Source organism: Arthrobacter sp. B2060, assembly GCF_059090445.1.
The window spans coordinates 1-115,343 of sequence record NZ_JBNHFR010000015.1 but is presented as its reverse complement, the minus strand read 5'-3'; the positions used below and the strand labels follow the sequence as shown (position 1 = coordinate 115,343).

Annotated in this window: 90 protein-coding genes and 6 pseudogenes (1 of these 96 running past the window's edge); 35 read left to right on the top strand and 61 right to left on the bottom strand. The window is 66.3% G+C overall.

Features of this window, described 5'->3' with window-relative positions; translation table 11 throughout:
* The 3 genes in view from zwf to pgl are tightly spaced (each overlapping or abutting the next) and all read left to right on the top strand, a layout consistent with a single transcriptional unit that may run on beyond the window.
* A protein-coding gene (gene zwf / locus AC5RUM_RS20605; protein WP_494036683.1) for a glucose-6-phosphate dehydrogenase crosses the window boundary here: on the top strand, window positions 1-558 show its final stretch. The gene continues 1,002 nt to the left of window position 1, outside the view; only the last 558 of its 1,560 coding nucleotides appear in the window; its start codon lies beyond the left edge, outside the window; the stop codon is at window positions 556-558.
* On the top strand, window positions 555-1,496 hold the full coding sequence (locus AC5RUM_RS20600) for a glucose-6-phosphate dehydrogenase assembly protein OpcA (RefSeq protein WP_494036682.1): 942 nt from the start codon (window positions 555-557) through the stop codon (window positions 1,494-1,496). The genes zwf and AC5RUM_RS20600 overlap by 4 nt, the downstream gene beginning before the upstream one ends.
* On the top strand, window positions 1,486-2,304 hold the full coding sequence (gene pgl / locus AC5RUM_RS20595; protein WP_494036681.1) for a 6-phosphogluconolactonase: 819 nt from the start codon (window positions 1,486-1,488) through the stop codon (window positions 2,302-2,304). The genes AC5RUM_RS20600 and pgl overlap by 11 nt, the downstream gene beginning before the upstream one ends.
* Here pgl and AC5RUM_RS20590 read toward each other — a convergent pair.
* The 17 genes from AC5RUM_RS20590 to AC5RUM_RS20510 all read right to left on the bottom strand — a co-directional run bounded on the left by AC5RUM_RS20590 (window position 2,275) and on the right by AC5RUM_RS20510 (window position 21,768).
* Window positions 2,275-2,685 (bottom strand): RNA polymerase-binding protein RbpA, encoded by a 411-nt coding sequence (locus tag AC5RUM_RS20590; RefSeq protein WP_494036689.1) that lies wholly within the window; start codon window positions 2,683-2,685, stop codon window positions 2,275-2,277. The two genes, pgl and AC5RUM_RS20590, sit on opposite strands and share 30 nt — an antisense overlap.
* Window positions 2,686-2,782: 97 nt before the next feature.
* Window positions 2,783-3,040 carry a preprotein translocase subunit SecG gene (gene secG, locus AC5RUM_RS20585; RefSeq protein ID WP_400481606.1) on the bottom strand — a complete coding sequence of 86 codons (258 nt, stop codon included), beginning with the start codon at window positions 3,038-3,040 and terminating at the stop codon, window positions 2,783-2,785.
* A gap of 48 nt (window positions 3,041-3,088) precedes the next feature.
* Complete coding sequence (gene tpiA / locus AC5RUM_RS20580; RefSeq protein ID WP_494036680.1) at window positions 3,089-3,904, bottom strand: triose-phosphate isomerase; 816 nt, start codon at window positions 3,902-3,904, stop codon at window positions 3,089-3,091.
* A 98-nt stretch (window positions 3,905-4,002) separates the two neighbouring features.
* Window positions 4,003-5,229, bottom strand: coding sequence for a phosphoglycerate kinase (locus tag AC5RUM_RS20575; RefSeq protein ID WP_494036679.1), 1,227 nt, complete (start codon window positions 5,227-5,229; stop codon window positions 4,003-4,005).
* Between the two features lie 10 nt (window positions 5,230-5,239).
* Window positions 5,240-6,250, bottom strand: a complete 1,011-nt coding sequence (gap, locus tag AC5RUM_RS20570) for a type I glyceraldehyde-3-phosphate dehydrogenase (RefSeq protein ID WP_494036678.1) — start codon at window positions 6,248-6,250, stop codon at window positions 5,240-5,242.
* Window positions 6,251-6,516: 266 nt separating this feature from the next.
* Window positions 6,517-7,140 carry a superoxide dismutase gene (locus tag AC5RUM_RS20565; RefSeq protein WP_400576524.1) on the bottom strand — a complete coding sequence of 208 codons (624 nt, stop codon included), beginning with the start codon at window positions 7,138-7,140 and terminating at the stop codon, window positions 6,517-6,519.
* A 168-nt stretch (window positions 7,141-7,308) separates the two neighbouring features.
* Complete coding sequence (whiA, locus tag AC5RUM_RS20560) at window positions 7,309-8,289, bottom strand: DNA-binding protein WhiA (RefSeq protein WP_230117204.1); 981 nt, start codon at window positions 8,287-8,289, stop codon at window positions 7,309-7,311.
* A 9-nt stretch (window positions 8,290-8,298) separates the two neighbouring features.
* Complete coding sequence (locus AC5RUM_RS20555; protein WP_400576528.1) at window positions 8,299-9,312, bottom strand: gluconeogenesis factor YvcK family protein; 1,014 nt, start codon at window positions 9,310-9,312, stop codon at window positions 8,299-8,301.
* Complete coding sequence (gene rapZ, locus AC5RUM_RS20550; RefSeq protein ID WP_400576779.1) at window positions 9,312-10,235, bottom strand: RNase adapter RapZ; 924 nt, start codon at window positions 10,233-10,235, stop codon at window positions 9,312-9,314. Before rapZ ends, AC5RUM_RS20555 begins: the two co-directional genes overlap by 1 nt.
* Before the next feature lie 103 nt (window positions 10,236-10,338).
* A complete protein-coding gene (uvrC, locus tag AC5RUM_RS20545; protein ID WP_494036677.1) occupies window positions 10,339-12,354 on the bottom strand; it encodes an excinuclease ABC subunit UvrC in 2,016 nt (671 codons plus the stop codon).
* Window positions 12,355-12,395: 41 nt separating this feature from the next.
* Window positions 12,396-13,064: a lysophospholipid acyltransferase family protein gene (locus AC5RUM_RS20540; RefSeq protein ID WP_494036676.1), complete on the bottom strand. Its 669-nt coding sequence runs from the start codon at window positions 13,062-13,064 to the stop codon at window positions 12,396-12,398.
* Window positions 13,051-13,767, bottom strand: coding sequence for an HAD hydrolase-like protein (locus AC5RUM_RS20535; protein WP_494036675.1), 717 nt, complete (start codon window positions 13,765-13,767; stop codon window positions 13,051-13,053). The genes AC5RUM_RS20540 and AC5RUM_RS20535 overlap by 14 nt, the downstream gene beginning before the upstream one ends.
* A 143-nt stretch (window positions 13,768-13,910) precedes the next feature.
* Window positions 13,911-16,838, bottom strand: coding sequence for an excinuclease ABC subunit UvrA (uvrA, locus tag AC5RUM_RS20530; RefSeq protein ID WP_494036674.1), 2,928 nt, complete (start codon window positions 16,836-16,838; stop codon window positions 13,911-13,913).
* A gap of 47 nt (window positions 16,839-16,885) precedes the next feature.
* A complete protein-coding gene (locus AC5RUM_RS20525; protein ID WP_400576539.1) occupies window positions 16,886-17,266 on the bottom strand; it encodes a GntR family transcriptional regulator in 381 nt (126 codons plus the stop codon).
* Window positions 17,263-19,068: an ABC transporter ATP-binding protein gene (locus AC5RUM_RS20520; protein WP_494036673.1), complete on the bottom strand. Its 1,806-nt coding sequence runs from the start codon at window positions 19,066-19,068 to the stop codon at window positions 17,263-17,265. Before AC5RUM_RS20520 ends, AC5RUM_RS20525 begins: the two co-directional genes overlap by 4 nt.
* A gap of 13 nt (window positions 19,069-19,081) precedes the next feature.
* A complete protein-coding gene (locus AC5RUM_RS20515) occupies window positions 19,082-20,860 on the bottom strand; it encodes an ABC transporter ATP-binding protein (protein ID WP_494036672.1) in 1,779 nt (592 codons plus the stop codon).
* 131 nt (window positions 20,861-20,991) lie between these two features.
* Window positions 20,992-21,768 carry a trans-aconitate 2-methyltransferase gene (locus tag AC5RUM_RS20510; protein ID WP_494036671.1) on the bottom strand — a complete coding sequence of 259 codons (777 nt, stop codon included), beginning with the start codon at window positions 21,766-21,768 and terminating at the stop codon, window positions 20,992-20,994.
* A 137-nt stretch (window positions 21,769-21,905) separates the two neighbouring features.
* On the opposite strand from AC5RUM_RS20510, the gene AC5RUM_RS20505 reads away from it, so the two are divergent.
* Together AC5RUM_RS20505 and AC5RUM_RS20500 are read left to right on the top strand one after the other, a co-directional pair.
* The gene (locus AC5RUM_RS20505) at window positions 21,906-24,449 is read left to right on the top strand and encodes a DEAD/DEAH box helicase (protein ID WP_494036670.1); all 2,544 of its coding nucleotides are present in this window, start codon (window positions 21,906-21,908) and stop codon (window positions 24,447-24,449) included.
* 72 nt (window positions 24,450-24,521) lie between these two features.
* Window positions 24,522-25,394 carry an IclR family transcriptional regulator gene (locus AC5RUM_RS20500; RefSeq protein ID WP_494036669.1) on the top strand — a complete coding sequence of 291 codons (873 nt, stop codon included), beginning with the start codon at window positions 24,522-24,524 and terminating at the stop codon, window positions 25,392-25,394.
* Window positions 25,395-25,465: 71 nt separating this feature from the next.
* On the opposite strand, the gene AC5RUM_RS20495 is transcribed toward AC5RUM_RS20500, so the two are convergent.
* The 11 genes and pseudogenes from AC5RUM_RS20495 to sbnA form a co-directional block, all read right to left on the bottom strand.
* Window positions 25,466-26,944 (bottom strand): purine-cytosine permease family protein, encoded by a 1,479-nt coding sequence (locus AC5RUM_RS20495; RefSeq protein ID WP_494036668.1) that lies wholly within the window; start codon window positions 26,942-26,944, stop codon window positions 25,466-25,468.
* A gap of 162 nt (window positions 26,945-27,106) precedes the next feature.
* Window positions 27,107-27,787: pseudogene (locus AC5RUM_RS20490) on the bottom strand (amylo-alpha-1,6-glucosidase); the annotation flags it as partial.
* Window positions 27,771-27,932 (bottom strand): fumarylacetoacetate hydrolase family protein, encoded by a 162-nt coding sequence (locus AC5RUM_RS20485; protein WP_494036688.1) that lies wholly within the window; start codon window positions 27,930-27,932, stop codon window positions 27,771-27,773. The pseudogene AC5RUM_RS20490 and the gene AC5RUM_RS20485, both read right to left, overlap by 17 nt.
* A 359-nt stretch (window positions 27,933-28,291) precedes the next feature.
* A pseudogene (locus AC5RUM_RS20480) lies at window positions 28,292-28,402 on the bottom strand (DUF3516 domain-containing protein); the annotation flags it as partial.
* A gap of 1,132 nt (window positions 28,403-29,534) precedes the next feature.
* Window positions 29,535-30,257, bottom strand: a pseudogene (locus tag AC5RUM_RS20475) (aminotransferase class III-fold pyridoxal phosphate-dependent enzyme); the annotation flags it as partial.
* Window positions 30,258-30,332: 75 nt separating this feature from the next.
* The gene (locus AC5RUM_RS20470) at window positions 30,333-31,472 is read right to left on the bottom strand and encodes a LuxE/PaaK family acyltransferase (RefSeq protein ID WP_494036667.1); all 1,140 of its coding nucleotides are present in this window, start codon (window positions 31,470-31,472) and stop codon (window positions 30,333-30,335) included.
* Window positions 31,473-31,523: 51 nt separating this feature from the next.
* Window positions 31,524-32,591, bottom strand: coding sequence for a 2,3-diaminopropionate biosynthesis protein SbnB (gene sbnB, locus AC5RUM_RS20465; protein WP_494036666.1), 1,068 nt, complete (start codon window positions 32,589-32,591; stop codon window positions 31,524-31,526).
* Entirely contained in the window at window positions 32,588-33,595 is a 1,008-nt protein-coding gene (locus AC5RUM_RS20460) for a TauD/TfdA family dioxygenase (RefSeq protein WP_494036665.1), read from the bottom strand. The genes sbnB and AC5RUM_RS20460 overlap by 4 nt, the downstream gene beginning before the upstream one ends.
* Window positions 33,595-36,210: a non-ribosomal peptide synthetase gene (locus AC5RUM_RS20455; protein ID WP_494036664.1), complete on the bottom strand. Its 2,616-nt coding sequence runs from the start codon at window positions 36,208-36,210 to the stop codon at window positions 33,595-33,597. The genes AC5RUM_RS20460 and AC5RUM_RS20455 overlap by 1 nt, the downstream gene beginning before the upstream one ends.
* Window positions 36,207-39,323 carry a Pls/PosA family non-ribosomal peptide synthetase gene (locus AC5RUM_RS20450; protein ID WP_494036663.1) on the bottom strand — a complete coding sequence of 1,039 codons (3,117 nt, stop codon included), beginning with the start codon at window positions 39,321-39,323 and terminating at the stop codon, window positions 36,207-36,209. The genes AC5RUM_RS20455 and AC5RUM_RS20450 overlap by 4 nt, the downstream gene beginning before the upstream one ends.
* Window positions 39,324-39,328: 5 nt before the next feature.
* The gene (sbnA, locus tag AC5RUM_RS20445; protein WP_494036662.1) at window positions 39,329-40,399 is read right to left on the bottom strand and encodes a 2,3-diaminopropionate biosynthesis protein SbnA; all 1,071 of its coding nucleotides are present in this window, start codon (window positions 40,397-40,399) and stop codon (window positions 39,329-39,331) included.
* A gap of 390 nt (window positions 40,400-40,789) precedes the next feature.
* Between sbnA and AC5RUM_RS20440 the strand changes: the two genes are divergently transcribed.
* Complete coding sequence (locus tag AC5RUM_RS20440) at window positions 40,790-41,932, top strand: M20/M25/M40 family metallo-hydrolase (RefSeq protein ID WP_494036661.1); 1,143 nt, start codon at window positions 40,790-40,792, stop codon at window positions 41,930-41,932.
* A 23-nt stretch (window positions 41,933-41,955) separates the two neighbouring features.
* Here AC5RUM_RS20440 and AC5RUM_RS20435 read toward each other — a convergent pair whose 3' ends face one another.
* Window positions 41,956-42,768, bottom strand: a complete 813-nt coding sequence (locus AC5RUM_RS20435; protein ID WP_494036660.1) for a 4'-phosphopantetheinyl transferase family protein — start codon at window positions 42,766-42,768, stop codon at window positions 41,956-41,958.
* A 74-nt stretch (window positions 42,769-42,842) separates the two neighbouring features.
* Between AC5RUM_RS20435 and AC5RUM_RS20430 the strand changes: the two genes are divergently transcribed.
* Both AC5RUM_RS20430 and AC5RUM_RS20425 read left to right on the top strand, forming a co-directional pair.
* Complete coding sequence (locus AC5RUM_RS20430; RefSeq protein WP_494036659.1) at window positions 42,843-43,343, top strand: GNAT family N-acetyltransferase; 501 nt, start codon at window positions 42,843-42,845, stop codon at window positions 43,341-43,343.
* Window positions 43,336-44,682, top strand: a complete 1,347-nt coding sequence (locus tag AC5RUM_RS20425) for an alpha/beta fold hydrolase (protein ID WP_494036658.1) — start codon at window positions 43,336-43,338, stop codon at window positions 44,680-44,682. Before AC5RUM_RS20430 ends, AC5RUM_RS20425 begins: the two co-directional genes overlap by 8 nt.
* On the opposite strand, the gene AC5RUM_RS20420 is transcribed toward AC5RUM_RS20425, so the two are convergent.
* The 4 genes from AC5RUM_RS20420 to coaE all read right to left on the bottom strand — a co-directional run bounded on the left by AC5RUM_RS20420 (window position 44,668) and on the right by coaE (window position 50,810).
* A complete protein-coding gene (locus AC5RUM_RS20420; protein ID WP_494036657.1) occupies window positions 44,668-46,017 on the bottom strand; it encodes an MFS transporter in 1,350 nt (449 codons plus the stop codon). The genes AC5RUM_RS20425 and AC5RUM_RS20420 overlap by 15 nt on opposite strands.
* Before the next feature lie 139 nt (window positions 46,018-46,156).
* The gene (locus AC5RUM_RS20415; RefSeq protein ID WP_494036656.1) at window positions 46,157-47,194 is read right to left on the bottom strand and encodes a TerC family protein; all 1,038 of its coding nucleotides are present in this window, start codon (window positions 47,192-47,194) and stop codon (window positions 46,157-46,159) included.
* A 281-nt stretch (window positions 47,195-47,475) separates the two neighbouring features.
* Window positions 47,476-49,575 carry an excinuclease ABC subunit UvrB gene (gene uvrB / locus AC5RUM_RS20410; protein WP_400576580.1) on the bottom strand — a complete coding sequence of 700 codons (2,100 nt, stop codon included), beginning with the start codon at window positions 49,573-49,575 and terminating at the stop codon, window positions 47,476-47,478.
* Window positions 49,572-50,810: a dephospho-CoA kinase gene (gene coaE / locus AC5RUM_RS20405; RefSeq protein WP_494036655.1), complete on the bottom strand. Its 1,239-nt coding sequence runs from the start codon at window positions 50,808-50,810 to the stop codon at window positions 49,572-49,574. The genes uvrB and coaE overlap by 4 nt, the downstream gene beginning before the upstream one ends.
* A 94-nt stretch (window positions 50,811-50,904) precedes the next feature.
* On the opposite strand from coaE, the pseudogene AC5RUM_RS20400 reads away from it, so the two are divergent.
* Together AC5RUM_RS20400 and AC5RUM_RS20395 are read left to right on the top strand one after the other, a co-directional pair.
* Window positions 50,905-51,596: pseudogene (locus AC5RUM_RS20400) on the top strand (IMPACT family protein).
* Window positions 51,597-51,815: 219 nt separating this feature from the next.
* A complete protein-coding gene (locus AC5RUM_RS20395) occupies window positions 51,816-52,382 on the top strand; it encodes a type 1 glutamine amidotransferase domain-containing protein (protein ID WP_400576585.1) in 567 nt (188 codons plus the stop codon).
* An 83-nt stretch (window positions 52,383-52,465) separates the two neighbouring features.
* Here the strand turns inward: AC5RUM_RS20395 and rpsA are convergent, their stop codons facing one another.
* The 3 genes from rpsA to polA form a co-directional block, all read right to left on the bottom strand.
* On the bottom strand, window positions 52,466-53,941 hold the full coding sequence (gene rpsA / locus AC5RUM_RS20390) for a 30S ribosomal protein S1 (protein ID WP_018773018.1): 1,476 nt from the start codon (window positions 53,939-53,941) through the stop codon (window positions 52,466-52,468).
* Between the two features lie 229 nt (window positions 53,942-54,170).
* Entirely contained in the window at window positions 54,171-55,490 is a 1,320-nt protein-coding gene (locus AC5RUM_RS20385) for a GNAT family N-acetyltransferase (RefSeq protein ID WP_494036654.1), read from the bottom strand.
* Window positions 55,491-55,551: 61 nt separating this feature from the next.
* Window positions 55,552-58,371, bottom strand: a complete 2,820-nt coding sequence (polA, locus tag AC5RUM_RS20380) for a DNA polymerase I (protein ID WP_494036653.1) — start codon at window positions 58,369-58,371, stop codon at window positions 55,552-55,554.
* A 1-nt stretch (window position 58,372) separates the two neighbouring features.
* Between polA and AC5RUM_RS20375 the strand changes: the two genes are divergently transcribed.
* Window positions 58,373-58,915: a hotdog fold thioesterase gene (locus AC5RUM_RS20375; RefSeq protein WP_494036687.1), complete on the top strand. Its 543-nt coding sequence runs from the start codon at window positions 58,373-58,375 to the stop codon at window positions 58,913-58,915.
* Window positions 58,916-58,927: 12 nt separating this feature from the next.
* Here AC5RUM_RS20375 and AC5RUM_RS20370 read toward each other — a convergent pair whose 3' ends face one another.
* The 4 genes from AC5RUM_RS20370 to AC5RUM_RS20355 all read right to left on the bottom strand — a co-directional run bounded on the left by AC5RUM_RS20370 (window position 58,928) and on the right by AC5RUM_RS20355 (window position 61,676).
* On the bottom strand, window positions 58,928-59,503 hold the full coding sequence (locus AC5RUM_RS20370; RefSeq protein WP_494036652.1) for a dihydrofolate reductase family protein: 576 nt from the start codon (window positions 59,501-59,503) through the stop codon (window positions 58,928-58,930).
* A 61-nt stretch (window positions 59,504-59,564) separates the two neighbouring features.
* Entirely contained in the window at window positions 59,565-59,786 is a 222-nt protein-coding gene (locus tag AC5RUM_RS20365; RefSeq protein ID WP_400576596.1) for a hypothetical protein, read from the bottom strand.
* A complete protein-coding gene (locus tag AC5RUM_RS20360; protein WP_494036651.1) occupies window positions 59,783-61,015 on the bottom strand; it encodes an inorganic phosphate transporter in 1,233 nt (410 codons plus the stop codon). The genes AC5RUM_RS20365 and AC5RUM_RS20360 overlap by 4 nt, the downstream gene beginning before the upstream one ends.
* A 154-nt stretch (window positions 61,016-61,169) precedes the next feature.
* Window positions 61,170-61,676 carry an HAD domain-containing protein gene (locus tag AC5RUM_RS20355; RefSeq protein WP_494036650.1) on the bottom strand — a complete coding sequence of 169 codons (507 nt, stop codon included), beginning with the start codon at window positions 61,674-61,676 and terminating at the stop codon, window positions 61,170-61,172.
* Window positions 61,677-61,777: 101 nt separating this feature from the next.
* Between AC5RUM_RS20355 and AC5RUM_RS20350 the strand changes: the two genes are divergently transcribed.
* The 3 genes from AC5RUM_RS20350 (at window position 61,778) to AC5RUM_RS20340 (ending at window position 65,123) form a co-directional block, all read left to right on the top strand.
* The gene (locus AC5RUM_RS20350) at window positions 61,778-61,984 is read left to right on the top strand and encodes a hypothetical protein (protein WP_494036649.1); all 207 of its coding nucleotides are present in this window, start codon (window positions 61,778-61,780) and stop codon (window positions 61,982-61,984) included.
* Between the two features lie 318 nt (window positions 61,985-62,302).
* A complete protein-coding gene (locus AC5RUM_RS20345) occupies window positions 62,303-62,578 on the top strand; it encodes a hypothetical protein (RefSeq protein ID WP_494036648.1) in 276 nt (91 codons plus the stop codon).
* Between the two features lie 133 nt (window positions 62,579-62,711).
* The gene (locus tag AC5RUM_RS20340) at window positions 62,712-65,123 is read left to right on the top strand and encodes a phosphoketolase family protein (protein WP_494036647.1); all 2,412 of its coding nucleotides are present in this window, start codon (window positions 62,712-62,714) and stop codon (window positions 65,121-65,123) included.
* Here AC5RUM_RS20340 and AC5RUM_RS20335 read toward each other — a convergent pair.
* Window positions 65,103-65,624, bottom strand: coding sequence for an MFS transporter (locus tag AC5RUM_RS20335; RefSeq protein WP_494036646.1), 522 nt, complete (start codon window positions 65,622-65,624; stop codon window positions 65,103-65,105). The two genes, AC5RUM_RS20340 and AC5RUM_RS20335, sit on opposite strands and share 21 nt — an antisense overlap.
* A gap of 214 nt (window positions 65,625-65,838) precedes the next feature.
* Here AC5RUM_RS20335 and AC5RUM_RS20330 point away from each other — a divergent pair, with 214 nt between their 5' ends.
* A complete protein-coding gene (locus tag AC5RUM_RS20330) occupies window positions 65,839-67,074 on the top strand; it encodes an NAD(P)-binding domain-containing protein (protein ID WP_494036645.1) in 1,236 nt (411 codons plus the stop codon).
* Between the two features lie 26 nt (window positions 67,075-67,100).
* Window positions 67,101-68,624, top strand: a complete 1,524-nt coding sequence (locus AC5RUM_RS20325; RefSeq protein ID WP_494036644.1) for an AAA family ATPase — start codon at window positions 67,101-67,103, stop codon at window positions 68,622-68,624.
* On the opposite strand, the gene AC5RUM_RS20320 is transcribed toward AC5RUM_RS20325, so the two are convergent.
* Window positions 68,596-69,066 carry a GNAT family N-acetyltransferase gene (locus AC5RUM_RS20320; protein WP_494036643.1) on the bottom strand — a complete coding sequence of 157 codons (471 nt, stop codon included), beginning with the start codon at window positions 69,064-69,066 and terminating at the stop codon, window positions 68,596-68,598. The two genes, AC5RUM_RS20325 and AC5RUM_RS20320, sit on opposite strands and share 29 nt — an antisense overlap.
* Before the next feature lie 158 nt (window positions 69,067-69,224).
* On the opposite strand from AC5RUM_RS20320, the gene AC5RUM_RS20315 reads away from it, so the two are divergent.
* Together AC5RUM_RS20315 and AC5RUM_RS20310 are read left to right on the top strand one after the other, a co-directional pair.
* Window positions 69,225-70,868: a LuxR C-terminal-related transcriptional regulator gene (locus AC5RUM_RS20315; RefSeq protein ID WP_494036642.1), complete on the top strand. Its 1,644-nt coding sequence runs from the start codon at window positions 69,225-69,227 to the stop codon at window positions 70,866-70,868.
* Window positions 70,869-71,069: 201 nt separating this feature from the next.
* Entirely contained in the window at window positions 71,070-72,146 is a 1,077-nt protein-coding gene (locus tag AC5RUM_RS20310) for a class I SAM-dependent methyltransferase (RefSeq protein ID WP_494036641.1), read from the top strand.
* Between the two features lie 33 nt (window positions 72,147-72,179).
* Here AC5RUM_RS20310 and AC5RUM_RS20305 read toward each other — a convergent pair whose 3' ends face one another.
* The 3 genes from AC5RUM_RS20305 to AC5RUM_RS20295 form a co-directional block, all read right to left on the bottom strand.
* Entirely contained in the window at window positions 72,180-72,611 is a 432-nt protein-coding gene (locus tag AC5RUM_RS20305; protein WP_494036640.1) for a VOC family protein, read from the bottom strand.
* Between the two features lie 173 nt (window positions 72,612-72,784).
* Window positions 72,785-73,459, bottom strand: a complete 675-nt coding sequence (locus tag AC5RUM_RS20300) for a response regulator (RefSeq protein ID WP_494036639.1) — start codon at window positions 73,457-73,459, stop codon at window positions 72,785-72,787.
* On the bottom strand, window positions 73,456-75,372 hold the full coding sequence (locus tag AC5RUM_RS20295; RefSeq protein ID WP_494036638.1) for a DUF4118 domain-containing protein: 1,917 nt from the start codon (window positions 75,370-75,372) through the stop codon (window positions 73,456-73,458). Before AC5RUM_RS20295 ends, AC5RUM_RS20300 begins: the two co-directional genes overlap by 4 nt.
* Before the next feature lie 196 nt (window positions 75,373-75,568).
* Between AC5RUM_RS20295 and AC5RUM_RS20290 the strand changes: the two genes are divergently transcribed.
* Window positions 75,569-76,189, top strand: a complete 621-nt coding sequence (locus AC5RUM_RS20290; protein ID WP_400576613.1) for an L-threonylcarbamoyladenylate synthase — start codon at window positions 75,569-75,571, stop codon at window positions 76,187-76,189.
* A gap of 6 nt (window positions 76,190-76,195) precedes the next feature.
* Here AC5RUM_RS20290 and ligD read toward each other — a convergent pair whose 3' ends face one another.
* Window positions 76,196-77,218, bottom strand: a complete 1,023-nt coding sequence (gene ligD / locus AC5RUM_RS20285; protein WP_494036637.1) for a non-homologous end-joining DNA ligase — start codon at window positions 77,216-77,218, stop codon at window positions 76,196-76,198.
* 221 nt (window positions 77,219-77,439) lie between these two features.
* Here ligD and AC5RUM_RS20280 point away from each other — a divergent pair, with 221 nt between their 5' ends.
* The gene (locus AC5RUM_RS20280; RefSeq protein ID WP_494036636.1) at window positions 77,440-79,380 is read left to right on the top strand and encodes an alpha-amylase family protein; all 1,941 of its coding nucleotides are present in this window, start codon (window positions 77,440-77,442) and stop codon (window positions 79,378-79,380) included.
* A gap of 37 nt (window positions 79,381-79,417) precedes the next feature.
* On the top strand, window positions 79,418-80,083 hold the full coding sequence (locus tag AC5RUM_RS20275) for an alpha/beta hydrolase family protein (RefSeq protein WP_494036635.1): 666 nt from the start codon (window positions 79,418-79,420) through the stop codon (window positions 80,081-80,083).
* Window position 80,084: 1 nt separating this feature from the next.
* Here the strand turns inward: AC5RUM_RS20275 and AC5RUM_RS20270 are convergent, their stop codons facing one another.
* The 4 genes from AC5RUM_RS20270 to AC5RUM_RS20255 form a co-directional block, all read right to left on the bottom strand.
* Window positions 80,085-82,265, bottom strand: a complete 2,181-nt coding sequence (locus AC5RUM_RS20270) for an elongation factor G-like protein EF-G2 (protein ID WP_494036634.1) — start codon at window positions 82,263-82,265, stop codon at window positions 80,085-80,087.
* A 142-nt stretch (window positions 82,266-82,407) separates the two neighbouring features.
* Window positions 82,408-82,557 (bottom strand): hypothetical protein, encoded by a 150-nt coding sequence (locus AC5RUM_RS20265; RefSeq protein ID WP_494036633.1) that lies wholly within the window; start codon window positions 82,555-82,557, stop codon window positions 82,408-82,410.
* A 173-nt stretch (window positions 82,558-82,730) separates the two neighbouring features.
* The gene (locus tag AC5RUM_RS20260) at window positions 82,731-85,466 is read right to left on the bottom strand and encodes an ATP-dependent RNA helicase (protein WP_494036632.1); all 2,736 of its coding nucleotides are present in this window, start codon (window positions 85,464-85,466) and stop codon (window positions 82,731-82,733) included.
* Between the two features lie 62 nt (window positions 85,467-85,528).
* Window positions 85,529-85,909, bottom strand: coding sequence for a VOC family protein (locus AC5RUM_RS20255; protein WP_400576630.1), 381 nt, complete (start codon window positions 85,907-85,909; stop codon window positions 85,529-85,531).
* A 303-nt stretch (window positions 85,910-86,212) separates the two neighbouring features.
* Between AC5RUM_RS20255 and AC5RUM_RS20250 the strand changes: the two are divergent.
* The 3 genes and pseudogenes from AC5RUM_RS20250 to AC5RUM_RS20240 form a co-directional block, all read left to right on the top strand.
* Window positions 86,213-86,524, top strand: a pseudogene (locus AC5RUM_RS20250) (HNH endonuclease); the annotation flags it as partial.
* A gap of 144 nt (window positions 86,525-86,668) precedes the next feature.
* On the top strand, window positions 86,669-87,253 hold the full coding sequence (locus AC5RUM_RS20245; RefSeq protein WP_494036631.1) for a hypothetical protein: 585 nt from the start codon (window positions 86,669-86,671) through the stop codon (window positions 87,251-87,253).
* Window positions 87,254-87,295: 42 nt separating this feature from the next.
* Entirely contained in the window at window positions 87,296-88,114 is an 819-nt protein-coding gene (locus tag AC5RUM_RS20240; protein WP_494036630.1) for an alpha/beta fold hydrolase, read from the top strand.
* A 12-nt stretch (window positions 88,115-88,126) separates the two neighbouring features.
* On the opposite strand, the gene AC5RUM_RS20235 is transcribed toward AC5RUM_RS20240, so the two are convergent.
* Window positions 88,127-90,616 (bottom strand): PEP/pyruvate-binding domain-containing protein, encoded by a 2,490-nt coding sequence (locus tag AC5RUM_RS20235; protein ID WP_494036629.1) that lies wholly within the window; start codon window positions 90,614-90,616, stop codon window positions 88,127-88,129.
* 213 nt (window positions 90,617-90,829) lie between these two features.
* Here AC5RUM_RS20235 and AC5RUM_RS20230 point away from each other — a divergent pair, with 213 nt between their 5' ends.
* Entirely contained in the window at window positions 90,830-91,693 is an 864-nt protein-coding gene (locus tag AC5RUM_RS20230) for an alpha/beta hydrolase (protein ID WP_494036628.1), read from the top strand.
* A 57-nt stretch (window positions 91,694-91,750) separates the two neighbouring features.
* On the opposite strand, the gene AC5RUM_RS20225 is transcribed toward AC5RUM_RS20230, so the two are convergent.
* Window positions 91,751-92,950: an amidohydrolase gene (locus tag AC5RUM_RS20225; RefSeq protein ID WP_494036627.1), complete on the bottom strand. Its 1,200-nt coding sequence runs from the start codon at window positions 92,948-92,950 to the stop codon at window positions 91,751-91,753.
* On the bottom strand, window positions 92,947-94,368 hold the full coding sequence (locus tag AC5RUM_RS20220) for an MFS transporter (RefSeq protein WP_494036626.1): 1,422 nt from the start codon (window positions 94,366-94,368) through the stop codon (window positions 92,947-92,949). Before AC5RUM_RS20220 ends, AC5RUM_RS20225 begins: the two co-directional genes overlap by 4 nt.
* Window positions 94,369-94,496: 128 nt before the next feature.
* Here AC5RUM_RS20220 and AC5RUM_RS20215 point away from each other — a divergent pair, with 128 nt between their 5' ends.
* Window positions 94,497-95,498 carry an Lrp/AsnC family transcriptional regulator gene (locus AC5RUM_RS20215; protein ID WP_494036625.1) on the top strand — a complete coding sequence of 334 codons (1,002 nt, stop codon included), beginning with the start codon at window positions 94,497-94,499 and terminating at the stop codon, window positions 95,496-95,498.
* An 18-nt stretch (window positions 95,499-95,516) separates the two neighbouring features.
* Here AC5RUM_RS20215 and AC5RUM_RS20210 read toward each other — a convergent pair whose 3' ends face one another.
* Both AC5RUM_RS20210 and AC5RUM_RS20205 read right to left on the bottom strand, forming a co-directional pair.
* Window positions 95,517-95,831, bottom strand: a complete 315-nt coding sequence (locus AC5RUM_RS20210; protein WP_494036624.1) for a hypothetical protein — start codon at window positions 95,829-95,831, stop codon at window positions 95,517-95,519.
* Between the two features lie 99 nt (window positions 95,832-95,930).
* Window positions 95,931-97,265 carry a phosphoribosyltransferase family protein gene (locus AC5RUM_RS20205; protein WP_494036623.1) on the bottom strand — a complete coding sequence of 445 codons (1,335 nt, stop codon included), beginning with the start codon at window positions 97,263-97,265 and terminating at the stop codon, window positions 95,931-95,933.
* 136 nt (window positions 97,266-97,401) lie between these two features.
* Here AC5RUM_RS20205 and AC5RUM_RS20200 point away from each other — a divergent pair, with 136 nt between their 5' ends.
* Window positions 97,402-98,421 (top strand): CapA family protein, encoded by a 1,020-nt coding sequence (locus tag AC5RUM_RS20200; RefSeq protein ID WP_494036622.1) that lies wholly within the window; start codon window positions 97,402-97,404, stop codon window positions 98,419-98,421.
* A gap of 13 nt (window positions 98,422-98,434) precedes the next feature.
* On the opposite strand, the gene ggt is transcribed toward AC5RUM_RS20200, so the two are convergent.
* The 3 genes from ggt to AC5RUM_RS20185 form a co-directional block, all read right to left on the bottom strand.
* Window positions 98,435-100,261 carry a gamma-glutamyltransferase gene (gene ggt / locus AC5RUM_RS20195; RefSeq protein ID WP_494036621.1) on the bottom strand — a complete coding sequence of 609 codons (1,827 nt, stop codon included), beginning with the start codon at window positions 100,259-100,261 and terminating at the stop codon, window positions 98,435-98,437.
* 110 nt (window positions 100,262-100,371) lie between these two features.
* Window positions 100,372-101,646 (bottom strand): MFS transporter, encoded by a 1,275-nt coding sequence (locus tag AC5RUM_RS20190; protein ID WP_494036686.1) that lies wholly within the window; start codon window positions 101,644-101,646, stop codon window positions 100,372-100,374.
* A gap of 120 nt (window positions 101,647-101,766) precedes the next feature.
* The gene (locus AC5RUM_RS20185; RefSeq protein ID WP_494036620.1) at window positions 101,767-102,051 is read right to left on the bottom strand and encodes a hypothetical protein; all 285 of its coding nucleotides are present in this window, start codon (window positions 102,049-102,051) and stop codon (window positions 101,767-101,769) included.
* Between the two features lie 253 nt (window positions 102,052-102,304).
* Here AC5RUM_RS20185 and AC5RUM_RS20180 point away from each other — a divergent pair, with 253 nt between their 5' ends.
* On the top strand, window positions 102,305-104,464 hold the full coding sequence (locus AC5RUM_RS20180; protein WP_494036619.1) for an amylo-alpha-1,6-glucosidase: 2,160 nt from the start codon (window positions 102,305-102,307) through the stop codon (window positions 104,462-104,464).
* Here AC5RUM_RS20180 and AC5RUM_RS20175 read toward each other — a convergent pair.
* On the bottom strand, window positions 104,461-105,594 hold the full coding sequence (locus AC5RUM_RS20175) for an acyltransferase family protein (protein ID WP_494036618.1): 1,134 nt from the start codon (window positions 105,592-105,594) through the stop codon (window positions 104,461-104,463). The genes AC5RUM_RS20180 and AC5RUM_RS20175 overlap by 4 nt on opposite strands.
* A 265-nt stretch (window positions 105,595-105,859) precedes the next feature.
* Here AC5RUM_RS20175 and AC5RUM_RS20170 point away from each other — a divergent pair, with 265 nt between their 5' ends.
* From AC5RUM_RS20170 to AC5RUM_RS20140, 7 genes are all read left to right on the top strand, one after another.
* Window positions 105,860-106,126, top strand: a complete 267-nt coding sequence (locus AC5RUM_RS20170; protein ID WP_400576657.1) for a DUF1876 domain-containing protein — start codon at window positions 105,860-105,862, stop codon at window positions 106,124-106,126.
* A 105-nt stretch (window positions 106,127-106,231) separates the two neighbouring features.
* Window positions 106,232-106,771: a dihydrofolate reductase family protein gene (locus tag AC5RUM_RS20165; protein ID WP_494036617.1), complete on the top strand. Its 540-nt coding sequence runs from the start codon at window positions 106,232-106,234 to the stop codon at window positions 106,769-106,771.
* A 61-nt stretch (window positions 106,772-106,832) separates the two neighbouring features.
* Window positions 106,833-108,140, top strand: a complete 1,308-nt coding sequence (locus AC5RUM_RS20160) for an SWIM zinc finger family protein (RefSeq protein ID WP_494036616.1) — start codon at window positions 106,833-106,835, stop codon at window positions 108,138-108,140.
* Window positions 108,137-109,591 carry a DUF5691 domain-containing protein gene (locus AC5RUM_RS20155; protein ID WP_494036615.1) on the top strand — a complete coding sequence of 485 codons (1,455 nt, stop codon included), beginning with the start codon at window positions 108,137-108,139 and terminating at the stop codon, window positions 109,589-109,591. Before AC5RUM_RS20160 ends, AC5RUM_RS20155 begins: the two co-directional genes overlap by 4 nt.
* A complete protein-coding gene (locus AC5RUM_RS20150) occupies window positions 109,588-110,694 on the top strand; it encodes an ATP-binding protein (RefSeq protein ID WP_494036614.1) in 1,107 nt (368 codons plus the stop codon). The genes AC5RUM_RS20155 and AC5RUM_RS20150 overlap by 4 nt, the downstream gene beginning before the upstream one ends.
* Before the next feature lie 4 nt (window positions 110,695-110,698).
* Entirely contained in the window at window positions 110,699-113,014 is a 2,316-nt protein-coding gene (locus AC5RUM_RS20145) for a DUF5682 family protein (protein ID WP_494036613.1), read from the top strand.
* Entirely contained in the window at window positions 113,011-114,198 is a 1,188-nt protein-coding gene (locus AC5RUM_RS20140) for a VWA domain-containing protein (protein ID WP_494036612.1), read from the top strand. The genes AC5RUM_RS20145 and AC5RUM_RS20140 overlap by 4 nt, the downstream gene beginning before the upstream one ends.
* A gap of 38 nt (window positions 114,199-114,236) precedes the next feature.
* Here AC5RUM_RS20140 and AC5RUM_RS20135 read toward each other — a convergent pair whose 3' ends face one another.
* Window positions 114,237-114,698 carry a hypothetical protein gene (locus tag AC5RUM_RS20135; protein ID WP_494036690.1) on the bottom strand — a complete coding sequence of 154 codons (462 nt, stop codon included), beginning with the start codon at window positions 114,696-114,698 and terminating at the stop codon, window positions 114,237-114,239.
* 255 nt (window positions 114,699-114,953) lie between these two features.
* A pseudogene (locus AC5RUM_RS20130) lies at window positions 114,954-115,325 on the bottom strand (PKD domain-containing protein); the annotation flags it as partial.
* Window positions 115,326-115,343 lie beyond the last annotated feature (18 nt).

The window sequence follows — 115,343 nt, the reverse complement described above, 5'->3', positions numbered from 1 at the left end:
GAGGAGGGCATCCCGGCCGATTCCACCACCGAGACGTTCGCCGCGATCCGGGTGGATATCAACACCCGGCGCTGGTCCGGGGTGCCGTTCTACCTGCGGGCGGGCAAGCGGCTGGGCCGGCGGGTCACGGAGATCGCGGTGGTCTTCAAGCGGGCACCGAACCTGTTGTTCCGTGACCATAGTGATGATGACTTCGGGCAGAACGCTGTGGTGATCCGGGTCCAGCCCGATGAGGGCGCGACGATCCGGTTCGGGTCCAAGGTCCCGGGCACGCAGATGGAGGTCCGGGACGTGACGATGGACTTCGGGTACGGGCACTCGTTTACCGAGTCCTCGCCCGAGGCGTATGAGCGGCTGATCCTGGACGTGCTGCTGGGCGAGCCGCCGCTGTTCCCGCGGCACGAGGAAGTGGAGTTGTCCTGGAAGATCCTGGACCCCTTCGAAGAGTACTGGGCGGGCCTGGGGGAACAGCCCGAGCCCTACGCGCCCGGCAGCTGGGGCCCGGCCTCGGCTGATGAGCTGCTAGCCCGTGACGGACGCACCTGGAGAAGGCCATGATTGTAGATCTTCCGAACACCACCACTTCTCAGATCTCTAAGAAGATCATGTCCCTGCGCGAGCAGGGCGGGGTGATCGCGCTGGGCCGGGTGCTCACCCTCGTGGTCCTCACGAAGTCCGGGCTGGAAGAGGAAGCGATCGAGGCCGCGAACGAGGCAAGCCGGGAACACCCCTGCCGGATCATCGTGCTCGCCGACGCCGGCTCGGCCGCCCCGAACCGGCTCGACGCCCAGATCCGGGTCGGCGGGGACGCCGGGGCCTCGGAAGTGATCGTGCTGCGCGGCTTCGGGGAACTCGCCGAGGAAAGCGAGTCCCTGGTCGCGGCGCTGCTGCTGCCCGACGCCCCGATCGTGGCCTGGTGGCCGCACGGCGCGCCGAAGAACGCCTCCGAAACCTCCATCGGACGGATCGCGCACCGGCGCATCACGGACTCCGCGAACGAGGCCGAACCCCAGGTCGCGCTGGAAAACATCCGCAACACCTACAAGGCCGGCGACACCGACCTGGCCTGGACCCGCCTGACGAACTGGCGCATCCAGCTCGCCGCCGTGCTGGACCAGGTCGACTCCTCCCCGGTCACCGCCGTCGCGGTCGAAGGCGCCTCGGACTCCCCGTCCACGATCCTCCTCGCGGCCTGGCTCACCCTGTCCCTGGACGCACCCGTCACCATCGTCGCGGACCCCGCAGGCACCGGCATCCGCCGCGTCCGCCTCACCCGCGCCACCGGCGACATCCAGCTCTTCCGCCCCGGACTCTCCGTCGCCGAACTCACCCAACCCGGCCAACCCGCCCAACGCATCTCCCTGCCCCGGCGCAGCCTCCGCGACTGCCTCGCCGAAGAACTCCGCCGCCTCGACCCCGACGAAGTCTTCGGTGAAGTGATTACTATTGGACTGCCACGTACCAATCTAAGGAGTGTCCGTCCCAGTGAGCGCTGACCCTAGAGTAAGCATCCATCCAGACTCTTCCGTCCTCATGGCCGCCATCGCGGCTCGCCTGATCACCAAGCTCGTTGATGTCCAGGACAAATTTGGTGAAGCAACGGTGGTGCTTACCGGAGGCACGGTGGGTATCGGAACGCTCAAGGCGGTGGCGGATTCACCGGCAGCGCCTGCGGTCGACTGGACCAAAGTGAACTTCTGGTGGGGCGACGAGCGCTTCGTCGCCGCGCAGGATCCGGACCGCAACACACTCCAGGCACACCAGGCGCTGCTGCAGCACATCGACGTTGACCCGTCGCGTGTCCACGAGCCGGGCTCCACGGACGACTTCGACACGCCGGAACTGGCCGCGGAAGACTACGCCCGCCGCCTCGGCGAGGCGGCTGCCGCCGAACACGCCGCTGACATGTCGGATAACAGGCCCGATAGCGCCGGAGAGCTTCCCCGCTTCGACGTTGTCCTGCTGGGTGTGGGGCCCGATGCCCACATCGCGTCCCTCTTTCCCGAGCAGGCGGGCATCCGCGAGAAGCAGCTCACGGTTGTGGGAGTGCGCAACTCCCCCAAGCCGCCTCCGGAACGGATCTCCCTGACCCTTCCTGCAATCAATACAGCATCAGAAGTGTGGATGGTGGTGGCAGGCGAGGACAAGGCAGGCGCGGTGGGCCTGGCCCTTGCGGGCGCCAACCCTGTCCAGGTCCCGGCGTCTGGCCCTGCCGGCCGTTCCCGCACGCTGTGGCTGATTGACGAGAACGCGGCCTCCCGGGTGCCGTCGCAGCTAGTCCGCAAGGCCCCTGCCGGCTCGTAGCCTTCGCAGCGCTCCAGCCAGGACGTCTTCCGCGTCCTGGCTGGAGCGTCTTTCTTTAACGTAGTCCAGATGGCTCTTGTAGCCGTCCGCGTCATCAGCAGGCACCGGACCCAGGGCCGCGCCGGGATGCCGGGAGGCGGGCTTCCCGCACCGGCGGCAGTCCCAAGCATCGGGGATCTGGTCGTCGGGCAGCTTAACGAAAACGGGCCGCGTCTCGTGTCCCTGGATGCACCAGTAAGAAACACAAATACGCGGCAGTTGCTCACCGGGCGGACCATCGCCCTGATTCTTCAGGCCCGTTCCCTGGGTGACACCCACACGGGTGCCCCGGAAATTGGAAGACGGATGCGCCACCGGGAACTCCTCACTACTAAGGACCATGGCTGTTAAGGTCAACAGCCACAGTTTAGTGCGGAGTCCCCGGTGGCGTCAGTGGTGCCAGGGGGGTGACCGGAAATACCGGCCAGGCAAGGGCGGGCTAGGAGTCGGCGACGCCCGTGAAACGCATCAGCAGGCCCAGCGCGATGATCACGGCGCCCCAGGTGATGCCCAGGATGACAGTGAACCTGTTCAGGTTCTTTTCCGCGACACCCGATGAGCTCAGCCCCGAACTCATTCCGCCGCCGAACATGTCCGACAGACCTCCGCCACGTCCCTTATGGAGCAGGATCAGCAAAGTCAGCAGGAGGCTCGTGACGCCCAGAAGGATCTGCAGAATGACATGAAGAACGTCCACGACGGCCTTTCAGAAGATTGGAAATGCGGGAGTTGACCGGTGTCCGGACTAGTCCGTCACCAAGTGACTCTCGAACCTGACAATATTAGCAAACTCGGCCGGGTCGAGGCTGGCGCCGCCGACCAACACGCCATCAACGTCGCGCTCGTTGAGGATGGCCGCGGCGTTGTTGGCCTTCACAGAGCCGCCGTACAGCAGCCGCACCTTGGCCGCGACGTCGGCGCCGAAGAGTTGGGTGAGCTCGGCCCGGATGGCTGCGCACATTTCCTGGGCGTCTTCGGGGCCGGCAACTTCTCCCGTGCCGATGGCCCAGACAGGCTCGTAAGCGACCACGAGTTCGGCGGCCTGCTCTGCCGCGAGCCCCGCGACGTCAGCACGGAGCTGGTCCAGCGTGTGCTGGACGTGGGTGCCGGCCTGGCGGATTTCCAGGCCTTCGCCGACGCACAGCACCGGAGTGACGCCGTGGCGGTAGGCGGCCTTGACCTTGGCGTTCAGCACGTCATCCGATTCATTGTGGATGGTGCGGCGTTCGCTGTGCCCCACCAGTACGTACTTGCAGCCGAGCTTGTTCAGGAACTGACCCGAGATGTCGCCGGTGTAGGCACCGGAGTCGAACTGGGACAGGTCCTGCGCGCCGTAGGCGACGTCGAGTTCGTCACCCTGGACGAGCGTCTGGACGCCGCGAAGGTCAGTGAAAGGCGGGAAGACGGCTACTTCCACCCGGCTGTAGTCATGCTTGGCGTCGGACAGGGTCCAGGCCAGCTTCTGCAGGAGTGTGATGCCCTGGACGTGGTCCATGTTCATCTTCCAGTTGCCCGCAATCAGGGGGGTGCGGTCAAAGCTGCCGTTAGTTGACGTTGTCACGTGTTCTCCAAAAGTGCGGCTCAAATGTGCTGATCATGGGAAGCAGCCGGCAGGGCACCCGAAACCTGCGGCTCGGGCGCCCTGCCGGCTGGGAGTGCTTAGCGGTCCAGAACGCTCAGGCCCGGGAGTTCCTTGCCTTCAAGGTATTCCAGGCTGGCGCCGCCTCCAGTGGAAATATGACCGAACTGGTCGTCGGCGAAGCCGAGGGTTCGGACTGCAGCGGCGGAGTCGCCGCCGCCCACCACGGTGAAGGCGTCCGTTTCCGTCAGGGCCTGCGCAATGGCGCGCGTGCCGCCGGAGAACGTTTCGAATTCGAAGACGCCCATGGGGCCGTTCCAGAACACGGTCTTGGCACCCTGGATCCGCTCGGCGAAGGCCTTCGCGGAATTCGGCCCGATGTCGAGGCCGATGCCCTGCGCGCCGAAGCTGCTGCTTTCGATGGCGTCGGCGCTGACGGTCTCATGGTCTGCGTCCGCGGCGAATTTCGCGGCAACCACGACGTCGGTGGGCACCACAAACTCCGTGCCGGCATCGGCAGCGCGCTTGAGGTAGTCCTGCACCACGGGGATCTGGTCCTCTTCCAGGAGGCTTCCGGCCACCTTGTGGCCCTCTGCCGCGAGGAACGTGAACAGCATGCCGCCGCCGACGAGGATCGTGTCAGCCTTGCCGATCAGGTTGTCGATGACAGCGAGTTTGTCCGAAACCTTCGAGCCGCCGAGTACCACGACGTAGGGGCGCTGGGTGTCTGCCGTGAGCTTGCGCAGCACCTCCACTTCCGTGTGGACCAGGTCGCCCTGGTAAGACGGAAGCCGCGTGGCGACGTCGTACACGCTGGCGTGCTTGCGGTGTACCGCACCGAAAGCGTCGTCCACGAAGGCGCCGTTCTCGCCGGTCAGTGCTACCAGCTCATCCGCAAAGGCGCCCCGCTCGGAGTCGTCCTTGCTGGTTTCGCGGGCGTCGAAGCGGACGTTCTCGAGGACCAGGGCCTGGCCGTCCTCCAGCGAGGAGGCGAGCTCCTTCGCCGAACGTCCAACCGTATCCTCGGCAAGCGAGACGGGGAACGACGCAAGCTCGGCCAGCCGCGCCGCGGCGGGCCTGAGCGAGTACTTGTCCTCCGGGGCGCCCTTGGGGCGGCCCAGGTGAGCTGTTACCAGCACGCGGGCACCGGCGTCCGTCAGCTTTCCCAGCACTGGCAGTGAGGCCTTGATGCGGCCGTCGTCAGTCACTGTAGAGCCGTCGAGCGGCACATTCAGGTCACTTCTGACGAGAATGTACCGCCCGCGGACACCTTCAGCGATCAGTTCGTTGAGGGTGTGAAATGTCATGTAGCTAACCCTAGCCCAGCTTTGCGGCAACAAGCTCCGTGAGGTCCACCAGGCGGTTCGAGTAGCCCCATTCGTTGTCATACCACGAAACAACCTTGACCTGGTTGCCGATGACCTTGGTCAGTCCGGAGTCGAAGATCGACGACGCGGGGTCGCCCACGATGTCCGAGGAGACGATGGGGGCGTCGGTGTAGGTCAGGATTCCCTGGAGCTCGTCCGACTCCGCTGCCTTCCGCAGGGCGGCGTTGACTTCCTCGACGGTGGTTTCGCGGGCGACGGTGACGGTGAGGTCCGTGGCGGAGCCGGTGGGGACCGGAACGCGGATGGCGTAGCCGTCCAGCTTGCCCTTGAGTTCCGGCAGGACCAGGCCGATGGCCTTGGCTGCACCCGTGGAGGTCGGAACCATGTTGATGGCGGCCGCGCGGGCGCGGCGGAGATCGTTGTGCGGGCCGTCCTGCAGGTTCTGGTCAGCCGTGTAGGCGTGGACCGTGGTCATCAGGCCGCGCTCGATGCCGAAGGCGTCGTTGATGACCTTGGCCAGCGGGCCGAGGCAGTTGGTGGTGCAGGAGGCGTTGGAAATGATGTGGTGTGCTGCGGGGTCGTACAGTTCGTGGTTGACGCCCATGACGATGGTGATGTCTTCGTCGGAAGCCGGTGCGGAGATCAGGACCTTCTTGGCACCTGCGTCAATGTGCTTCTTGGCGGCTGCTGCCTTGGTGAAGAAGCCCGTGGATTCGATGACGATGTCGACACCGAGCTCGCCCCAGGGCAGGTTGGCCGGGTCACGCTCGGCCAGGACCTTGATGGCGTTGCCGTTCACGACCAGGTTGCCCTCTTTGACCTCAACGGTTTCGGTCAGGCGGCCGCCGACGGAGTCGTACTTCAGCAGGTGGGCCAGCGCCTCGGGGCTGGTGAGGTCGTTGACGGCAACGATCTCGAGATCAGCGCCCTGTGCAAGTGCTGCGCGGAAGTAGTTGCGGCCGATGCGGCCAAAGCCGTTGATACCAATACGGGTGGTCACTTTTTCAGTCTCCTTGGTGCTTGTGAAGCACAACTAGTTGAGCGGGCGTTCAAGCCAACTAACAGATCCCGCACGCCATTGGGCAGAGATGATTACCAGATCGGAGGGCGACCAGCCACATTGCTGAAGGCTAACCGCCTTCCGTGATCCATCTTACGTTTAAGAAGGTCCGCCCCCGCAAGTGCGGGGGCGGACCGTCCACATTTCGGCCCTAAACGGACTGAATGTGAAGTTTGTTACCAGTGCCTGTTGCGCTGGTCACATGGCTAGAGGGTGATCAGGCCCGTGGCGTTGGCACGGGCGGCGGCGAAGCGCTGCGCGACGTCGGCCCAGTTCACGATGTTCCAGAATGCCTTGACGTAGTCAGCCTTGACGTTGACGTAGTCGAGGTAGAAGGCGTGCTCCCACATGTCCAGCATGAGCAGCGGCGTGGTGCCGAGTGCCACGTTGCCCTGCTGGTCATAAAGCTGCTCAATGACCAGGTTGCCGCCGATGGGTTCGTAGGCAAGGAAGCCCCAGCCGGAGCCCTGCAGGCCGAGTGCCGCAGCGGAGAACTGTGCGCGGAAAGCGTCGAACGAGCCGAAGGCGTCATCGATGGCTGCAGCCAGCTCGCCTTCCGGCTTGTCGCCGCCGTCCGGGGACAGGTTGTTCCAGAACACGGAGTGGTTGACGTGGCCGCCGGTGTGGAAGGCCAGGTCCTTCGAGAGCCGGTTGATGTTGGCGAAGTCGCCCTTGTCGCGGGCCTCGGCGAGCTGGGCCAGCGCGTTGTTGGCGCCCGTGACGTAGGCTGCGTGGTGCTTGCTGTGGTGCAGCTCCATGATCTTCGCGGAGATGTGGGGCTCCAGCGCTGCGTAATCGTACTTGAGTTCGGGCAGAACGTACTCGGTCACAAAATCCTCCAATGTCGTGGACAGGTTGTCCGGTTTGGTAACTCTCGGATTGTGCATCCGGACGACAGGTCATCCGGAAATCTCAATGGCGGGAACCGGCTGACTGGGGCCCGGAAGTCGCGGCCCGTCAGGTTAGTCCACCATCTGGTCTTGATTCTAGGGGCGCCGTTACTCGTCCAGCATTTCCGGCGTCACATTGGCATCCGTCCCCGGAATGCCGAGGTCGGAGGCGCGTTTGTCCGCCATCGCGAGCAGGCGCCGGATCCGGCCGGCGATTGCGTCCTTGGTCATGGGCGGGTCCGCAAGCCGGCCAAGCTCGTCGAGGCTGGCCTGCTTGTGCGCCACGCGGAGCTCCCCCGCGTATTTCAGGTGTTCAGGGACGTCGTCGCCCAGGATCTCCAGGGCGCGGTCAACCCGTGCGCCTGCAGCCACGGCGGCCTGCGCCGAGCGGCGGAGGTTGGCGTCGTCGAAGTTGGCCAGACGGTTGGCGGTAGCGCGCACTTCCTTTCGCATCCGCCGTTCTTCCCAGACCATGAGCGCGTCGTGCGCGCCCATCCTGGTGAGCAGGGCGGCGATGGTATCGCCGTCTCGGATCACCACGCGGTCCACTCCCCTGACTTCGCGCGCCTTGGCCTGGATTCCCAGCCGGCGGGCTGCTCCGACGAGGGCGAGGGCGGATTCAGGGCCGGGGCAGGTGACCTCCATGGAGGACGACCGGCCCGGCTCGGTGAGGGAGCCGTGGGCCAGGAAGGCGCCGCGCCACACGGCCTCGGCATCGGCGGCGGACCCGTTGACCACCACCGACGGAAGACCCCGCACCGGGCGTCCCCGGGTGTCCAGGAGGCCCGTCTGGCGTGCCAGTGCCTCGCCGTCACGGACTACGCGCACCACGTAGCGGCTGCCTCGCCGCAGGCCGCTGCCGGAGACCACAATGATTTCACTCTGGTGCCCGTACACTTCCGCGATGGCCGCCCGCAGGCGCCGGGCGGTCGAAGCCAGGTCCACCTCGGCTTCAATGACGATCCGGCCGGAGATGATGTGGAGCCCCCCGGCGAAGCGGAGCATGGCCGATACTTCGGCCTTGCGAACCGATGACTTCTTAATGTCCAGGCGGGACAGTTCTTCCTTGACTGATGCTGTCAGTGCCATGACACCTTCCTAACTGTTCCCGAAAATATCCTGGTAGGCCGTTGCCAGCCGCAGGGGGTCGTGGACGGGACGCTGACCCGAAGCCCCTACTTTACCCAAGACAACCTCGGCTCCGATCATCCCCGCTGCCCGCTCAAATTCCTTCACGTCTGATACTGATGCGGGGTCGGCCAGTACGACGTCGGCCGTGAAGTCCGGTGCATAACTGCGCAGGACGCGCAGGTGGTCGGCGGCGGACATCCCTGAGGTTTCCTTCGTGTCCATGGCCAGGTTCATGGTGAGGCAGCGCTTGGCCGGCGTGTCGCACAGGGCCTGCCGCATCTCAGGCAAGAGCAGGTGCGGAAGGACCGAGGTGTACCAGGACCCCGGGCCCAGGATCACCCAGTCGGCAAGTTCAATCGCGGAAAGGGCTTCAACGCATGCCGGCGCCTCCTCCGGCATGAGCCGTACGCTTTCCAGGGAACCGGCGACGGCGCACCGCGCCTGGCCCCGAATGGTGGTCAGCGTGCTGCTGCCGTCCGGTGCGGTAACCCGCACGTCGCCCTCGATGGTGAGCGGCACCGTGGACATCGGCAGGACCTGGCCACGGGCCCCAAGCAGCGCTCCGGCCCATTTCAGCCCGGCCACGGCGTCGCCGAGCAGCTCCCACAGGGTGACGATCAGCAGATTGCCCATCGCGTGGTCGTCCAGGGAACCGCCGCCGGGCCCGGACCGGAAGCGGTGCTGCATGACGTCGCGCCACGTGCGGCCCCAGTCGGTGTCATCGCACAGCGCCGACAGGGCCATGCGCAAGTCGCCGGGTGGCAGGACGCCGTACTCTTCGCGGAGGCGGCCGGAGGATCCGCCGTCGTCCGCCACGGTGACGATCGCCGTCAGTTCGGAGGTCAGCAGCCGCAGCGCGGAGAGGGATGCCGCGAGGCCGTGGCCTCCGCCCAGGGCAACCACAGATGGGCCCTTGGCCTGCTGCGAGCCCGCCAGCCCTGACGGCGGAACGAGGGGCAGCGGGCCGGTCAGCACGCCCATTATTCGCGGCCCAGGTCCCGGTGCGTGGTGGTCACCGTGACGCGTGGATACTGCGCCAGTTTCTTGGAAAGCTCGACGGCGACCGCCACCGACCGGTGTTTCCCGCCGGTGCAGCCCACGGCGATGGTGGCGTAGTGCTTGTTTTCCCGGCGGTATCCGTCGAGGACCGGTTCGAGCGCCATGACGTAGCGTTCCACGAAAGTCGGGACGCCCTCGGCTTCGAGGACGTAGTCGCTGACGTCCTGGTCAAGGCCGGTGTGCGGCCTCAGCTTGGGTACCCAGTGGGGATTGGGTATGAACCGGACGTCGGCAACGTAGTTCGCGTCAACAGGCAGTCCGTATTTGAAGCCAAAGCTCATGATGTTCAGGCGCAGGGCCACGGGGCCGGTCTCGGAGAAGAGTTCGGTGATCGCGGTGGCCAGGCCGTGGACGTTGAACGTGGAGGTGTCCAGGACGAGGTCGGAGGAATCCCGCAGCTCTTTCAGGAGCTCGCGTTCCGCGGCGATGCCGTCCAGGATCCTGCCGCCGCCCTGCAGCGGGTGCGGGCGCCTGCCCTGCTCGAACCGGCGGACCAGGACGTCGTCGCTTGCGTCCAAAAACAGCACCCGGAAGGTTACCCCGCTGGCCGCCAGGGCATGGAGGGCGGCGCGGATGTCGGCGAACAGCGCCTTGCTCCGGACATCCACCACGACCGCGAGCCTGGGGATCGTCTGCGGGGCGTGCGACACGAGCTCAGCCAGGGTGCCCAGCATCTGCGGCGGCAGGTTTTCGACGACGTACCAGCCGTGGTCCTCCAGCGCGTCGGATGCCGTGCTGCGGCCGGCTCCGGACATGCCCGTCACCACGAGCAGTTCGGCCTCGACCGGCTTCACGGGCGTGAGGCCGTCCTCATCCACGCCGGTTCCTGCCGTCGGCTCTGCCATCAATTCCAGCCCCATTTCTGCTCTTGCCTGCCGTGTGCGTGCGCACACTACTTGCGCGCCGCAAGATGTCCGTACTTACCCTAGCTAAGAATCAGGACGCGGACTAAGTTTCCAGCACTTCGCCTGTAGTCATGTTGACCGCCGGAACGGTGTCCAAGGACTCGGCGCCCGCGCCGTCGGCACTGAAGTGGGTGACAATGGCAGCCGCGAGGGCAGGTCCAATGCCTTTGGCGCCCGTAAGCTCCTCTGCGGTTGCCGCCTTGATTTTCTTGACCGACCCGAAGTGGGCCAGCAGAGCCTTGCGCTTGGAATCGCCGAGACCCGGGACACCGTCGAGGGCAGAAACCGTCATCGCCTTGCCGCGCTTCTGCCGGTGGAAGGAGATGGCGAAGCGGTGCGCCTCGTCGCGGATGCGCTGCAGCATGTACAGCCCCTGGGACGAGCGGGGCAGGATCACCGGGAAGTCACTGTCCGGCAGCCATACCTCCTCCAGCCGCTTGGCCAGCCCCACCACGTAGACGTCGTCCACGCCGAGACCCGCCAAAGCGCGGGCGGCCGCGTTAACCTGAGGTTTTCCACCGTCGACAACGACGAGATTAGGTGGGTAGGCAAACTTGGCCTTGGGCGCCGGGGTGGTGGTGTCCGCCACAGCAACCCCCGAGCCGCCGGCGGTCTCCGAAGGTGCCATCCCGGCGTCGGACGCCTCCACCTGCGCCGTCTTGTCCACGAGGTAGTGCCGGAAGCGCCGGGTCAGGACGTCGTGCATGGCGGCTGTGTCATCGGTTGCCGCCGCCCCGGTGACGGAGAATTTGCGGTAATCGGACTTCTTGGGCAGCCCGTCCTCCACCACCACCATGGATGCCACCACGTTGGTTCCCTGGACATGCGAGACGTCGTAGCACTCGATCCGCAGCAGCGGTACGGGCAGTTCGAGGGCCTCCTGGAGTTCCTGCAGCGCCTGCGACCGCACAGTGAGGTCACCCGCCCGCCGGGTCTTGTGCAGCCGGAGGGCGTGTTCCGCATTGTCCCTGACGGTGGACATCAGGGCGGCCTTGTCGCCGCGCTGCGGCACCCGGATGTCCACCTTTGCGCCGCGAAGGCCGCCCAGCCATACCGCCAGCTCGGCGGCATTGCTCGGCTCCACGGGAACCAGCACTTCGCGCGGCAGCCTGCCCTGGACTTCCGCGTCCTCGCCGTACACCTGCTGCAGCAGGTGTTCGACGAGGTCCGGCGTGGTGAAGTCCTCCACCTTCTCCACCACCCAGCCGCGCTGGCCCCGGACCCTGCCGCCGCGGACGTGGAACACCTGGACTGCGGCTTCGAGTTCGTCCTCATGCAGTGCGAAAATGTCGGCGTCCGTGTCCTCCGCCAGCACCACGGCGTTCCGCTCAAAGACTTTGCGGAGCGCCGCGATATCGTCGCGGATCCGAGCGGCCCGCTCGTAGTCCAGCTCAGCGACGGCGGCAGCCATGTCCTTTTCCAGCCGCGCGATAAAGCGCTTGGCCTCGCCGCCCATGAAGGCGCAGAAGTCCTCGGCCAGGGCCCGGTGTTCCTCGGGAGTGACGCGGCCTACGCAGGGCGCCGAGCACTTGTCGATGTAGCCGAGCAGGCACGGCCGGCCACTGGCCTGGGCCCGCTTGAGGACACCGGCGCTGCAGCTGCGCACCGGGAACACACGCAGCAGGGTGTCCATGGTTTCCCTGATTGCGCCGGCAGTGTACGGTCCGAAATAGCGGGTGCCCTTGCGCCGCTCGCCGCGCATCACCTGCACGCGTGGCAGTTTCTCCCCCATCGTGACGGCGAGGTACGGGTAGGTCTTGTCGTCCCGGAAAACCACGTTGAACCGTGGCTTGAATTCCTTGATCCACGTGTATTCGAGCTGCAGGGATTCCAGTTCGCTTCCGACGACGGTCCATTCGACACTGCTGGCGGCGTGGACCATCGCGTGCGTCTTCGGCAGGAGGCCCGCGGGGTTGGCGAAGTACGAGTTCAGGCGAGAGCGGAGGTTCTTGGCCTTGCCGACGTAGATGACCCTGCCGTGGGGATCCCGGAACCTGTATACGCCCGGATTGGTAGGAATTTCACCCGTCTGGGGTCGGTAACTTGCTGGATCTGCCACGCTTCCAGTCTACTGAGCCGGCGGAGGCCCGCCGTCCGTCCCTACTCGATGACCTTGCTCTGGTTATAGCCTGTGGAGCGCTCCTGCCCGCTGAGCTCCGCGATGGCGTCCATGATCCGGTCGGTGACCTGCCGGCGCGCGGGCAGGGAATGGTCCGGCCCGGTCTTCTCGAAATACAGCGGCTCGCCGACCTTCATGGTGAAGTGCTGGGGCTTCACGGCATTGCGCCCCGCGGGCTGCAGCTTCTCCGTGCCTATGAGGCCAACGGGGATGACGGGGGCCCCTGTGGTGAGGGCAAGCCAGCCCACCCCGGTCCGGCCGCGATAGAGGATCCCGTCGCGTGAACGGGTGCCCTCGGGATAGATGCCGATCCCCCTGCCGTCTTCCAGGATGTCCAGGAGCGTCTTGAGCGCCTGCACGCTCGCGGCCTGTTCACCGCGCTCCACGGGAATGGAACCGACAGCCTGGAAAAAGGACTTCATGAGGCGCCCCTTGACGCCCTTCGTCGTGAAGTACTCGGCCTTGGCGAAAAAGGCCACGGGACGCGGCATCAGCGCCTGCACGATCACGCTGTCCAGGAAGGAGAGATGGTTGGGAGCCACAATGAACGGGCCGTCCGTCGGAACGTTCTCCAGGCCAATCACCGTTGGCCGGCACGTGCCCGAAATCAGCCCGCGGGTGGTCCACCTGATGCCGTCAAAGAGCTCCATCGTTGCGCACCTCACTCAAAGCCACGGCCCGGACCGATTCCAGCTCTTCGATCGCATTGCACAAGCCCGGCGCGTCGTGGACCACAGCCACGGCGCCCGCGTCCTCAAGTTCACCGTCGGGGGCGAAGCCCCAGCTGACACCGATGCAGTCGATGCCGTTGGCAATTGCACCTGCCACGTCCTGTGCACGGTCACCCACCATGATGGCGTGCTGGGTGCGGAGGTCTGCCATGGCGGCGGCGATGATGCCGGTCTTGCCGACGGGTCCTGCGGCTGCGGCGGATTCATCCACAGAGGATCCCCTGATCGCCGCGAAGCGGCGCGCTATCTTGTGATGTTCCAGGACGATATGTGCGAGGTTCTCCGGCTTTTGTGTCGCCACTGCCACAGGCCGTCCTGCTGCGGCGTAGCTGTCCAAAAGCTCTGCAATCCCCGGGTAAAGACGGCTTTGCGAGATGCCTGTGTCCAGGTAGCGCATCCGGTAGCTGCGGATGACGTTCTTAAGCATGGCCTGCGGAACGCCTGCGACGGTCAGCAGTGAGTCGCTCAGCTTTGGCCCGACCATCGCGTCCAGGAGATCCTGGCTTGGGACGGGAATACCGAATTCCGCGAGAGCCGCGGCAATTCCGTCTGTTATTCCGCCGGCCGGATCGACAAGAGTGCCGTCCAGGTCAAAGATCACGGGCACTATTGTTGAAGTCACCGGCTTAGTTTCTCACGAGAGCACCTCTGCACAAATTCACATGCCGTACGGGGAATATTTCCCCGCACGGCATGGACATGTTCGGTGGTACGGATCGCCGACGTGCGCGGCGGCGCCGGCCTCCCGCCCCCTAGGGTGCTTTCCTAGCCGAGAATCTCGGCCAGGAACGTCGCGGTGTGGCTGTCCTTCGATTTGGCCAGCTGCTCCGGCGTCCCCGATGCCACGATCCGGCCGCCGCCCGAGCCGCCGTCGGGTCCGAGGTCAACTACCCAGTCCGCACTCTTGATGACGTCGAGGTTGTGCTCGATGGTGATGACGGTGTTGCCCTTGTCCACCAAACTCTGGAGCACGAGCAACAGCTTGCGGATGTCCTCGAAGTGCAGGCCCGTGGTGGGCTCGTCCAGAACATAAATGCTGCGGCCGTTTGAACGCTTCTGGAGTTCGGCGGCCAGCTTGACGCGCTGGGCCTCGCCGCCGGAGAGCGTGGTGGCGGGCTGGCCCAGGCGCACATAGCCCAAGCCGACGTCCACCAGGGTGTTGAGGTGGCGGGCGATCGGTGAGAAGGCCGCGAAGAACTCGGCGCCCTCCTCGATGGGCATGTTCAGCACGTCAGCGATGGTCTTGCCCTTGTAGTGCACTTCGAGCGTCTCCCGGTTGTACCGGGCTCCGTGGCAGACCTCGCACGGGACGTATACGTCCGGCAGGAAGTTCATCTCGATCTTCAGGGTGCCGTCACCGGAACATGCCTCGCACCGGCCCCCCTTGACGTTGAAGGAGAACCGTCCGGGCATGTAGCCCCGGACCTTGGCTTCGGTGGTCTCGGCGAACAGCTTGCGGATGTTGTCGAAGACGCCCGTGTAGGTGGCCGGGTTCGAGCGGGGGGTGCGGCCGATCGGGCTCTGGTCCACGTGGACCACCTTGTCGAGGTGCTCCAGCCCCTGCACCGTGCGGTGCCGTCCGGCAACCTGCTTGGCACCGTTGAGCTTGTTGGCCAGCACCTTGTAGAGGATCTCGTTCACGAGGGTCGACTTGCCGGAGCCGCTGACTCCGGTTACCGCAGTAAAGAGGCCCAGCGGGAAGGCGGCGTCGACGTTGACGAGGTTGTTTTCCCTGGCGCCTACGACCTTGATTTCGCGCTTTTTGTCGTACTTCCGGCGCTTCTTGGGGATGTCGATCTTCTTGCGGCCCGAGAGGTATTCACCCGTGAGGGATGCACTGTTCGTCAGCAGGGATTCGTAAGAGCCCGAATGGACCACCTGGCCGCCGTGCTCCCCCGCCCCCGGGCCGATGTCCACAATCCAGTCGGCTTCATGGATCGTGTCCTCATCGTGCTCCACAACGATGAGCGTGTTGCCCATGTCCCGGAGCCTGGTGAGCGTTTCGATCAGCCGGCGGTTGTCCCGCTGGTGCAGGCCGATGGACGGCTCGTCCAGCACATACAGCACGCCGACGAGGCCTGAGCCGATCTGCGTGGCAAGCCGGATCCGCTGGGCCTCGCCGCCGGACAGTGTTGCGGACGGGCGCTCGAGGTTCAGGTATTCCAGGCCGACGTCCAGCAGGAAGGTCAGCCGGGCCTGGATTTCCTTCAGGACCTGGTGGGCGATCTGCGCTTCACGTCCTGTCAGCACCAGGTTGTTGAGGAATGCGGCGCACTCGCGCATGGGCAGGGCAGCGACCTCGGCAATCGATTTGCCGTTGATCAGGACTGACAGCGACGCCGGGTTGAGCCTGGCGCCGTTGCAGGCAGGGCAGGGAACCTGCCGCATGTATTCCTCGTAGCGGTCCCGAGCCCAGTCCGAGTCCGTCTCGCCGTGCTTGCGGTGCACATACTGGATCGCGCCTTCGAACCCGGTGCTGTATTTGCGCTCCCGGCCGAACCTGTTGCGGTACTGGACCACAACCTTGTGGTCCTTGCCGTGGAGGACGGTCTGGCGGACGTCGTTGGGCAGCTTCTCCCACGAGGTGTCCATGGAGAAGCCCACCTCCTTGGCGAGCCCGTCCAGGAGCCGGTTCCAGTATTCCGTGGTGGCGGTGCCGAGCGACCAGGGCGCGATGGCGCCTTCTGCCAGGGAGAGCTCGGGGTTGGGGACGATCAGCTCCTCGTCGACTTCGAGCCGCGTTCCGATGCCGCTGCACGCCGAGCAAGCGCCGAAGGGATTGTTAAACGAGAAGGACCGCGGCTCGATCTCATCGATCGCCAGCGGGTGCTCATTGGGGCAGGCAAGGTTCTCGGAGAACGCCCGCAGCCGGTCGGGCGCATCGGCGTCCAGGTCCACGAACTCGGCCAGCACGCGGCCTTCGGCCAGCCCGAGGGCCGTTTCGATGGAATCGGTCAGCCGCTGGCTGATGCCCTCCTTGACCACGAGGCGGTCCACCACCACTTCGATGGTGTGCTTGAACTGCTTGCCGAGCTTCGGCGGATCGCTGAGCTGGATGAGTTCGCCGTCCACCCGGGCACGCGAATAGCCCTTGGCAGTCAGCTCCTTGAAGAGGTCGACGAATTCGCCCTTGCGGCCGCGGACCACGGGTGCGAGCACCTGGAACCGTGTGCCCGATTCGAGCTCCAGCAGCTGGTCCACGATCTGCTGCGGCGTCTGCTTGATGACGGGCTCCCCGCAGACCGGACAGTACGGCCGGCCGACGCGCGCCCACAGGAGGCGCATGTAGTCGTAGATCTCGGTAATGGTGCCGACGGTGGAGCGGGGGTTCTTGCTCGTCGACTTCTGGTCGATGGATACGGCCGGAGACAGGCCCTCAATGAAGTCGACGTCCGGCTTGTCCACCTGACCCAGGAACTGCCGGGCGTAGGCGGACAGTGATTCGACGTAGCGGCGCTGGCCCTCGGCAAAGATTGTGTCGAAGGCGAGGGACGACTTTCCTGATCCGGAGAGTCCGGTGAAGACGATCATGGCATCGCGCGGAAGGTCGAGGTCCACGTTGCGCAGGTTATGCTCCCGGGCGCCTTTGACGATCAGGCGGGACAGGTCCGGACGCACGGGCTTCGCAGAGGTCAGGGGCACGACGGCGGAGGGGGCATCTACGGCTGTTTCTTCAGCTACGGCTTTAGGCACCATCCAATGCTAATCGAAAACTTCTTCGAATATCCACGCGGCCACCGCTATTCGGCGTCGTACGCCGCCGCCAGCAGGTGAACAGCCTCCGCGAAGGTGGCGCCCTGCGACTTCGCCGCCGCGGCGAATTCGGCAGCTGCTGCCGAAAGCGCTCCCCAGCGTTCATCCCTTGCGCACACGACTGTCCCGTTCCGGCCCTTCGTGGCCACGACACCGGCGGCTTCTAGTTCCTTGTAGGCCCGCGCGACGGTATGGGGCGCCACACCGAGAGCCTCGGCAAGGCTTCTGACGGCGGGCAGCCGGGTCCCCGGGGCAATCTTTCCCTGGTCGGCCTGCTCGATAACGTGAAGCCGGAGCTGCTCGTAGAGGGCCACGGAACTGCTGTGGTTGGGTTTCCACTGTCCGGGGAAGGGCTGACCGGTACTCACAGGGCCCGCTCTCCGGCGGCCCGGTCGAGTCCGCGGAACTGGGCGTTGTACAGCCGTGTGTAGTATCCGTCCCCAGACAGCAGGCTGCGGTGGGTTCCCTGTTCAACGATGCGTCCGTGGTCCATGACCAAGATTAGATCAGCGTCGCGGATGGTGGACAACCTGTGGGCAATGACGAAGCTGGTCCTGCCGCTCCGCAGCCTCTTCATCGCAAGCCGGATCTGCACCTCCGTGCGCGTGTCCACGGAGCTTGTGGCCTCGTCCAGAATCAGGACGCTGCGTCCTGCCAGTTCCGCCCTGGCGATGGTGATCAGCTGCCGCTGGCCCTGGCTCAGCGAATCGCCGTCGTTGCCGAGCTCGGTGGAGTAGCCGGCAGGCAGCGCCCGGAGGAAGGGTGCCACGTGGGTAGCCTCGGCCGCGGCCGCGATGTCCGTGTCGCTGGCCCCCGGCCGTCCGTACTCGATGTTGTCCCGGATGGTGCCACTGAACAGCCAGACATCCTGCGGGACCACGCCGAAATGTGAGCGCAGCGAGTCGAGCGGCACGTCAGCGATGTCGGTGCCGCCGAACGTGATGCGGCCGGAGTCAAGCTCATAGAAGCGCATCAGCAGGTTGACCACGGTGGTTTTCCCGGCGCCCGTATGGCCCACGATTGCCACCGTCTGCCCCGGCTGGACGGAGAAGGTCAATCCGCTGACGGCGGGAGCCCCCGGGACGTAGCCGAACGTCACGTCCTCGAACTCGATTGGCCCGCTGAGGCTTCGCTTCCCGGCCGCAGCGGGACGTTCCTTGATCTCCTCCGAGTCCAGGAGGGAGAAGACCCGTTCAGCGGACGCCGCGCACGACTGCATCAGCGTGAGCATCCCGCCGATCTGACCCATGGGCTGGGTAAAGAGCCTGCTGAACTGGATGAACGCCTGGACGCCGCCGATGGTCATGGCCCCGGCAGCGACCTGCAGGGCGCCAACGACGGCAACGGCCACGTAATTGAGGTTCGCGATGAACACCATCAGGGGCTGCACGGCGCCCGAGATGTACTGCGCGCTGGCGGAGGTGCGGGCGAGGCGGTCGTTTCCGCTCGCGAAAATCTGCGAGACAGCTTCCTGCTGTCCAAACGCCTTGATGACCTCGTGGCCCGTTACGAACTCCTCGATGTGCGCATTCAGCGCTCCCGTGGAAGCCCACTGCTCAGCGAAGTGGGCCTGGGACTTCCGGGCAATCAGGACGGTCATGAGGGTGGAAATTGGAACGGACACAAGCGCGATGGCTGCCAGCAGCGGCGAGATCCACAGCATCATGGCCAGCGAACCGCAGAGCATCAGGACAGCCATGATCACCTGCGTGAGCAGCTGGTTGAGGGACTGGGAAATGTTGTCGACGTCGTTGGTTGCCCGGCTGAGCACGTCACCGCGCGTCTGCTCCTGGAAGTGCGACGACGGCAGCCGGTGCAGCTTGGCTTCGACCGCGGCCCGCAGCTCGAAGACGAGGCGTTGTACTGCCGTGGCAGTGAGCACGCCCTGCAGCCAGTTGAACAGCGAAGTCCCGACGTACATGAGGGCCACCACCACGAGCAGTTCCGCCAGCCTGCCCTCGTCAAAATCTCCACCGACGAACGCCTCCACCACCACATCCGTGGCATCCCCCAGGAGTTTCGGTGCTGTGATGTTGAGTGCAGCAAACCCGCACGTCGCCGCTATGGCGATGACCATCCGGCCCCTGACCGGGGCCAGGAGTCCGATGAGCCGCGCCGCGACCGCCAGGAAACCGCCGCCCGGCCGTGCTGCGGCGTGCGCGCCCCTCATCGCAGCCCGCCCGTCACGGCAGCTCGTTCAGGGCGAGCTGGGACTCGGCCATCTCGCGGTATGTCCGGGAGGTCCGGAGGAGTTCGGCGTGGGTCCCCTGCCCCTCGAGGCGGCCGTTGTTGAGCACGAGAATCTGTTCGGCATCCATGATGCTGGCAATTCGCTCGGCGACGATGATCACGGTGGCGGCCTCCAGGACCGGGACGAGGGCCTGCCGGACACGCGCCTCCGTGGCGTAATCCAGGGCTGAAAAACTGTCGTCGAACAGGAAGACCTGCGCCTCACGGAGAATGGCGCGCGCAATGCAGAGCCGCTGCCTCTGGCCCCCCGAAAGTCCCGCCCCACCCTGCCCCACCGCGGCGTTCAGGCCGTTCGGGAGGTTGCGGACGAAGTCCTCAGCCTCCGCGCGGCGGAGGGCCTGCCACAAATCCGCGTCCGTGGCCGCGGGCGCAGCCATGCGCAGGTTTCCTGCCACCGTGCCGGCAAAAAGGTACGCCTGCTGCGGGACCACCGCCATCCTGCCCCGGAGGTCATCCAGCCCGAAGGTGCGGATGTTCCGCCCGTCCAGGCCGATCTCGCCGTCGACGGCGTCCAGGAAGCGCGGCAGCAGGTTCAGCAGCGTGGATTTTCCGCTGCCGGTGGAGCCGACAATGGCCGTGGTGGATCCCGCGTGGGCGGTGAAGGAGATGCCGGCAAGAACCGGGGTTTCCGCCCCCGGATAGGCGAAAACGACGTCCCGGAACTCCACCGTTGCTCCGGCGGCAGGGGCACCGGCGACAGGCGTGCCCGCCGCTGACCCGGCGAAGGCTGCGTCGCCGTCGGGAGTTTCGACGCCGGCAATGGCCGGCACAACATCCAAGACTTCCTGAATGCGCTCCGCGCAGACCGCGGCCCGGGGAGCCGTCATGAACACGTACATGGCCATCATGATGGCCAGCAGGATCTGCAGGATGTAGGCGATGAAGGCGGTCAGCGCCCCCACCTGCATGGTGCCGGCCTGGATGAGGTGCCCGCCGAACCAGACCACGGCCACAGAGGACAGGTTCACCACGATCATGATCAGAGGCAGCATGGCGGCAACGAGCAGGGCTGACTGCAGGTTGTTGCCCGTCAGCTTCCGGTTCGCCTCGGCAAAGCGCGACGCCTCGTGGTCCTGCCGCACGAAGGCACGGATCACGCTGGCGCCGATGATCTGTTCCCGCAGGATCCGTGTCACGCCGTCTATGAGCGTCTGCCCCTGCCGGTACAGCGGAATCAGGCGCCGCACGATGAGGGCCATGATGAGGACCAGCAGCGGAACGATGGCAATCACGACAACCGACAGGACCGCGTCCTGCTGGACCGCCAGGATGACGCCTCCGATGCCCATGACGGGTGCGGCGGCCAGCATCGTAAAGACCAGAACGGCGAAGGTCTGGATCTGCTGGACATCGTTCGTGGCCCGGGTCACGAGGCTGGGCGCGCCGAAGGCACCGACTTCCTGGGAGGACATGGCCTGGACCTTGGCGAACAGGTCTCGCCTCAGCCGGTGGCCGATCTTCATGGCCACCCCTGCCCCGAGGTATCCCGCCCCCAGGGCGGCACCGACCTGGACGACGGAGATCGCTGCCATCCAGCCGCCAAGCTGCAGGATCACCTCGTGTTGACCGCGCAGGATGCCGTCGTCGATGATGCTTGCGTTCAGGGTTGGCAGCAGCAGATTGCCGGCGGTTTGGAGCATCTGCAGCATGATGAGAATCCACACCGCGGCGCGGTGTTCCGTCAGAAGGCGGCGCATGAGGCCAAAAAGCACCGGGCCTCCTCCACAACTAGGACAAACAGGAGCCTCGCTGGCCGGCCCCATAATGGCTTCGTCTTTGTAAGCTACATCACGGATCCCCTTGCCTGCTGCATGGGACGCGCCTGAAACGTGTAGCGTCCGGCCTACAGTTTCCGGGCCACCACGAATATCCGGCGGAACGGAAAGACGGTGCCGTACTCGGTGGCCGGGTAGGCGTCCGCCAGCAGCTGCCCGTAGCCCCGTTCGAATTCGGCCGCGTCCTCGGGTGACAAGGCGGTGAGAACAGGGCGCAGGCCCGTTCCCCGCACCCATTCCAGGACCGCGTTCTCCCCGGGTAGCACCTGAAGATAGGTGGTTTCCCAGGCGTCGGCCGCGCAGCCGGCGCGCAGCATGATGTCAAGGTAGCCTGCCGGTTCGGCGACGGCGTCATCATGGCGGAGCACGCCGTCGAGCCTTGCCCGCCACGCCGGGGACTCGGCGAGTTCCCGCAAAAGGGTGTGGGAAGGGGAACTGAAGTTGCCGGGCACCTGGAAGGCGAACCATGCCCCCGGGCGAAGTGCCGCCAGCCAGGCCGGGAGCAGCTCACGGTGTTCCGGGACCCACTGCAGCGCCGCGTTGCTCACCACCACATCGGTTTCCTGGGACGGTGTCCACCCGGCGATGTCCCCGAGCCGGAACTCCAGGTTGGGCGCCTGTTCTGCATGGGCCTCAGCTTTGGAGAGCATCTCCGGCGAGGAATCGACCCCCACCACCCGGGCCTCCGGCCAGCGCTCCGCGAGCGTGGCGGTGAGGTTGCCCGGGCCGCACCCGAGGTCGACCACCTCACGCGGCGCGGCCGCGTCGATCCGGCCGGTCAGGTCAAAGAACGGCCGCTGCCGGTGGTCGCCGAACTGCGCGTACTTTGCCGGTTCCCAGTGCACATCGCCTCCAGTGGTTTGGAACAGCGCGGGCAGGTCGTGCTGACCTGCGGCCGCCCCAAAGGTGCAGCCAACGCGAGCCTAGTGCCGGTCCCGGGAGAAAGCACGCGCGGCGGGGACACGCACTAAGCTGGAAAGCAATGAAACTCGTTGAACAGCTCCCCGCCCCTGCCGCACGGACAACGACGGCGGAGGCAGACCCGGATTCGCTCTACATGCGTTTCCTGGAATGGACCGAAAGCCGGGGACTGGAACTGTATGCCGACCAGGACGAGGCCATCATGGAGCTCGCCTCCGGGGCCAACGTGATCCTGGCGACTCCCACCGGGTCAGGCAAATCCCTCGTTGCCATCGCAGCGCACTTCCAGGCGATGGCCCGCGGGGAACGCAGCTACTACACGGCCCCCATCAAGGCCCTGGTCTCGGAAAAGTTCTTCGCCCTGTGCGATATTTTCGGCGCAGAGAACGTGGGCATGATCACCGGTGACTCCGGCGTCAACCAGGATGCACCGATCATCTGCTGCACGGCGGAGATCCTGGCCAACATCGCCCTGCGCGAGGGGGCCGCCGCCGACCTGGGCGCCGTGATCATGGATGAGTTCCACTTCTACTCCGATCCGCAACGCGGCTGGGCCTGGCAGGTGCCCCTGCTGGAACTGCCGCAGGCCCAGTTCCTCCTGATGTCCGCGACCTTGGGCGACGTCAGCCGCTTCGAGGACGGCCTGACCGCCCTTACCGGGCGGCCCACCACCACGGTCAGTTCCGCGGAGCGTCCGATTCCGCTGCATTACTACTATCACCAGACGCCCGTGCACGAGACGCTCGAGGAGCTGCTGTCCACGCGGCAGGTTCCGGTCTACGTCGTCCACTTCAGCCAGGCCGAAGCGATTGAACGCGCCCAGACGCTGATGAGCATCAATGTCTGCAGCCGCGAAGAAAAGGACCGGATCGCGGAGCTGATCGCCAACTTCCGCTTCGCAGCAGGGTTCGGCAAGACGCTCAACCGCCTGGTCCGGCACGGCATCGGCGTCCACCACGCAGGCATGTTGCCCAAGTACCGTCGCCTCGTGGAGCAGCTCGCCCAGGCGGGTCTGCTGAAGGTCATCTGCGGGACAGATACGTTGGGGGTCGGCATCAATGTTCCGATCCGGACCGTGCTGCTCACCGCACTCAGTAAGTACGACGGCGTCCGCACCCGCCTGCTCAACTCCCGGGAATTCCACCAGATCGCCGGCCGCGCCGGGCGGGCGGGCTACGACACCGCCGGCACCGTGGTGGTCCAGGCGCCGGAACATGTGGTGGAGAACGTCAAGGCCATGGCCAAGGCCACCGCCAAGTTCGGCGACGACCAAAAGAAGCTCCGCCAGGTTGTGAAGAAGAAGCCGCCGGAGGGCTTCGTCTCGTGGGGCGAGCCCACCTACAACCGGCTGGTGGAGTCCGTTCCGGAGCCCCTGAGTTCAAGCTTCACCGTGACCCACGCGATGCTGATGAACCTGATGGAGCGTCCCGGCGATCCGTTCGCCGCGGCACGCCGGCTGCTCACCGAGAACCACGAACCCCGGTCAGCCCAGCTCCGGCTGATGAAAAAGGCCTTGGCCATTTACCGTGAACTGCTCGCGGCGGAGGTGGTGGAACGCATCCCGCCGGCTGACCAGGGCCCCGACGGCCGCACCGTCCGCCTGACGGTCCATCTGCAGGCGAACTTCGCGCTGAACCAGCCGCTCTCCCCGTTTGCCCTGGCCGCGCTGGAGCTGCTGGATCCGGAGTCGCCGTCGTATGCCCTGGACGTTGTCTCGGTCATCGAGGCCACGCTGGAGAAGCCGCGGCAGATCCTCTCGGCGCAGCAGAAGAAGGCCCGGGGCGAGGCGATCGCCGCGATGAAGGCCGACGGCATTGAATACGAGCAGCGCATGGCGATGCTCGACGACGTTACCTACCCGCAACCGCTCGCTGAGATCCTCGGCGAGGCCTTCGAGGTCTACCGCAAGGCAGCGCCATGGGTGGGCGACTTCGAACTGGCGCCCAAGTCCGTCATCAGGGACATGTACGAACGCGCCATGAACTTCGGCGAGTTCGTCCAGTTCTACGGGCTGGCGCGGTCCGAGGGCATTGTGCTGCGCTACCTGGCCGACGGCTTCAAGGCCCTGCGCCAGACCGTCCCCCAGGACGCCCTCCGGGAGGATCTGGAGGATCTCATCGCGTGGCTCGGCGAACTGGTCCGCCAGGTTGACTCCAGCCTGCTGGACGAGTGGGAGGAGCTGACGTCCGGCGCGGCACCGACTCCACACGACGCGCCGCCCCCGCCCCCGCCGTCGCTGACGTCGAACACACGCGCCTTCCGTGTCATGGTCAGGAACGAGATGTTCCGGCGCGTGGAGCTGTTCGCGGACGAGGATGCGGCCGCCCTGGGTGAGCTCGACGGCGATGCCGGCTGGGATGCGAACCGCTGGGAGGACATCCTGGACGACTACTTCGACGAGCACGACGACATCGGCACGGGACCCGACGCCCGGGGCCCGGGACTCCTAATGATCACGGAGGGGCCGGCGGTCTGGAAGGTCCGCCAGATCTTCGACGATCCCGCGGGCAACCACGACTGGGGCATCTCGGCAGAGGTGGACCTCGCCGCTTCCGACGAGACCGGCACCGCCGTGGTCCGGGTGACAGAGGTCAACAGGCTCTGACGGTTTCGACGACGTAGGCTGATGTGTCTTCATGTCCGATATACCGGACAACACGGGGCGTAGTCTTGGAACATGACCAGCTCGTTGCAGCGTCCCAAGGCCCCCGCCGCTGTACAGGTCCTCGCCGTTCTCAGGTATGTCGCCGAACAGGCCGGTCCCGTGGCCGCTTCGATCATCTCCCGTGACGTTGGATTGCCTCGATCAACTACGTATCAGCTAATCGCGGCGTTGGTTGATGACGGCTTTCTGATTCATCTCCCCGAGGAGCAAAAGTACGCGCTGGGAGTCACTGCCCATGAACTGGGGACCGGATATTCACGGCAGGCCCCTCTTCAGCGAATTGCCCGCCACCCTCTGGCGCGGTTGGTGAGCCGAACCCGACGCACTGCGCACTTGGCGGTGATGCATGGCCGGGACGTCGTTTACGTCATCGAAGAACGCGCTCCACGTCAGCGTCCTCTGGTGACAGACACCGGTGTCCGGCTTCCGGCCCATCTGACGGCCAGCGGCAGGGCGATGATGGCACAGATGGATCCCGCGCAGGTCGCCGCGCTGTTTCCCGGTACGGAGGCGTTCACGGTTCGCAATGACAACGGACCGCAGTCCTTGCCGGCCCTGCAGGACTTGCTGTCACGGGCGCGGTCCCTCGGCTACGCGTGGGAACAGGATGAGGTCACAGCCGGTTTCTCGTCCGTGGCCGTCGCCGTCCTGGACCGGCAGCGTTTTCCCGTGGCCAGCGTGGCATTGACAGTTTCCAACCGCGCGTTCCCTCCTGGTGGTTCGCGCCGGGCTAAGGCTGCCGAGACGCCGGAGGAACGGGCAATGCGGATTGAAGACGTGGCCCGTGAATGGATTCCCGAGGTGAGCCGTTGTGCCCGTGAGATATCCCGGAGACTGGGTATTCGCGGTGAACACCGCTCGACGGCGAGTGTCCCGGCCACATAGTGGCCGGGACACTCATCATGTATCCGCACTGTTTTCCGAGAGCAGACGCCTCAGGACCGTCGTGGGGCCGGTTAGACGGCCGGGTTGGTGGACGCGGAGTTCGCAACGGGCTGCAGTACTTCAGGACCGGTTTCGGCGGGGTAAATCATGTGGGATGGGGCGTTTGAATTCCTCTTGGCCAGCGGGTAAAACACCAGGGCCGTGACGACCAGCCCCACGAGCCAGGAGATGTCAGCGCCGCCCAGGAGCTTCGTCATGGGACCGGTGTAAAGGGCTTGGGCCAGGAAGGGAATCTGCACGACAATGCCCACTGCGTAGGTGATCAGGGCGGTCTTGTTCCAACGCCCGTACCGTCCGTTCAGGTCATACAGGGCAGGGATATCCACTTTTTCCTTGGAGATCAGGTAGTAGTCGACCAGGTTAATGGAGCTCCAGGGGATGAAAACCATGAGTAGCAGCAGCACGAAGTTCTTGAAGTTGGCGATAAAGTCCGGCGACGCAAGGACGGCGATAAGCACGGACAGCCCGATGAAGCCGACAACATAGGCGAACCGGGTCCAGGTCGCTACTCCCGTTTTGCGGGTGAAAGCCGTAACCGAGGTCAGCATGGTCATGTACCCGCCGTAGGCATTCAGCGTGTTGACCGTCAGCTTTCCGATCACGATGACCAGGTAGATCACCACAGCAATCAACCCGCCACCGCTCATTTCCCCGAGGAAGGCGACCTGACCATCCAGGAACCTCTCCCCCTTGGGCAGGGCAAGGGCGGCGAAGAGTGCACCGAGGGTCATGGACCACTGGGAGCCGAGCACCGTGCCGAAGTACGACGCTTGGAACGTCTTGCGGGCCGGGGTGTTGGACGGAAGGTAGCGGGAGTAGTCGGCCACATAGGGCCCGTAGGTCAGCTGCCACCCCGCGCTGAGGGAGATGGCGAGCAAGAAAGTGGGAAATTCGAAACTGCCGGATCCCACGAGGGCTCCCACATCCTGGCTGGTGACTAGCCGGATACCGAGGTAAGTGAAGCCAAGCACGCCAACGACCGTGGCGATGCGCCCCATCATGTGAATGTATTTGTAGCCCAGCGTTGCGACGAGGATGGTCAACGCGCCAAATATCACCATGCCCACGGCCGGCGTGCCGGTGTGCAGGATCTCATCCACAGCCTGGCCAGCCAGCACAGTGCCTGTGGCAGCGAACCCGAGGTACATGATGATGACCAGCACCAGAGGGATGACCGCACCCAGAATTCCGAACTGTGCCCGGCTGGAAATCATCTGCGGAAGCCCGAGTTTAGGACCTTGGGCAGCGTGCAGGGCCATGACTGCCCCGCCAAGAAGATTGCCGACCAGCAGTCCGATGATCGCCCACAGGGCGTCCGCCCCGAACAGCACCGCGAGGGCTCCATCGACGATGGCCGTGATCTGCATGTTCGCTCCGAACCACAGCGTGAACTGCTGTGCCGGGGAACCGTGACGCTCGTTTTCCGGGACGAAGTCGATGGAGCGGCGCTCAACGCGCGGCCCCACTGATCCCGTTGTTGTGGCCTGCATGCTTTTCCTCACTTTGACGACCGGATTGAGGTCCCCCAACCTTTGAATCCATCTGAGCACGTGCTGTGAGCGGCATCACCCGTAAGCTCGGACGATTCGTCCGGGATTTCGGACGATAGGAGCAAAACTGTGGTTCGGCTCATTTTTCATCCGCCGGGACCATCACCGTTTTCGCGCGTGGTTTCCCTGTGCCTTGCGGTGAAGGCCCGCCTGCTCAATCAGTTCGGTCAGGTACATCCGGAGCCCCTGGCGTAGTTCCATCCCCTCAGGCAGTCCTTGAATGGACGGGACGGAATCGGCAATATCGATAGTGATCCGGCCGCCTGCCATCGGCGCATTCGTGATGTGCAGGTCGCCGTAGGACTTCGGGAGTACGGGATCCACCCAAAGGCCCCCGAGCGAGACGTGGGTGTCGTACCGCATCAAGTTCGTCACCAGCCGGATCGGCGTGGTGGCAGCCTAGGGCCTCGGCGATAAACCCATACCTGAGCAGGCCGCTCGCGATGAGTGCATGTCGTGCGGCCAGACCGAACCGTTGTGGTAGCTCGCGGGATTGTAGGCCCCCATGTCGCTGGCCAGTGTCCGCACGCCCCAGCCGCTGAACATTTCCGGTGACATCAGGCGCTCCACCACCTGCGGCGCTTTGTCCTCGTCGATGAGACCGTACGCCAGGCAGTGGCCCATGTTGGAGGCGCACGCGTCGGCCTGCCGCTTCCTGCCATCCAAAGCGACGGCGTAGTAGCCACGGTCGGGCATCCAGAACTGCTCATTGAACCGTTTCTTCAACTGTGCACCGCGGTCGGCGAGATCTTCCGCCAAGGCCGTGTCACCGGCGTCGTATGCGGGCCTCTTTTACCTCGAAAAGATCCGCAAAGCCGAGAACGTGCTCCAAGGCATTCGCGGCGGTCAGTTCCGTCGCGCTTTTGCCAATGACGACGGCGAGCTCGCCTTCGACGTTGACCGTGCCGCGACCGCGTGCCGCCGCTATCAGATCACCGGGGTTTGGCTACCGTGTGAACAGTGTGCCACGCCTGGATGGGCAGGGATGGTGGTTGATAGTCCGGTTGTGCGCAATCCCGAGCACGACCGCGGGCTGTTCGGCGAGCACCCCGGGTGTTCGCCCCCCACATGGCAAACTGCTGATTTCCACCACGACGGCATCGCCGACGACGGCGAAGCGATCTTCGGCCGCCTGCTGGGCATGTGCGGTCAGTCCGGCACTGACCCGACCGGTTTCGACCGCCCCGCCAGGAGGGCAACGACGGCGGCCGCCAAGACCGCGGCGCCGAGCACGCCGCCGGCCAGGTTGAGGCCCAGGTATCCGACCCGGCTCAGGACGAGGCCCGAGACAGCACCGCCGGTCTCGTCCGAGGCGGCAATGTCCACCTCTGCCGAGTTGCCCCAGTCGTGGTTGCGCGCAGGGTCGTCGAAGATCTGGCCGACCTTCCAGACCGCCGGCGCGGTCAACCTCCTTTGAGCCTGGAAGCCGGCGCTGTCAGCCGGTCTGGGCCGGTACTTGCGTCATCGGCCATTGCGTTCGCCCAGGATGGGGCTGACTGACCCAATCAGGCTATTTTGCAAACTGAAACCTCCGTGTGAACGAGCAGCGTATTACCACAGCGGGAGTCGTAAACGGCTAGCGCGGGGCGTACCTCAGCAGCTTCAGGACCATGCTGGCTCCGTCGGAGGAGAACCGGTCCCCCGACTCGGGATCGAGCCATGGTTCCGGGTCTGCCAGGTGCCCGGCAAGCTCCAGGACCGGCAAGGGCAGCGCGGGCGCCTCACCGTTTGCAGTGAACAACCGATCCGGCCTGGTGGCGGGATCGTAGTAGACCCGGCGCTTGCGGTCCCTCGTTAGTTCGTCGGGACTATGGCAGGTGTAACCGGCCCAGTGGACAGGACCAGGCCATGCATCAGGGTCCGGGCGGGCATTTTGGCTTGTATCCGTGTGGGGAATTGGCTGGGCCAGGGGCGCTTGAGCTACCCGCTTCTGATCCTCAGGCGGCGGGGCGGACCTGACGTATTCCACCCACTGCCCGTTGACCTCAACGTAGAGCAGGTTCTGCTCGCCGCCCAGAAAATAGACTGTAACGTCGGCCCGCACCTTCGCCGCCGGATCCGTCTGCACTGCGGGCGGCATGCTGCTGCCCGTCGTCACTTCATGCATCTGACTGACCACCGTCGGTACCGGTTCCTGCTGGGCGCTGGCCGTACTCAGGAACGGGCGGGTTCCGGCGATGGATGACCGCGCTTCCATGGGCCTGTCCCTTCCATCATCGTGACACGGCCCTGCGGTGCCTGTGGGTGCGCGCATGTGACCACCGGTGCGCATCTTCTCGCGAGGATGCGAGACTCGCGAGAATGCCAGATTGTCGCTCCGCTCGTCTGCCGCTGCGCGGTGGCGGGGATGGAAGGATGCCACAGCGTCGAGTAGCACGCGGGTCCCGTCCGTTCCTGCGCTGAGCGCTTTAGTGCTGTCCGCTTGGACCACATCAGATCGTGCCCCAACCGCTTGTGCCTTGGCCGCTAGGGCTTTGGCCGGAGGCGCCAGGCCCCGGCCCCGGACAGTGGCGCCTTCGGTAGCGCCCGCGAAGCCTGAAATGGATTTGGAGATGAAGACAATGTCCGGGACGATCCCGGACTCCTCGAAACTGAAGAACGTCCATGTCCGCCCGTATCCGGCCTGTACGTCATCCACCATGAGCTGGATGCCGTGTTGATGGCATAGATCTAAAAGCTCCCTGAGCCAGGCGGCCCGGGCCATTCGAAGCCATTGAAAGTCGGGGGCGCCGCCATCGAGGAATCCGTTGTAAGGGACGCTGGATGCGTTTGCCAAGGGGACGCCCGCACCGTGCCGCTTCATGGAGTTGCCTGTCACAGCCAGCGAACCGAGGGTCATACCGTGGAATGCATTGGTGAAACCGAGAACATGGGGGCGTCCAGTCACCTTTCTGGCCAGCTTCAGCGCGGCCTCCACGCAGTTCGTCCCGGCTGGCCCTGGAAACATCACCCCGTAGTCAAGGTTCCGGGGTCTCAGGATCAGTTGCTTGAACGTCTCCAGGAACCGATGCTTCGCGGCAGTCTTCATGTCAAGGGAGTGGACCACTGCGCCGGACAGCACATATTCCACCAGCGGACGATGTAGTGCAGGGTGGTTGTATCCATAGCTCAGGGCGCTAGCACCGGAAGTGAAATCGACGTACTCGCGCCCCTCCTCGCTGTAAATCATGCTGCTGGCCGTGCGCTCGAAAACAGTGTCCAAATTTCGGCGATAGCAACGGACTTCGGACTCCAGTGATTCAAAAATATCCATCATGGGGGATGTTCCTGCCAGCTTGTGTGTGAAGGGTCGCGGACATCTGCGTCCGGACCAGTTCACGCCGCGAAATCAGGCCTTCACGAGAGCCGGCGCCTCAGCGTCGGCGGTGCCCGTACCGAGGTAGCGCTCGATGCTGACGGGGCAGTGGCCAAGCCCGCCGCCTTGGCCCCGGCGGCGGAAGTTGATGACCTGGCCGGTTCTGCCGCACCCGCAGGTGCCGGTCTCGACGTCGCCCATGTCGTCGGTGAGGAGGAAACCGGGGTAGCTGGTGCTGAGGGCGTCTAGTACGGCGATGGTGCCGGTCTCCCCCGGGGCGAGCTCCTTGCCGTTCTGGCCAGGGTCCCGGATGGAGATGTAGCACCACGGCGGAACGTGCTTGCGATGCAGCTGGCATTCGACAGCGAGCATGTTCGACTCGATCATCCCGTACATGTCGCGCACGTTCTCCGTGCGCACGCCGAGCAAGTCGTGGCACAGCTCCCGAAAGCCTTCGTCAGGGATGGCCTCGGCCGTGTGCCGCTTCCAGCCGCCGAGAGTGATGATCATGCTGTACGCGTCCAAGCGCACATCTATCTCCTCCCGCTCGAGGAACCGGAGGAGCCGGCCGATGAGGAACGGCGGACCGACGATGTGGCGTGTCATATGGCCCTTCCACTGGCGCAGGTGCTCCAGGGCCTCCCTGGCGTTGAACGCCTGGTCGGCAACGAGATATGCGTGGTGGTCGAAGACGCTGTTCAGGATGTTCAAGTCCTTGAGCAGTCCCAACTCCGAAGCTTTGGGGTCCGACGGGTTCAAGAAAAGCCCCGCGCCCCCGGACAGGCTGAAGAAGTCCCGGTAGGTCCCCATCATGCCGACCAGTGCCAGGGTCAAGGTCTCGCTGTTGCGGGGGGCGACGGACGGGAGACCGCGGGTTCCGCTGGAGCGGGTTTCGGTCTCGACGTCGGCCAGGGAGCAGGTGAGCAGCACCTGGGCGTCGGGACGCTTGAACATGCCGACCGGCAATAGTGGCAGGTCTTGCAGGTCGTTGATGTCGTTGATCGCGGCGGGATCGACTCCCAACGCTTCACACTGGGCATGGTAGAAGTCGTTACCGGCTTGGTGGTAGACCGCGGCGTCCCGCAGGACGTGGGTGACCGACCGTGCCCAATCGTCAGGGGACTGCAGGTTTGCCTCGGACACATTTCCCAGCATCTGCGCTAACGAGAGCATGGTGTCACTCCTCGGTGGGTGCGAATCGATAAACGTGGTTGGGCCGCCGGGTCAGCCGTACCGTCGCAGTTCGGAAAAGAAGCCCTCGACCACCCGGAGCTGGCCGCTGCTCGCAAGTTCGTCGTAGACGTACTTGCCCACGGCCAAGTCGAGCACGCCAAGGCCGAAGGGCGAAAACACCACGGGGCGATCGTCCGCCGGCGAGACCCTGCCTTCCATGACGTCGGCCAAGGTGCCGTCCACGAAGTCCCGGTGGCCGACCATCTGCTCCACGAGGTGGGCCGACGTCCCGGCTCTCAAGCAGTGGTCGACGTCGTCAAGGATGTTGGTCGACGCCAACAGGATCTCCGGGGCCAGGTCGCGCAGGGACACGTGCAGCACCAGCGGGTTGTGCTCGAACCACGTCGTGTCGTGCACGTGCGGATGGTCCGCCACCGTGGCGAACACGACGAGGTCGCTGCTTCTGATCAGCTGCTCGGGGCCGTCGTGCACGGTCACCCGGGCTCGGGCGCCGCTGCGTTCAAGATAGCCCTTGAAGCCCTCCGCGCTCTCGTCCGAGAGGTCGAACACTCCGATCTCGTCGAAGGACCAGTCAGCGGCGTTCAGGAAGGTGTGGATGTAACGGGCAATGAGGCCAACGCCGAAGAACCCGACACGTCGCGGACGCCCGCCTCCCCGGCTGAGCCAGTCGGCAGCCGCGGCGGCCGATGCAGCCGTCCTGGAGGCACTGATGATGGAGCCCTCCATGCAAGCCAGGGGGTACCCCGTTGCCCGGTCGTTGAGGATCAACACCGCTGACGCGCGCGGAATCCCCGATGCGACATTGTCCGGGAAGCTGGAGACCCATTTGATGCCGTCAACCTCTACCTGTCCGCCGACCGAGGCCGGCAGGGCTATGATGCGCGAGGTGGGCCGGTCCGGGAATCGCAGGAAATAGGACGGTGGGTTCACTGAGTCTCCGGCTGCATGCACGCGGTAGGTCTGCTCGACCAGCTCGATGACCTGCTTTTCCCGTCCCTGGAGCACCTGCTGCACCTGAGTCCCTGAAATGACCGCGAAAGGCGGAACTGTCTTCGGCTCTACGGCCGCTGTGCCTGGGGAAGTGGCGAATTCTGTCATCTTGAACCGTCCTGGGTGTGCGTATCGAGATCGAAAATGTTGCGCGGCTCGGCCATGCCGACGAGAATCTCCCGAGGCCCCTCATAGGCCTCGCGGCTGTGCGCCATGCGGACGTTGTCGACCAGCATGAGGTCTCCCGTCTCCCAAGGGGTTCGAAGAGTGTGGGCCTCATAGACCTCGTTCAGGAGGGCAATGATTTCCTCGCCGATCGGCTCGCCGTTGCCGAAGCGGGTGTTGAAGGGCAGCCCGTCGGGACCGTAGACGTCCACCAGGTACTCCCGCACCTCGGGCGCAATCGTCCATTCGCTCAGGAACGCCACCTGGTTGAACCAGCAGCGTTGACCGGTCACCGGGTGCCGGACCACGGCGGGGCGCCGTTGCCGGGTGCGCAGCTCCCCGTCGCTCTGCCACTCGAACTCGATTTCGTGCGCGCGGCAGTAGCTCTCGACGTCGGCGCGGTTCGAAACCCCGAACGCCTCCTCATAGGTGGCACCGATGTCTTCGTTGTAGCTGCGGGCGAGCAGCCACCCCTCGTTTTCGAACCGCCGGACGATGTCCGGGGGTATGGCATCGAGCACGGTGTGGGCGTCCGCCACACCGGTCACCCCACCGACGCTGGGTGCCTGGAGACAGGCGAAGAGCATCAATCCGGGGAACTCGAGCGCGTAGCTGAGCTCATGGTGCATGCACATGGGCTGATTCGCCGGCCAAGTGAGGGATGAGTACACGCCGTCCAAGTAGGGCTGCCTGGTTGCGAACGCCTCCCGGTCCGGCATGAGGCCACCAGAAACCAGCAGTTGGAAGGCATCGGCCACTTGGGCTGGATCTCGGAGGCCCAGACCGCGGACCAGGACGGCGCCGTGCTCAACCACGGCCGCACGCAGCGCCTCACGGTTCTGTTCGGCCCACCGTACGGAGTCGCGGCCATCCTCGACGGTGAGCATCGGTGCCTGCCCGGCTTGGCGTTCCACGTCGAACTGAATCCTGGGTGTAGGAGACGACATCAGAGGTCCTTTCGTTTCATGGATAGCTGGTGGGAGTGGCCGGCCGGTCCTCCCACCGGGGCCATGGAGACGGGCTCCGCGACGGCTCCCGCCGGCCGCGGGGCGGGCGGAACGGCAGCGTCCGCCAGGGACGAGGCTTCGAGCAGGGCCGCCAGGTCCGCCAGGATGGGCGTCTTCATGATGTCCTTGATCGACACTGCGCGCTTGAGCAGGACGGCGAGCTTCACCGCGGACAGCGAAGTCCCGCCCAGTGCAAAGAACGAGTCCTGCCCACCGATCCGGCCCACCGGCAGGCCGAGCACGGTCGCCCATGCCTCGGCGAGTCGCTGCTCGGTCGCCGAGAGGGCTTCCCCGGCGATGCCGGCCTCGGGGACGACTTCCAGCGCCATGCGGGTCAAAGCCTTCCGGTCGATCTTTCCGTTGCCGGTCAGGGGCAGGCTCTCCTGCCACCTGTACGCCGACGGAACCATGTAGCCCGGTACCCGCGCGGCCATATCGCTGCGGATTTCGTCAACGTCGAGCGGCAGATTGCCGGAGTAGAACGCCACGAGGAACTTGGACTGCCCGGCGCCCTCGCCTACGACGACGGCGCCGTCGCGGACGCCGGGAACTCGCAGCAGCGCGTTCTCGATGTCGCCGATCTCGATGCGGAACCCGGAGATTTTGACTTGGTTGTCCCGCCGGCCCAGGTACTCCAGCTTGCCGTCCGGGGACCAGCGGCCGTAGTCGCCAGCCCGGTAGAGCCGCGCGCCGTCCACATAGGGATCGGTGGAGTAGGCCTGTGCAGTGCGCTCCGGGTCGTTGATGTAGCCGCGGCCCACACACACCCCGGAGAAGGCGATCTCACCCGGCGCTCCCAGCGGCACAAGCCGCTGCCGCTCGTCGAGGATGTGGATCCGGACGTTCGGGATTGGCCGGCCCAGTGGCACGGAGCCGCCCGCGGGCGCTGCACTCATCACTTCATGGTTCGTGTCGTCGGAGGTTTCCGTCAGCCCGTAGGCGTTGACCAGCTTGACGTTCGGCATCACGTCGAACCAGCGGCGGACCAGCTCACGCTTTAGAGCCTCCCCTGTCGCCGAGACGCAGCGGAGGTGCGGTAAGGCGCGAGGCTTGGCGCCCAGGTACGCCACCACGGCGTCCAGATACGACGGGACGACTTGGAGGACCGCCACCGCGCCCCGTTCCACTGTGTCGATGAACCGCTCGACGTCGAGGATGCGGTCCTGCCCGACGATGAGTGTGCGGCCGCCGACGAGCAGAGCCGAGACCAGTTGCCACAGCGAGATGTCGAAGCATTGGGGGGCGGTCTGGGCGACGACGTCCCCAGGGCGGATCCCCAGGTCCTCGATCTTGGCGTACAGGTGGTTCACCATGCCGTCGTGCTCGCACATCGCGCCTTTCGGCTCGCCAGTGGACCCGGAGGTGAAATAGACGTAAGCGAGCTGATCGGGACGGATCTCCATGCCGAGGTCGTCGGCGGGGTGCCCCTCTGCCTCGATGTCCTCGAACAGAAGCTTCATCACTGCAGGCATTCCTTCCAGTGCCTCGTCGAGGGCGGTGGTGCTGCCGCCTTCCGTGAGCACTACCCGGGCCCCGGCCCGCGTGAGCGTTCTGGCGATTCGGTCGGCCGGGAAGTGCGGCTCGATCGGCAGGTACGCGCCCCCGGCTTTGAGGATGCCGATCACAGCGGCCATCCACTCCAGATCCCGTTCGGCGACGACCGCCACGATGTCCTCCGCGCGCAGCCCGCGCGCGAGCAGGGCACGGGCAATCCGGTTGGCGCGGGCGTTCAGCTCTGAGTACGTCCACTCCCGCGCGTCCTGGACCGCCGCGATGCGCTCGGGAAGCTGCTGGACGCGCTCCTCGAACAGCTCGTGGAAGCGCCGCTGGGGTCGGGGCCGCTCGGGTCCGGCCAGCTGTTCCAGTTGCAGGCGCCGCTCCTCGGGACCGACGAGATCGACGTCGTCGGGGTCCGATTCGGGGTCGGCGACCAGATGGCGGACCGCGCTCAGGTGATAGCCGGCGATCCGGAGGGCTGCGTCCTCGTCGAGGACGTCGCGGCGGTAGCGCAGGCTCAACGCTTCGCCACCTGCGGCGCCGTGGAGGGACACTCCCAGGACGAGGCCTTCCGCGAGCTCGGAATCCTCGTCATGGTCGGTGCTGAGTACCACCTCGTATGTGCCGGAAGCCGGCGGCTGCCCCGCCTCCGGCCCCCCGGCCCGTTCGGCGTGGGCCTGGACCTGCCGGGTGCGTACCGAAGAGACCAGCGCATGCCATGAACCTAGTCGCAGATCGAGTTCGCAGGGCCAGGTCCCCGACGCGTCCTTGCAGCCGGTCGTGACCTCTTTTTCGCCGGACAGCGACTGGAGCACCCTTGCATGAGCTGCCATCCAGATCGATGCAGGGGTCACGTCCAACATGCGGGACAGTGTCCGCACGGCCTGGCGCAGGTCCTCGGGCACAGCCACTTCGATCCGCCCCTGACCGGGCTGGCGCTCCTGCGTCCACCTGGGAATCGCCGTCGGCGCGGCACCCGCGGGGGCGGTCCGGTCTTTGCCCGGGCCCGACGAGCGGTCGCCGGCGGTGCGGCAGGTCAATGCAGAGGTGGTGGTCATGATACGGGCCTTTCCAGCGCGAGGGTGGACGTGGCGGCGGCGCGGGCCTCTTCGGCCGGGTTGCCACCCCACACGGTTCCCCGGGGGAGGGTTGTCCCCTTCATCACGAAGGAGTCGGTGGCGACGACGGCACCGTCTTCTGCGGTCACGCCGTAGTGGACAAGGCAGCCGACGCCGAGCGTGACGCCGTCCCCAAGGATGCTGTGGTCGGTCTTGAACATTCCGTCCTCCTGGGAATGGCATTGCACCGCAGAGCCGGCGTTCAGTGTGCAGCGGGAGCCGATCGTCACCAGGCTCCGCTCGGGGAACGCGCAGCCGTCGTCGAAGACCCGGGACCCAATCCGCACGCCGAGCAGACGCCAGACCAGCGGCTTGAACGGCGTCCCGTCGAGGATGGTCATGTACCGGCTCTGGATCTGCAGCTTCCAGTACCGCTCGTGCCACCAGAAGTATGGGTTGTAGATGGAGCAGAGCTGGGGCTGAAGTCCCCGGGACCGCGTCACGATGTGCTCGATGGCGCTGGGGACGAGCAAGCCAATCAGGAGCATCACGGCAAACGACGCGCTCACGGCAAGGAAACCGAATTGGTCGGACAGCTCGAGGGCGGCGAACATGGTGATCATGGCCAGCGAGATGTTGAGCCACCGCACCAGCATCAAGAGGGCCATCGTGCGCAGGTTGTGCCTGTTCTTGGCTGCCAGGTCCCGACGGAAGTGCGCACGGTTCTTATGTTCCTCGGGGAGGGCGTCCCGGAGGACCGAACGAGGGATCTCGAACGGCGGTGACCCGAGCAGGCCCACGTCATGGCGCACCGGTCCGTCGATGGGGACCGCCACCATGGTCGCGAGCAGGCAGTTGTCCCCGGTCCTTGCCCCGGCCGGGTAGAAAACGCCGTTGCCAAGAAAGTTGTGCGCGCCGATCGCCGCCCGACTGACCTTGAACGACGTCGGCGAGTAGTCGGCGTTCATAAACGACACCGCGTCAGCGATCATCGTGCCGGTGCCGATCGACGAAAGGAAAGGGTTGTCGTGCTTGAACACCGTGCCCATGTTGGAGCCGGTCTGCTGGACCTGCCCCAGGTCGTACCCGATGGCCCGCAGGTAGTTCACGACGTACGAGCTGTCGCCGAACAACCCTCCAAGCATGGAATTGTTGGTCAACCTCGTCACCGCCCGCGCCGCCGCGTCACGCAGTCCGAACAGCGGATACACCGTGTCGGGCTTCAGCGCGAGGTTGAGCAGCCGCGGCACGGTCGTTACGAAGACCAACGCCACGACCGTTCCACCGAAGACGGTCAGGCCGGCGAGGCCAACAGCGTGGGCGTAGAAGGACCAGTCAGTGAACGCCAAGGGGTGCGGCTCCAACAGCGCCGCCACGCGCGGAAACGCCAGGACGGCCACGGCGGTGGCTATGGTCAGCATGGCTCGGCCCAAGCCGGCCGCACTCAAGAACTGGGTGAAGGCGAACCATCCCCGGCGCCAGGGCCGGTAGGGCGTGGCGTCAACGGTGCGGAAGTCCACATCAGTGCGTCTGCCCGGCGTACCGTGCCAGCGCTCGTCCCCGGGCACTGCTTGGCCAGCATACAAACTGGACCGGTGGCCCAACTGCGAGCCGTCTCCCATAGCCGTGTTGATGTCCAGAATGCTGCCCTCGCCGATGAGCACGTCACGGCCTAGCGTCACCGCACCGACCTGGATGACGCCGCCGTGGGCTCGGTAGCCGTTTGCGATCACGTCCTTGCGGATCACCGTCCCCTCCCCAATCGTGAGCAGGTCGGTGCAGACCGGCAGGCGCTTGGTCAGGATCGTCACGTTGCGGCCCACTTTGGCACCCATGGCCCGCAGGTAGAAGGTTGTCAGCGGGGAACCGGCCATCAGCGAGAGGGGTGAGGTTCGCATCAGGGTCTTGACCAGCCAGAACCGGAAGTACGACAGGCTCCAGATACGGATCTCCTGGGGCCGGAAGCGCCCGACGATAATCCACTTCGCGGCCACCGGCAGGATACTCAGCAGCACGAACGTCGCCCCGGCGTAGGCGATCGACCGCAGGTAGACCTCCAACAGGCTCGTCCCGTGGCCCAACCAATGGTGGTTACCCTGCCCCGCTTCCGGGAATATCCACTGGTAGCCCACGACCGCGAGCCAGCCAGCGAGGAGGCAGTAGCCGAGGTAGACGAGCACCTGCAGGGCGCCACAGGCGACGTACTCCCACGTCCGCGCGTCCATGGGCGCCGGAGCCTCCGGCACTGAAGCCGCGACCGGCGAGGGCTCCTGCAGCCGGTCGTGCTGTGAAGGGACCTGCAGAGCCGCGGCGAGGGCGGAGACGCTCGGGTTGCCGTAGACGTCTTTCATCGACACCGCCGGCAGGTCCGGCTGCTTCCGCACGCGGGCGCAGAACCGTGCCATGACCAGCGAGTCCGCCCCCAGGTCGTGGAAGAAATCGGCGTCTACCGGCACGTGCTCGACGCCGAGCACGCCGGACAGCACCTCAGCCAACCGGTCCTGCAGCGATGCCGGCACCGTTTCCGCCGGTGCCAGGGCAGCGGCCAGCGCCGAGATCGTTGGGTTCTGGTAGATGTCCTTGATCGACACCGCTGGCAGGTCCGGCTGCTTGCGCACGCGGGCGCAGAACCGCGCCATGACCAGCGAGTCCGCGCCCAGGTCCTGGAAGAAATCGGCCTCCACTGGCACATGCCCAATGTCCAGCACGCCGGACAGCACCTCCGCCAACCGTTCCTGCACCTGCACCTGAACCGTCGCCGACGCCTCTTCCGCCGGTGCCAGGGCAGCGGCCAGCGCCGAGATCGTTGGGTTCTGGTAGATGTCCTTGATCGACACGGCAGGCAGGTCCGGCTGCTTGCGCACACGGGCGCAGAACTGCGCCATCACCAGTGAGTCCGCGCCTAGTTCGTAGAAGAAGTTGGCGTCCACGGGGACGTCGTCCTTCACCACCGATGCGAGAAGATCCGCCAGCCGGCGCTCCAAGGCAACGGCCGTACCCGTGGCCGGAGTTGCTGGAGAGCCGTTCCCGGCCGGAGCCGCGGTTGTCTCAGGAATGGGGGGATTGATGGGAGATGTGGGACGCGCGGCGCCCCGCAGGTTGTCGAGACTCATGTTCACTACAGGAATTTCCCCAGTGCGGCGGTGGCGATGTAGCCGGCCACGGTTATGGGTGCTGGGTGCTGTGGCTCCGACACCGGGTCGTATCGTCGGCCCGGAGCCCCTGCCAAATCGGCGGTTGCTAGCGCGTCGGCGCCGAAATGCTCGTGCACCCAGTCAGGGTTGTAGACAGTGTCCAGGTAGGGACGGCCCATGTCCGGGGAGATGGCCACCGCCGTCAGGTCCTGGGCGTCGTGGTCGGCGAGCCAAGACATGCCGCCGTGGACCACGGTCCCGGTGGAGCCACCGAGCGTGAAGCCGGCAGCCGCGAGGCGATGGCAGGCGCGCACCGTATCCAGTTCTTCGACCATCACCACGTCATCGATCAAGGACTCGTCGAGCTGCGGCGGCCGCACGCTCATGCCGAGTCCCGGGATCAGGCGCGTGGCCGGCTGGCCGCCGAACGAGACCGATCCTGCGGCATCGACTGCGACAATCCGGACATCGGGCCGGTGCTCGCGGAAGTAGCGCGCGCAACCCATCAAGGTCCCCGTTGTCCCGGCTCCCACGAATAGCACGTCCAGTTCGGGGAACTGATTGGAGATCTCGGGGGCAGTCCAGCGGTAGTGCGCTCCCCAGTTACCGGGATTGGTGTACTGGTTGAGCCAGATGTACCGCTCGTTGGACGCGCACAGGTCCCGCACGTGGTTGAGCCGGGCCCCGAGGAAGCCGTCGACGGGATCCGGTTCGGTGACCAGGTCCACCTGGGCCCCGAGCGACTCCATGAATTGGCGGGTTGCCGGGTTGCAGCGCGGATCGATCACACACACGAAGCGGTATCCCTTGCTGGCGGCGATCATGCTGAGCGCGACGCCGAGGTTGCCCGAGGAGGACTCCACGAGGATGGAGCCGGGGCCGATCAGCCCCTCCCGCTCGGCGCGCTCGACCATCTCCCGCGCCGGCTTGAGCTTGATTGAGCCGGCGAAATTGAACCCCTCGATCTTCAGATAGAGGCGGCAGCCTAGCACCCCTTCCAGGTCGACGAACAGGCTCTGTTCGTTGAACAGGTGCGGATCCTTGATAATCGGCATGTTCTCCCTCGTTCCCTGCCACGAGCTTGGTCAGGGTTGGGGGATCCTGACAGCTTGTATGTGAAGGGTGCCGGACAACTGCGTCCGGATCAGTTCACTTTTCAACAAGAGCCGCGCAGAGCGGCACGAACGGAACACTGCGGCCGCCGCTATTTCCCCAGCAGCGAATACCTGGCTTCCCCACCGCGAGTACTCCGAGTTGCAGTTGAGGCATCAAACCTGTGGTTCGACAGTAAGCAGGCTTCGTAGCTAGCCGCAACCGCTTCGAGTACCTGTATCCAAGCCCCTGTGAGTACCTACCTACTCGCACTCGCACCCCCCGCGCGGCGTCATACTCGACTCTTGTCAAAGACCTTCCCGACCCCTCAGAGCAAGCAGTAGCGTTCTCTCATGGACGCGTTCCGATCGACGCGCAAACCTCGAATTACCATGGCAGGAGCCGTCATCGCTGCTGCCGCATTGCTGCTGGCGTCGTGTTCGTCGCCGGCCGGGAGGGAGCCGCTTGAGGCGCCGCCGGCCGTGACAATCCCGGCACTGGAGTCTCCGCCTGAGCGGCAACCGGCGATCCCGCAGGTGTCAACAGCAGCACCGGAGACCGTCAAGCCTGGTCCGGAAGCAAAAGCCACCCAGGTGCACGCGGCCTTCGCCAAGCGAAACCTGATGAAGCACCTTGAGGCACTACAAAAGGCCGCGGACGAATCGGGCGGAAACCGCGCTTCGGGCACCTCGGGCTACGAGGCCTCCGCCAAGTACGTTGAGGAACAGCTGCGTGCTGCCGGGTACAGGCCTGTGCGGCAGGTCTTCACCTATTGGGATGAGGACCGCGAGACGGACGTCGAGACCTTCAACATCCTCGCGGACACGGCGGGCAGCGCCAAGCACACCATCGTAGTGGGCGGACACCTCGACTCCGTGCCCCGCGGCCCCGGGATCAACGACAACGGCAGCGGCGTGGCCGCCATGATCGAAACGGCCCGCTGGATGGCCGAAACGGGCATCCAGCCGAAGAACCGGGTGCGTTTTGCTTTCTGGGGCGCCGAAGAGGTGGACCTGCTGGGTTCCCAGCACTACGTGGACGCCCTCAGCAACAGCGAAATCGCGCAGACCATGCTGAACCTGAACCTGGATATGGTCGCATCGCCCAACGGCGGACGGTTCGTCCACGACGGTGATGGCTCAAGCTTCGGAGATGCCGGTCCGGCCGGCTCGGACGTAATCGAGCGCGCCTTCCTGGACTATTTCGCACAGAACGGGTTTGCGGCCGAGCCCACGGTATTTGAAGATGGCGATTCCGACTACTGGCCCTTCCTGAAAGCCGGCATCCCCACGGGCGGTCTGTTCACCGGAGACGAAGACGAGAAGACGGCAGAACAGGTCGAGAAGTTCGGCGGCCTTGAGAACGGCGAGCACGATCCCTGCTATCACAGGGCTTGCGACGACATCTCGAACATCGACCGGCAGTTGCTGCACGACCTGGCGGGTGCCTTGGGTTACGCGACGGTCGCCTTCGCGATGCTGCCCCGCCCCGACTAAGGGTAGGGAGCGCGGGGCTGCAGCTAACTACGAGGTTTCAATACAAGTGCTATTGCTGCAGTGAATGAAAGCGGCAGCCCCACTGAGCCCGGATCCACAGCGTCGACCACCCAGCGATTACGGCCATCCTTCCGGCGCCCCGCCGGAGGCTCAGCCGTCATCAGAGCCCCACCCGTTCCCGCCACATGGCCTGGCAGCAGGGGAACGGAACCGGCAACATCCACGAGAGCCGGGTCGACGACGGCCAACCCCGTGCCGAGCGCCTTCAGTACTGCCTCCTTGCGCGTCCACAGGCGTGTCTGGAAACCCGGCTGCAACGCCGGCTCCACCATCTGCACTTCTTCCTGTTCCCGAGCCGAAAGTGCAATCTGTCCAAATCCCTCAAAACCTGCGGCTCCGCCGCTCTCCAGGTCGACGCCGACCCCCAGCACCTGCCCGTCCGTGGACGCGGCCAGCAGGCACCAGTCCCCCGCCCGGCTCAGGCTCGCCAGGACGGTCAGCTTCCATGGGCCAGTTTGATACCGCGGCATCCCGTGCACGTGGTCGTCCCTGATGCACTCCCGGCAGACGTAGTCGGCCTGCAGGTCCCGTACGTCAACTCCTGCGGCCTCGGCGGCGTGGCGCCTTAACGCTATGCGCCCGGCCAGAAACCTCTCCCGCTGCACCTGCGAAGCGAACGTCCGTGCCAGCCGCCGCTCGGCATCGTCCAGGAACTCGGCCTGGCGAAGGTCGACGCTGGACAGCCTTACGGCTGCAAGACGGATCCGCTGCAGGTCTGGCTGGGCTGGCCTGTTTACACCGCCCCCGGAAGGGTTGCTGGAATCTTGACGGGTCATTGGACTCAACAGCCTATACGCCAGCGCCATCCTGCGCGCGTGCCGCCTCCCCGGAACGCAGTAAGCTCGGATCCATGAGTGTAATCCGTCCCGCCACACCCGCCGATGTTCCCGTAATCCTCCAGATGATCCACGAGCTGGCCGTCTACGAAAAGGAGCCGGACGCGGTCCGGAACACCCCGGAAATGCTGACCGAGGTGCTCTTCGGCGAGCACCCCCGGGTGTTCGCCCACATGGCCGAGAACGAGGACGGGCAGGTGCGGGGCTTCGCACTCTGGTTCCTCAACTACTCAACGTGGGAAGGTGTCCATGGCATCTACCTGGAGGATCTCTACGTCACTCCGGAGGCGCGCGGTGAGGGCCACGGCAAGGCGCTGCTGCAGCACCTGGCGGCAACCGCCGTCGAACGCGGGTATGCACGCGTTGAGTGGAGCGTCCTGGACTGGAACGAACCCTCCATCAATTTCTACCGGAAGCTCGGGGCCAACCCGATGGAGGAGTGGTCCACCTTCCGCCTCACCGGCGACGCCTTGGCGGCGTTTGGCGCCCGCAGCGGGGCGGGCGTCCATGGCTGAGGTTACGGTGGACGCCGCCGTCCATTCCATTCGTGCAAGGCACGAGTTCCGCGGGATGCGCACCACTGAGCACTACTTCACCGTCCCGCTGGACCATTTCAACCCGGCTGCCGGCAAGGACGCCGCCGCCGAGACCATTAACGTCTTCGCGCGCGAATACGTGTCCGCGGACCATAGCGAGGCAGCCGCGGAAGCGTTGCCATGGCTCCTCTACCTGCAGGGCGGACCGGGCGGCCGCGGCAACCGGCTCATGTCGCTCGGCGGCTGGAACAAGGCGGCCGCGAAGGATTTCCGGATCCTCATGCTTGACCAGCGCGGCACCGGTCTGTCCTCCCCCATCGACCGGAACACGCTTCCGGCGCGGGGCAACGCCGCTGCCCAGGCCCGCTACCTCGAACATTTCCGGGCTGACTCGATCGTGGCCGACGCCGAACTCATCCGCCAGGCCCTCGGCGCAGAGCCGTGGAGCATCTACGGCCAAAGCTACGGCGGATTCTGCGCGTTGACGTACCTTTCGTTCGCGCCCGAGGGGCTGCGGGAGGTCCTCATCACCGGCGGCCTGGCGCCGCTGTCCGGATCGGCAGACCGCGTGTACCGGGAGACCTACAAGCGCGTGGCCGCCCGCAACGCGGAGTACTTTGGCTGGTATCCCGAAGACCGCGATACCGTGGACCGGATCGCCCGCCACCTCCGGAGCACGGATGAATTTCTGCCCGGAGGTGAACGCCTGACAGTGGAGCGGTTCCAGATGGTGGGCGCCTTTCTGGGCGGAAACACCAGGGTGGACGCGCTCCATAACCTCTTGGAGGACGCCTTCGTGGACACGCCACGCGGTGTCCGGCTGTCTGATTCCTTTCTCGAGCAGCTCCGGCCCCTGGTCTCACGCGCCGGCAATCCCCTCTACGCGCTGATGCATGAATCGATTTACGGCCAGGGCTCGGCCACCGATTGGGCCGCGTGGCGGGTCCTCCGCGAGTTCCCGGAGTTCAGCCCGGACGCACCGAAACTCCTGTTGACCGGTGAGATGGTGTACCCGTGGTACTTCGAGCAGGACGAGGCGCTGCGCCCGCTGAAGGACGTGGCTGACCTGCTGGCCGCCAAGCCGGACTGGAAGCCCCTTTATGACCTGCCTCAGTTGGCGGCCAACACCGTGCCGGCAGCAGCCGCCGTGTACACAGACGATATCTACGTGGAGCGCGGCCTGTCCCTAGAGACGGCCGCAGCTGTCCGGGGACTGCAGGTCTGGGAAACTGCTGATTTCCACCACGACGGCATCGCCGACGACGGCGAAGCGATCTTCGGCCGCCTGCTGGGTATGGTGCGGTCAGTCCGGCACTGACCCGACCGGTTTCGACCGCCCGGCCAGAAGGGCAACGACGGCGGCCGCCAGGACCGCGGCACCGAGCACGCCGCCGGCCAGGTTGAGGCCCAGGTATCCGGCCCAGCTCAGGACGAGGCCCGAGACAGCACCGCCGACGGCACCGGCAACACCCATCAGCATGTCCGAGACGCCCTGGACCGCGACGCGGTCCTGCTGGCTGACACTTTCCGCAAGGAGCGTGGATCCGGCGATGGTGGAGGCCGACCACCCCACGCCCAGGAGCACGAGGCCCACTGCAACGGCCGTCGTCGACCCCTGGCCGAAGCCCGCCACCAGAACAGCGGCCAGGAGAATGGCGAGGCCCAGCGCGATGGTCTGCGTCCTCCCCAGCTTGTCGGTCAGCCAGCCCATGACCGGGGAGAGTGCGAACATCCCGGCGATGTGCAGCGAGATGGTGAATCCAATGATGACCAGCGCGTCGCTTCCGGCGGCATGGCTGCCATGGACACTGTGGGGGCCCGCAACGAGTGCCTGCAGGTGGAGCGGGGTCATGGACATGACGCCCACCATCATGGCGTGGGCACCGACGACGGCGGCCAGCGCCAGGATCGCGGCCGGTGCATGACGGACCGCCCGGAGGCCCCTCGCGAGTGAGCCTCCGGCCAGCGCCGGAACCGGCGCACCGCCCGCGGCAGCCCCGGCGGGCTGACCCCGTGCGGCAAGCTGCCGCGCCAGGATGAGCGGGTCGGGGCGGAGCCCGGCCAGGAGCAGGCCGCAGGCGAGCAACAGCCCGGCAGCGGAGATGACGAACGGTCCTGCAATGGGCGGCAGCCCCAGGCTCTGGCCAACCACGGCGCCGGGCTGGACCAGGTTGGGCCCGGCCACGGCTCCGACGGTGATGGCCCAAACGACGGCGGACAGGGAACGTCCGCGGTGTTCGGCATCGGCCAGATCGACGGCGGCAAACCGCGCCTGCAGGTTGGCGGCGGTGCCCACCCCGACGCCGGCCGCGCCAATCGCCAGGAACACGAAAATGCCGGTGACCACGGACACCACGATGAGGAGCGCACCGGCCAGTGCGGCCGCCAAGCCGGTGGCCAGGCTGATCCGGCGTCCACGGCGCTCAGCCAGTGAGGCAAGCGGCAGTGCCGCCAGCGCGGCGGCGAGAGTCATCATGGTGGCGACGGATCCGGCCCACGCCTCGGAACCGGACAGGTCGACCGCGAGCAGGGAGCCGATGGATACGGTGGCCCCTGTAACAATGGCGCTGAGCAACTGCGCGGATCCCAGGAGCAGCACGGTGCGACGCTGCACCTGGCGCACATCCGGCTCCGCCCGGGAAGTGGTTGCCATCCTCCGAGCATAGTCCTGGCCCGGCTGTACGAGGAGGACCCACTGCAAAGTTTTAAATGGAGAACCCCGGCCACAGAGTGACCGGGGTTCCACGTGGGCAGTTCCCAGGAGGGCTGCCTCAGGCCTGTTGGCCGTACGCCTACTCGACGTCCGCGTCCACCTCGCCCCGGCTCTTCCGGGCGTCCTCCTCGAGGCGGGCGTCCAGCTTAGCCTGCTGCGCCTTGGAGCTGACCAGGCTGGCGATCACGGCCACGATGATGGTGCCCACGATGACCGCCAAGGAAACGTAGGTGGGGATTTCGGGTGCCCACTCGATGTGGTGGCCCCCGTTGATGAACGGCAGTTCGTTGACGTGCATGGCGTGCAGGATCAGCTTCACACCGATGAACGCCAGAATGAAGGAGAGCGCGTGCTTCAGGTAGATGAGGCGGTTCATCAGGCCGCCGAGCAGGAAGTAAAGCTGGCGCAGGCCCATGAGCGCAAAGATGTTCGCCGTGAAGACGATGAACGCGCTCTGGGTGAGGCCGAAGATCGCGGGGATGGAGTCCACGGCGAACAGCAGGTCCGTCATGCCGATGGTCACGAAGACGATCAGCATGGGGGTGAAGACCTTCTTGCCGTTGACCACGGTGCGGAGCTTGCCGCCGTCGAACTTCTCCGACATGGGGATGACGGTGCGGATCTTGGCGATGATCGGGTTTTCCCGGTCCTCTTCATCTTCGCCTTCATCCTGTGCCTGCTTCCACGCCGTCCACAGCAGGAAGGCACCGAAGATGTAGAAGACCCAGCTGAACTGCTCAATGACGATCGCACCGAGCATGATGAAGATGCCGCGCAGGATGAGGGCGATGACGATACCCACCATCAGCACTTCCTGCTGGTACTTACGGGGCACGGAGAACCGCGCCATGATGATGATGAAAACGAAGAGATTATCGATGCTCAGGCTATATTCGGTCACCCAACCGGCGACGAACTGCCCGCCGTACTCCGGGCCCGCAAACATAAACATGGCACCGGCGAAGACCAGGGCAAGAGCCACATAGAAGGCGACCCAGAGGCCGGCTTCCTTCATGGAGGGTTCGTGCGGACGCCGCACCACGAGGAGCAGGTCTAGCAGGAGAATGATGCCGAGGACGACGAACGAGCCGACCTCGAACCAGACGGGAAGCTGCACAGGGATGCCTTTCGCAGGGTACAAAAAACTGGTGTAAGTCTCTCCGGCGAACCTGTGCACTTTGTGCTGATGTGGCTGCCCGCTACGCCCGGCAAGGCATCTGTGCCTTGCGTGTTGACGTCCGTAGCGCTTGGGATACTCCCCTACGTGACCTCAACTTTACCTCACGCCGGCGCCTCCCCGCGCCTCAACGTGCCGCAGCAGGGCAACGTTCCACCATCCGGATACTGCCAGGACCGCTCCAGGCGGGCTTCGGGTCAGGCTTGCGGTCAGGCGTGCGGTCAGGCGTGGCCGGCGGCCTGCATCTGGCGGAGCTCCTTTTTCAGCTCCGAGACTTCGTCGCGGATCCGGGCTGCAACCTCGAACTGGAGTTCGGCCGCCGCGCCATGCATTTGCTCGGTCAGCTGTTCGATCAGGCCCACCAGGTCCTCGGCGGGGGCGGCGGCGAGGCCGTCCGCCCGTACGGTGGCCGCGCCCTTGGCCGCGGACTTTCCCCGCTTGGCGCCCTTCGCGAGGCGGTTGTTGTTCAGCAGTTCCTGGGTGTCGGCGTCCTCCCGGGCCAGCTGGTCCGTGATGTCCGCGATCTTCTTCCGCAGCGGCTGCGGGTCAACCCCGTTTTTCTCGTTGAAGGCGACCTGGATGGCGCGGCGGCGGTTGGTCTCCTCGATGGCATGCGCCATGGAGTCGGTGATCCGGTCCGCGTACATGTGCACCTGGCCGGACACGTTCCTCGCCGCACGGCCGATGGTCTGGATCAGCGACGTGGAGGAACGCAGGAAGCCCTCCTTGTCCGCGTCGAGAATGCTCACCAGGGACACCTCGGGAAGGTCGAGGCCCTCACGGAGGAGGTTGATGCCCACCAACACGTCGAAGCTGCCCATGCGGAGCTCACGGAGCAGCTCCACGCGGCGCAACGTGTCAACATCCGAGTGGAGGTACTCCACCTTGACGCCGTGGCCCAGGAGGTAGTCCGTGAGGTCTTCGGCCATGCGCTTGGTGAGGGTTGTGACCAGGACGCGCTCGTCCTTCTCCACGCGGGTACGGATTTCGCCCAGGAGGTCGTCGATCTGGCCCTTGGTGGGCTTGACGACGACTTCGGGGTCCACCAGGCCGGTGGGACGGATGATCTGCTGCACGTAGCCGTCGGCCTTGCCGAGCTCATACTTTCCGGGCGTGGCGGACAGGTAGACGGTCTGGCCGATGCGCTCCAGGAACTCGTCCCATTTCAGCGGCCGGTTGTCCATGGCGGACGGCAGCCGGAAGCCGTGGTCCACGAGCGTGCGCTTGCGCGACATGTCACCCTCGTACATCGCACCGATCTGCGGCACGGTGACGTGGGATTCGTCGATCACCAGGAGGAAGTCGTCCGGGAAGTAGTCCAGGAGACAGTGCGGTGCCGAGCCCCCGGGGCGTCCGTCAATGTGCCGCGAGTAGTTCTCGATGCCGTTGCAGAACCCCATCTGCTGCATCATTTCGAGGTCGTAGTTGGTGCGCAGCTGCAGGCGCTGGGCCTCGACCAGCTTGTTCTGGCCCTGCAGGACGCTGAGCCGCTCCGCGAGCTCATTCTCGATGGCGGTGATGGCGCGGGACATGCGCTCGGGCCCGGCGACGTAGTGGGACGCCGGAAAGACGTACATCTCGGTTTCCTCGCGGATGACGTCGCCGGTGACCGGGTGCAGCGTGTAGATGTTCTCCACCTCGTCGCCGAAGAATTCGATCCTGAGCGCGAGTTCCTCGTACATGGGGATGATCTCGACAGTGTCGCCGCGGACGCGGAAGGTTCCCCGGTGGAAGTCCATGTCGTTGCGGGTGTACTGCATGGACACGAACTTCCGCAGGAGGTCATCCCGGTTCATCTCTTGGCCCCTGCGGAGGGTCACCATGCCGGCGATGTACTCTTCCGGGGTGCCGAGACCGTAGATGCAGGACACCGTGGCCACGACGATCACGTCCCGGCGGGTCAGCAGCGCATTCGTGGCGGAGTGCCGGAGCCGTTCCACTTCTTCGTTGACGGAGGAGTCCTTCTCGATGAAGGTGTCCGTCTGCGGAACGTAGGCTTCCGGCTGATAGTAGTCGTAGTACGAGACGAAGTATTCCACCGCGTTGTTTGGCAGCAGTTCCCGGAACTCGTTGGCCAGCTGGGCGGCCAGGGTCTTGTTCTGGACCATCACCAGCGTGGGGCGCTGCACCTGCTCGATGAGCCACGCCGTGGTGGCGCTCTTTCCGGTACCGGTGGCGCCCAGCAGCACCACGTCCTTTTCGCCGTTCTTGATCCGTTCGGTGAGCTCGGCGATGGCGGCCGGCTGGTCGCCCGCGGGCTTGAACTCGCTGATGACCTCAAAGGGCGCGACGACGCGGTTGATCTCCTGCGCAAGACTCATGTATCTAATCTACCGCTGCCCGCAGACGCGTACGACGGCGGCTGCCAGCCGCTGCTTGCTGCCCACCGCTCCATTCCCGGTCCGGCGGTTTCCATGAACCAGGCTTCCTTGCCTTGGGCGTACCTGGACGTGGAAGTGTCCGATGCGTGGAGCGCCGCGACACGGTGCTTTTCCGCCGCGTAGGCATCCCGGGCGGCCGGATCCGCGGTGAGCCAGTCGCGGAAGCCCAGCGCGAAGCGCCAGCCGGGAGAGCCTGCCACGCGGACGTGGAGGTTCACGGGCCGTCCGGGATCTGCGTTGCCGTGGAGCCGCTTCGACCAGGCTGCGGGATCGGGGCGTCCGGCCGCGGGGCTGTCGAGCAGGATTCCCGGCCACACAGGGAACCCTGCGGCAGTGAGCCGCGGCGCAATGCGGTCCGCCGTCTCCAGGTCCGCCACGGCCATCTGGAGGTCGATGACGTTCTTGGCGTCGAGCCCGGGGACCGCTGTGGATCCGATGTGATCGACGGCCAGGACTTCATGGGGGGCGGCGGCCCGCAGCCTGTCCATGAGGAGGGACGCCTGGCGCCGCCAGTCGGGATCGTGCGGAACCAGCACCGGGCCGCCGTTCCGGGCAGCGACGGTGGCTTCGCTGAGGTTCCTGGCGTACGGCACGAGCCGGTCCTGCCACAGCCGGTCCACCGCACACCGCAGATCCTCCGGACTGCCGGAATTATCCAGGACAACATCCGCCGCCGCCAGCCTGACGTCCCGGGCGGCCTGGGCGGCCATCCGGGAGCGGGCCTCCTCCTCCGTCATCCCGCGGTGTTTGACCATCCGCTGGACGCGGACCTCGGCTGCCGCGTCAACCACCACGACGAGGTGGAAATTGCTTTGCTGGCCTGTTTCCACGAGGAGCGGGATGTCCTGGACCACGACGGCGTCCGCGGGGGCGGCGGCCATTACCGCGGCGGCCTGCCGTCGGACCAGGGGGTGGACAATGCCGTTAAGCTCGGCACGCCGCTCCGGGTCCCGGAACACAACGGCGCCGAGGCGCGCCCGGTCCAGCCGGCCCTCGGCGTCGAGGATGTCCTCCCCGAACTGCTGCACTACGGCGGCGAGGCCGGGCGTGCCCGGTTCCACGACGTCGCGGGCGATGGCGTCGGCGTCCACGAGCACCGCCCCCAGCTCTTTGAGGCGTGCGGCCACCATGGACTTTCCTGAGGCGATGCCGCCCGTCAACCCGATCTTCAACACACCCCCAGACTAGTCCCCACCGCTCCCCTGACCTCGCTCCGCTCGCCCAGGGAACCCTCGCGGCGTGGGCCCATGCCCGGACTAGACTTGGGCGGTGCAAGAGCAAGAGAGCAGGACGTCGTCCTTCACCACCCTGGCCGCCGGGCCCGACTTCCGTCATGAGCTGGAGGTCAAGCGGTCCCGGTTCATCACTGTGCTGCGGCGTACGGACAGCGAAGACGCCGCGCGGGCGCTCGTGGCGGACCTGCGGCGGGAATTCCATGACGCACGGCACCACTGTTCTGCCTTCGTGCTGGGCCCGGACCGCAGCGTCCAGCGTTCCAGCGACGACGGCGAGCCCTCCGGAACGGCAGGGATCCCCATGCTGGAGGCCCTGATCCGCCGGGAAACCGCCTCCGGGGTGACGGACCTCAGCGACGTGAGTGCCGTCGTCGTGCGGTATTTTGGCGGGATACTCCTGGGGCCGGCGGGCTGGTGCGGGCGTATTCCGAGTCGGTGTCCGCAGCCCTTGACCTCGCGCCGCTGGTGCAGCGCAGGAGGCTGCGCCTCTGCGCCGTCCGGGTCCCCCATGCCGCTGCCGGCCGGCTGGAGAACGATCTCCGCGCCGCCGGCTATGCCATGGCGGCGACGGGATACGAGCCGCAGTCGACTGTCCTGCGGCTGGCCCTCCCCGACTCGCCGGAAGTTCTGGCTGAGGCGGCCGATCGGCTGGCAGCCATGACGTCCGGAAGCTCGGAACTGGAGCCCGAAGGCACAGACTGGGTGGACGTGCCGCTCCCCCGCTGACCGCGGCCGCCCCGGACCGGGATGCCCAAGCAAGGTGCCCAAGCAAGGGTGCGCAAGCAAGGGTGGGCAACCAAGGTGCCCCGGGCTAGGACTGCGATTATCAGGTTGCTTATCAGTTTCCTGCTTCCTAGGGTTGAGGTGTAAGCCAGCACCGCGCGCCAGGCCGGCCGGTGCCCGTGCGGCACACCGCAGGCGGCGCGCCAGGTTGAAGGAGGACGAATGTCGGAAAACAGCATCGCAGGCAAGAAGGTCGCCTTTCTGCTCACGCATGGCGTGGAGCAGGTGGAGCTGACCAGCCCCTGGAACGCGGTAAAGGAAGCCGGCGGCGAGCCCACCCTCGTTGCTCCCGTCAGCGGAAAGCTTCAAGGCTTCAACGGCGTCGAAAAGGGGGACACCTTCGACGTCGACCTCACCCTGGCGGAGGCCAACGCCTCGGATTTCGACGCACTGGTGATCCCCGGCGGCGTCGTGAACGCCGATCACCTGCGCGTGAACAAGGACGCCCAGGCCTTTGCGCGGAGCTTCTTCGAACAGCACAAGCCTGTGGCCGCTATCTGCCACGGCCCCTGGCTGCTCATCGACGCCGGAGTGGTCAAGGGCCGGAACCTCACCTCCTACCACACCCTCGCGACCGATCTCAGGAACGCGGGTGCCAATTGGACCGACGAGCAGGTGGTAGTGGACCAGGGGTTCGTGACCAGCCGGAAGCCGGACGACCTCCCGGCCTTCAATGACAAGGTGCTGGAGGAAATCGCCGAAGGGGCTCACGCCGGCCAGACAGCCTGACGCTGCCGGTTCAGCAACCAAAAAGGTGGCCGCCCCCTTCCGGGGACGGCCACCTTTTTACTGGCTACCAGTACTTACGGCAATTAGTTGCCCGTCAGCTTCTCGCGCAGTGCTGCAAGAGCCTCGTCCGAAGCAAGCGTGCCTGCACCGGTCTCAGCAGCAGCCGGCTCGGAGGAGTAGCTCGTGGTGCCGGAGTCGCTCTCGCCGGAGGTTGCAGCTGCTGCGTCGTCGGCAGCGTGCTGGGCAACCTGCTTCTTGTGGGCTTCCCAGCGGGTCTGGGCGTCAGCGTACTGCTGCTCCCAGGCGGCGCGCTGGTTCTCGTAGCCTTCAAGCCACTCGTTGGACTCCGGGTCGAAGCCCTCCGGGTACTTGTAGTTGCCCTCTTCGTCGTACTCAGCGGCCATGCCGTAGAGTGCCGGGTCGAATTCGGTGCTGTCGGCGTCGACGCCCTCGTTGGCCTGCTTGAGGGAGAGGGAGATGCGGCGGCGCTCGAGGTCGATGTCGATGACCTTGACGAACAGCTCGTCACCGACGGAGACAACCTGCTCAGCCAGCTCAACGTGGCGCACGGCGAGCTCGGAGATGTGAACCAGGCCTTCGATGCCGTCTTCAACGCGGACAAACGCACCGAACGGAACCAGCTTGGTGACCTTACCCGGAACAACCTGGCCGAGGGCGTGGGTGCGGGCGAAGGTCTGCCACGGGTCTTCCTGCGTAGCCTTGAGCGACAGGGAGACGCGCTCGCGGTCCAGGTCGACCTCGAGGACCTCGACGGTGACTTCCTGGCCAACTTCGACAACCTCGGACGGGTGGTCGATGTGCTTCCAGGACAGCTCGGAAACGTGGACGAGGCCGTCTACGCCGCCCAGGTCCACGAAGGCACCGAAGTTGACGATGGAGGAAACGACGCCGGGACGGACCTGGCCCTTTTCCAGCTTGTTGAGGAAGGTGGAGCGGACCTCGGACTGGGTCTGCTCGAGCCATGCACGGCGGGACAGCACAACGTTGTTGCGGTTCTTGTCCAGCTCGATGATCTTGGCTTCGATCTGCTGACCGATGTACGGAGCCAGGTCGCGCACGCGGCGCATCTCGACGAGGGACGCCGGCAGGAAGCCGCGCAGACCGATGTCGAGGATAAGACCACCCTTGACAACCTCGATGACGGTACCGGTGACAACACCGTCTTCTTCCTTGACCTTCTCGATGTCGCCCCAGGCGCGCTCGTACTGAGCACGCTTCTTGGAGAGGATCAGGCGGCCTTCTTTGTCTTCCTTGGTGAGCACCAGGGCTTCGACCTGATCGCCAACGGAGACGACGTCTCCGGGGTCAACGTCGTGCTTGATGGAAAGCTCGCGGGAGGGGATGACACCTTCGGTCTTGTAACCGATGTCGAGCAGAACTTCGTCGCGGTCGACCTTGACGACGGTACCTTCGACGAGGTCGCCGTCGTTGAAGTACTTGATGGTGGCGTCGACTGCTGCGAGGAAGTCCTCAGCGGTACCGATGTCGTTAATGGCGACTACGGGGGTACCGGGCTTCTCGGTGGAGGTGATGGTCATGTAGTAGGGGCTCCGTTGTGGATAGTTAGTCGGTCAGGCAAACCATCGCCCCAGCGTTATGGAACGCAGGCGCAAAGCGCGGCAGATCGCAAGAATCTGCCGGGTCCTCCTGATTTTGTGGATTAGAGATGCGTGCACGTAGTACACGCCCGCTTAGTCTAGTCGCTCGCGTGAACCGGGGTCAAAGCGTCGCGGCTACCCTGCGGGCCTGTGACCTGCCACAATGCGGTCAGAAGTGGGTCAGGCAGTGCGGCGCGCGCTCGACGGCGAACATGTGCCGCGCTTTCAGCGCCGCGCCGGATCCGTGCTCGGTAATTCGTCCGGCCGAGGCCAACGTCACCGGACACACACCGCCGACATAGATGGAGCCGAGTTCGGCCACATCGAGCGACAGCTCCGGCTGGACACCCGACGGAGCCTCGGTGACCCGGGCATCGCCGCCGCTGACCTCGAGGAGGAAGGTGCCGTCCGCAAAGCCCAGGGAATCGCTGATCCCCAGGACCAGGGACTCGTCCGCGGAGTAGCGCCGGGCTGCCAGAGCCTTGCCTGCGTCGAGGATCCGGAGCCACAGCATGTCCCTGTGGTGGGAGGACTCGATGCACCGCGGGTCTTCCAGCGCCCACGCGAGGGGGTCATCCGCCGGGGCGTCCGCCCAGCTGACCCGCTCGGTCAGGTCGATGCTGCCGAGGAACTGCCACAGTTCCAGGTAGGCGGAGTGGGTGGCAGCCACGAGGTCGATGAGTTCGATCGTGTAGGGCTTGGTGTCCCAGCCCGCGAACTTGTACGAGACATAGCCGTCCACGGAGCCGGAGGCGTCGTAGTGCAGAGCGCACTTGATGGCCTCGTCCTCTTTGCCTTCATCACCGACGGCCCCGGAGACCTTCTGCCGGTAGGCTTCCTGCCGGACGATGGACCCCGGGGTGTGCCGGTGCACACGTTCGAATACTTCCGGCGCCAGGTCCAGGAGGACTTTCCGGTCCGCTATTTCCACTCTGCCTGTCGCAGCATGGCGAAGCCGGAACCTCGGGCCGGTATCGACCTTGACAGACCGCTCGAAGGTGGCCACACCGTAGCCGAAACGGCCGTAGATGGACCCCTCCGACGCCGTAAGAGCCGCCATGGCCAGCCCGTCGGCCTTGGCGGACGAGAGGTCCTCGGTCATCATCCGGCGCAGGAGGCCCTGGCGACGGTGGGTCCCGCGCACCGTCACCGCCGTCACCATGTGCGTCCGGAGCTGGCGGCCGTAGCCGACGTTCAGGTCCTTGCGCAAGGTTCCAAATGTTGCCACGGGAACGTTGGCGCCCAGGGAATGCGGGGCAACTTGGCCGGTCTGGTAGACGCCCGTCAGCTCACGGTCGTCCACCCTGTACATTGCCAGGATCTTCTCCACGAATGCGTCATCCCGCCGGGTGTCGTGGAAGCCGAAGCCCACGGCCTGCAGCCAGTCGGCTCCCTCGCTGTAGCCGGGCGCGTCGTCGTCCGACACCCTGAATCGCCTGATCTCATAGCTGTCCGCCACGTATTGCTCCCCCTTTGAACCGACTGACATTTGAACTTGATGACAATCATGTGCAGGGCGCCGATATAGCGCCCTGCACATCTTGTATGCACTAGTGGCCTGCGTCGTACCAGCTGGTGCCCACGCCGATCTGCACGTCAAGGGGAACGCTCAGTTGCGCAGCGGAGCCCATCTGCTCCGTGACCAGCTTCTCAACCGCCTCGCGTTCCCCGTTGGCCACCTCCAGCACCAGTTCATCGTGCACCTGCAACAGCATGCGCGACTTGAGTCCCTGCGCGGCCAGCTCGGCATGCACGCCCAGCATCGCGCGTTTGATGATGTCCGCGGCGGACCCCTGGATGGGCGAGTTAAGGGCGATGCGCTCGGCGTTTTCCCGCATCTGCCGGTCCGTGCTGGTGAGATCCGGCAGGTAGCGGCGCCGCCCTTCGATGGTGGACGTGTAACCGTCGATCCTGGCCTGGTCCACCACGCCCCGGAGGTAGTCGCGGACGGCGCCGAACCGGTCGAAGTAGTTCTTCATCAGCGTCCTGGCCTCATCGACCGAAATTTCCAGTTGCTTGGACAGGCCGAAGGAGGTCAGCCCGTAGGCCAGGCCGTAGGACATCGCCTTGACCTTGGAGCGCATGGCGCTGGTGACCTCTGCCGGCGGCACGTGGAAGATGGAGGAGCCCACGAACCGGTGCAGGTCCTCGCCCTGGCGGTAGGCCTCGATCAGCCCCGCGTCACCGGACAGGTGCGCCATGATGCGCATTTCAATCTGCGAGTAGTCCGCGGACAGCAGGCACTCGTACCCGTCGCTGACCACGAAGATGCCACGGACGCGCCGGCCCTCCTCGCTGCGGATCGGGATGTTCTGCAGGTTGGGGTTGTTGGAGGAGATGCGCCCCGTCGCCGCCACATTCTGGGCGTACGTGGTGTGGATGCGCCCGTCCTCGGCCACGGACTTCTTGAGCGTCTCCACCATCTGGCGCAGCTTGGCCGATTCGCGGTGCGCCATGAGCTGGACCAGGAATTCATGGCCCGTCTTCTCCAGCAGGTTCTTCAGCGAAGCGGCGTCCGTGGTGTAGCCCGATTTGATTTTCTTGGTCTTGGGCAGCTTCAGCTCGTCGAACAGCACCGTTTGGAGTTGCTTGGGCGAACCCAGGTTGACCTCGTGGCCGATCGCGGCGAAGGCACGTTCCTGCGCATCGTCGATCACGCGGGCGAGGTCTGCCAGCTGTTCGTCCATCAGGTCCATGGAGACGGCGATGCCGGCATGCTCCATGTCGGCCAGGACCCGGCTCACCGGCAGTTCCAGTGTTGCCAGCAGTTCCTCGGCCTTGCGTTCCTGCAGTTCAGATTCGAAGAACCGGCTCAGCTTGTGGACGACGGCGGCGACCTGGACCAGCGCCCCCGACGCCGCTGCGGTGTCGTCGTCGAACGTCAGTTCCAGCTGGCCGGCCTTGGCGGCCTCCGGGGAGACGTGGATGTTCAGGTGGTATTGGGCCAGCTCAGCCAGCTCATAGGTGCGGCGGTCGGGCTGGATGAGGTAGCCGGAGATGGAGGTGTCATCCACCACGCCTTCCAGGCCAAGCCCGCGGTTGTTCAGGGCTTTCAGGGCTGCCTTGTAGCCGTGCATGACCTTCGGGGATTCCGCGTCCCGAAGCCACTGCGCCAGGACGTTCTCGGCGTCGGCGTCCAGCGACGTAAGGTCGACGTATGCGGCGGCGTCGTCCCGCACGATCGCGACGGCGTCGGCGTCCTCGCCGATCCGGCCGGGCAGGACGTCGACGGCAAGGGCGGACCGCTGGCGGGCCCCTGCTGCCAGGAAGGACCGGAGCGCATCCGCGTCGGTCAGCCTGGCGAAGTCCCGGCTCTCCAGGGGCTCGCGTTCCGCTTCGGGGGCATCGCTGGCGTACAGCTCAAAGAGCCGCGTGCGGATGGTCTTGAACTCGAGGGTGTCGAAGAGCTCCTCGAGCGCCTCCTGGTTTGGCCGCGGATCCGCCAGTTCGTCCAGCGTCACGGGAAGGTCGAGGTCTGTGTGCAGCCTGTTCAGCTTGCGGTTGCGCTTCACCGCATCAACATTGGCCCGCAGCGCGTCGCCCACCTTCCCGCCGATGGCATCGAGGTGTTCCAGGACGCCTTCGAGCCCGCCATAGAGGTTGATCCACTTCGCAGCCGTCTTGGGTCCGACGCCGGGAACCCCCGGGAGGTTGTCCGCGGTCTCCCCCACCAGGGCGGCGAGATCCGAATACTGGGCAGGCGAGACAAAGTACTTTTCCTGGACAGCGGCAGCATCCATGCGCGGGATGTCACTGACGCCCTTCCGGGGATACAGCACGAAAACGTTGTCCGTGATGAGCTGGAAGGCGTCCCGGTCACCCGATACGAGCAGGACTTCGTATCCGGCCTTTTCACCCATGGCTGCCAGCGTGGCCAGGATGTCGTCAGCTTCGTAGCCGGGCATCTTGATGGTCTTGATGCCCCAGGCGCCCATCACCTGGTCGATGAGGTCGATCTGGCCGCTCATCTCCCGGGGAGTCTCATTGCGGCCGCCCTTGTATTCGCTGTACTCGGCCTTGCGGTGAGTGGTGTCATCCGAGACGTCGAACGCCACCGCGATGTGCGTGGGCTTTTGTTCCTTGATCAGGTTGATGAGCATGGATGTAAACCCATGGATCGCATTGGTGTGCTGGCCCCGGGCGGTGGAGAATTTGTCGGCCGGGAGGGCAAAGAAAGCCCGGAAGGCCATGGAGTGCCCGTCCAGCACCAGAAGCCGGGGCTGGTCCGTCAGGGGAATGACGGGTGCCTCGGTGGCCGACACCGACGGGCCGGCAGGCGAGGACACCGCGATGTCCTGAAGGGTCTCGGTTGTGGACGGGAAGGGGGCCGGTTTGGTTGTTTCACTCACAGGTGCCAGCCTAGTTGCCATGATGGACAATTTCACTCTCGGCAGCCCTGACGAGGAACGGGCCGGGGATCGCGGGCCGGCGGAAGCAACGCGCCCTGCCGGGGAGGTTCCCTCCGTCGAGGCCCAGTTCAGGGAAGAGCTCTTTGCCGCTGGTGTGCCAGAACACCTCCACGATTGGCTGGGCGCGTACGGAATCGGTGCGCTCGTGGTGAAGATGGGCATCCGTTTCCTGGAGATGAGCCCCGAACGGACGGTGGCCACGATGCCGGTGGAGGGGAACACCCAGGTGGCGGGAATCCTCCATGGCGGCGCCCACGTGGTGCTGGCCGAGACCCTGGGATCATTCGCGGCGGGGATGCATGCGGGGCCGGGCCGGCAGGCACTGGGAATCGAAGTCGGGGCAACGCATCACCGGGCCATCGCGTCGGGCACCGTGACGGGCACATGCACTGCCATCCACCTCGGCCGCACGCTGACCACCCACGAGATTGTCATGACAGATGAGCAGGGCCGCCGGCTCTCCACCGCCCGCCTCACCAACCTGATCCGGGACATCGGCGCGTAGCTGCTCCGCCGTCTAGCCTGGCCCGGACGTCTGCCCTGTGGCTGACCCTGCCACGAAGCGGTACCGCAACTCCACGATCCCCCGCCCTTGGGTGCGGGAATCCACCAACTCAAGCGGCGGCGTCGGACTTTTCAGCGGCAGCAGCCGCTTCCCCCGTCCGAGCACGACGGGGATGATCGAGACGATCAGTTCATCGAGCAGGCCTGCGTCGGCGAACTGGGCGGCGAGTTCGCCTCCTCCTACCACCCAGACGTTTTTGCCTGCGGCGTCGCCGGTGAAATCGTCAGCGAACTCAGCGACGTCACCGCGAACGAACGTGATGTCCGCACCCGGCGGGGCGCTGAATTCGTGGTGCGTGAACACCCAGCAGGGCATGTCGGCGTAAGGCCAGTTGCCCGGCTCGTGGTCCATGAGCCACTGGTAGGTTGCGCCGCCCATCACGATGCAGCCCACGCCGGCCATGAAGGAGTCGTAGCTTTCTTTCCCGCCTTCGAACCCGTCGAACTGCAGCAGCCATGCAAGGTCATCATCAGCCGTGGCGATGAACCCGTCGAGGGAAGACGCCACGTAGTACTGGACACTGGACATGGGCCCAGCCTAGCGAGTCCAGTGCGAGGTTCCCAGAGCGGCGGACGCTGGCCGCTGGCCGCTATCCGCTGAAGTAGGGAATGATCAGGTAAAGCCCGAACAGCACTGCCACTCCGCAAAGGCCGAAGCAGATGTAGGCGAAGTAGCGGACCCATGCGGGGGCGGCAGTCTGGCTGTCTCCGGCAATGGCGGTGAGGCGGACGCCCAGGGAATACAGGACCACAACGGTTACGGCTGCGGTCAGCGTGGCACCGGCTACGGTGAGGAGTTCCAACCACTTCATCGCTGCGTGTCCTTCGGGTTGTTCGCCTTGGCGCGCTCGGCGGCGCGTGCGGCCCGGGCGAGGGCTTTCTTCTTGGCGAAGCGGACGGCCTGCCCTGCTTCTTCGACCTCTACGGCGTTGTGGTGGCCAACTGCGGACTTGCGTGAGACCAGGAACATGTAGAGCACTGCTCCGGTTCCGGCGACGGCGGCGATCACCACGCCCACGGTGCCCGTCTTGACGAGGATCGCGGTGAGTGCACCGACAACGCCCGCTGCGGGCAGGGTGAAGAGCCAGCCAAGCGCGATGCGCCCCACCATGCCCCAGCGGACGGTTGTCCCCTTGCGGCCCATGCCCGAACCGATCACGGAACCGGAGGCCACCTGCGTGGTGGAGAGGGCGAAGCCAAGGTGCGAGGAGGCGAGAATGGCGGACGCGGTGCTGGATTCGGCTGCGAAGCCCTGCGCGGGCTTGACCTCAGTAAGGCCCGCGCCCATGGTCCTGATGATCCGCCAGCCGCCTGCGTAGGTTCCGATGGCGATGGCGAACGCGCAGGCCGCGATGACCCAGAACACCGGGCCTGAACCCGGCTCCTGCGTTCCGGCGGCGATCAGCACGAGCGTGATGATGCCCATGGTCTTCTGGGCGTCGTTGGTGCCGTGCGCCAGCGCCACGAGGCTGGACGTGAAGATCTGGCCGGTCCGGAAGCCGCCGCGTTTCTGCGTGAGCTTGCTGCCGGTCTCGGGATCGTGCCGGGAGGTGAGCGCGTAGGCCACGCGGGTGCAGATGTAGGCCACAATCCCGGCAATGAGCGGGGCGAAGATGGCCGGCAGGATGACCTTCTGCATCAGGGACTCCAGATTGATGGAGTGGAACCCGATGCCGGCCACAGCGGCTCCGATGAGCCCGCCGAAAAGGGCGTGGGACGAGCTGGACGGCAGGCCCTTCAGCCACGTGATCATGTTCCAAAGGATCGCGCCCATGAGGCCGGCGAAGATGATGTCCGGCGTGATCTGGATGCCGTCGTTTCCCTCACGGATGATGCCGCCGGAAACCGTCTTGGCCACTTCCGTGGACAGGAACGCGCCCACCAGGTTCAGGACGGCTGCGAGTGCAACTGCCGTCTTGGGTTTGATGGCACCGGTGGCGATGGGCGTGGCCATCGCATTCGCGGTGTCATGAAATCCGTTGGTGAAGTCGAAAAATAAGGCCAGTGCTATGACCAGCGCCACCATTAAGGTGATATCCACCTGTTGCCCAATCTGCAGAGTCGATGATCAGCAGTTCCACTTCCCCGGACGCCTGCAAAGCACAGAGTTCACCGGCTGTTCACGCGATGGGACTTGCAGTGGCTGCAGAAACGGGTTTGAAACCCTATAGATCGTACGCGCCACGCACTTCAGATCAAACCCGGTCTTCCATGAACGTCCGAATGGCTTCAAGCTCCCCGGGGGACAGACCCCGCCTCGGATCGGGCGAGACCAGCAGCGCACGCCCGCGCAGGATCCTGGCCCAGGACTGTGCCCGGCCTTCGAAGGCAAGCTGGTCGTCCACCCAGATGATCCGCTCGGGACGGCTGAACTCGACGTCGGCCTGGATGGCCTCCAGCTTCCACCAGTCCGCTCCACTGCCCGCGCCGTCCGCGGTCAGCACCGGCCAGTCTCCGCCGTCGAGCCCGGTTGCGGGGCACAGCACCGCAGGCGCCAGTTCCTCCCAGCTGGTCAGCCAGACGCAGCGAAGGCCCGGTGTCGGCGCCAGCCCGTTGAGTTCGTCGATCAATTCGGCCGCATAGGCCACCTCGAGCATGCCGGTGTACGCATACCTCCAGGCCGAACCCCACGGCGTGAGTCCGGCGGCGCCAAACGGGCACACCACGCCGTCCACGTCCAGGTAAAGTGACGCGTTTCCCACGGCATGGTCCTTCCACTGCGGCGGCAGGCGAGGCACCGGCCCCAGCCAGCCCCCGGCTCTTCGTCCGCCCCCGGCTCTGGTTCCAACGTTATGGAACCGGTGTGATGCGGGGCAAGGGGATGCCCCTCGACATGCACGCCTCCCACTTCTGGGACGCCTTCGCCATGGCCGCACTGGGCACCATCACCGGGAAGTACCACCACGGCAAAGATGTGGAGATCCTCGGCCTCAGCGACGCCAGCACCCTCCTGCGCGAACGCCTCGGCGGCAAACTCGGCGCGGGTGGGACTGTTAATTTTCAGATATGAAAAGCCCCGCTCTGCAGCTGCCGTCATCAGGAAGGGCCCAGCAATCTATGGCCTTGGTCTTCCTGGCCGCAGCCTCATCGGCGCCTGGATCGGAGCCCACTGGGCCACCCGGCTCAAGTCCAAGACCCTCTACCGCGTCATCGCGGTCCTGCTCGTCCTGATCGCTGCGCTGCTATTCGTCACCCACTTCTTCACCGTCGACCCCCTCAACATTCCCGCAGGCCCACGAACCATCCTGGGAATCGCGGCCGGCGCGGTGATCGGCGTCGTGGCTGCCCTGATGGGAGTCCCGGCGGTGAGCTGCTCATCCCCACAATCGTGCTGCTCTACGGCACGGACATCAAGATCGCCGGCAGCCTCTCCCTGGCAGTATCGCTTCCCACCATGCTCGTGGCGTTCGCCCGCTTCAGCAGGGACAAGGGCTTCGCCGTTCTGGGACAGAACAAACCATTTCTCGTGGCCATGACGCTGGGCTCCATCACCGGGACGGTTATTGGAGGACTTCTGTTGGGCGTCGTGCCGGACTCCGTCCTTATTCCGCTACTCGTCCTACTGCTGCTCTTGTCCTCAATCAAGGTCTGGAAACACGAGTAGCGGCCAAACATGCCTTCCAGATGGCACGTTCCACAGGGGACGCGTCCGCAGCACCCACGTGGATCAAAGGTCCCAAACTGCGGAGGATAGACTGTGCCCGTCAGCGCTGGAGCAGATCCGACGAGAGGCAGGCATGGGCGACACCGAGGCAGCCGAAGTCATTCCCACCGAAGAACTTGTCCTGCTTCACCGGTATTGGAACGCCGCCAACTACCTCACGGTGGCCCAGATCTACCTCCAGGAGAACCCGTTGCTGCGGGAGCCGCTGAGGCCGGACCATATCAAACCACGGCTGCTCGGCCACTGGGGAACAGGCCCTGGGCTGTCTCTGATCTACGTGCATCTCAACCGTCTGATCAGGCGCACCGGTGCGGAGGTTCTTTTCCTTGCCGGCCCTGGCCACGGCGGGCCGGCCGTGGTGGCGAATGTGTACCTCGAAGGCACGTATTCGGAGGTGTATCCGGAAGTCAGCCAGGACGCGGCGGGGCTGCGGCGTCTTGCGCGCCAGTTTTCGACGCCCGGCGGGATCGGAAGCCACGTGGGTCCGGCCACACCCGGGTCCATCCACGAGGGCGGCGAGCTCGGTTACTCCCTCATGCACGCCACCGGCGCCGTCATGGACAACCCCGGACTGATAGCCGCCTGCGTTGTGGGCGACGGAGAAGCCGAAACCGGGCCGCTCGCAGCGTCATGGGACGCGCCCTTCTTCCTCAACCCGGCAAGGGACGGCGCCGTCCTGCCGATCCTCCACCTTAACGGGCACAAGATCTCCGGTCCCACCGTGTTGGGCCGCCGTTCCGACGAGGACGTGGAGGCGCTGCTGCATGCCCACGGCTGGGATCCCGTCACGGTCTCGGGCGACGACCCAGCACGGGTCCACCGGGAACTGGCCTCCGCCGTGGACGGAGCATATGCCGATATCCGCGGGCTGCAGGAGGCTGCCCGAAGCAATGGCGTGACCGGCGCCGCCCGCTGGCCGGCCATCATCCTGCGGACACCCAAGGGCTGGACCGGCCCGGAATCCGTGGACGGCAGTCCGGTGGAGGGAACGTTCCGTTCCCACCAAGTGCCGCTGTCAGGGGTCAAGGACAACCTGGAGCACCTCGCCTTGCTCGAGCAGTGGATGCGTTCCTATGAACCCGAAACACTGTTCGACGCCGATGGCCGGCTCCTTCCCGACCTGGCAGCCCTGGCGCCCGAAGGCAAGCGGCGCATGGGGTCCGTGCCGCCCGCGAACGGACGCCCGTCCGTACCGCTCGAGATCCCGGATCTGACGCGGTACGCCGTGGATCCCGGCGAGCGCGGCTCCACGAGCAGCGAGACCACCAAGCCGCTCGGCGAACTGTTCCGCGACCTCTACCGGAACACGGAGGAAGACCCGCGTTTCCGCCTCTTCTGCCCGGACGAAACCAACAGCAACCGCCTGGGAGCCGTCTTCGAGGCGAGCGACCGCTGCCTGATGCTCCCGCCCGGCGGCGGCGACGCCGCGGGGTCCAGTGACCACGTCTCCGCCGATGGCCGCGTGATGGAGGTGCTCTCCGAGCACCTGTGCCAAGGCTGGCTCGAGGGGTACCTGCTCAGCGGCAGGCACGGTTTCTTCGCCAGCTACGAAGCCTTCGCCATGATCAGCGCCTCCATGACCGTCCAGCACGCCAAATGGCTCCAGCACGCGCGCGAACTCGACTGGCGCTCCCCCATTCCGAGCCTCAACATCCTGCTGACGTCTACTTGCTGGCGCAACGACCACAACGGTTTCAGCCACCAGGGACCCGGCCTCATAGATACGGTGCTCTCCCTCTCCGGCGAGGTGACGCGCATCTACCTCCCGCCGGACACCAACACCCTGCTGGCCACGGCCGAACATGCGCTGCTCAGTACGGACTACGTCAACCTTGTGGTGGTGGACAAGCAGTCGCATCCGCAATACCTCACACTGGACGAGGCCAGGGCCCATGCCGAGGCAGGTGCGTCAGTCTGGGACTGGGCCGGCAACGAGCAGCCGGAGGGCACGGCTGACCCGGACATCGTTCTTGCCAGCGCCGGTGACATCCCCACCGAGGAGACACTGGCAGCCGCCTGGCTCCTGCAGCGCCACGTCCCCGAGGCCCGTGTCCGGGTGGTCAACATCATGGACGCCATGGTCCTCCCGCCCCGGAACACCCACCCGCACGGCCTCGACGACGGCACCTTCAGCTCCCTCTTCACGGACGCCTGCGATGTGGTCGTGGCCTGGCACGGTTATGCCCGCTCCTTCCACCAGCTGCTGCACGGGCGGCCCCACCCGGAACGGTTCCATGTGCGCGGGTACAGCCAGCAGGGAACCACGACCACGCCCTTCGACATGGTGGTGCTGAACCGGATGAGCCGCTACCACCTGACTCTTGAAGCGCTGCGGCGCATGCCGCGCCGGCTGCCCGGGGCGGATGACCTGGCCCAGCTGTGCAACCGGCAGCTGGAAGCCCACGCCGCATACATCCGCGAGCATTTCGAGGACCTCCCCGAAATCCGCGACTGGATCTGGACGTCACCGGCCCCGCCCGAGTAGGCGTGGAGAGTCAAATTCGCTGCGCGCTTTGCGGGCATTGTTGGGGACGAATCGGCCAATGAATGTTGCCGTCACCGCCCCGAGCAGGGACATAAGGAGCCAGGGAGCGAGTGCAGTGGTTCCCGGCACGTAGGCGAGCTCATAGAGCGGAGCCAGGGCGACGTTGGCGATGACGACCGCGAGCCCTCCGGCACTTGCGAGCAAGCCGAAATACACGCCGGTGGGACGTCCGGCGGCAAACTCCATTACCAGGCCCATCGCCATGGGCATCACGCACATGTTCCCGAGGGCAAGACCGGTTACCAGCACAAGGGCAGGCAACACAGGGAGGCCGCTTGGCGAAGGGAAGACCGCCAACGCCCCGAGGGAAGCGAAGCCCAAGGCCTGCAGTGCAAAGCCAAGGGGAAGTGCGATTTCCGGTCCGGCGTTACGCATGAGCCGGGCTATGGGCCACTGAAGGGTGATGGTCAAAACGGAGGCGTAGGCAAAGACGACAGCCAAGGCACTAATTCCTGGCCGCCGCGTTCCAGTTCCACCGGCAGCCCGAAAAACAAATATGGCCACTAACTTAAATGAGAATTATTCGCTACAGGCGCTGTCCGCTCACACACCTTGTGAGGGACGGAGCGAGTTTGGTTTGGGCGATAGCCTCTTTCCCACCTTGTGCACCACCGCTGGTACGCTCGGCGTGTCACCAGTTCTCAGGGAGCTGAGCATGCGGGAGCAGAAGGACGTCGTTGTCATAGGGGGCGGCCAGGCCGGACTCGCGATGAGCAGCGTCCTGCAGCAGCAAGGGCGCGAGCACATCATTTTGGAGCGTCGGAGAATCGGTGAAAGCTGGCGCACCGAAAGATGGGATTCCTTGCGTTTCCAGTTCCCCAACTGGACGATCCAACTGCCGGGCTACACATACCGGGGAAACGATCCCGACCGCTTCGCACATTACAGCGAGATCCTTCGTCTGGTGGAGGACTACGCGGTGAGCACAGGGGCTCCGGTGCGTGAGAACACTGAAGCTCTCGCCCTCACAGGACGCGGCACGGGCGAGGACTTCGAAGTGTCCCTGGCTGAAGGTTCCATCCATGCGCATCGCGTAGTTATCGCGACCGGACCGTTCCAACGTCCGCGGATCCCCCAGCTGGCGAGTGACGTCTCACCATCGGTGCTGCAGCTCGACCCCACGCGTTACCGGTCACCAGAGGCCCTGCCGGCAGGCGCCGTGCTCGTGGTGGGCAGCGGCGCCTCAGGCTGCCAGATCGCCGACGAACTGCTACATTCCGGGCGCCGCGTGTACCTGTCGGTAAGCCGGCACCGGCGCGCACCGAGACGCTTCAGAGGGAGGGACGTCTACTGGTGGCTGGAGGCACTGGGCCGTTTTGCGCAGACAATAGACAGCTTTCCCGCTCGGCAATATCCGCCTTCCACGGTCGTCACTGGCGTGAACGGCGGATACAACGTCAACGTCCGGCAACTGGCCGCCGACGGCGTCAGCGTCCTCGGCAGGGTCATCGGCGCATCTGGCCCAAACCTCGATGTCCAAGCCAACGCGAACCAAGTACTCGATGAGGCCGATCAGGCCTACACCGGCTTCTTGTCGGCAGCGCGTCAATTCATCAGCAGCAACGGGATAGAAGAGTGGCTGGATCAGGAAGAGCCGGAGGAACGGATCCAATTTCCTGCCGTTGAAGAGGTCGACTCGCTGAATCTTGCCAGGGAAGGCGTTAACACGATCATCTGGGCGACCGGCTATGCCTACGACTTCGACTGGGTCAGGATCCCGGTGTTCGACGACCGCGGCCGGCCCATCCAACAGCGCGGCGTCACTGCAGTCCCTGGGCTGTACTTCCTCGGGCTGCACTGGATGCACACCTTCAAGTCAGGTCTGCTCTCAGGTGTCGGCGCGGACGCAGAATTTCTCGCCGACCACATGGCTGGATGTCCCCCGGCTTAGGCCACTTGTGCTGGTAGGGTCTGCGCATGGATGAAAACTTGGGGAAGTTCATCGACGATTTTGCTCAACTGGTGCAGCTTGCGCAGTCCGGCCAGCACCGCGTGCAGGGCGGAGAGCAGCTGCTCACCACTCTCACTGAACATCTCGGTGTTCCCGCGGAAACGCTGTCCGTGGTCGTGGAGGAGATAGCCGTGCACCGGTTCGTTGATGCTGACATCCTGATGGCAGAACTTGCCGCCGAGAGCGAGGACTTCCAGCTGCTGGGCATCGGCGGCGGGGACCAGCGCCATCACCAGTCACTGAGCGACATGCTGCAACAGTCCCGGTTCTTCCCGCAGTTCCCTCTGTCGCAGCCCGATTTCAAGAACCTGGCTACCGGGCCGGATGAGCAACGCCAGGCCGTGGCCATGGGCCTGTGGCTGTTTAGACAAGGAGGCCGGCCAGTTGCCGTGTGGCAGCGGGATGCAAACCCGCGGTTCGGGCGGCTGTCAGCTTCCCTCGAGGTCCTCGCGGGTGACACCGGCAGTGCGGCGGAATTCCTCTCCGAGTTCCGTCGGCGACTGCAGCACCGGAGCGTTCTCAAGGGTCAGATCATTTCATTGGTTATGGGCGAGTACGGTCCCAGCGCCGCAGGCGTCACCTTCCATGCCAGACCTTCCCTGACAGAGTCCGAGGTCATTCTGCCCGACGGCTTACTGCAGAAAGTTTCAGGTCATGCGCTCGGCATCGCCGAACACCGAGAGTCGCTCAGCGAATACGGGCAGCACCTCAAGAGGGGCATCCTTCTCTACGGCAAGCCGGGGACGGGCAAAACCCATACTGTGCGCTATCTTCTGAGCCAGAGCGCGGGAACCACCGCCATCCTCCTGTCGGGGGGATCGCTGGCCAGAATCGCAGAGGCCGCCACGATGGCCCGGGCCTTGCAGCCTTCCATCGTCGTTCTTGAGGACTGCGACCTGATTGCCGAGGACCGAAGCTTCGGGCACGGACCGCAACCGCTGCTGTTCGAAGTGCTGGACGCCATGGACGGCCTGGACAGAGATGCAGACGTGGCGTTCGTCCTCACCACCAACCGCGTCGATATGCTCGAACGTGCTCTGGCGCAGCGTCCGGGCCGCGTTGATCTGGCCGTAGAGATCCCGCTCCCGGCCTTGGACGAGCGCATTAACCTCGTGAAACTCTACGCCCGCCGGATTCCCTTCAGTAGTGACGCTGTTGAAGATGCAGCATCTCGCACCGAAGGAACGACCGCCTCCTTTGCCCGAGAACTCGTCCGGCGGGCCGTGGTTGCTGCCGCCTTGGAGGGCGTCCCCGTTGATGATAGACATCTGAGCTTCGCTGTCGACAGGCTAATGGAGGACGGCGAGGCACTTACCCGGAGCCTCTTGGGCAGCGGAGCAGGCGCCGGCTTCGAGAACCCTGGCGTCAGCGGTTTTGGTGCACCCGGCTTATCTGGACCCGGCCTCGACGGAGCCAGCTTTAGAGGGCCATCTAGCGGCAATATTTCCTACAGTTCTGGCATCAGCTCCGAAGCGGACGCATCATCTTAAAGTTGGTCATCTCGACGCCAAGCAGGATGGAGTGCTGCTCGTCGGTCACGGTGAACCCGTGCTGCTCAAAGAAGGGTCGAGCCGTAATGCTCGCGTTGGTGTGCAGCTCGGTTGCACCGGCCAGGGCCGCGATGGCGTGGAGATGCGATAACAGGGCGCTGGCGACGCCGCATCGACCGAACTTGGGAGCTACAAACATCATGTCGATGTAGCCGTCGTCTCGGACGTCGGAGAAGCCGGCGACCTCGGCCCCGATGGTGGCCACATAGGTATTTGACGCCGTCCTTGCGGAGTTCCACTGATTCACGTCCCGTTCATCTGGCCGTGCCCATGCCGCGATCTGCTCTGCTGAGTAATCCAAGGCAGCAGTCTGCGTCACCGCCGCCAGGAATACGCTCAGAGTGGCCGCGGCATCGGTTTCGACGTACGGACGGATCTCCATCCCCTGATTCCATCACACCGGGACGGCTGCCCGACGGAAGTCCCCCGGCGGGCAGGCGCAAGGTGCAGAGGAAGATCGCGGCGGTGCCTTGCTGGGCAACGCCTGTCCCCCGGCATTCCCCGGCAGTAGGCTGGAGGCACTCATCCGGGAGCTGTCCGATGCCTGAACTCGACGACCTGATCACAACTGCGCGCGACGCCTATCGGCGCCGGGACTGGAACGTGGCGAACCGCAACTTCACTGCTGCGCTGCGCCAGTCCGAGCAGGGGCCGGAACAGCTCGGCCCGGCCGACCTCGAGGGACTGGCCGACTCGGCCTGGTGGCTGGGCGACGTGCCCGAATCGCTGGCGGCGGCCGAGGAGCTGTACCGGCGGCAGGACAGTGATGGCGAGCCGGCTTCCGCGGCTATGACGGCGATTGTCCTGGCACTCCGCTGGGGAACGCGCGGCGACCTTGCCGTTGCATCTGGGTGGCTCAACCGGGCCCGGCGGCTGCTGCAGGGCATTACGGAATGTCCGGAGGCCGGATATCTTCTGTACCTGGAGGCGGCCATGTCCATGGACCTCGAAGGGGACCCGGCTGCGGCCGCTGAGGCCGCCGCCAAGGTCGAGGCCCTGTCCCGGCGCTTCGCGGACCCTGCCCTCGCCTGTTTCGCCCGCGTGCTCTCAGCCATCGCCCTGGTGCGGAAAGGACGGACAGACGCCGGCTTCAACGACCTGGACGAGGCGATGCTGCCGGTGCTCGCCGGTGACGTGGCCCCTGAGTGGGCGGGCGACATCTACTGCACGGTGGTCCACCTCTGCCACGAACTTGGCGACCTCGCCCGCATGCGGGCCTGGACCGCAGCTTTGGAGCGCTGGACCGCGGATCTTTCCAGCACGTTCGTGTATGCGGACGTGACCCGCGTCCACGAGTTGCAGCTGCTCAGTGCCGAGGGGAACTGGGATGCTGTGGAGCGCGAGATCGGCCCCCTGAGCGAACGGCTGGCGACATCCCACGGCTGGATGGCCGGGGCCGGGTTCTATGAGCTGGGCGAAATCCGGCGGCTGCGCGGAGATACGGCAGGCGCCGTGGCGGCGTACGCCCGGGTGCGGGGCACCGGCGTTGAACCGCAGCCCGGTGATGCCCTCCTCCGGGCCGCCGCCGGTGACCACGACTCAGCGCTGGAGCATCTTCGGGTGGCGCTCGGCGAAAGCGGCGACCTGGAGGGCGCCCGCATGCGCCTCGCTGCTGCCGAGCTTGCCGCAGCCGCAGGACATCAGGCCCTCGCCTCGGCGTTCTGTGAGCAGCTGGAACAGACAGCTGTCCGCTTCGCGTCGCCCGGGCTGCAGGCCTGGGCAGCCCACGCACGCGGAATCGTGCATTTGGGAGCCGGCCGGCCGGAGGAAGCCCTCGGCGTGCTGAACACCGCTGCCCGCATCTACCGCGAGCAGCGCTCCCGTTACAGCACAGCCCGGATCCACGAGCTGATGGCCGACTGCCGCGCCGCCCTCGGACAGTCGGACACCGCCGCCGCGGACCGGGCAACAGCGCTCGCCATCTACCGCCAGCTTGGCGCCGCCCCGGACGCCCGGAGGCTCGAAGGCGCCTCCCCCGGCGGCCTCACGGCGCGTGAAGCGGAGGTCTTGGCACTGGTCAGCGGCGGAGCAAGCAACCGGCAGGTGGCCGAGTCGCTGGTCATCAGCGAAAAGACGGTGCGCCGGCACCTTGCCAACATCTTCCTCAAGATCGGGGTGACCTCCCGCACGGGCGCGGCCGGTTGGGCGCAGGAGCACGGCCTGAAAAAGCGTTCGACGGCGTAGCGCGGCCATCGGACGGGACTCACCCGCCGCCGTCGTACTTCAGTGAAACTGACACCGCACGCCGGTGCAGCCGGCGCTGCATCATGCGACCCATTCCCCGCCGCGAAACATGCATCATCCGCCCGATGCGCGCTCCGGAACGCGGACCGTAGCGTCAAAGTACCGGACATCCCGTTCGGAACTTCGGAAAGGACACGGACCATGAGCACCATTCAAACGGAAACAGTCCCGCAGGCGGATGCGGTCGAGGCCGGGGCGGAGCGGCTCGTCGGGATCCTCAATGACGCCTCCATCGCCATCCTGGCGAGCATTGGCCACCAAACAGGGCTGTTCGAGACACTGGCCGCCCTGCCGGCTGCCAGCAGCGAACAGATCGCCGATGCCGCCGGACTGAACGAACGCTACGTCCGCGAGTGGCTGGGCGGCATGGTGACCGCACGGTTCGTGGAATACGACGCGGTTGCCAAGACGTACCTCCTGGACCGGGCCCTTGTCCCCTCAGTCAGCGGACCAGGAGTGGACAACCTCGCCCGCACGCTGACCTATGTCACGCTCATGGGAGAAGTCGCCGGAAAGATCGCCGACAAGTTCCGCACCGGCGGCGGGCTGAGCTACTCGGACTACCCCGGCTTCGTACAGATCCAGGCCGCGGACAGCGGCGCCGTCCACGACGCGTCCCTCCTGGAGTCCATCCTTCCGCTCACCGGGAGGGTGGAGGCACTGCGCGCCGGCATCGACGTGGCGGACATCGGCTGCGGTGCCGGCCACGCAGTGAACCTCATGGCTGCTGCATTCCCCGCCAGCCGGTTCACTGGCTACGACTTCTTCGAGGAGGCCCTCGATGCAGGGCGCGCCGAAGCCCAACGCCTCGGTTTGGACAATGTCCGTTTCGAACTCCTTGACGCCTCGGCGCTGGACATCAGCGAAAGGCTGGACCTGATCACGGTTTTTGACGCCATCCATGACCAGGCCCATCCCGCCACCGTCCTGCGCAACATCCACAGGGCGCTCCGCCCCGGCGGCACCTTCCTCATGGTGGACATGAAGGCGTCGAGCAACCTCGAGGACAACATCGACCTTCCGTGGGCCGCATTCCTTTACGCGATTTCCACGACCCACTGCATGTCGGTCTCGCTGGCGCAGGGCGGAGCGGGCCTCGGCACTGTGTGGGGCGTGCAGTTGGCCGAGTCCATGGTCCGCGAGGCCGGTTTCGACGATGTGGAGGTGCGGGACCTGGAGGAGGACCCCTTCAACGCCTACTTCGTCGCGCGGAAGTAGTCGTCAGGGAAGTAGTCGTCGGGGAAGTAATCGTCAGGCAGGGGGCGCCTGCTGGGCTCCGGCGATGTTGACCAGCCAGGCAATGCCGAACCGGTCCGTGCACATGCCGAACGTGTCACCCCACGGCGCGGGCTCCAGCGGCACCGTGACGCTGCCGCCCTCGCCGGAGAGCTTGTCCCAGTAGCCGCGCAGTTCGGTTTCGTCCTCCCCGCTGAGCGAGACGGAGATGTTGTTGCCAGGCGTGTAGTCCATGCCCACGGGCGTGTCCGCGCCCATGAGGACCAGCCCGTTGCCGGCAGTCAGCATCCCGTGCATGATCTTGTCCGCCTCTGCCGGGTCTTCGCTGGCGTGGAAGTCGCCGAAGGTGCTGAGGGCCAGGTCCCCGCCGAAAACGGACTGGTAGAAGGTCATCGCATCGCGGGCGTTGTCGCGGAAACCGAGGTAAGGGTTGAGCACGGTAGGCACAGCATTCTCCTTCGAGTCGGGACAGGCTGAGTGGCCGCTCGGGTGGCGGACCGCACTACACATGTTGCCCCAAACAGGCTCCCCTTCATAGGGGTACACGGGGTGTTGCCGATGCTGGCCACGCTCGTCAACACCGCCCTCGCCGCCCGCTGCCGGCCCGGCTGATGGCACCGTCAGGGCCGGAAGCGGTAGCCTATGCCGGCTTCCGTAAGGAGATGGCGCGGGTTGCCCGTGTCCGGTTCCAGCTTCCGGCGGAGCTGGGCCATGTAGACCCGCAGATAGTTGGCTTCCTTCTGATAGGCGGGCCCCCAGACCGTCGCCAGGATCTGCTGCTGCGTGATGAGCTTCCCCGGGTTGCTGACCAGCAGTTCCAGGATGCTCCACTCGGTGGGCGTCAGCCGCACCGCCTCTCCGTTCCGGGTGACGAGCCGCTGCCCCAGGTCCACGGTGAACTCGGCCGTGCTGACCGTGGACGGCTCGCCCGCCTCCGGGACGCGCCGCAGGAGCGCGCGGAGCCGCGCCAGGAATTCCTCAAGCCCGAACGGCTTGGTGATGTAGTCGTCCGCCCCCGCGTCGAGTGCATCAACCTTGTCCGCCGATCCGTGCCGCGCCGACAGCACGAGGACCGGAACGGTGCTCCAGCGGCGGAGGTCGCGGAGAACGGCCGCCCCGTCAATGTCGGGCAGCCCCAGGTCCAGGACAACAAGGCCGGGCGGATTCCGGGAGGCCGCCGTCAGCGCGGCCCGGCCGTCCGAAGCCGTGTCCACGCTGTATCCGTGGGCCTGCAGGGTAATCCGCAAGGCGGTCAGCAGGTGCCGGTCGTCATCCACCACGAGGACCCGTATCACTGAGCGGCCCCCGACGACGGGCGGGCGGCGTCCCGCGCGCCATGGACCGGTCCGGTGGACAAAGGCAGCCGGATCACCATGGTCAGCCCTCCGCCAGGGGTCTCCTCGGCGGTCAGGCTCCCTCCCATTGCGGCCATGAACCCCTTGGCCACCGCCAGCCCGAGACCCACCCCCGTGGACTGGGGTATGTCATCGAGGCGCTGGAACGGCCGGAACATGGCGATCACATCCCGGGCCGGCACGCCGCTTCCATGATCGATGATCCTGAGTTCGCCCGCCGGATGCCCGTCCAAGAGGTCGGTGCTCAGGCCATCCGACACACAGGCCACCGTAATGTCCGATCCGGGGGCGTACTTGACGGCGTTTTCCACGATATTTGCGATGACCCGCTCCAGCAGGCCGGGGTCTGCGTCGACGGCGGGCAGGTTGGGCGGGAGCTCCACCCGGACCGCCCCGGCCTGCAGTCCCTGCAGCGCCGGCGGAAGCACGTCAGCCCAACGGACTGGCACCAGCAACGGGCGAACCGAGTCGGCCGTAATGCGCGACATGTCCAGGAGGTTCCCCACCAGCAGGTCGAGCCGGTCGGCGCATTCGTCGATGGTCTCCAGCAGTTCCTGTTGTTCTCCGGGCTTGTAGGTCACTTCCTTTTGGAGGAGGCCGCCCACCGCGAGCTTGATTCCGGCCAGCGGCGTGCGAAGGTCGTGGGACACTGCCCGCAGGATCGCCGTGCGCATGGTGTTTCCTTCTGCGAGCCTCAGCACCTCCAACCGGCTCGCGGCCAACTGCTGGCGCTCGAGCTGCGCCATGACGTGGGCGGCGAAGGCGCCGAGGAGACTGCTTTCGGCAGCCGGAACCCTCCTGCCTGCGAGCACAAGCCACGTCACGCCGTCGATCGGCTCCACGGTCTGGTCCTCGAAGTCCAGGCCCGCGCGCTCCCGGTCGGTGAGCTCCCCGGCGCTCGCAACCAGCCGCAGATCGTGGTCCGCCCCGTCGCCGACCACCGTGCCGGGCATCCCGGTGCCGCTGAAAACCGCTGCGGCCCGTGCCCCGAAGACATCCAGTGCCTGTTCCAGCAGGCTGCCCACGGTATCGTCCGAACGGGTGGCGCCGCGGGCCAGCTCCCCGAGCGTTGCGGCTTCCGCCCGCGAACGGGCTGCCTCCTTGGACCGCCGGGCTGACCTGTCCACAACGCCCGCCACGGCGACGGACACGCCGACGAACACGCCCAGGGACAGCAGGTCCTGGGGGTCATGAATGGCCAGATCCCCCACCGGCGGAGTTGAAAAGAAGTTGACCAGCAGGCTGCTCCAGAGCGCACCGGCCACGGCCGGCCACAGGCCTCCGACCAGCGCCACAGCCACAGCCCCGGCGAGCTGGAGCAGCACGGCGGTGGCCACGCTGTGTTCGAACACGGCAAGCAGCAGCTGCATGAGCACAGGAACCGCTGCCGCCAGGGCAAACCCGAGAGCCACCCGCAGGCGGCCCAGGTCCCCCCGCCTCGTCCTGCCCGTGCCGCGGCCAGCCCGGGGATGCGGCACCACCTGCACGTCGATGTCCCCGGCCGCTTGAACAACCCGGGGTTCCACGCCGCCGCCCGCCAAGAGCCACGGCATCCTCCTGCGGGACTGGCCGATGACTATCCGGGTGGCGCCGGCATGTGCCGCGAATTCAAGAAGGGCATCCGCAGGGTCCTGTGCAGCAACGGTGTGGTAGCTGCCGCCCAGCTCCACAACCAGCCGGCGCTGCGCTTCAAGTGCCTGGGGCGATTCGCCCGCCACGCCCTCTGAGGAGCGGATATGAACCGCGAGTAGCTCCCCGCGGTCGGTGCCGTCCAGGATTCTGGCGCCACGGCGGATCAGCACCTCGCCCTCACCGCCCCCGGACAGGCCAATGACAATCCGTTCCCGTGTCATGACGCCATTCTTTCACCCGCAGAAGGCGCCACCCTGCGCGGCGGGAATGCGCGCCAGGATGCTCGCTGGAACACCCGGGCCGGCGCGGCGGGCAAGGGACGGGTTCGGCGGGCGAGGCCGCTGTGCACTGCCTCACACGGGGACTGGCTCCGTGGGCTGAGTGCAGGAACCGGTCCCGGGGCCGTAGGCTCTAGCCATGGCGAGATACTTTGATGTTCATCCTGAGGACCCCCAGCCGCGCGCGATCGCCCAGATTGTGGATCTCCTTCATTCCGGCGGCCTGATCGCCTACCCCACGGATTCCTGCTACGCGCTGGGCGCGCAGCTGGGCAACAAGGAGGCGCTGGACCGGATCCGCACCATCCGCCAGCTCGATAGCAAGCACCACTTCACGCTGGTCTGCAGGGATTTCGCCCAGCTGGGGCAATTCGTGAACATCGGCAACGACGTATTCCGCAGCATCAAAGCCGTGACGCCCGGCAGCTACACGTTCATCCTGCCGGCCACCAAGGAGGTGCCGCGGCGGCTCCTGCACCCCAAGAAGAAGACCGTGGGCGTGCGCATCCCTCAGCACAGCTTCGTCCAGGCGCTGCTTGCCGAACTGGGCGAACCGTTGCTCTCCAGCACCCTGCTGTTGCCGGACGAGGAGGATCCGCTGACACAGGGCTGGGAAATCAAGGAGCGGCTCGACCACGTGGTGGACGCCGTCGTCGATTCCGGCGACTGCGGGGCAGAGCCGACGACGGTCATTGACTTCTCGAGCGGCGTCGCCGAGGTGGTGCGACGGGGAACCGGCGATCCGTCGCGGTTCGAATAGCGCGTGCTACTCCGGCTTCTTGGCCCGGCTCGGCTGCACACGGGGCGGCTCCCCCGGCATCTTCGGGTAGTCCGGCGGGAACGGCAGCTCACCTAGCCCGTCCTTGACGTCCCGCTCCCACCAGTCGAGCAGCGTGTCGATGGTCCCGGCGTTGGCGTTCATGTCCGCCCACGGATCGCCCACGGTCTTCAGCCGCTCAGGCACAGTGAGGATGGTGAAGTCCTTCGGGCTGACGTTCTCCAGTTCGTCCCAAGTAATCGGACAGGACACCGGGGCGTGGGGCAGTGCACGCGGGCTGTAGGCGCCGGCGATGGTGCGGTCGCGGTTGGCCTGGTTGAAGTCCAGGAAGACACGCTTGCCGCGTTCTTCCTTCCACCAGTTCGTGGTGACCTTCTTCGGCATCCGGCGCTCGAGTTCCCGCGCGGCCGCGATGACGGCGTGGCGCACGTCCAGGAACTCACGCTTCGGCTCGACCGGTGCGTAGACATGCAGCCCGCGGTTCCCGGACGTCTTGATAAAGGCCTCCAGCCCGGCCTCCGCCAGGACTTTCTTCAGCTCGAGGGCGGCGGGGACGGCGTCGTCGAAGTCGGTGCCGGGCTGGGGGTCAAGATCGATGCGCAGCTGGTCGGGGTTGTCCGAGTTCTCGGCCCGGGACGGCCAGGGGTGGAACACCACCGTGTTCATCTGCACCGCCCACACCGCTGCAGCCGGCTCGTCCAGGACCAGCTGCGGATGCGAGCGCGCGCTTGGATAGACCACCGTGACAGACCGGACGAAGTCCGGCGTCCCCTTGGGCGGGTTCTTGGAGAAGAACTGCTCGCCGTCCACGTTGTCCGAAAAACGCTGGAGCGATACCGGCCGGTCACCGTTAGCGGCGATGAAGGCTCCGCCGACGTCCACGATGTATCGGGCGAGGTCGAGTTTTGTCAGGCCCAGCTCCGGCCAGAGGACGCGGCTGGGGCTTGAGATCCGCATGTCCCGCGGGCCGTTGGGTCCGTCAACGGTAAGGATGGTGTGTTCGCTGGCCATGGGGACAACCTACCCCGGCCCGGACCACTGCGTCAGTACCTTCTGCGTCCCTTCGTTGCGCCCCACCCCCACCCGTCCCACCCCCACCCGGCTCAGCTCCAGCCGGCAGACCGGCCACAAGAAACACATGCCCGCATATGGGCAGCGGGGGGTGCATCTGTAAGGATAAAACGGACCCGGCACTGCCCAGTGCCCAAGAATCGTTGAAGGGGACAGTCTCCATGGTTGAATCCGCCCGTCTGGACCAGGCATCAGCGCAGCAGGTGCTCAGCTCCGTTGCCGAGCAGGTGGACATTCCGAAGGGAAGCAGGGACTGGGCAGACTTCGAGCGGCGCTTCGACCGTCATTTCCCCGACCTGTTCCGCCTGTTCCATTCCCTGTACGGCTCACGCCCGGACTTCCAGGACCAGCTGGCATCGCTCGTGACCGAGGCCGCCCGCTCCTGGAAGGAACGCCCCACCGACCTGAAGATCAAGGACGCCGAACGCGAGGGCACCGGGGACTGGTTCCAGTCCAACCGCATGCTCGGCGGGGTCTGCTACGTGGACCGGTACGCCGCCGACCTTGACGGGATCCGGGCACGGATTCCCTACTTCAAGGAACTCGGCCTCACGTACCTGCACCTGATGCCGCTGTTCCTGGCCCCCGAGCCCTTCTCCGACGGCGGCTACGCCGTCTCCAGCTACCGGGAAGTCAACCCAAAACTCGGGACGATGGAACAGCTGCGCGGATTGGCCACCCAGCTGCGCGCCAACGGCATCAGCCTGGTGGTGGACTTCATCTTCAACCACACTTCCAACGAACATGAGTGGGCCCGGAAAGCCGAAGCCGGAGATCCGCGCTACAGCGATTACTACTGGATCTTTCCCGACCGCACCATGCCCGATGCCTTCGAGCAGAATGTGCGCGAAATCTTCCCCGAAGACCACCCCGGCTCCTTTGTCCCGCTGCCGGACGGCCGCTGGGTGTGGGCGACGTTCCACACCTACCAGTGGGACCTGAACTATTCCAACCCCGAGGTATTCCGCGCCATGGCCGGCGAGATGCTCTTCCTGGCCAACCAGGGCGTGGACATCCTGCGGATGGACGCCGTGGCGTTCATCTGGAAGCGGCTCGGCACGACGTGCGAAAACCTGCCGGAAGCCCACACCCTCCTGCAGGCCTTCAATGCGGTCTGCCGGCTCGCTGCCCCGTCGCTGCTCTTCAAGTCCGAAGCCATCGTCCATCCCGACGAAGTGGCCCTGTACATTGACCCTGCCGAATGCCAGCTCTCCTACAACCCGCTGCAGATGGCACTCATCTGGGAGGCGCTGGCCACGCGCGACGCCTCCCTGCTTTCCCAGGCCCTGGAGCGCCGCCACAATATTCCGGCGGGAACATCCTGGGTGAACTATGTACGCAGCCACGACGACATCGGCTGGACGTTTGCGGATGAGGACGCCGCCGAGCTGGGCATCAACGGCTTCGACCACCGCCGCTTCCTGAACTCCTTCTACGTCAACCGCTTCCCCGGCAGCTTCGCCCGCGGCGTGCCGTTCCAGGACAATCCGCGCACGGGAGACTGCCGCATCTCCGGGACCACGGCCTCGCTGTGCGGGCTCGAGGACGGCTCGGCGGAGGCCATCCGCCGGATCCTGCTCGCCCATTCGGTGGCTTTCAGCACCGGCGGCATACCGCTGCTGTACCTGGGCGACGAGGTGGGCCAGCTCAACGACTACGACTATGCGCTCGAAGACGGCCACGAGGCGGACAGCCGCTGGGTGCACCGGCCCCAGTTCCCCGCGGAACGCTACGCCAACCGGACAGATCCGGCGACTCCGGAGGGAGCAATCTTCGCCGGGCTGCGCAGGATGACGGCGGTACGCGCCGCGGCGCCGGAACTGGCCGGGACGCGCCTGGTCCCGTTTACCACCAACAACCCCGCCGTGCTGGGCTACCAGCGGCCCGGAGACGGGTCGCTCATCCTCGCGCTGGCCAACTTCAGCGACGCACCGGCGGTGCTTTCGGCCGAGACGCTGTCCGGATTCGCAGCAGTGGCCCGGGACCTGTTTTCCGATGACGACGTCCGGATCGACGAGGGCGTCGTCCTGCGCCCGCAGGACTACGTCTGGCTCAGGGCGGTGCCTGCCGGCCAAACAGGCGCCGGCGGCGCTGCCGGCTGAGCAGGCGCCGCACGCGGAGATCCGGCATCATGGACTCATGCCCCTTGCTGAATCCCCTGTCACCCTTGATGTTGGCGACGTCCAGGTCTCCGGCGTGTACGCCCGCCCGGAGAACGCCTCTGCCACACTGGTGGTCGCGCACGGGGCGGGCGCGGGCATGGAGCATCCGTTCCTGAGCGGCTTCACCCGCGCGCTGAACGACGACGGCGTCGCCACCTTGCGCTTCAACTTCCCCTACCGTGAGGCAGGCAGGAAGTTTCCTGACCGGCCGCCGGCCGCGATCGCCGCGTGGCGGGCCGCCATGGACGCGGCCCGGTCCCGGTCGGACGGCGAACCGTTGTGGGCTGCCGGCAAGTCCTTTGGCGGCCGCATGGCTTCCATGGCGGTAGCTGACGGCATGCCCGCAGCCGGCCTGGTGTATCTCGGCTACCCGCTGCACCCGCCGGGCAAGCCGGAGAAGCTGCGCGACGAGCACCTGTACGGCCTGGAACTGCCCATGCTGTTCCTGCAGGGGACGCGCGACACCTTCGCGACGGCGGAGCTGCTTGAGGGCGTGGTTTCCCGCGTCGGACCGAATGCCACCCTCCACTGGTGCGAGGGCGGCGACCACTCCTTTGCCGTGGCAGGGCACAAGCGCGGAGCCTCCGAGATCGGCGCCTCGCTTGCCCCGCCGGTGGCGGAGTTCATGCGCGCCAACGCCTGAATCAGGCGTTGGCGGCAGCCGGTGCCACGTTGCCAGGCACTGGCTCGTGCCGCAGGTAGCTGCGGCGGAAGCGGCCGGTCCCGGCCGTCAGCGAACGTAACTGGACGGCGTATCGCAACAGTTCGCCGTCGGGCACCTCGGCGGTGATTTCGGTGCGCTCCCCGCCTGCCGACGTGGTTCCTGTCAGCCGCCCGCGGCGGGAGGACAGGTCGCTCATCACCGGCCCGACGTACTCGTCCGGTGTGCTGATAGTGACCGCTGAGACCGGCTCCAGCAGCTGAATCCGTCCGGCGGCCGCTGCCTCGCGCAAGGCCAGCGCGCCGGCGGCCTGGAACGCCGCGTCCGACGAGTCGACGCTGTGCGCTTTGCCGCCCACCAGCGTCACCCGGATGTCCACCACCGGGAAGCCTGCGGACACTCCCTTTTGCATCTGTGACCGGACGCCTTTCTCGACTGACGGGATGTACTGGCCGGGAACCACGCCGCCCACGGTCTTGTCGATGAATTCAAAACCCGCGCCGCGGTCCAGGGGCTCCACCTCGATATCGCAGATGGCGTACTGGCCGTGGCCTCCGGATTGCTTGACATGGCGTCCGTGGCCGGCGGCCGGTCCGGCGAATGTTTCCCGCAGCGGCGTCACCACCGGAACAGTCTGCAGTTTCACCCCCTGGTCGCGCAGCCTGTCCAGCACCACTTCGCCGTGCGCCTCTCCCATGCACCACAGGATCAGCTGGTGCGTTTCGGCATTGCGTTCCACCCGCAGCGTCGGGTCTCCCGCCGCCACTTTGCCGAGGCTCTTGGCGAGGGCGTCCTCGTCGCTGCGCGTGGCAGCCTCCACGGCCACCGGCATCAGGGGCTCGGGCATGTCCCAGGCCTCCACCAGCAGCGGCTGTTCCTTGGCCGAAATGGTGTCCCCTGTTTCGGCATTAGCGAGCTTGGCAATGGCGCAGATGTCGCCGGCCACGCAGTACGGCACCGGCTTCAGGCTGGCTCCCACGGGCGAGTACAGGTGAGTGAGGCGTTCATCGCTGTCGTGGTCTTCATGCCCCCGCTCGGACAGCCCGCGGCCGCCGACGTGCACGGCCGAATCCTCCCGCAGCGTGCCCGAGAAGACGCGGACCAGGCACACCCTGCCCAGGAACGGGTCGATGGTGGTGCGCACCACTTCACCGGCCAGCGGCCCGGCCGGGTCGCAGGCCAGCGGGCCTGCCGGCCCCCCGGCAAGATCGGTCACCGCGGGCAGCTCACGCTCCGCCGGTGAAGGGAACGCGCGGGTCAACATGTCCAGCAGTTCGGCCAGTCCCAGTCCCGTCACCGCCGAGGTTGCGAGCACGGGGAAGAAGGACCCGCGGGCCACGGCGGTCTCCAGATCCGCCACCAGGACGTCGACGTCGATGTCCTCGCCACCGAGGTAGCGGTCCATCAGCGTCTCATCTTCGCTCTCGGAGATGATGCCCTCAATGAGTGTCCCGCGTGCCGCCTCCGACTCCGAGAGCTCTTCGGCAGTGGCGTCGCGCCCGGCCGGGACGGGGTCGCCGCCTGCGTACTCCGCAACGGTTCCGGAGAGCAGTCCGAGCAACCCGGTGATCTCCGTGCCGGTGCGCACGGGAAGGTAGGCCGGCACCACCGAGTCACCGAAGGCCCGCTGGCAGGCGGCAAGCGTCGCTTCGAAATTTGCCCGCGGATGGTCGAGCCGGCTGATCACCACGGCCCGCGGCACGCCGAGCTGGTCGCACTCTGCCCACAGCGCTGTGGTGGCCGCATCGATGTCGTCCAGGGCGGACACCACGAACAGGGCCGCATCGGCTGCGCGCAGTCCGGCGCGCAGTTCCCCCGTGAAGTCCCCGTAGCCCGGCGTGTCCAGAAGGTTCACCTTGATGCCGTCGTACACCAGCGGGGCCACCGAGAGCACGACGGAGCGCTGCTGATGGATTTCAGAGGGTTCCGCGTCGCTGACAGTGTTGCCGTCCTCGATCGATCCCATCCGGGATATGACGCCGGTGGCTGCGAGCAGTGCCTCAAGCAGCATCGTTTTTCCCGCTCCCGAGTGGCCCACCAGCGCAATGTTGCGGACTTTCTCCGGCGCGTCGGCCTGCATCCCGGCGGACGCATCGGCCCGCCGAAGATCCGTACTGCCGCGGCCGGGGCCCTTGCCCCGGCCATTTGTGCCTTTCACGGACATGACCATCTCCCGGCGTCCTAGTGCTGAGCCGCGACGCGGCCTTGGTAAGTCGATTCGACACCCTGAGACGGCCGGACAGCAATAGGGAGTGGTGTGCCGTTGTGGAACCGGGGCCGCAGCGGGTCACCTGACCTGAACAGCCCTAGGCGTCGTCGTGCCACCACCCTTCCCAGGCGCTGGACGTCAGCTGGCCGCTGGGAAATTCGGTGGCACTCCTGCCGGCATGTGCCTGGGGCTCGTCGTCATTGGGACGGAAATCGAGAAGGAAGCCGAGGTTACTCCAAAGCATCATCGTTGTGTCCTTTCATGGGGTACCAAGACCACGGTGTCTCAGTACGCATAAGGGTAGCCGGGCAATGTTTCACCGCTTCGACACAACGTTTCGGGTTTGTATCCGGGATCTATCCGGGCCTCTCCGGCAGCCGTGCCACCGCCTCCGCCGCCATCGAAAAGGGTGTCCGCGGGTTACATCCGGGCTTTTGTCCGGGCCGTGGCCGGGGCGGACCACGGGTCCTCCGGCCAGGGATGCTTCGGATAGCGGCCCCTCATCTCGGCACGAACCTGTGCGTATGGTCCGGACCAGAATGATGCGAGGTCATCGGTCACCGCGAGCGGACGCCGCGCCGGCGACAGCAGGTGGAACAGCACCGGAACTGCCCCGTCCACCAGCCGCGGCGTCTCGGCCCAGCCGAAGCATTCCTGGAGTTTGACCGCCACAATGGGCCGGCCGCCGTCGTCGCCGACGTCCGGATACTCGATCCGCACGCGCGAACCGCTCGGCACGTCCAGGCCCTCCGGCGCCAGTTCGCCGAGCCGCGCTGCCTCCGGCCACGGCAGCAGCCGGCGCAACGGGTCGGTCAACTCGATCCTGTTGACCGGCGTCCCTCCGGCCATCGCCTCGAGCTCCGGAGCAAGCCATTCCTCCAGCCGGGACAGCAGCGCCGGCTCGGACACGTCCGGCCAGGGCGCACCGAGTTCCCGGTGCAGCAGGGCGAGCCGGCGGCGCAAGGCCTCAGCCGCCGTCGACCATCCGATGGTTTCCAGCCCTTCGCGTTCCAGCGCCCGGGCCACGGCGGCCCGCCCCTCCACGGGCGTGGGCCGGACCGGGGTTGAGGAAAGGACTATCGCTCCGAGCCGGCGTTCCCTTCGGGCGGTGACCTTTCCCTGGCTGAACCCGGCTTCCACTGTCTCGCCCAGCAGGTTCCGGGCGGCGGCTTCAGCTGTGTCGGCCGTGAGCGGCGCCGCTGCGCGGATGACGGCGCCGGTCCCCGCGGCATCCCGCCCGCCAGCCCGCGACACCTCGGCCACGGCCAGCCATTCGTGTCCGGCCAGCGGGCTGCCGGACGGCAGCCCGGCACGGGTGCCGGAGGTCAGCAGGTAGCGCTCAGGCCCGGGTCCCGGAACGCGGCGCGCAACCCTGTCCGGAAACGCGAGGGCGACGACGAACCCTGTGGTTTCCGCCGACGTCACCGGTGCGGCGGGCCGGGACTGCTCGTTGCCGGTCTGCAGGCCGGCGGCCTCCTGGCGTGCGATCGCCTCCATGCGGCGGGTTTCCTCCGCCCAGCGGCCGGCGGCCGGGTCCTTGCCGCCGCGGAGGGATCCCAGCAGGCGCGGAAGGTCTGCGCCCGGGGCACGCTGGTCTCCGGCAACGACGGCGACTGTCTCTGCCGCCGCGCGGGGACCCACGGTGGCGGCACCGTCCAGCAGGGCGCGTGCCAACCGCGGGTCGGCCGGAATCCTGGCGAGAATCTTGCCGAGCGGCGTCGCATGGCCGTCGGGCTCCACCGCCCCGAGTTCCCGCAGCACTTCCACGGCGTCGTCCATGGCTGCCCGGGGCGGCGCGTCCGGAAGCGCCAGTCCCTGGCCGCCCGGCGAACCCCAGCAGGCGAGGATCAAGGCGGCGCCGGTCAGGTCGGCCGCAGCGATCTCCGGCGTCGGATGGGCCGGGGCGGCTCCGAAGGTCTTTTGGTCATAGCAGCGGACCACGGTTCCGGGACCCTGGCGTGCCGCCCGTCCGGCCCGCTGCTCGGCGGACGCCCGGGAACAGGAAACGGTCACCAGCCCTGACATGCCGCGGCTGGCGTCGCGGCGCAGCTCCCTGGACAGGCCCGCGTCGATGACCAGCCGGACTCCGGGGACGGTGAGGGAGGATTCTGCCAATGCCGTGGACACGACAATCCGCGGGGGGCCTCCCGGGTCGCGCCCGGAGACGGCGCGGTCCTGCTCCGCTGGGCCGGCCTGGCCGTGCAGCTCAAGCACTTCGGCCGTGACCCTGCTCCGCAGGCGGGCTGCCACGTGGGACACCTCCCAGGCGCCGGGCAGGAACACCAGGGCGTCGATGCCAGGATCTGCCTGGAGCGCGTGGGTGTGGGCGGCCGCCGCGCTGTCTGCCACATGGTCAAGGAAGGGGCGGGTCACGCCCCGGCTATCCAGCCGCGGCACCGCCGCGGGCGCCCAGTCCACAGTCAGCGGGTACAGCGCCGACGGGCAGTCGACGACGGGGGCCGGCCCGCCGCCGTCGTGCTCCCCCGCCGGTAACTGCTCTGCGTGTGCCTGCTCCACCAGTGCCTGCTCCACGGGTGCCTGTCCGGCGGGTGGCGACCCGAGCAGGGCGGCGAACCGCGGCGCATCCAGCGTGGCCGACATCGCGACCAGCGTGAGGTCGCCGCGCAGCAGGCGGACCTCGGCCAGCATGCCGAGCAGGAGATCAGTTTCCAGTCCGCGTTCATGGACCTCGTCGAGGATCACGGCACCGGTGCCCTCGAGCCCGGGATCCGCGAGCAGGCGGCGCATCAGGATGCCCGGCGTGACGAACTCGATCAGGGTCCCCCCGCCCGCCTGGCGCTCGCCGCGGACCGTGTAACCGATGCGGTCCCCGAGCCGGCTGCCGTCCAGCGCGGCAAGGCGCCGCGCCGCCGAGCGGACGGCGACGCGGCGGGGTTGGGTCACCACGGTGCGCGGCACCGTGCCCCGAGCCTCCGGCGGCGATCCGCCGCAGAGGAGGTTGGCGACCAGTGGGGGAACCAAAGTGGTTTTTCCGGTGCCCGGCGGGGCCTGCACCACCGCTGTCCCGGCCGGGCTTTCCCTGCGCAGCACGGCGGCGAGCTGACCCAGCGAGCCGGCAAAGACCAGGCCGGTACCGATGGCCTCCAGGTCGAAGGGGCCAGGGGTGCCGGCGGGGTCCAAGGGAACGGTAGTCACCCGTCCATTCTGCACGGATCAGGCAGCTGGACGCGGATCAGGCAGCCGGGCCGGTCACAGCGCTACGGCATCTCGAACAGGCTGAGAATGTTGCCCTCGGTATCCAGGAACCAGGCAGCCTTTCCGGCGCTGCTCGTGGCAATGCCGTTCTCGGTCTTCAGTCCCGGGAGATCATAGTCCTCAAAGACAACACCCCGGCTCCGCAGCTCCTCAACCTCGCCCTCGAGATTGTCGGTGGCCCAGCTCAATTGTGTGTTCTTCGCGGTTCCCGCATTGTCGGTCAGGTAAAGCAAGAAAGACGTTCCGTTCCCGCAGCGGTAGACGAGGTTCTCCTCGTCCAAGGTATCCGAGGGTTCCAGGCCGAGGACATCGCGGTAGAAATTCCTGGCCCTAGAAATGTCCTTCGCGGGAAGGACAGCCATAACTTCACGTTCCTTAAGCATGATGAATTCTCCTTCTCACCAGGTCCCCGGGGAACTGCCCGATAGGCACGGCGACATACGGAGGCGTGCCGGAAGGTCCTGTGCGCACCATCGTAGGCTTCAGCGTCTGGGAGTCAATGGCGAAAATGCAACCATGCCCCCTGCCGATCACGGGCGCTGGGCGCTAGTCCCGACTTTTGATTAGTTTCATCATCGGATGCGAAATGATGCGGTGCACGCCGGGCAGCTTCGTCATCACACGGCTGGGCCCGCACCCTGATCCGGGCAGGAGAGGCCACCGGCGGGCAGGAGCTGAACGTCTGGCTCCGCCGGTTCATCCAGGCCCGCGATGACACCTGCCGCACACCCTACTGCGACGCCCCCGTTCGCCACGACGACCACATCATCCCCTGGCATACGGGCGGAGCCACGAGCCTGGCCAACGGTGCCGGACTCTGCGAAGCATGCAACCACACCAAAGAAAACCCCGGCTGGGGCGCTCAGCCACGGCCCGGCCCCCGGCACACGATGAAACTCCGGACGCCCACCGGGCACACCTACCACTCCACGGCGCCCCCACTCCCCGGAACCAGCCCCGGCACCAGCGTGACAGAACGGCTGCCGCGCGCCTCCTAAACCGGGTCACCGGCGGCCACACAGCCTAAGGTCGTCTCCCGCTTCGGGAGGGAGACGATCGAATCACCGGCGGCAGGGCGCGGGAAATCATGCCCAGGAGGATAATGACACCGGGGTCAACTGCCAGCGCTGAGAGGGGTCCGCATGTATGGGCTTCCGAGGATCACGGTGGAGGTTCCGGTAACAGCCATCGGACCCGGCCCCTCCGCCTATGAGGAGCTGGGCGGTTATGTGATCGGGCTGCGCAGGCAACAAGGCCTGCACCTCACCCTGCTGCACATCGGCATCCTTGCTGACTTCGCACAGGAGATCAACGAGTGGACCCAAGGGTTCACGAACGCCGAAGCGGCCACGCGCAGGACGGTTTCGTGGCTGAGGGGGCTGCCCATACTGGATGGGTTTTCAGGTAGCGCCACGCGGCTGATCGTCCTGGGCGGCGGCAATGTGTGCGGACTCGAAGTGGACGTGCCCCAAAGGGTGCGCGACTTCCAGGTGGTGCTCGTACAGGCACTGCACGGGCTCCTGGAGGACCTCCTCGTGGACAACGTCGACGACTTCATTCTCAGCTCACGCGCACTCGGCTTCCGGTATCCGCGCTGGGTACCGCATGTGGCCGTGGGCCGTCCAAAGTCGCGCACCGGCTACTGGGAGATCCAGCCTCTGACGATCGAGTTCGGCGAATCACGGATCAGGAACGGTCAGTACCTCCCGGCTGTCGACGCCGAATAAGGCGCCCTTCCGCTGGAAAACACGGGCACCTAGGCTGGTGCTATGTCCAGGCTCAGCGTTAACGGCGTGGATCTCTACTACGAGGAACACGGTGATGGAATCCCTCTCCTCGGTGTGCACGGGACGCCCAGTTCGGCGGAGCTGTGGGCGGACGCCGCGGAAGAACTGGGGCGGCACGGCCGGTGCATCATCTATGACCGCAGAGGCTTCCACCGCAGTGCCCCGCCGGTACCGTTCGGCACCCTGGACCTGATCGACCACGTCGACGACGCCGCCGGCGTGCTGGCCGGACTGCACGCGGGGCCCGCCGTCGTGATCGGGCGCAGCACCGGCGGCCTCATCGCGATCGAACTGGCGCGCCGGTTTCCCGACAAAGTCAAGGCACTCGTTCTCCTGGAACCGGCCTTGTTCACCCTCGATCCGGACGCCGACGCCTGGGCACGCAGCCTCCGCCTCAGGGTGCTTGAGCAGTCCGCCGGGCAACCTAACCGGGCTGCGGAAGCAGTGATCCGGGAGGCACTGGGCGACGCCGCCTGGGAGTCATTCCCGGAGAACAACAAGCAGATTTTGGCCGACACCGGGCTGGCTGTCCTCGCTGAGATCAAGGGCCACGGCATGGACCTCAGCGAGGACGCGCTGGAACTCGACGAGGACGAACTGGCAGGGATCCGCCGCCCGACGCTCATCGTCACCGGCGAGGATTCGATCGAGCCCTGCAGGCTTGTGAACGCCAGACTGTCGGGCGCCCTGCCCTATACCCAGACCGTGCTCGTGGCCGGCGGCCATCTCATCAACCCGGCGCATCCTGCGGTCCTTGACTTTGTGGACCGGATCGCCGCCAGCGAAGACGCCTGGGCATAGAAGTCTCTGGCGTTACCCGGCGTCCGAGTCGACCGGAAAGACCCGCCCGGTGGTCCCGTCCACGCTGACCCGGCCTCCGTTCCGCAGTACGCTCGTCCCAGAGCCGGTGCCCATCACGGCCGGTATGCCATACTCCCGGGCCACGATGGCAGCGTGCGAACCGATGCCGCCGGCGTCCACCACCACCGCGGCGGCCCGCTGGAACAGTGGAGTCCAGGACGGGTTGGTGTAGGGGCACACGAGGACCTCGCCGCTGCGCAGCAACCCGAAATCTGCCGGGCCACGGATTATCCTTACCTCTCCCGTGGCCTGGCCCCGGCTGGCAGGCACGCCGGAAACCAGCGCTCCGGGCGGCCGCCGGCCCGGCGCGAACAGCACAGCCGGGTCCAGCAGCGGAGTCCCGTCCAGCTCACGGCGCTTCGCCGCCCTGTCCAGCACCAGCCGGCGGTACCGGTCCCGCTCCGAAGCCGCGAGGGTACCGGCGTCGGCGATTGCCGACAGCTCTTCATACCGCAGGTGGTGGATCTCCTCCGGATTCGCCAGCACACCGGCCGCACAAAGCCTGCGGCCCAGCTCAAGCAGGGCCCGCCGCAGCGGCGGCAAAAGCATGGTGGCGTAAAAGTGGCTGTCCTCGCGGAAGGCCATGCCTGCCTTGGCGGCGTCCACGACGGACAGAAGGTGACGGCGCACCGGCGTGAAGCGAAGGGCAGGATGCTTCAACAGTTCTGCCAGCGCCGCTCCGGTTTGATCCGCTGCGGCGCGCCGCTCCCCCAGCATCGAGGTGATCAGCCTGACGACCACCTCTGGCGCATCGGACCAGGTCGGAGCGCTGCTCAGCACCACACTGACCGTTTCGCGGTGTCCGTACTCGGCAAGGAACGCCTCGAATGCCGCACGGAACTCCCTGAATTCCTCCTGATCCTCCACCTGCACAAGCAGTTCAGTCGGCGGCTGTCCTCTGAAGGCGCGTGCCAGGTTCGGGCTGGAGCGCACCCGTTCGGCCAGGGCCTCAAGAGCCCGGTTCGCCTGGCTCGTGCGGGTTTCGGCGCCGGCGATGAGGGCGGAGGCAAGGCGCGGCTTCCCCAGAAGCAGCAGCATCAGGCGAAGTTTGAGCAATGGGACAAATACACCGGGCAGGTAGGATTTTCTGAGCTCAGTGATCCCCCGCATCGCGTCAAAGGAACCGTCGGCCAGCGCTATGACTTCGCGCCAGGTCAACGATTTCGGGTCCCTGTCATTAAGCCTCCGGACGCTCTCCAGAAATGCGGCGAACCTTCGGTCTTCCGTCCACTGGGCCGGATCGAACTGCCGTGCCCGGCGCGCCACCATGACCGGAGCCCCGAGGGTGCGCAGGGTTGGCCTCGGCACCGGCGGCACGAGCCGGACCACCACGCCGTCCTCTTCCGGAAGGATCTGCTGCACCGAGGGGAAGACGACCCCGACGCTGCCGGCCATGCCATGGAGCATCGCCAGGATCCCGCGCTGCATCCAGCCCGATACGTCCAGGGGATACGGCCGCTCTTGGAACATCTCAATGAAGAACGGTCCCACCAGCCGCTGGAAGCGGCTGAGCCGCAGCGGCTGCGGCGGAAGGGCGGTCATCGGCCTGGCCTGGAGCAAGTAGAGGTGGCCCCCGGCGATGGCCCATTCCATGTCCTGGGGCCTGGCAAAATGGTCCTGCACCCGGCGCGCCAGCTGCGCCAGCTCTGTGAGCTGCCGCCCGTTGAGGGTATGGCCGGCGCTGTCGGGGCCTGCACTCTCCTGCGTCCCGCCGGCGGCAGCAGCCCGAATGGCAACTTCCCGGCTGCCTGGGGTGAATGCCCTGACCCGGCCGTTGCCGTCCAGAACATAGTGATCCGGCGTAACGCGTCCCGAAACCACTGCCTCGCCCAGTCCCGGGCTCGCGTCGACGACGATCTCGCCCCGCTCGCCGGTCACCGGATTGGCGCTGAACATGACACCGGCGGTGTCCGCCGGAACCATCTTTTGGATCACGACGGCGATCGTCGCCTCGCCCGGCTCGATGCCCTCCCGCTCCCGGTAAGCAATGGCGCGCTCTGTCCACAGGGACGCCCAGCAGTCGGTGACCGCCGCGAGTACCGCTTGCTCGCCAATCACGTTCAGGAACGTGTCATGCTGTCCGGCGAAGGCTGCACCGGCCTGGTCCTCGGCCGTGGCACTGGAGCGGACCGCCACCGGACCGCCGCCCAAGGACGCGTACGCCGCAGCGATGTCCGCCCGGATCCGCTCCGGCAAGGTGATGCTGGCAAACAAGTCCCGGATCCGGGAACCGTCGGATCCGGCTTCCAGCAGCCGGTCCAACCTTCGGCCCAGTCCGGTTTCCGCCAGAACCGCCTCGTAGGCGGAGGCAGGGAGGACGACGCCCGGCGGCACGGGAAAACCGTGGCGCACCAGTTCCCCGAGATTGGCTCCTTTGCCGCCGGCCTGCGGCACGTCTTCCGCACCGAAGTCGGCGAGCGCGCCGGTTATCTTCTCAGTCATCTGCTGCTCCTGGCCAGCGCGAGGGTTTCCTGATGGGGAGAACTGCTTACAGGCTACGCCTCGTCGCCCTGGCGGATCGCGGCGCCCCCAGCCGGGATGGCTATGTGACGGGCGCTACAAATAGGCTTTGACACGACCGCCTCCGGATGAAGTCCCGGCAGCCGGTCACGGAAAACCACGTACACCCACGGACATCCAGGGACGGCAGGGGCGATGAACTACAACGCTGAAGCGGTGCTGCACGACGGGACCAGGATCCCCATCGGGGTAACCGGTTCGGGCCGGGCCCTCCTCATCCCCACGAGGGCGGAGCCCCGTCCCGAAGCAGAGGCAGAGACGATGCGCGCGTGGGGCGCGGACCCGGACCTCGGGCCCAACCTCGTCACGGCCCTCTCCCGGTCGTACCGGGTCATCGCGGCGGATTACGAAGGGCACCGGATGGCGCACCCGGCCCCGGACACCCTCACCCCGGAGAACATCACCGCCGATTTCCTTGCCATTGCTGATGCCGCAGACGCCGACAGGTTCGGGTACTACGGATACTCATGGCTCGCGCTGTGTGGCCTGCAGCTGGCGATCCGCACGGATCGTCTCTGGGCGCTGATCATGGGCGGCTACCCGCCCCTCGACGGACCATATCGGAGCATGCTCGCGGTCACCAGGGCTGCGCACTCCATGGCTGCCAAGGCCCGGGCGCAAGCACCATCGGTGGACGAGGCGCCCGAGCCGGGCGACTGGGATTCCGCCACGATACAGACGGACGAGGCACAAACCCGCCAGTTCCTGACCCTCTACGAGGCGCTCCAGGACTTCGATGACGCAACCGCTGACGTGGTGCCCGGCCTGCCGCGGCTTGCATTTGCCGGAGCAGCCGATCAGATCGACTACGGCCCGCTCTGGGGAGACGTGCAGGTGCGGATCGGCGCGCCCCTCGCGGAGCATGAGCGCGAGCTGACCGCGGCAGGGTGGGACGTGCGGGTCCTTCCCGGTCTTGACCATCTGGGCGCCATGAACAGCGCCGTGGTCGTTCCCCTCATCACGGCCTGGCTCGAAAGTGCGGCGCAAAGAGGAAGCTGAATCCGTCGGGCCGGGGCCGGACTGGCCCCCGCGTGGCGGCCGGGGCAGCCCGTTCCATCAACCAGGGCTGCTGCCAAGCAGGCGTGCCCGCTGCCTGGGATCGATTGCCGCCGCAGCAGCAGCCGCCGCCAGACCGAACGCGCCGTCCAAAACGGCCCTGTCCGCAGATGCGGAGGACCCGTAGGCGGCGAACTCCGCCGTGTGATGGACTGCGCCGCCCACGTCGTAGCCGAGCAGCGGATGGATGCTGGGCACCAGCTGCGAGACGTTGCCCATGTCCGTGGAAGCCACCCGATCCTCGTTGAAGCCGACAGTCCTCCCCCGGGTGGCCATTGCCTCGCGGTACGCCTCGGAGAGGAAACTGTCCTGCCTTAGCTCGGCATATGCGTTGCCGGTAGGGGTGACCGTGACCGTAGCGCCGCTTGCGAGGGCTCCGGCCTCAAGGCAGCAGCGCACACGGTCCTCGATCACCCGCAGTGTCACCAGGTTGGGCGAGCGCATCTCCACGCTGGCCCGGGCCCGCTCCGGAATGACGTTGACGGCGCTTCCGCCTTCAGTGACGATCAGCGACACAATGGATTCGGACGGAAGCTGCTGCCGGGCCAGGGCAATCGCGGTTTGGGCGACCACAAGCGCGTCCAGTGCGTTGATTCCCGCAGCCGGGGCCGCCGCTGCGTGGGACGGACGCCCCTCGTACAGCACATCCCACATGCACATGGCCAAGGAGGAACCGCCGATGATGTCCTCGGCGGCGGCATGAGCCATCATTGCCAGAGACACGTCATCGAAGAAGCCTTCCTTGATGAGGTCCGCTTTGCCGCCGGTGCTCTCCTCGGCTGGAGTGCCAAGCACCTTGACGGTGATGCCGAGATCATCCGCCACGGCGGACAAGGCGAGCGCCGCCCCCACGGCGCTGGCGGCGTTCACGTTGTGTCCGCAGGCGTGTCCAATGGCCGGCAACGCGTCGTATTCGACGCACAGCGCCACCACGAGTTCGCCGCTTCCATACCGGGCACTGAAGGCAGTCGGGAGCGTTGGCTGGACGCCGTCCACGCTGAAGCCGCCGGCCCGCAGCAGCGTGCTGGCCCGTTTGGCGGCCCGAAATTCCTGGCCGCTGAGTTCCGGATCGGCGTGGATGGCATGGCTCAGGCGAAGAATTCCAGGCTGCCAGCGTTCCACTGCCGAGGAGATGCGGCCCCGTATCCCGGTCTCGGCAGCAGGGGCAGGCCCCGCGTGCGTCCGCGTTGCTGCTTTCATGCCGCCACCTCCGCAGCCTGCCGCTTCGGATAGCGTGCGGAAGCTGCTGCCGCAACCAGGGCAGCTACCGCGAGTGCTCCCCAGATGGAGACGAGGCCGCCTTCAGTGATGCGCCCGGACATGGCCGATGATGACGAGAGGAGCTTGACGACGGCGGCACCCACCGCGATGCCGACCGAGAGGGCCAATTCATTGAGTCCGGCCGCCGTCGAGGTGTCCTCCAGGGGAACACCTTCAACGGACAACGACCGCGTCCCGGCCTGGTACATGCCCAGGCTGAGGTTGAACATGGCAAACCCGACACAGTACCCGGCAAGGGATGCGTGCGCTGCGATCATCACCACGAATCCTCCCGCCAGCAGCAGGCCCGCGAAGACCAGCGTGGCACGCTCGCCGAATGCCCTGAGCGCCCGGGCGGTCAACAGCGAAGACGCGAGTGATAGTACTGATGCGGCGGCGAGGACAACGGCGATCATGAGCGGGCTGAGGGCGAATCCGTAGCCAGCCTTGTCGGGGTTGGCATGCAGGAAGATGCCGTTGGTGCCGAAGTAGCTGATGGACGCGAAGCCGAAAAAGAAGGTGGCCAGCGAAACGGCGCGGATACGGGGGTTAGCAAGCATGCGCAAGTCCACGAACCTCGTTCCGCGCTCGGGGCCGCCGGCATCGATCACGGCCCAGATGGCCAGCAGCGCCAGGCCCAGCAGTCCGGATCCGAGTGTCCGCGCGTCGAGCCAGCCCCAGTCCGGCCCCATCGAAAGGGCCATGACGAACCCGATCAGCCCGAGCGAACACGCCATCAGGGGCACCAGGGCGAGTCCCTCGCGGGTGGGTGTTCCGGCGTCCGGCAAGAGGAAGGAGCACACGAGGGCCGCGACGGCGAACGGAACGGCCACCCAGAAACCGAGGGTGGGGCTGCTGACGCCCACGATCCCCGCCAGCAGCCCGCCTGCGCCGACCATGATCATCAGCATGCCGATCATCACGCTGACGCCGGTGCGCGTGTGGGCGGGGCTGCTGACGCGCAGGATTCCCATCATGAGCGGGATGAAACCGACGACGCACGTGAGCAGCACGACGCCCACGGTCACCGACAACAGGGACGGCCAGAGTGCCATCATGAGCACGCCCGCAGCCACGGCGGCAGTTGATGAGCGGAGCACCAACCGGTAGCCGTAGCTGTCCCCGAGCCGGGAGATGATGGGGGTGAGCACCGCAAAACTGACATTGGCAACAAGGAAGATGCCGTTGATCGTCGGATCATCTATCGAAAAGACGGGTCCGAGGGCGGGCAGGATGGGATTCAGGTATCCCTGGGTGACGCCGCTGAGTGATTCGACCACGGCCATGGCGACGATCATCCCGGTGATCGTCCTGCGGGTGACGGCCACCGTTTCAGGCGGGGCTGTTTTGCTTGTCATATGCTTCCTTGGGATTCGGGGCGCTCGCGCCCGGGGTGAGGCGAGTCACAACGTTAGCCTCGGCCCCATTCGCACTGGAGATATTGATCGAAATCCCCTTTGCATCGCTGAATCTGAAAGAATCAGCCATGATCGCTGAACTGGATCTCGAAATCGTGAATGCCCTGCAGATCAATCCGCGGGCCGACTGGTCCCGCGTGGGCGACGTCCTGGGGCTGTCCGGGCCCACCATCGCCCGCCGCTGGCACGCGCTCGCGGAGCAGGGCCTCGCTTGGATCACGCCGTCTCCCGGGCCGCGCTACCTCAGTGCCGGCTGGTCCGCATTTATCCAGTTGTCCTCGGTGCCGGGCCAGCACGAAGCCCTCATCCAGCGTCTCTGTGCCGAGCCCGCTTTCGGGACGGTGTCACTGGTCTCGGGACCCCACGACCTGTTCGTGGACTGCTTCGCCTCAAGCCATGAGGAACTCATGGCGATTGTCACAGGCTCTTTCGCGGACCTGCCGGGGGTAACGCGCAGGGAGGTCGTCTTCGTCACGCAGCTCTACCGGCAGGCCTCGGAGTGGCGCAGCGGCACCTTGGAACCGGCGAGGGCAAGGCTCATGGCGAAGGGGTCCGCACCCCCACCGCCTGCCTACGCCCCGGACCGGCTGGACGCCTCCCTGCTGGAGGAGCTGGCCCGCGACGGGCGGGCCAGCTGGGCAGAGCTGGGCTCGGCCTCCGGCGTTTCGCCGCAGACTGCACGACGGCGGGTGGAGCGGTTTCTGGCGTCCGGCTACATGACGATGAGGTGCGATACGTCCGTCGCCGTCCAGCAGGGCCTGCGGGAGGTGAGCCTGAGCCTCAACGTTCCCGCGACCGATGTTGACTCCATCGGCCGCTACTTCGCCGGTCTGCCGAGTTGCCGCTTGAGTGCCCAGGTTCTGGGTGCCCAGAACCTGGTAGTGACGCTCTGGGTCCACGACTATCTGGAAGTCCAGGGGCACGAGCGGGAGCTGGCATCCCGGGCGCCGGGAAGCACGGTAATCTCGCGGCAGGCAGTGGTGCGCACCTACAAGCGGCTCGGCCACCTGCTGGATGAGTCAGGGCGCAGCCGGGGCGTGGTCCCTTTGCCCCTGTGGCGGGAGGCCTAGCCCGTCCCTCGACCCGAGTCACGCCTGGAATTTATGCACTCGGGCGGCGCCGGCAGAGGCGTGGGCCGGGTGAAGTGTCTCGTCGTACTTCTCGTCGTACTTCTCGTCCCGCGGTTCGTCGTACGGGAAGCCACCGGGCAATGACCCCTCGGCCAGCCCCCGCAGGACCAGGTGGCGCAGGGGTGGGTGGCCATCCGTCTCGACAGCAGGGACGGCGGCGGGGACAGCGGCCGGGACTGGATGCGTCACCCTGGCGTTGGCCATCTGGTCCACGCCCGAGGCGCCCGCCGCGCCCAACAGGGCCACCGCAAGAGCTGCAAGAGCGGGAACCATGCTCTTTCTCCAGAACCTCACGGACTCATCATGGCTGCGTCACTTGAGAAGAGAGCTGGAGCTCCCTTGGGAAACACTGTGAAGGTCTCTCGCGGAGACCTACGTGTCCCGTACGTCCTGTTCCCGCCGAAGGTGCTGCACAAACCAGTCCCTGGCCAGGACTGCCGCCTGCTCCAGCGTTCCGGGTTCTTCGAAGAGGTGGGTGGCCCCCTGGACGAGCTCCAGCCGTTTGGGGCAGCGCATCCGCTCTTGAGCCTGGCGGTTGAGCTCCAACACCTGGTGGTCTGCGCTGCCGACAATCAGGAGGGTCGGGGCGAGGACACGGGCAAGCCACGGGCCGGCCAGGTCCGGACGGCCTCCCCTTGAGACGACTGCGCCGATCTGCTCTCCCTGTTCGCCCGCCGCCCACAACGCGGCACCTGCCCCTGTGCTCGCGCCGAAGTATCCCACCCGGCAGGAGGCCGTATCCGGCCGGCCGGCAAGCCAACCCGTTGCCGCGGTTAGTCTGCGCGCCAGCAGCTCGATATTGAACACGTTGGCGCGATCGAGCTCCTCCGCGGGGGTGAGCAGGTCCAGCAGCAAGGTGCCGAGCCCGGCCTGCTGGAGCATCGAGGCGACGAAGCGGTTTCGCGGACTGTGGCGGCCGCTGCCGCTTCCGTGGGCGAACACCACCACTGCGGCCGCCGCCCGGGGAAGATTCACGTGCCCCTGGAGCCGCACCCCGTCGGAGTCGATCTGCACGTCCTTGTCGAGCTGGTCGAGTGCAGGGTCGCTGGGGGCTGCCGCCGCTCTCTGTGCACGCTCGGCGGCTGCGTCGAGCAGCCACACCACTTCGTCGTCGCTCGTCGGGGAGAAGTCACGGTAGTGGTCGCTGACAGCCGTGAGCTGCCGGGGCGTGGCGAGGCACACCACCTCGTCCGCCTCGGGCAACTTGCGGAGGACGTCAGGAGAGGCAACAGGAACGGCCAGAATCACTTTCGCGGCACCGAGTTTCCGTGCGATGCTGCAGGCAACACGGGCAGTTGACCCGGTAGCGATGCCGTCATCGACGATTACGGCAGTGCGGCCGTTCAGATCCAATGGGGCCCTGCCAGCCCGGAATCGTGCCACGCGGTCATCCAGCAGACGCCGTTCCCGTTGTTCAACAGCGCGCAGGTCTCCCTGTTTGACCCTTGCGAGCGAGAGGACGCGTTTGTCCAGGGCGGATGCCCCTTCTTCCCCGATCGCTCCCATCGCGAGCTCGGGCTGAAACGGTACTCCCAGCTTGCGCACGACTATCACCTCGAGGGGCGCGTCGAGTGCCGCTGCAACTTCGAAGGCCACCGGAACTCCGCCGCGGGGCACACCCAGAACGACGGCGTCCCCTCCACGCAGGTACTCCAGCCGCATCCCCAGCTGCCGCCCTGCATCAGACCTGTCCGCGAAAATGCCCATCTGCTGCTCCTGTTCCAACTATCCCTCACGAATCCGGGCCCCGCGAGGCCCTTTTGGGCAAGGAGCCGGACCACTGGCACCGCGCCAAGGGGCGGTGCATCCTGATAGCAAAGGCCTGGCAGGTTGGAGGTGGAGCATGCAGATCGCGCTCCTGGGGGACGTCATGCTGGGCCGGCTCGTCAACGACCGGCTGACAGTGGCCGATCCCGCCTTTCCCTGGGGCGATATCCTGCCCATCCTGAGACAGGCCGACATCAGGTTCGCCAACCTAGAGTGCGTGCTGGCGGACGACGGAACACCTGTACCCGGCAAAGTGTTCCACTTCCGCTCGGACGTCAAGAATGTGGAGTGCCTGAAGTCCGCGGCGATCGATGTGGTGGCGTTGGCCAACAACCATGTGCTGGACTTCGGAGTTGATGCTCTGCGGGAGATGTTAGCGGCGCTCGATCAGCACGGGATCCTGCGGGCGGGGGCAGGAACGGACCTGGACGCGGCCCGGCGACCTGCGGTCCGGCGGGTGGGGCCACATGCGGTCGGCTTCGTCGCCTTCACTGACAACCAGCCGGACTGGGAGGCCACCGCGCGCGCTCCGGGCATCCACTACGTCCCCGTGGATGACTCTGGGGACCGCCGGGCCACGGAATTGCTGGACCTAGTCCGGCGGACGAAGGCCCGGGTCCAGTTGCTGATCGTTTCCGCGCATTGGGGCGCCAACTGGGGATCCGAAGTCCCGCCCGGGCATCAGAGGCTGGGGCGGGCCCTGATAGAGGCGGGCGCCGACGTCGTGTTTGGGCATTCCGCCCACATTTTCCGGGGCGTCGAAATCTACAGGAACAGGCCCGTTGTCTACAGTGCCGGCGACTTTGTGGATGACTACGCCGTGGACCCGGATGAACGCAACGACCAGTCATTCATCTTCCTCCTGCACACCAGGGGCAGCATGCCCCTCATGTTGCGGCTGCATCCGACGGAAATCACCCGCATGCACACCGGACTTGCCCGACGGAGCGCGCGGAAAATCGCGGACCGGATGCAGCGGCTGAGCGCACAGCTCGGCACGCCCAGCAGGTGGATCGAGGACGACAACGTCCTGGAGATGCCGATCGGCACAGGCCCGGCGCCCGGCGCAGAAGAGCCGGGCAGCCAGGGCCCCTAATGCCTGCCGGGCCTCACCTCGACGGATTGACCACCATGGCCGAGCCGCCCCCGCGCCTCGCGGGCTCTGCCGCGGCGACCATCCTCCCGTCGGCCTTGAATTCGATCGCGGTGGCCGCGCCGATCTCTGCCGCGGAGGTGAACGCGTCGCCTGCGGGCGTCAGCTGATGGCCGTACGGCGTGAGCCGTTTTTCATAGGCCCTGATGAAGTCCGGCTCGGCGGTGACGTTGGGTGTGTTCCGTTGCGCCGCCCGTGGTGCGGCAATGGCCTCGGAAATGCTCATGCCCCGGTCCACGCGGTTCATGATCGTCTGGAGGACGGTGGTGATGATGGTCGACCCGCCCGGTGATCCGAGCGCAAGGAAGGGATCCCCGTCCTTGAGGATGATGGTCGGGGACATCGAGGAGCGCGGACGCTTCCCCGGTTGGATCCGGTTCGGATCCTTGGGGTCGTACACGGTCGAGAAGTCGGTCAGCTCATTGTTGAGCAGGAAGCCCCGGCCGGGGACCACGATGCCGGAACCGCCGGTCTGCTCGATGGTGAGCGTGTACTCGACCACGTTCCCCCACTTGTCCGCGACCGTCAGGTTGGTCGTCGAAATATTCTCGGTGTCCTTTTCGTCGGCCGGCGCCGCGGCGGCAGCCGGGCACACGCCGTCGTAATTGGACACGTCACCGGGCGCGACGGGCTTCACGGCCGCGCGCTTCGGGTCGATCCGGCATGAGCGCTCCTTGCCGAACAGCGGGTCTGTCAGGGCGGCCGTGGGAACGTCGACAAACGCGGGATCGCCCAGGTACTTGCCGCGGTCCGCGAACGCGAGGGCGCTGGCCTCCAGGTAGTGGTGCAGGGCGTCAGGCGTTGACATCTCGGAAAGGTTGAACGTGTCCAGGATGTTCAGCGACTCGCCCACCGTAGTGCCCCCGCTGCTGGACGGTGCCATGCCGTAGACGTCCAGCCCGCGGTACTCCACGTGCGTGGGCGCCTGGTCGAGAGCGCTGTAGGCGGCGAGATCCGCCGTCGTCATGTGTCCTGTCGGGACGGGCAGTGTGGTGGTGGCAGTCTTGGGCGGCGCCTTGACTGTGGCCACGATCTCTTCAGCGAGCGGGCCCTGGTAGAAAGCGCGGGTGCCCCTGTCCGCGAGGAGCCGGTACGTCTTGGCTAGGTCGGGGCTCTTAAAGATGCTTCCGACGGCGGGGGCGTCACCGCCCGGGAGGAAGAGTTTGCTCGTGGACGTGAACGCCGCAAACCGGACCTTGTTATCGAGGGTCTGCTGGCGGAACGTTTCATCGACCAGGAAGCCTCGGTCCGCCACCTCAATGGCAGGCTCGAGGGCATCGTCAAGGTCCAAAGTGCCCCAGCGCTTGAGGGCGCGCTCCCACGTGGCGGGGGTGCCGGGCACGCCTACGGAGACTCCACTCGTGACGAGATCGGGTGTGAACTTGTAGGGCTCTCCGGTCTTCGGGTCGATGAACGCGTTGGTCGGCATTGCGGCCGGTGCGGTCTCGCGGCCATCGATCGTGCCGACCTTGCCGGTCTTGGCGTTGTAGAACAGGAAGTAGCCACCGCCGCCGATCCCGGCACTGTACGGCTCGGTCACGCCCAGGGTGGCGGCGGCGGCGACAGCGGCGTCCGCGGCGTTGCCGCCATCGCGGAGGACCTCGATCGCTGCAGCGGACGCCTCCGGGTCCACGGTGCTCACTGCCCCGCCGTATCCCGTGGCGGTCGCGGTCTTTTTAGTCACCGGCGGATCGGCGAACGCGGGGCTGATGACGGCTCCGCTGGTCACACTCATAGCCACGGCCGCCGTAACGGCAGCCAGGCGACGTCTCACATTAGGCATGGTCGCTCCCGGGTTTGGGGTGGTGCGGGTTGACGGTATTGCCACGCTACTCCGCCGCGGTAGGACTCTCAATACCGAAATTGTCCGCAGAATCGACCCCTCGATATCGTCTACGACGGCCGGGATTCCGGGTTTGCCGTGCTGGCCGCGGCGCTGGCCAGGTCTGCCGGCGGGCCCTGCCGTCGGCTCGCCAGCAGGAACGGGACGGCGATCAGCTGGATCACGCCGCCCAGCGCCAACGAGGCGGGGTAACCGTATACATCGGCGGCCCGGCCGAGCAGAGGCTGGACCACCACGCCGCCGCTTGATCCAATAAGTGAGTCGAAGCTGAGGACCGTTGCCCGCTGCTTGGAGGCGATCATGTCGTTCAGGTAGGCCTGCCGCACAGGGACGCCCGCTGCATCGACCAGCGCCCAGAGGGCCAACAGCACCAGCGCCACCCAGAACACCTGGGTGAAGCCGAGCACCACCAGGATCACTGCGCTCACGCCGCCACTCAGAATCAGCACTGTGGTGCGTTTGCGGACACGGCGCCGGATGCGGGGCGCCACCCATCCGCCGAGCACTTCGGCCCCGGCCACGATGGCGGCCGCGAGACCCGCCACGGAGTACGCGCGCGGGTCGCCGAAGAGCTCGAGCAGGTAGGGCTGCAGGGCGTAGAACACATAGATCCCGACGCCGGCGCTGAACGGAGCAGCCAGCATCACGTAACGTACGGGCGGATTCTTCAGACCGTTCTCGATCGAGGCAGAGAGTACGGCACGGGTCGCCCGAAGAGGGTGGGTGGACCGCTCCGGCGTGAACCCGACGTCGTGCATGAGCCAAAAGGCAACCATGAACATGGCCAGGAGCACGCCCACGCGCAACAGAAACGGCACACCGAGATCGGTGGCCTGCGCGATCACGCCGCCGGCCACAGAGCCGACGAGCATCGCGATGCCCGACACCATTACTCCGCGCCCGAGCACTGCCTCCAGGCCGCCTTCATAGCCCGAGAAGCGCAGCGCATCCACAAGCCAGGCCTCGACTGCACCCGAGAAGAAGGTGAATCCCAGACCGAGCAAAACCGACACCACCGCCCAGGTCCAGAACGGGGCGGAAAACTGCCAGAGCAGGTAGTAGAGATAGGTCGACACGGCCAGGGTCACGGTGCCGAGCAGGAATGAAACGCGGCGCCCCCAACCATCGGCAATCACTCCGGTGGGCACCTCGAACAGCACCATGCCTACCGTAAAGAATGCATTCGCTGCAAACGCCTCGAGGTTGCTGAGCCCGGCATCCAAGAGAAAAAGTGTGTTGATCCCCCAGATGAATGAGGCCGCAAGGGTATTGCCCAGCGTCAACGTGAGATAGGTGCGCTGGATCTTTCGGGCGTCGGCGTTCATCGCGTCTACGTCCCCGCGGGGGCGACGAGGGTGCACCAGCCCATTGTCGCCCCACTGGTCGGAGCCCGCCAGAGCAGGTTGCTCGCGGCCGCTTATTTCGCTGGGAGGCGCGAAGCCCGTCTACTCCTTGAGTTGCTCTGTCAGAACTTCAAATTCCTCGACGTTCAGGATCTCCATGTCCTGCTCCCGGCTGGTTTCGGAGCGGATCCTTCCCGCGGGCTCCTGGCTCCCGACGAGGGCTTCCTGCGTATTCCACAGCGTGATGGACAGGGACTTGTCGTCATTGCCCTTCAGGTAGTACAGGCCGGTGCAGCCGGGCAGGTCCAGCACGCGCTTCACGGTTTCGTCCGAGGGTTTCCCGGTGCTGCCGGGGCTGGTTTTGTAGGTGCTGACTCGAGCAAACATGGTCCCTCCGCATTCGGTTGTTGGAGTATGGCGGCGCAGACGGGACATCCTGGCCGCCGGCACCTCTGCCTGTATGGCCGGACCTCCCATCACCTAGTAACTACCGGCAACGGCACGGACGCAAGACCAAATTCTGCCTAGCATCAGGCGAAGCGCAAGCGTAGCCTCAATCACACAGAGCAAGGCGGCGATAACACGTGGAAGCGGATTCGCACTGTGCCGTCTCGGTCTTGGGCCGTTGAAGGAGGCGGTGATGACTGGCTGGAACGCTGACACGGCAGCCGGGCCGGTGGGGTCCGGCACGGTCACCTTGGTGGAGGGTTCATCCTTCTGTATTTCATTGGCGAACGGGGACATTCATCCGGAATTCCCACACGGCGTATTCCATGAGGACACCCGCATCCTGTCCCGCTGGAATTTGAGTGTCAACGGCCAGCCCCTGGAACCGCTCACGGCGGCGATCAAGGAGCCCTATAGGGCCCTGTTCATTGGCCGCGTTCCCCGTTCGGACGGCTACGCGGACAGTCCCCTGATCGTGGAACGACTGCGCGAAGTAAGTGCCGGGCTCCGGGAGGAGGTCAGCATCCGGAACTACTCCGGTGAGGCGGCCGAATGCGTGGTTTCCCTCAACGTCGAATCCGACTTCGCGGACCTGTTCGAAGTCAAGGAAGCCCGTGTCCAGCGGCGCTGGGACGAGTCGCGGCAGCCGGACGGCGACTCGCTGGCCATTAGGGCCGTCTGGCAGGGCGTCCGGAAGGGCGTCATCGTCAAGGCCGACGGCGCCGACGTCGCCCCCGATGCCCTGACGTACCGGACCGTTGTACCAGCGCACGGGCAGTGGACCACGCTGCTGAGCGTGGTGCCCGCCGTCGACGGCGCCGCCGCCCCGGCGGTTTCGTTCGTTCGTCCTGCGCCCGGTGAGATGTCCCGGAGCGACCGCCGCCGCCAGGAGTGGGTGGCGAAGATTCCCAGGCTGCATATGGGCAACCGCTCCATCGAACGGACCTTGCGGCGCAGCTACGACGACCTGGGAGCACTGCGCATCGAGGACCCGGACCATCCGGAGCGGATCGTGGTAGCCGCAGGTGCGCCGTGGTTCATGACCCTGTTCGGCAGGGACTCGCTCTGGGCATCGGAAATGGCGCTGCCGGTGGACCCTTCCCTGGCCCTTGGCACCCTGCAAACCCTCGCTGACCGCCAGGGGAAAAACGTGGATCCGATGAGCGAGGAGGAGCCGGGCAAGATCCTGCACGAGGTCAGGCTTGGCGTCTCCAGCGGCCTGGCCCTGGGTGGGAAGTCCGCCTACTACGGCAGCGTGGACGCCACCCCGCAGTTCGTGATGACGCTCGGATCAGTGAGCCGCTGGGGCTTTGCCAAGGACACCATCGCCGCGCTGCTGCCTCACGCAGACCGTGCACTGGACTGGGTCCGGAACCATGGCGATAAAGACGGCGACGGGTTTGTCGAGTACGAGCGCCTCAACGACCAGGGCCTGATCAACCAGGGCTGGAAGGACTCCTGGGACGGCATCAACTTCGCTGACGGCACGCTCGCCAAGCCACCGATCGCGCTCTGCGAAGTCCAGGCCTTGGCATACTCGGCGTTTCTGTCCCGCGCATGGATGGCGTACGACGCCGGCGACACGCCTTTGGCCTCCCAGCTCGCCGATGAGGCGGCACGCCTAAAGAAGCGCTTCAACGACGAGTTCTGGCTGCCTGACCGCGGCTATTACGCCGTTGCCCTGGACCGCGATAAGCGGCCTGTCGACGCGTGCGCGTCCAACATGGGCCAGTGCCTGTGGCACGGCATCATCGACGAGGACAAGGTACCGCTGGTGGCCGAACGCCTGATGTCCCCCGAAATGTTCAGCGGCTGGGGCGTGCGGACCCTCGCCAGCGACATGGGCGCCTACAACCCCGCCAGTTACCACAACGGGTCCGTCTGGCCGCACGACAACGCGGTCATCGCGGCAGGCCTGCTGCGCTACGGCTTCGTGGAGGAGGCGCAACGCATCGCAGGTGCCCTGCTGGAAGCCGCGGACTACACCGACGGCCGCCTTCCGGAGCTGTTCTGCGGCTTCAGCCGGGAGCAGGTCCCCCAGCCTGTGCCATATCCGACGGCGTGCTCGCCCCAGGCCTGGGCGGCGACTACACCGATCATGCTGGTCACCAGCCTCATGCGGTACGACGCCCACATTTCCCGCGGCGGCCTCTGGATGGACCCCGTCCTCCCGGCCTCCTACGGCGACCTGCACATCACCAACGCACCGATGGGCAACGGCCGCATCACCATCGACATCGCCGGTTCCGAACCAACCGTGCAGGGGCTGCCCGACGGCATAGCCTTCCACCGGGAGCACCGGCCGTGGCTGACCGAACTGCTGGAACAGGCCGAACTGCCGGGCCAGGCTTAGGGGCACCGCACTCTATTGCTGGCCGGCCGCTGGTCCGGATAGCGCTTGTCGAAGCGTTCGCGCGCAACTCGTCCCAGCCTTTCCACGGTGTGCCAGCTGATGACCGCCATGAGCAGGGTCAGCAGGATGGCCGACACGGCCACCAGCGGCGGCAGGTCTGCCGTCGATCCGCCGTTGAGCCACAGAATGACGATGTAGTTCCAGAGGTAGGCGGCATAGGAAACTGTCCCCAGCGCCTGGAACGCACGGGTCCACTGCGGCATTGCGCCGGTACGGGAGGCGGCCAGGACCACCAGCACAGCCGCGGCAACCATTGCCAGAGGGCCTCCAGCGAAGAAGAAAGCCGGGGATTCGTTGGCCTTGGGGAAGAAGAGCAGGGCGGTAAGGACAAGGATCGAGACGGTCAGTGCCGCCAGTCTGAGCCGGCGGCCCGAGAACCAGCTGAATATGTGGATCCTGTAGAGGCGCAGTGCCGAACCGATGATCAGCCCGAGGCCCCACGTCGTCGGCAGCGCGTAAACCAGCGAGTGAAGGTGCGGAGCAAGGATCAGCATCGCCAGGACACTGGCCGTCATCAAGGAAAGGACGACGGCGGCTGACCACCAGATCAGTCGCGCCTGGCGGTTCCGCCGCAGGGCGAGGACCAGCAGTGCGGGCCAGACGAGATAGAACTGTTCCTCCACGGCCAGTGTCCAGAGCGGCCCGATGGCCATGCTGACATCGAATGGCAGCGGGAGGTCTTTGAGGTGGCCAAGACCGGCGAGGAGGGTATAGCCGATGATCCCCTTGGACCGGTCTCCGAGGACGTCGGCCGTCAATTCAACTACGGCGTACACGCCAAGAAAGGCGATGAGTGCCGGCACCAGGCGGAAAGCCCGATGGGCGTAAAAACGGCCGTAGCGAATTTTGCGGTGCCGTTCAATGTCCCTGAGCAGCACGCCTGTGATCAGGTAACCGCTCAGCACGAAGAAGACGATGACTCCCACGATGCCGGCACCCTGAAATGTCCCGGGCCAGGAATGTCCCAGCAGGACGGCACCAACGGCAGCACCGCGAAGAACGTCCAGGCCGCCCAGCCTTGGGCGTTCTGCAATTTGCCCTGGGCGTTCTGCAGTTTGCCTGACGGCCATACCACCAGCCAGCAACGTCACGGTACCTCCGGAGCCTGTATCCGGCCGGTTCCATCGCCAGGTGAATCACGGAAACCGGCCCTTGCGTGTTGACATGAATGTGTGATGGGAGGACCCCAATCACACGCCGTATCCCAGTCTGCCAAACTTGGCTGGACGAAACCTGACTCCCCCACACGGCCGCTAAGAAGAGGGAAAATGCGGACCCTTGACGGGTTGAAGCGAGCTTGACATTGTTGAATTCTCATCTGAGGAGGCGACCACCATGCGTGAAAAGGGTTGGTCTGTGAACATCGTCATCGACGAACACGAAGGCCAAACACGAGCGAAGGCGCAGTTGAACGCCGAAAACCGCTCCGACCTGGTAGGGATGGGTCTCGCCAGGCTGAATCCGAGGGACTCGGATGTCCCCCTGATCGGTGACGAACTCGCGACGGCACGGGCACTGGCGGACTTGGCGCATCAGCTCATCGAGGCCACCGCTACCGACATCGAGAGAGTCACTAACGAAACGGCGCATCTCCGCGCTTAGCCTGTATACCAATCGACCAGTGGCGATGTGGCACATCGCCAAGGATCACTGCGTGGACCTTTCCGGCCTTGACCCTGACGTCAGGGCTGGATAGCGTCTGCGTTCATGAGCACCGTTTTCGGTGGTATGGCGGTCAGCCTCGACGGATACATCCGTTCTGAGAGCGGGGACCTGTCCTGGCTGAACGATGCCATGGCGGAGGACGAGGACTACGGTTTTGAGGCCACTGAGCGCAGAACCGGAGCCTACGTCATGGGGGCCAATACCTACCGCGAAGTGGCGGGAATGGGCAGCGGGGGCTCTGCCGTTCCGACGCACGTGGTCACCCATGACGAAACGCTGGCCACGTCAGGGAAAACGCAGCTGTTCTCGGGCGATCTGGGAGACCTTGTTGGCCGCGTCAAGTCCTCCATCCCTGCCGATAAGGATATCTGCGTCTTTGGCGGTGGCCAGCTCATGACCGAATTCATCGAGCTGGGCCTGCTGGATGAGCTGGGCGTGGCAGTCGTGCCGGTCATCCTCGGCGGCGGAGTGCCTTTCTTTGGCAGGATCAGCCGGTGGAGCAAACTGGAGCTCCTGGAGTGCCGCCCGTTCCCCTCCGGCATAGTGCTGCTGACTTACGGGCTGAAACGGCTTCCCGCCTGAACACGTTGCCCGCCGCCACACCTGCCCTGCCTCTCTTGCGGCTCACGAGGCATCGGGCACAATGAGCATCATGGTGCGCTGGAGCGAGGAGAGAGTGATCGGCGCCGCCCCCGACGGACCTTCCGTGGCGGCTGCCCGCAAGCTGGCACGTCCGGGTCCATGGTCCGATACCGGCAGCAACGACGTCCTGGTCTGGGGCAAATGTCAGGGCAGCGGCAAGACCCCGTATCAGGTGAGCGTCGACATTGCCGCGCCGGCATACCGGTGCTCGTGCCCAAGCCGGAAGTTTCCCTGCAAACACGCGCTGGCGCTGCTGCTCCTCTGGTCCCGGGGCGAGGCTGCCGGAGACGCCGTGGAGACCGCCGACTTCGCGCAGGACTGGGCGAACCAGCGGGAGGACCGCTCCGCAGCCCGCGAGCGGCGCCAGTCAGAGCAGCCGACGGACCCTGTTGCGCAGGCCAAGCGGCTGGCCAGCCGGCTGACGCTCATGGATGCGGGGATCTCGGACTTTGCCCGGTGGCTGACGGATCTGGTGCGGACTGGGCTGGCTGCCGCCCGCAGCCAGCCCTACACCTGGTGGGACGGTGTAGCTGCGCGCCTGGTGGACGCCCAGCTCCCGGGTCTGGCCGAGCAGGTGCGGGCGATGGGATCGGATGTGCATGCCCGCGCCGACTGGGCCGACCATCTGCTGCTGCTCGCGGGCCGTTGGTGGGCCTTGACCAAAGCGTGGGGCAGGAGGGACGAGCTGACTCCAAACGAGCTTGCCGATGTCCGGGCGGCCGTCGGGTGGTCCATGGCATCGGCCGATGTCCAGGGCACCGAGGCTCTGCCCGGCCCATGGCTGGTGCTCGGCGCCTACCGCGGCGATGACGGGCGGCTCCAGCAACAACGCACCTGGATTCGCGGACCCGACGGAACGCTCGCGGTCGTCCTCGATTTCGCTGCCCGCGGTGAAGCGCTCGCGACGCCCCAACTGGCGGGGGCGGAGTTGGACGTTACCGTGGCGCGGTATCCGGGCTCCGCACCGCAGCGGGCAATGTTCACAGGTCCTATTGCCCCGCGCGGGCTCGCCCAGAGCCTCGGTGAGGGTTGCAGCATCGTCCAGGCGCTGGAACTGGAGGCTGCTGGGGTCGCTCTCTCGCCCTGGCGGGAGCGTTACCCGGTGCTGCTGGGCGGGGTCCGTGTCCTCCCTGGTGATCATGGCTGGCTGCGGGACGGGTCTGGTGACGCCCTCCCCATTATCGACGCGCCCTTAAACTCGCTGCTCGCATTAACCGGCGGCCATCCTGTCGACCTGTTCGGAGAACTGGAGGAGGGCCGCGTGCGGCCGCTGACCGTCGTCGTCGGCGATGCGGTGGTGACGCCGTGACGTGGCTGGCCGACCTCCGAACGTCGGCGCTCCTGGGCACGGGACGGCGCGCAGCGCCACTTCCGCCCGCGGATCTGGATTTTCGCCCGCCGGATGGCCTGTCCCGCGAGGAGTCCCTGCTCGACCAGGCGGCCCTGGCCGACGTCGTCACCCGCGCTGTCCGCCGCCCCCGCATCGTGGACACCGCTGACCTGCCTGATCCGGCCCCGGCGGACGATGCCCCGCAGGCCCGCGGTGAGGCCGCCCGGCTGCTGGACCTGCTGCTCACCCAGCCTCCCGTCGGTGTGGAGCTCCGCTCCCAGCTTGTGACGGACTGGCTGCAGCTCGCCGGAGCGTCCGGACGGCGGGTTCCGCACCGCTCAATCCCGGCGTTGCTCGCCTTGGCTGACACGCATCGGGGCGTGGCGGAGCATTTGCATCCGGCCATCGGAGCCCGCGGCCGCTGGCTCCAGTCCCTCACCCGCCCCATGGATTCCGGTCCGCATCCGGAGACGACGGCCGACTGGGCCGAGCTAAGGACTGCTGACGCCACAGTGGAACTGGAACGGCGCCGGCGCAGCGACCCGGCGTCCGCGCGTGACCAGCTGGCCACCCATTGGGATACGCTCAGCGCCCGGGAACGGACCGCCTATCTGAGCGTCTTCGGCACCAACCTCCAATCTGCCGACGAGGATCTTCTGGAACGTGCACTGGACGACAAAGCCAAGAGCGTGCGGGACGTCGCTGCCGCCCTGCTGGACGGACTTCCCACGAGCGCCCGCGCCCAGCGGATGGCCGCCCGGCTGCAGCCTCTGGTCCGTGTGAAAGGCCTCCTGCGCAAGCAGTTCGAGATCGACCTTCCGCCCGATCCGGACGCCGCAGCCCTGCGCGACGGGATCGCCCCGGCTCCCCGCGCGGGCGAGCCTGACCGGTTGGGGCGGCTGGACACGATCATCCGCGGCGCGCCGCTCGACGTGTGGGAAAGCATCGCCGGCCGCAGCCCCGCCGCAACACTGGCGCTGCTTGACGGCGAACCCCGCGTGATCGACACGATGGTCGCCGCTGCGGTCCTCCGGGCCGATGCCAGGTGGGCCCGCGCGCTTTTGGATGTCCGCACTGATGCGCGGCTGTTGAGTTGTTTACCGACGGCGGAACGGGAGCAGGCGCTTCTGCGCCACATCCGCGGCGGCACGGCACAGCCCATGGCGCTGGTCCCCCTGCTGCGGGACGTGCCGAGGCCATGGGGCCTGACATTGGCTGACGCGGTCCTAGAGCTCATTACCGCTAAGAACGGCGGCCCGTTGGCGGCAATGGTTGCTGATTTCCTGCCCATGGCGCTGCCGCTCGACTCGGCAGATCGCTGCCGCCACTTGCTGCAACATTCCGACGACGACGCCCCGCGTCGCCGCGTGTTTCGTGATGTGGTGCAGTACCAATCGTTCCGACAATCGCTGACGGAGGCCTTCCGATGACCGATGCCCAGACCGCCCCGGACATTCTCCGTGCCCATGCGGAAACCGCCTACGCCGACGAACTCCAGGCGTTGGCCGCCGTCGACGACCGTCCCCGACCGCCCAGCTGGCGGCTGTCCCCCTGGGCCGTCGCCACCTACGTTCTTGGCGGCACGTTGCCGAACGGCATGCAGATCAGCCCGAAATATCTGGGATCGGCCCGGCTGGTGGAAATCGCCGTTGCCTCACTGGCCACCGATCGGGGGCTGCTGCTGCTCGGCGTGCCGGGGACGGCGAAGACCTGGCTCGGCGAGCATCTGGCAGCGGCCATCTCGGGTACGTCCACGTTGGTAGTGCAGGGCACGGCAGGCACACCGGAAGAGGCGCTGCGGTATGGCTGGAACTATGCGCGGCTGCTCGCCGAGGGCCCGTCCCGTGCAGCCTTGGTCCCCGGACCAGTGATGCGTGCCATGGAGACCGGAAGCATTGTGAGGGTGGAGGAGCTCACCAGGATCCCGTCGGAAGTGCAGGATTCCCTGATCACCATCCTGAGCGAAAAGACACTGCCGATCCCCGAACTCAACACGGAAGTGCAGGCGCGCAAGGGATTCAACGTCATTGCCACAGCGAACAACCGCGACAAGGGCGTCAACGACCTGTCGTCTGCCCTGCGCCGCCGGTTCAACACCGTGGTGCTGCCGCTGCCGGACAGCCTGGACCAGGAGGTGGAAATCGTCACCACCCGGGTGCGCAGCCTCGGCGCGGCACTCGAGCTTCCGGCCGATCTTGCGGCACTTTCGGAGATCCGCCGGGTGGTCACGGTGATGCGCGAACTGCGCGCCGGCCTCACGCAGGATCAGCGCACCGCCCTCAAATCCCCATCCGCCACCCTGTCGACGGCAGAAGCCATTTCGGTGATGACGAACGGCCTGTCTTTGGCAGCCCACTTCGGTGGCGGCAGCGTCCGCGCCGATGACGTGGCGGCCAGCCTGGTCGGGGCGGTGATTAAGGATCCGGTCCAGGACCGGGTGATCTGGCAGGAATACCTGGAGACCGTGGTCCGCAACCGGCCGGAGTGGAAGGACCTCTACCGGGCCTGCCGCGATCTCGACACCTCGAACTGATCCAGTGACAGACGTCCATGTCCTCGGGATCCGGCACCATGGGCCCGGTTCAGCACGCTCGGTTGCCGAGGCCCTGGCGTCCATCCGGCCGGACCTGGTGCTGGTTGAGGGCCCGCCCGAGATTGAGCAGGTTCTCTCGCTGGTTGCCGATGCCTCAATGACTCCGCCGGTGGCGGCGCTCATCTACGCCGCCGATCAGCCGAGGCTGGCCTCGTTCTACCCGCTGGCGGGCTTTTCCCCGGAATGGGTGGCGATGCGCTGGGCTGTGTCGACGGGAATTCCCGTACGTACAATCGACCTTCCCGCGGCGAACAGCTTCGCGCTGCAGATCGCCGCGGCTTCCGCAGCGCCGGCGTCTCCCCCGGAAACGCCGGATGAGCCGGACACGGCTGGGGAAGATGCAGCCGGGGAAGAGGCGGAACCCGTTGCGCCAGAGCCCTACCGGCCAGATGCGATTTCGATGCTGGCCCAGGCTGCCGGGTACAGTGACGCCGAGCGCTGGTGGGAGGACGCCGTCGAGCACCGCAATGCCAGCCCCATCGACAGGTTCGCGGCCATCAGCGATGCCATCGCAGAGATTCGGGCCGACGACGTGCGGCCTGCCGGGCACCCGGACGTCGTCGAGAATGGCCGACGCGAAGCCGCAATGCGGCGGCAGCTGCGTGCCGCGATGCGCGAGGGGCACGCAAGCATCGCGGTGGTGTGCGGGGCCTACCACGCCCCCGCGCTCGTTCCGGCGAACTTTCCCCCGGCGTCCATGGACAACAAGCTGCTTACCGGTTTGCCCAAGACCAAGGTCGCTGTTACCTGGGTGCCGTGGACGTCGGACCGGCTGCGCCTGCAGACCGGGTACGGGGCAGGCGTCACGGCGCCCGGCTGGTATCAGCATCTCTTCGCCCACTGGAGCTCCCGGGATCCCAAGGCCGATGTGGCCACCACCTGGCTGGTCCGCGTTGCACAAACCCTGCGCCGGGAACATCTGGATGCGTCCACGGCCTCCGTCGTGGAGGCCAGCCGGATGGCAGCGGCTCTGGCCGCACTCCGCGGCCGCCCCAGCCCCGGCCTGACGGAGCTGGACGACGCCGCGCAAGCTGTTCTCTGTGATGGCTCACGCGTGCCCCTGGCGTTGGTGCACCGCGAGCTCACGGTTGGATATGAGCTGGGAAGCGTGCCGGAGTCTGCACCGACCGTCCCACTGGCCGCCGACCTCGCCGCAATCCAGCGCCGCCTGCGCTTGCAGCCGAGTGCGATGGAGGAGATTCTGACCATCGACCTCCGCAAGCCGAATCAGCTGGCCCGCTCAGTCCTGCTGCACAGGCTGGCACTGCTCGGCGTGAACTGGGGAACACCGAGCGACACCGGCCGCACAACGGGCACGTTCAAGGAGGCATGGAGCCTCCTATGGCGGCCGGAACTGGCCCTCGCAGTGGTGGACGCCAGCCGCTACGGCACCACCATCGCCGCGGCAGCAGCGGCGTGTGCAGCTGAACGCGCGCAGGGTGCCGGCAGCCTGGCCGATCTCAGCGATCTGCTCGCCGCTTGCCTGCTCGCGGATCTGCCCGACGGAATCAGCGCCGTGGTGTCGGTACTGGCCGAGCAGACAGCCGCGCAGCAGGATGTGGCCCCGCTGCTGGAAACCATAGCCCCGCTCGCCCGGACCTCCCGCTATGGCAATGTGCGCGGAGTGGATGTCACAGGAGTGCAGGGGATCCTGGATGCCACGGTGGTGCGGGCCTGCGTCGGCCTGCCGACTGCATGCGCCGGGCTGGACGATGAAGCCGCCGCCGCGATGCGGCGGGCCATCAACTCCGCCCAGCACGGTCTGTCACTGTTGCCGGAGCTGCCCCTGGACGACTGGCACGCGGCGCTCGCCGCCGTCGCGGGTTCAGATCGGATCCACGGATCAGTCGCAGGGCGTGCCACAAGGCTGCTGCTGGACGCGGGGCTGGTCGACAGGGATGAGGTCGCGGCCCGTCTCAGCCGTCGGCTGTCCATCGCAACTCCGGCGCCCGAAGCCGCCGCCTGGCTGGATGGACTGCTGTCCGGCGACGCCGTGCTGCTGGTTCACGACCGGCGCCTGCTGCAGATCGTCGATGAGTGGGTCGCCGGGGTGCACGATGAGGTCTTCGATGACGTTTTGCCCCTGCTGCGCCGGACATTTTCGCTGTTCAGCCCGCCGGAGCGGCGGGAGATCGGCGAACAAGTGAGCCGGGACAGCGAACTCTCGCAAACCCCAACCGCTACGACGTTTGACCTGTCGGGAGCCGGTCCGGCGATCCGTCTGATGGCCAGGTACCTTGGATGGGAGGCCAAATCGTGACCGGCTTGAACCCCGACGGCCGCGACCGGCTCAGCCGCTGGCGCCTGGTCCTTGGCGGGCACGAGGCCGACGGCATCACAACGGCCGAGGGCCAACCTGTGGTCCTCTCAGCCGCGGACCATCGCAGGGACCAGGCCCTGCAGGACTTGTATGAAGCCCCAAAAAGCGGGCGGGGAGGCCTCGGCGCGTCGAGCCCGCGGGTAGCCCGCTGGCTCGGCGACATTCGCGGTTACTTCCCGTCCACGGTCGTCCAGGTGATGCAGGCCGACGCCATGGACCGGCTCGGCCTGCGGCAGTTGCTCCTCGAACCCGAGATGCTCCGCACGGTGCAGCCCGATATCGCCCTGGTCAGCACGCTCGTGGGACTGGGCCGCGCCATCCCCGAGCGTTCCCGTGAGACCGCCAGGGCGGTGGTCCGGCAGGTGACCAGGGAGTTGGAGGATCGCTTGCGGGCCAAGACGATTCAGGCCGTCTCCGGGGCATTGAACCGCGCCGCGCGGACCCGGCGTCCCAGGCACCGGGACATTGACTGGAACCGCACGATCGCCGCCAACCTCAAGAACTATCAGCCCGACTATCGCACAGTGGTGCCTGAGCGGCTGGTCGGTTACGCCCGGCGCAGTACCGAGGTGCAGCGGGAGATCATCCTGTGCATCGATCAGTCCGGTTCCATGGCCGAATCGGTGGTGTACTCGAGCGTGTTTGGCGCGGTGCTCAGCTCGCTGCGGTCTGTGCGCACGCGGCTGGTGGTCTTCGACACCGAGGTTGTTGATCTTACGGATGACCTGGAGGATCCCGTGGATGTGCTCTTCGGCGTGCAGCTGGGGGGCGGCACGAACATAAACCGGGCATTGGCCTACTGCCAGGACCAGATCACCCACCCGACCGAGACGATCCTGGTGCTCATCAGCGATCTTTATGAGGGTGGAATAGCCGAGGAGATGCTGCGGCGGGCCGCCACCATCGTCGGATCGGGAGCAACCCTGATCGCGCTGCTGGCGCTGAGTGACAGCGGTCACCCCACGTTCGATTCAAACCATGCCGCTGCCCTGGCCGGAATCGGCGTCCCGGCCTTCGCCTGCACGCCTGATCTGTTCCCGGAGCTGATGGCCGCGGCGATCGAACGCCGGGACGTGGGCGAATGGGCGGCATCGCACGACATCGCGACGAGTCACGAAACGTAGGGCTTGTCCACACAGACGTCCTTGAGAACGTTCCGTGGCTAGCTGGCTGGCTTTAGTGCGGTTCGCCAGGCGCCGACGGCTTTGGCGGTGCTGAAGGTCCAGGTGGCGGTGCCGGCGGCGCCGGCGGTTGCCTGGGTCCTGTCGGCCTGTTCGGCGATCTGCCCGCCGGTGGCTTCCCACCGCTCCGTCCATCCCGTCGGTGGGGTCGCTGCCGGGTTGGAGCTGTCAAACCCGAGGCCGCCGATCAGCATCGCACCGTTGCTCGCTGTGGTGATGCCCGGAACGGTGATGCTGGTGGCCGTGTAACTGGTGTTGACGGCGGTGGCCACGGCACTGTCCAGCGGTGTGGTGGTGTTGACGCCGGTGTACGCGGTGATGCCGCCGCCCCACTTCACGGCCTTGCTCAGCGTCCAGGTATAGGTTCCCGGATCCGCGGCACCGACGACGCGGTAGTAGGCGAACACCTTCGCCCCGGCCGTGGAGGAGCTGGCTATGCTCAAGCCGTTGACGATCGCGGTCCAGCCCGCAGGGACAGCCACCGTGGGATTCTGGTCCGCCGTGAAGGAGGCGACCAGCACATCCCCGGCCGTCCTGCCCGCGGGCGCGGCCAGTGCCACCGTGGCGGTGGCCGTGGAGGTATTCGTTGTCGTTGAACTCCGGGCAGTGATCCCCGACGCCGGCGGGGCCGGCGGATTGACCGTGATCGTCGCGGTCGCGGAGGTCGAGCCTCCGCCGTTCGTCGCGGTCAGCCTCGCCGTGTACGTCCCCGCCGCGGTGTACGTGTGGGAAGGGTTCCGCTCCGTGGACGTGCCGCCGTCACCAAAATCCCAGGACCACGACGTCGGCGCCCCGGTCGAGGTGTCAGTGAAACTCACCGGCAACGGGGCCGTGCCCGTCGTGGGGGACGCGGTGAAGGACGCCACCGGCGCCGGCGTGGCCGCCGGGTTGACCGTGACGGTCGCCGTCGCGGAGGTCGAGCCTCCGCTGTTCGTCGCGGTCAGCCTCGCCGTGTACGTCCCCGCCGCGGTGTACGTGTGGGAAGGGTTCTGCTCCGTGGACGTGCCGCCGTCACCAAAATCCCAGGACCACGACGTCGGCGCCCCGGTCGAGGTGTCAGTGAAACTCACCGGCAACGGGGCCGTGCC

Excerpts from the sequence above, each read along its gene's own strand:
- AC5RUM_RS20280 (WP_494036636.1), top strand. The coding sequence starts at position 77,440 with ATGGTTGAATCCGCCCGTCTGGACCAGGCATCAGCGCAGCAGGTGCTC.
- AC5RUM_RS20255 (WP_400576630.1), bottom strand. The coding sequence starts at position 85,909 with ATGCTTAAGGAACGTGAAGTTATGGCTGTCCTTCCCGCGAAGGACATT.
- AC5RUM_RS20385 (WP_494036654.1), bottom strand. The coding sequence starts at position 55,490 with ATGTCAGTCGGTTCAAAGGGGGAGCAATACGTGGCGGACAGCTATGAG.
- AC5RUM_RS20210 (WP_494036624.1), bottom strand. The coding sequence starts at position 95,831 with ATGGTTCCCGCTCTTGCAGCTCTTGCGGTGGCCCTGTTGGGCGCGGCG.
- AC5RUM_RS20395 (WP_400576585.1), top strand. The coding sequence starts at position 51,816 with ATGTCGGAAAACAGCATCGCAGGCAAGAAGGTCGCCTTTCTGCTCACG.
- AC5RUM_RS20160 (WP_494036616.1), top strand. The coding sequence starts at position 106,833 with ATGAGCATCATGGTGCGCTGGAGCGAGGAGAGAGTGATCGGCGCCGCC.
- AC5RUM_RS20365 (WP_400576596.1), bottom strand. The coding sequence starts at position 59,786 with ATGAAGTGGTTGGAACTCCTCACCGTAGCCGGTGCCACGCTGACCGCA.
- AC5RUM_RS20460 (WP_494036665.1), bottom strand. The coding sequence starts at position 33,595 with ATGTCGTCTCCTACACCCAGGATTCAGTTCGACGTGGAACGCCAAGCC.
- AC5RUM_RS20375 (WP_494036687.1), top strand. The coding sequence starts at position 58,373 with ATGGACAATTTCACTCTCGGCAGCCCTGACGAGGAACGGGCCGGGGAT.
- AC5RUM_RS20590 (WP_494036689.1), bottom strand. The coding sequence starts at position 2,685 with ATGGTCCTTAGTAGTGAGGAGTTCCCGGTGGCGCATCCGTCTTCCAAT.
- AC5RUM_RS20505 (WP_494036670.1), top strand. The coding sequence starts at position 21,906 with ATGAAACTCGTTGAACAGCTCCCCGCCCCTGCCGCACGGACAACGACG.
- AC5RUM_RS20170 (WP_400576657.1), top strand. The coding sequence starts at position 105,860 with ATGCGTGAAAAGGGTTGGTCTGTGAACATCGTCATCGACGAACACGAA.
- AC5RUM_RS20265 (WP_494036633.1), bottom strand. The coding sequence starts at position 82,557 with ATGATGCTTTGGAGTAACCTCGGCTTCCTTCTCGATTTCCGTCCCAAT.
- AC5RUM_RS20205 (WP_494036623.1), bottom strand. The coding sequence starts at position 97,265 with ATGGGCATTTTCGCGGACAGGTCTGATGCAGGGCGGCAGCTGGGGATG.
- AC5RUM_RS20270 (WP_494036634.1), bottom strand. The coding sequence starts at position 82,265 with ATGTCCGTGAAAGGCACAAATGGCCGGGGCAAGGGCCCCGGCCGCGGC.
- AC5RUM_RS20245 (WP_494036631.1), top strand. The coding sequence starts at position 86,669 with ATGTATGGGCTTCCGAGGATCACGGTGGAGGTTCCGGTAACAGCCATC.
- polA (WP_494036653.1), bottom strand. The coding sequence starts at position 58,371 with ATGGCAACTAGGCTGGCACCTGTGAGTGAAACAACCAAACCGGCCCCC.
- AC5RUM_RS20200 (WP_494036622.1), top strand. The coding sequence starts at position 97,402 with ATGCAGATCGCGCTCCTGGGGGACGTCATGCTGGGCCGGCTCGTCAAC.
- AC5RUM_RS20175 (WP_494036618.1), bottom strand. The coding sequence starts at position 105,594 with ATGGCCGTCAGGCAAACTGCAGAACGCCCAGGGCAAATTGCAGAACGC.
- AC5RUM_RS20435 (WP_494036660.1), bottom strand. The coding sequence starts at position 42,768 with ATGACCCGTCAAGATTCCAGCAACCCTTCCGGGGGCGGTGTAAACAGG.
- AC5RUM_RS20315 (WP_494036642.1), top strand. The coding sequence starts at position 69,225 with ATGCCTGAACTCGACGACCTGATCACAACTGCGCGCGACGCCTATCGG.
- ligD (WP_494036637.1), bottom strand. The coding sequence starts at position 77,218 with ATGGCCAGCGAACACACCATCCTTACCGTTGACGGACCCAACGGCCCG.
- AC5RUM_RS20500 (WP_494036669.1), top strand. The coding sequence starts at position 24,522 with ATGACCAGCTCGTTGCAGCGTCCCAAGGCCCCCGCCGCTGTACAGGTC.
- AC5RUM_RS20310 (WP_494036641.1), top strand. The coding sequence starts at position 71,070 with ATGAGCACCATTCAAACGGAAACAGTCCCGCAGGCGGATGCGGTCGAG.
- AC5RUM_RS20575 (WP_494036679.1), bottom strand. The coding sequence starts at position 5,229 with ATGACATTTCACACCCTCAACGAACTGATCGCTGAAGGTGTCCGCGGG.
- AC5RUM_RS20425 (WP_494036658.1), top strand. The coding sequence starts at position 43,336 with ATGGCTGAGGTTACGGTGGACGCCGCCGTCCATTCCATTCGTGCAAGG.
- AC5RUM_RS20320 (WP_494036643.1), bottom strand. The coding sequence starts at position 69,066 with ATGGAGATCCGTCCGTACGTCGAAACCGATGCCGCGGCCACTCTGAGC.
- AC5RUM_RS20600 (WP_494036682.1), top strand. The coding sequence starts at position 555 with ATGATTGTAGATCTTCCGAACACCACCACTTCTCAGATCTCTAAGAAG.
- AC5RUM_RS20555 (WP_400576528.1), bottom strand. The coding sequence starts at position 9,312 with ATGGGCGTGCTGACCGGCCCGCTGCCCCTCGTTCCGCCGTCAGGGCTG.
- AC5RUM_RS20420 (WP_494036657.1), bottom strand. The coding sequence starts at position 46,017 with ATGGCAACCACTTCCCGGGCGGAGCCGGATGTGCGCCAGGTGCAGCGT.
- AC5RUM_RS20240 (WP_494036630.1), top strand. The coding sequence starts at position 87,296 with ATGTCCAGGCTCAGCGTTAACGGCGTGGATCTCTACTACGAGGAACAC.
- AC5RUM_RS20370 (WP_494036652.1), bottom strand. The coding sequence starts at position 59,503 with ATGTCCAGTGTCCAGTACTACGTGGCGTCTTCCCTCGACGGGTTCATC.
- sbnA (WP_494036662.1), bottom strand. The coding sequence starts at position 40,399 with ATGCCGATTATCAAGGATCCGCACCTGTTCAACGAACAGAGCCTGTTC.
- AC5RUM_RS20520 (WP_494036673.1), bottom strand. The coding sequence starts at position 19,068 with ATGAGGGGCGCGCACGCCGCAGCACGGCCGGGCGGCGGTTTCCTGGCG.
- ggt (WP_494036621.1), bottom strand. The coding sequence starts at position 100,261 with ATGCCTAATGTGAGACGTCGCCTGGCTGCCGTTACGGCGGCCGTGGCT.
- AC5RUM_RS20495 (WP_494036668.1), bottom strand. The coding sequence starts at position 26,944 with ATGCAGGCCACAACAACGGGATCAGTGGGGCCGCGCGTTGAGCGCCGC.
- AC5RUM_RS20470 (WP_494036667.1), bottom strand. The coding sequence starts at position 31,472 with ATGCTCTCGTTAGCGCAGATGCTGGGAAATGTGTCCGAGGCAAACCTG.
- AC5RUM_RS20450 (WP_494036663.1), bottom strand. The coding sequence starts at position 39,323 with ATGAGTCTCGACAACCTGCGGGGCGCCGCGCGTCCCACATCTCCCATC.
- AC5RUM_RS20180 (WP_494036619.1), top strand. The coding sequence starts at position 102,305 with ATGACTGGCTGGAACGCTGACACGGCAGCCGGGCCGGTGGGGTCCGGC.
- AC5RUM_RS20340 (WP_494036647.1), top strand. The coding sequence starts at position 62,712 with ATGGGCGACACCGAGGCAGCCGAAGTCATTCCCACCGAAGAACTTGTC.
- AC5RUM_RS20230 (WP_494036628.1), top strand. The coding sequence starts at position 90,830 with ATGAACTACAACGCTGAAGCGGTGCTGCACGACGGGACCAGGATCCCC.
- AC5RUM_RS20190 (WP_494036686.1), bottom strand. The coding sequence starts at position 101,646 with ATGAACGCCGACGCCCGAAAGATCCAGCGCACCTATCTCACGTTGACG.
- AC5RUM_RS20430 (WP_494036659.1), top strand. The coding sequence starts at position 42,843 with ATGAGTGTAATCCGTCCCGCCACACCCGCCGATGTTCCCGTAATCCTC.
- AC5RUM_RS20295 (WP_494036638.1), bottom strand. The coding sequence starts at position 75,372 with ATGACACGGGAACGGATTGTCATTGGCCTGTCCGGGGGCGGTGAGGGC.
- AC5RUM_RS20235 (WP_494036629.1), bottom strand. The coding sequence starts at position 90,616 with ATGACTGAGAAGATAACCGGCGCGCTCGCCGACTTCGGTGCGGAAGAC.
- AC5RUM_RS20540 (WP_494036676.1), bottom strand. The coding sequence starts at position 13,064 with ATGGAGCTCTTTGACGGCATCAGGTGGACCACCCGCGGGCTGATTTCG.
- AC5RUM_RS20150 (WP_494036614.1), top strand. The coding sequence starts at position 109,588 with ATGACCGATGCCCAGACCGCCCCGGACATTCTCCGTGCCCATGCGGAA.
- AC5RUM_RS20215 (WP_494036625.1), top strand. The coding sequence starts at position 94,497 with ATGATCGCTGAACTGGATCTCGAAATCGTGAATGCCCTGCAGATCAAT.
- sbnB (WP_494036666.1), bottom strand. The coding sequence starts at position 32,591 with ATGACAGAATTCGCCACTTCCCCAGGCACAGCGGCCGTAGAGCCGAAG.
- AC5RUM_RS20275 (WP_494036635.1), top strand. The coding sequence starts at position 79,418 with ATGCCCCTTGCTGAATCCCCTGTCACCCTTGATGTTGGCGACGTCCAG.
- AC5RUM_RS20290 (WP_400576613.1), top strand. The coding sequence starts at position 75,569 with ATGGCGAGATACTTTGATGTTCATCCTGAGGACCCCCAGCCGCGCGCG.
- AC5RUM_RS20220 (WP_494036626.1), bottom strand. The coding sequence starts at position 94,368 with ATGACAAGCAAAACAGCCCCGCCTGAAACGGTGGCCGTCACCCGCAGG.
- AC5RUM_RS20225 (WP_494036627.1), bottom strand. The coding sequence starts at position 92,950 with ATGAAAGCAGCAACGCGGACGCACGCGGGGCCTGCCCCTGCTGCCGAG.
- AC5RUM_RS20165 (WP_494036617.1), top strand. The coding sequence starts at position 106,232 with ATGAGCACCGTTTTCGGTGGTATGGCGGTCAGCCTCGACGGATACATC.
- rapZ (WP_400576779.1), bottom strand. The coding sequence starts at position 10,235 with ATGGCAGAGCCGACGGCAGGAACCGGCGTGGATGAGGACGGCCTCACG.
- whiA (WP_230117204.1), bottom strand. The coding sequence starts at position 8,289 with ATGGCACTGACAGCATCAGTCAAGGAAGAACTGTCCCGCCTGGACATT.
- AC5RUM_RS20325 (WP_494036644.1), top strand. The coding sequence starts at position 67,101 with ATGGATGAAAACTTGGGGAAGTTCATCGACGATTTTGCTCAACTGGTG.
- AC5RUM_RS20330 (WP_494036645.1), top strand. The coding sequence starts at position 65,839 with ATGCGGGAGCAGAAGGACGTCGTTGTCATAGGGGGCGGCCAGGCCGGA.
- AC5RUM_RS20455 (WP_494036664.1), bottom strand. The coding sequence starts at position 36,210 with ATGACCACCACCTCTGCATTGACCTGCCGCACCGCCGGCGACCGCTCG.
- AC5RUM_RS20440 (WP_494036661.1), top strand. The coding sequence starts at position 40,790 with ATGGACGCGTTCCGATCGACGCGCAAACCTCGAATTACCATGGCAGGA.
- rpsA (WP_018773018.1), bottom strand. The coding sequence starts at position 53,941 with ATGACCATCACCTCCACCGAGAAGCCCGGTACCCCCGTAGTCGCCATT.
- uvrB (WP_400576580.1), bottom strand. The coding sequence starts at position 49,575 with ATGAGTCTTGCGCAGGAGATCAACCGCGTCGTCGCGCCCTTTGAGGTC.
- AC5RUM_RS20185 (WP_494036620.1), bottom strand. The coding sequence starts at position 102,051 with ATGTTTGCTCGAGTCAGCACCTACAAAACCAGCCCCGGCAGCACCGGG.